At 35.1% G+C, this 95,446-nt stretch carries 77 protein-coding genes, 1 tRNA gene and 1 pseudogene; 39 read left to right on the forward strand and 40 right to left on the reverse strand.

Annotation, left to right across the window (positions count from 1 at the left end):
- The first annotated feature begins 81 nt into the window (after positions 1-81).
- The 6 genes from EKM01_RS10915 to EKM01_RS10940 all read left to right on the forward strand — a co-directional run bounded on the left by EKM01_RS10915 (position 82) and on the right by EKM01_RS10940 (position 10,277).
- Positions 82-3,672: an exodeoxyribonuclease V subunit beta gene (locus EKM01_RS10915; protein WP_126768317.1), complete on the forward strand. Its 3,591-nt coding sequence runs from the start codon at positions 82-84 to the stop codon at positions 3,670-3,672.
- A gap of 47 nt (positions 3,673-3,719) precedes the next feature.
- Complete coding sequence (gene kbl / locus EKM01_RS10920; RefSeq protein ID WP_126554690.1) at positions 3,720-4,913, forward strand: glycine C-acetyltransferase; 1,194 nt, start codon at positions 3,720-3,722, stop codon at positions 4,911-4,913.
- Positions 4,914-5,025: 112 nt separating this feature from the next.
- A complete protein-coding gene (locus tag EKM01_RS10925; RefSeq protein ID WP_126768319.1) occupies positions 5,026-6,459 on the forward strand; it encodes an OmpA family protein in 1,434 nt (477 codons plus the stop codon).
- A gap of 63 nt (positions 6,460-6,522) precedes the next feature.
- A complete protein-coding gene (locus tag EKM01_RS10930; RefSeq protein ID WP_126768321.1) occupies positions 6,523-9,303 on the forward strand; it encodes a PD-(D/E)XK nuclease family protein in 2,781 nt (926 codons plus the stop codon).
- A 66-nt stretch (positions 9,304-9,369) separates the two neighbouring features.
- Complete coding sequence (locus EKM01_RS10935) at positions 9,370-9,609, forward strand: hypothetical protein (RefSeq protein ID WP_126461807.1); 240 nt, start codon at positions 9,370-9,372, stop codon at positions 9,607-9,609.
- Complete coding sequence (locus EKM01_RS10940; RefSeq protein WP_126562659.1) at positions 9,606-10,277, forward strand: ATP-binding cassette domain-containing protein; 672 nt, start codon at positions 9,606-9,608, stop codon at positions 10,275-10,277. Before EKM01_RS10935 ends, EKM01_RS10940 begins: the two co-directional genes overlap by 4 nt.
- Here EKM01_RS10940 and EKM01_RS10945 read toward each other — a convergent pair.
- From EKM01_RS10945 to EKM01_RS10970, 6 genes are all read right to left on the reverse strand, one after another.
- The gene (locus tag EKM01_RS10945; protein WP_126452739.1) at positions 10,274-11,056 is read right to left on the reverse strand and encodes an alpha/beta fold hydrolase; all 783 of its coding nucleotides are present in this window, start codon (positions 11,054-11,056) and stop codon (positions 10,274-10,276) included. The genes EKM01_RS10940 and EKM01_RS10945 overlap by 4 nt on opposite strands.
- A 348-nt stretch (positions 11,057-11,404) precedes the next feature.
- A complete protein-coding gene (gene pyk / locus EKM01_RS10950) occupies positions 11,405-12,835 on the reverse strand; it encodes a pyruvate kinase (protein ID WP_126562657.1) in 1,431 nt (476 codons plus the stop codon).
- A gap of 5 nt (positions 12,836-12,840) precedes the next feature.
- Complete coding sequence (locus EKM01_RS10955) at positions 12,841-13,329, reverse strand: IPExxxVDY family protein (protein WP_126461799.1); 489 nt, start codon at positions 13,327-13,329, stop codon at positions 12,841-12,843.
- A gap of 113 nt (positions 13,330-13,442) precedes the next feature.
- Positions 13,443-14,183 (reverse strand): ribonuclease III family protein, encoded by a 741-nt coding sequence (locus tag EKM01_RS10960; protein WP_126461796.1) that lies wholly within the window; start codon positions 14,181-14,183, stop codon positions 13,443-13,445.
- Between the two features lie 6 nt (positions 14,184-14,189).
- A complete protein-coding gene (gene fabF, locus EKM01_RS10965; protein ID WP_126461793.1) occupies positions 14,190-15,443 on the reverse strand; it encodes a beta-ketoacyl-ACP synthase II in 1,254 nt (417 codons plus the stop codon).
- A 178-nt stretch (positions 15,444-15,621) separates the two neighbouring features.
- Complete coding sequence (locus EKM01_RS10970) at positions 15,622-15,858, reverse strand: acyl carrier protein (protein ID WP_007137004.1); 237 nt, start codon at positions 15,856-15,858, stop codon at positions 15,622-15,624.
- 176 nt (positions 15,859-16,034) lie between these two features.
- Between EKM01_RS10970 and EKM01_RS10975 the strand changes: the two genes are divergently transcribed.
- Both EKM01_RS10975 and rnhA read left to right on the forward strand, forming a co-directional pair.
- Positions 16,035-16,604, forward strand: a complete 570-nt coding sequence (locus tag EKM01_RS10975) for a phosphoribosylglycinamide formyltransferase (protein ID WP_126568997.1) — start codon at positions 16,035-16,037, stop codon at positions 16,602-16,604.
- Positions 16,605-16,606: 2 nt separating this feature from the next.
- Positions 16,607-17,080 carry a ribonuclease HI gene (gene rnhA / locus EKM01_RS10980; RefSeq protein WP_126461787.1) on the forward strand — a complete coding sequence of 158 codons (474 nt, stop codon included), beginning with the start codon at positions 16,607-16,609 and terminating at the stop codon, positions 17,078-17,080.
- 3 nt (positions 17,081-17,083) lie between these two features.
- On the opposite strand, the gene EKM01_RS10985 is transcribed toward rnhA, so the two are convergent.
- On the reverse strand, positions 17,084-18,022 hold the full coding sequence (locus EKM01_RS10985; protein ID WP_126768323.1) for a hydrogen peroxide-inducible genes activator: 939 nt from the start codon (positions 18,020-18,022) through the stop codon (positions 17,084-17,086).
- A 96-nt stretch (positions 18,023-18,118) separates the two neighbouring features.
- Between EKM01_RS10985 and EKM01_RS10990 the strand changes: the two genes are divergently transcribed.
- The 4 genes from EKM01_RS10990 to EKM01_RS11005 all read left to right on the forward strand — a co-directional run bounded on the left by EKM01_RS10990 (position 18,119) and on the right by EKM01_RS11005 (position 23,340).
- Positions 18,119-19,642, forward strand: a complete 1,524-nt coding sequence (locus EKM01_RS10990; RefSeq protein ID WP_126563799.1) for a catalase — start codon at positions 18,119-18,121, stop codon at positions 19,640-19,642.
- Positions 19,643-19,704: 62 nt separating this feature from the next.
- Complete coding sequence (locus tag EKM01_RS10995; protein ID WP_126768325.1) at positions 19,705-20,241, forward strand: ankyrin repeat domain-containing protein; 537 nt, start codon at positions 19,705-19,707, stop codon at positions 20,239-20,241.
- Between the two features lie 144 nt (positions 20,242-20,385).
- Positions 20,386-21,309 carry a PfkB family carbohydrate kinase gene (locus EKM01_RS11000; protein ID WP_126461778.1) on the forward strand — a complete coding sequence of 308 codons (924 nt, stop codon included), beginning with the start codon at positions 20,386-20,388 and terminating at the stop codon, positions 21,307-21,309.
- A 132-nt stretch (positions 21,310-21,441) separates the two neighbouring features.
- Positions 21,442-23,340: an amidophosphoribosyltransferase gene (locus tag EKM01_RS11005; RefSeq protein WP_126452719.1), complete on the forward strand. Its 1,899-nt coding sequence runs from the start codon at positions 21,442-21,444 to the stop codon at positions 23,338-23,340.
- A 351-nt stretch (positions 23,341-23,691) separates the two neighbouring features.
- Here the strand turns inward: EKM01_RS11005 and EKM01_RS11010 are convergent, their stop codons facing one another.
- The 4 genes from EKM01_RS11010 to EKM01_RS11025 form a co-directional block, all read right to left on the reverse strand.
- Positions 23,692-24,315: a hypothetical protein gene (locus EKM01_RS11010; RefSeq protein WP_126461775.1), complete on the reverse strand. Its 624-nt coding sequence runs from the start codon at positions 24,313-24,315 to the stop codon at positions 23,692-23,694.
- A gap of 21 nt (positions 24,316-24,336) precedes the next feature.
- Entirely contained in the window at positions 24,337-25,266 is a 930-nt protein-coding gene (locus EKM01_RS11015) for a hypothetical protein (protein ID WP_126461772.1), read from the reverse strand.
- Between the two features lie 659 nt (positions 25,267-25,925).
- Positions 25,926-26,534, reverse strand: a complete 609-nt coding sequence (locus EKM01_RS11020) for a superoxide dismutase (protein ID WP_126461769.1) — start codon at positions 26,532-26,534, stop codon at positions 25,926-25,928.
- A 330-nt stretch (positions 26,535-26,864) separates the two neighbouring features.
- Positions 26,865-27,548, reverse strand: coding sequence for a ComF family protein (locus EKM01_RS11025; RefSeq protein WP_126461765.1), 684 nt, complete (start codon positions 27,546-27,548; stop codon positions 26,865-26,867).
- A 97-nt stretch (positions 27,549-27,645) separates the two neighbouring features.
- Between EKM01_RS11025 and EKM01_RS11030 the strand changes: the two genes are divergently transcribed.
- Complete coding sequence (locus EKM01_RS11030; RefSeq protein ID WP_126461762.1) at positions 27,646-29,187, forward strand: glycine--tRNA ligase; 1,542 nt, start codon at positions 27,646-27,648, stop codon at positions 29,185-29,187.
- A 52-nt stretch (positions 29,188-29,239) separates the two neighbouring features.
- Here EKM01_RS11030 and EKM01_RS11035 read toward each other — a convergent pair whose 3' ends face one another.
- Positions 29,240-29,776 (reverse strand): DUF3575 domain-containing protein, encoded by a 537-nt coding sequence (locus tag EKM01_RS11035; protein ID WP_126569000.1) that lies wholly within the window; start codon positions 29,774-29,776, stop codon positions 29,240-29,242.
- A 472-nt stretch (positions 29,777-30,248) separates the two neighbouring features.
- On the opposite strand from EKM01_RS11035, the gene EKM01_RS11040 reads away from it, so the two are divergent.
- The 4 genes from EKM01_RS11040 to EKM01_RS11055 all read left to right on the forward strand — a co-directional run bounded on the left by EKM01_RS11040 (position 30,249) and on the right by EKM01_RS11055 (position 34,276).
- Positions 30,249-31,061: a LytTR family DNA-binding domain-containing protein gene (locus EKM01_RS11040; RefSeq protein WP_126461756.1), complete on the forward strand. Its 813-nt coding sequence runs from the start codon at positions 30,249-30,251 to the stop codon at positions 31,059-31,061.
- Between the two features lie 174 nt (positions 31,062-31,235).
- Entirely contained in the window at positions 31,236-31,424 is a 189-nt protein-coding gene (locus tag EKM01_RS11045; protein ID WP_126461753.1) for a hypothetical protein, read from the forward strand.
- 227 nt (positions 31,425-31,651) lie between these two features.
- Positions 31,652-33,556 (forward strand): tetratricopeptide repeat protein, encoded by a 1,905-nt coding sequence (locus EKM01_RS11050; protein WP_233589322.1) that lies wholly within the window; start codon positions 31,652-31,654, stop codon positions 33,554-33,556.
- A gap of 24 nt (positions 33,557-33,580) precedes the next feature.
- Positions 33,581-34,276 carry a response regulator gene (locus EKM01_RS11055; RefSeq protein WP_126563795.1) on the forward strand — a complete coding sequence of 232 codons (696 nt, stop codon included), beginning with the start codon at positions 33,581-33,583 and terminating at the stop codon, positions 34,274-34,276.
- A 61-nt stretch (positions 34,277-34,337) separates the two neighbouring features.
- Here the strand turns inward: EKM01_RS11055 and thiL are convergent, their stop codons facing one another.
- From thiL to mraZ, 16 genes are all read right to left on the reverse strand, one after another.
- The gene (thiL, locus tag EKM01_RS11060) at positions 34,338-35,384 is read right to left on the reverse strand and encodes a thiamine-phosphate kinase (protein ID WP_126461746.1); all 1,047 of its coding nucleotides are present in this window, start codon (positions 35,382-35,384) and stop codon (positions 34,338-34,340) included.
- Between the two features lie 510 nt (positions 35,385-35,894).
- A tRNA-Arg gene (locus EKM01_RS11065) sits at positions 35,895-35,968 on the reverse strand.
- Between the two features lie 71 nt (positions 35,969-36,039).
- Positions 36,040-36,489 (reverse strand): GatB/YqeY domain-containing protein, encoded by a 450-nt coding sequence (locus EKM01_RS11070; protein WP_126768329.1) that lies wholly within the window; start codon positions 36,487-36,489, stop codon positions 36,040-36,042.
- Positions 36,490-36,756: 267 nt separating this feature from the next.
- A complete protein-coding gene (ftsZ, locus tag EKM01_RS11075; RefSeq protein WP_126768332.1) occupies positions 36,757-38,700 on the reverse strand; it encodes a cell division protein FtsZ in 1,944 nt (647 codons plus the stop codon).
- Between the two features lie 51 nt (positions 38,701-38,751).
- Positions 38,752-40,128, reverse strand: coding sequence for a cell division protein FtsA (ftsA, locus tag EKM01_RS11080; RefSeq protein WP_126768335.1), 1,377 nt, complete (start codon positions 40,126-40,128; stop codon positions 38,752-38,754).
- A 6-nt stretch (positions 40,129-40,134) separates the two neighbouring features.
- Positions 40,135-40,857, reverse strand: coding sequence for a cell division protein FtsQ/DivIB (locus EKM01_RS11085; RefSeq protein WP_126768338.1), 723 nt, complete (start codon positions 40,855-40,857; stop codon positions 40,135-40,137).
- Positions 40,844-42,193 (reverse strand): UDP-N-acetylmuramate--L-alanine ligase, encoded by a 1,350-nt coding sequence (murC, locus tag EKM01_RS11090; protein WP_126768341.1) that lies wholly within the window; start codon positions 42,191-42,193, stop codon positions 40,844-40,846. Before murC ends, EKM01_RS11085 begins: the two co-directional genes overlap by 14 nt.
- A gap of 51 nt (positions 42,194-42,244) precedes the next feature.
- On the reverse strand, positions 42,245-43,348 hold the full coding sequence (murG, locus tag EKM01_RS11095; protein ID WP_126461729.1) for an undecaprenyldiphospho-muramoylpentapeptide beta-N-acetylglucosaminyltransferase: 1,104 nt from the start codon (positions 43,346-43,348) through the stop codon (positions 42,245-42,247).
- A 41-nt stretch (positions 43,349-43,389) separates the two neighbouring features.
- Positions 43,390-44,679, reverse strand: coding sequence for an FtsW/RodA/SpoVE family cell cycle protein (locus EKM01_RS11100; protein WP_126461726.1), 1,290 nt, complete (start codon positions 44,677-44,679; stop codon positions 43,390-43,392).
- A gap of 72 nt (positions 44,680-44,751) precedes the next feature.
- Positions 44,752-46,083: a UDP-N-acetylmuramoyl-L-alanine--D-glutamate ligase gene (gene murD, locus EKM01_RS11105; RefSeq protein WP_126461723.1), complete on the reverse strand. Its 1,332-nt coding sequence runs from the start codon at positions 46,081-46,083 to the stop codon at positions 44,752-44,754.
- Position 46,084: 1 nt separating this feature from the next.
- Positions 46,085-47,314, reverse strand: a complete 1,230-nt coding sequence (mraY, locus tag EKM01_RS11110) for a phospho-N-acetylmuramoyl-pentapeptide-transferase (protein WP_126461720.1) — start codon at positions 47,312-47,314, stop codon at positions 46,085-46,087.
- 98 nt (positions 47,315-47,412) lie between these two features.
- The gene (locus EKM01_RS11115; protein ID WP_126768344.1) at positions 47,413-48,876 is read right to left on the reverse strand and encodes a UDP-N-acetylmuramoyl-L-alanyl-D-glutamate--2,6-diaminopimelate ligase; all 1,464 of its coding nucleotides are present in this window, start codon (positions 48,874-48,876) and stop codon (positions 47,413-47,415) included.
- On the reverse strand, positions 48,873-50,876 hold the full coding sequence (locus EKM01_RS11120) for a penicillin-binding protein 2 (RefSeq protein ID WP_126461714.1): 2,004 nt from the start codon (positions 50,874-50,876) through the stop codon (positions 48,873-48,875). Before EKM01_RS11120 ends, EKM01_RS11115 begins: the two co-directional genes overlap by 4 nt.
- On the reverse strand, positions 50,867-51,214 hold the full coding sequence (locus EKM01_RS11125) for an FtsL-like putative cell division protein (RefSeq protein ID WP_126452681.1): 348 nt from the start codon (positions 51,212-51,214) through the stop codon (positions 50,867-50,869). The genes EKM01_RS11120 and EKM01_RS11125 overlap by 10 nt, the downstream gene beginning before the upstream one ends.
- Before the next feature lie 105 nt (positions 51,215-51,319).
- Positions 51,320-52,228 (reverse strand): 16S rRNA (cytosine(1402)-N(4))-methyltransferase RsmH, encoded by a 909-nt coding sequence (gene rsmH / locus EKM01_RS11130; RefSeq protein ID WP_197037212.1) that lies wholly within the window; start codon positions 52,226-52,228, stop codon positions 51,320-51,322.
- The gene (gene mraZ, locus EKM01_RS11135; RefSeq protein ID WP_126562845.1) at positions 52,203-52,676 is read right to left on the reverse strand and encodes a division/cell wall cluster transcriptional repressor MraZ; all 474 of its coding nucleotides are present in this window, start codon (positions 52,674-52,676) and stop codon (positions 52,203-52,205) included. Before mraZ ends, rsmH begins: the two co-directional genes overlap by 26 nt.
- 378 nt (positions 52,677-53,054) lie before the next feature.
- Here mraZ and EKM01_RS11140 point away from each other — a divergent pair, with 378 nt between their 5' ends.
- Both EKM01_RS11140 and yihA read left to right on the forward strand, forming a co-directional pair.
- A complete protein-coding gene (locus EKM01_RS11140; RefSeq protein WP_126461705.1) occupies positions 53,055-53,834 on the forward strand; it encodes an alpha/beta fold hydrolase in 780 nt (259 codons plus the stop codon).
- Positions 53,835-53,859: 25 nt separating this feature from the next.
- Positions 53,860-54,480 (forward strand): ribosome biogenesis GTP-binding protein YihA/YsxC, encoded by a 621-nt coding sequence (gene yihA / locus EKM01_RS11145; RefSeq protein WP_126554653.1) that lies wholly within the window; start codon positions 53,860-53,862, stop codon positions 54,478-54,480.
- An 81-nt stretch (positions 54,481-54,561) separates the two neighbouring features.
- Here the strand turns inward: yihA and gldC are convergent, their stop codons facing one another.
- Positions 54,562-54,897 (reverse strand): gliding motility protein GldC, encoded by a 336-nt coding sequence (gldC, locus tag EKM01_RS11150; RefSeq protein ID WP_126452671.1) that lies wholly within the window; start codon positions 54,895-54,897, stop codon positions 54,562-54,564.
- Positions 54,897-55,853 (reverse strand): gliding motility lipoprotein GldB, encoded by a 957-nt coding sequence (gldB, locus tag EKM01_RS11155; protein WP_126768347.1) that lies wholly within the window; start codon positions 55,851-55,853, stop codon positions 54,897-54,899. Before gldB ends, gldC begins: the two co-directional genes overlap by 1 nt.
- A 100-nt stretch (positions 55,854-55,953) precedes the next feature.
- Here gldB and nadE point away from each other — a divergent pair, with 100 nt between their 5' ends.
- Complete coding sequence (nadE, locus tag EKM01_RS11160) at positions 55,954-56,757, forward strand: NAD(+) synthase (RefSeq protein WP_126461696.1); 804 nt, start codon at positions 55,954-55,956, stop codon at positions 56,755-56,757.
- A gap of 94 nt (positions 56,758-56,851) precedes the next feature.
- The gene (locus EKM01_RS11165; RefSeq protein WP_126461693.1) at positions 56,852-57,481 is read left to right on the forward strand and encodes a response regulator transcription factor; all 630 of its coding nucleotides are present in this window, start codon (positions 56,852-56,854) and stop codon (positions 57,479-57,481) included.
- A gap of 142 nt (positions 57,482-57,623) precedes the next feature.
- Here EKM01_RS11165 and dnaG read toward each other — a convergent pair whose 3' ends face one another.
- Positions 57,624-59,606 carry a DNA primase gene (gene dnaG / locus EKM01_RS11170; RefSeq protein WP_126554647.1) on the reverse strand — a complete coding sequence of 661 codons (1,983 nt, stop codon included), beginning with the start codon at positions 59,604-59,606 and terminating at the stop codon, positions 57,624-57,626.
- A gap of 343 nt (positions 59,607-59,949) precedes the next feature.
- Here dnaG and EKM01_RS11175 point away from each other — a divergent pair, with 343 nt between their 5' ends.
- The gene (locus EKM01_RS11175; RefSeq protein ID WP_126768350.1) at positions 59,950-63,501 is read left to right on the forward strand and encodes a PAS domain S-box protein; all 3,552 of its coding nucleotides are present in this window, start codon (positions 59,950-59,952) and stop codon (positions 63,499-63,501) included.
- A 71-nt stretch (positions 63,502-63,572) separates the two neighbouring features.
- Here the strand turns inward: EKM01_RS11175 and rsmG are convergent, their stop codons facing one another.
- Positions 63,573-64,202, reverse strand: a complete 630-nt coding sequence (rsmG, locus tag EKM01_RS11180; protein WP_126768352.1) for a 16S rRNA (guanine(527)-N(7))-methyltransferase RsmG — start codon at positions 64,200-64,202, stop codon at positions 63,573-63,575.
- 106 nt (positions 64,203-64,308) lie between these two features.
- On the opposite strand from rsmG, the gene EKM01_RS11185 reads away from it, so the two are divergent.
- From EKM01_RS11185 to EKM01_RS11205, 5 genes are all read left to right on the forward strand, one after another.
- Positions 64,309-65,403: an acyl-CoA desaturase gene (locus tag EKM01_RS11185; RefSeq protein ID WP_126461676.1), complete on the forward strand. Its 1,095-nt coding sequence runs from the start codon at positions 64,309-64,311 to the stop codon at positions 65,401-65,403.
- Positions 65,404-65,502: 99 nt separating this feature from the next.
- The gene (locus EKM01_RS11190) at positions 65,503-66,705 is read left to right on the forward strand and encodes a pyridoxal phosphate-dependent aminotransferase (RefSeq protein WP_126562842.1); all 1,203 of its coding nucleotides are present in this window, start codon (positions 65,503-65,505) and stop codon (positions 66,703-66,705) included.
- Between the two features lie 235 nt (positions 66,706-66,940).
- Entirely contained in the window at positions 66,941-68,101 is a 1,161-nt protein-coding gene (gene purT, locus EKM01_RS11195; protein ID WP_126554641.1) for a formate-dependent phosphoribosylglycinamide formyltransferase, read from the forward strand.
- A gap of 266 nt (positions 68,102-68,367) precedes the next feature.
- A complete protein-coding gene (locus EKM01_RS14845) occupies positions 68,368-68,520 on the forward strand; it encodes a hypothetical protein (RefSeq protein WP_231507376.1) in 153 nt (50 codons plus the stop codon).
- A 143-nt stretch (positions 68,521-68,663) separates the two neighbouring features.
- Positions 68,664-68,987, forward strand: a complete 324-nt coding sequence (locus EKM01_RS11205) for a DUF6370 family protein (protein ID WP_126461666.1) — start codon at positions 68,664-68,666, stop codon at positions 68,985-68,987.
- 38 nt (positions 68,988-69,025) lie between these two features.
- On the opposite strand, the gene EKM01_RS11210 is transcribed toward EKM01_RS11205, so the two are convergent.
- Positions 69,026-70,669, reverse strand: coding sequence for a hypothetical protein (locus tag EKM01_RS11210; protein ID WP_126768354.1), 1,644 nt, complete (start codon positions 70,667-70,669; stop codon positions 69,026-69,028).
- Between the two features lie 173 nt (positions 70,670-70,842).
- Between EKM01_RS11210 and fabD the strand changes: the two genes are divergently transcribed.
- The 3 genes from fabD (at position 70,843) to EKM01_RS11225 (ending at position 72,773) form a co-directional block, all read left to right on the forward strand.
- Positions 70,843-71,718 carry an ACP S-malonyltransferase gene (gene fabD, locus EKM01_RS11215; RefSeq protein ID WP_126768356.1) on the forward strand — a complete coding sequence of 292 codons (876 nt, stop codon included), beginning with the start codon at positions 70,843-70,845 and terminating at the stop codon, positions 71,716-71,718.
- A gap of 117 nt (positions 71,719-71,835) precedes the next feature.
- A complete protein-coding gene (locus EKM01_RS11220; RefSeq protein ID WP_197037213.1) occupies positions 71,836-72,087 on the forward strand; it encodes a hypothetical protein in 252 nt (83 codons plus the stop codon).
- A gap of 509 nt (positions 72,088-72,596) precedes the next feature.
- The gene (locus EKM01_RS11225) at positions 72,597-72,773 is read left to right on the forward strand and encodes a chromate resistance protein ChrB domain-containing protein (protein WP_126461656.1); all 177 of its coding nucleotides are present in this window, start codon (positions 72,597-72,599) and stop codon (positions 72,771-72,773) included.
- A 28-nt stretch (positions 72,774-72,801) separates the two neighbouring features.
- Here the strand turns inward: EKM01_RS11225 and EKM01_RS11230 are convergent, their stop codons facing one another.
- Positions 72,802-73,557 (reverse strand): NUDIX domain-containing protein, encoded by a 756-nt coding sequence (locus tag EKM01_RS11230; protein ID WP_126554637.1) that lies wholly within the window; start codon positions 73,555-73,557, stop codon positions 72,802-72,804.
- Positions 73,558-73,860: 303 nt separating this feature from the next.
- Here EKM01_RS11230 and EKM01_RS11235 point away from each other — a divergent pair, with 303 nt between their 5' ends.
- Positions 73,861-74,070: a hypothetical protein gene (locus tag EKM01_RS11235; protein WP_126768357.1), complete on the forward strand. Its 210-nt coding sequence runs from the start codon at positions 73,861-73,863 to the stop codon at positions 74,068-74,070.
- 51 nt (positions 74,071-74,121) lie between these two features.
- Positions 74,122-74,385 (forward strand): annotated as a pseudogene (locus EKM01_RS11240) (glycoside hydrolase family 3 N-terminal domain-containing protein); the annotation flags it as partial.
- Between the two features lie 32 nt (positions 74,386-74,417).
- On the opposite strand, the gene murF reads toward EKM01_RS11240, so the two are convergent.
- On the reverse strand, positions 74,418-75,701 hold the full coding sequence (murF, locus tag EKM01_RS11245) for a UDP-N-acetylmuramoyl-tripeptide--D-alanyl-D-alanine ligase (protein ID WP_126554633.1): 1,284 nt from the start codon (positions 75,699-75,701) through the stop codon (positions 74,418-74,420).
- Positions 75,702-75,764: 63 nt separating this feature from the next.
- Positions 75,765-77,453 carry a gliding motility lipoprotein GldJ gene (gene gldJ / locus EKM01_RS11250; RefSeq protein WP_126461647.1) on the reverse strand — a complete coding sequence of 563 codons (1,689 nt, stop codon included), beginning with the start codon at positions 77,451-77,453 and terminating at the stop codon, positions 75,765-75,767.
- 208 nt (positions 77,454-77,661) lie between these two features.
- Between gldJ and porU the strand changes: the two genes are divergently transcribed.
- The 5 genes from porU (at position 77,662) to EKM01_RS11275 (ending at position 86,091) form a co-directional block, all read left to right on the forward strand.
- Positions 77,662-81,489: a type IX secretion system sortase PorU gene (porU, locus tag EKM01_RS11255; protein WP_126768359.1), complete on the forward strand. Its 3,828-nt coding sequence runs from the start codon at positions 77,662-77,664 to the stop codon at positions 81,487-81,489.
- 37 nt (positions 81,490-81,526) lie between these two features.
- The gene (porV, locus tag EKM01_RS11260) at positions 81,527-82,699 is read left to right on the forward strand and encodes a type IX secretion system outer membrane channel protein PorV (protein WP_126562836.1); all 1,173 of its coding nucleotides are present in this window, start codon (positions 81,527-81,529) and stop codon (positions 82,697-82,699) included.
- An 85-nt stretch (positions 82,700-82,784) separates the two neighbouring features.
- A complete protein-coding gene (gene cdd, locus EKM01_RS11265; protein ID WP_126768362.1) occupies positions 82,785-83,267 on the forward strand; it encodes a cytidine deaminase in 483 nt (160 codons plus the stop codon).
- 156 nt (positions 83,268-83,423) lie between these two features.
- Positions 83,424-84,422 carry a pyruvate dehydrogenase (acetyl-transferring) E1 component subunit alpha gene (pdhA, locus tag EKM01_RS11270; protein WP_126554627.1) on the forward strand — a complete coding sequence of 333 codons (999 nt, stop codon included), beginning with the start codon at positions 83,424-83,426 and terminating at the stop codon, positions 84,420-84,422.
- Positions 84,423-84,429: 7 nt separating this feature from the next.
- On the forward strand, positions 84,430-86,091 hold the full coding sequence (locus EKM01_RS11275) for a pyruvate dehydrogenase complex dihydrolipoamide acetyltransferase (protein ID WP_126768364.1): 1,662 nt from the start codon (positions 84,430-84,432) through the stop codon (positions 86,089-86,091).
- A gap of 56 nt (positions 86,092-86,147) precedes the next feature.
- On the opposite strand, the gene EKM01_RS11280 is transcribed toward EKM01_RS11275, so the two are convergent.
- On the reverse strand, positions 86,148-87,389 hold the full coding sequence (locus tag EKM01_RS11280) for a glycosyltransferase (protein WP_126768367.1): 1,242 nt from the start codon (positions 87,387-87,389) through the stop codon (positions 86,148-86,150).
- A gap of 110 nt (positions 87,390-87,499) precedes the next feature.
- Here EKM01_RS11280 and EKM01_RS11285 point away from each other — a divergent pair, with 110 nt between their 5' ends.
- Positions 87,500-88,081, forward strand: coding sequence for a tRNA-(ms[2]io[6]A)-hydroxylase (locus tag EKM01_RS11285; protein ID WP_126461626.1), 582 nt, complete (start codon positions 87,500-87,502; stop codon positions 88,079-88,081).
- A 79-nt stretch (positions 88,082-88,160) separates the two neighbouring features.
- Here EKM01_RS11285 and EKM01_RS11290 read toward each other — a convergent pair whose 3' ends face one another.
- The 3 genes from EKM01_RS11290 to EKM01_RS11300 all read right to left on the reverse strand — a co-directional run bounded on the left by EKM01_RS11290 (position 88,161) and on the right by EKM01_RS11300 (position 94,689).
- A complete protein-coding gene (locus EKM01_RS11290; RefSeq protein WP_126768370.1) occupies positions 88,161-90,026 on the reverse strand; it encodes an OmpA family protein in 1,866 nt (621 codons plus the stop codon).
- Positions 90,027-90,045: 19 nt separating this feature from the next.
- Entirely contained in the window at positions 90,046-90,963 is a 918-nt protein-coding gene (locus tag EKM01_RS11295) for a type IX secretion system membrane protein PorP/SprF (RefSeq protein WP_126564525.1), read from the reverse strand.
- A 66-nt stretch (positions 90,964-91,029) separates the two neighbouring features.
- On the reverse strand, positions 91,030-94,689 hold the full coding sequence (locus EKM01_RS11300; RefSeq protein ID WP_126768373.1) for a gliding motility-associated C-terminal domain-containing protein: 3,660 nt from the start codon (positions 94,687-94,689) through the stop codon (positions 91,030-91,032).
- A gap of 365 nt (positions 94,690-95,054) precedes the next feature.
- Here EKM01_RS11300 and EKM01_RS14855 point away from each other — a divergent pair, with 365 nt between their 5' ends.
- Positions 95,055-95,333, forward strand: a complete 279-nt coding sequence (locus EKM01_RS14855) for a hypothetical protein (RefSeq protein ID WP_233589323.1) — start codon at positions 95,055-95,057, stop codon at positions 95,331-95,333.
- The last annotated feature ends 113 nt before the right edge of the window (positions 95,334-95,446 follow it).

Consider the following 95,446-nt stretch of genomic DNA (forward strand, 5'->3'; position numbering starts at 1 on the left):
TGTACTTGAATACCAAAAAAGGATTCTTTTTTATAAAAAAAGTAGTAATTTGTATAACTCACAGCGTATAATAATAGCAACATGCAAAGACCTTCATTTTCCATATACGATGCATCAGCTGGATCCGGAAAAACCTATGCGCTTGTCAAAGAGTACCTCAAGATTATTCTTGTTGCAAAAAAAAATGATGCCTATCGCACTATACTGGCCATTACGTTTACCAACAAAGCGGTGCACGAAATGAAAAGCCGAATTGTGGGTAGTCTTTCTGAATTTGCAAAAGACGAGCCCAGCCACAAAGCCCAGGACTTGATGCAGGATTTAGCAATAGATACAGAACTTTCGATCCTCGAAATCAAAACTAAATCACAGCAAATTATCAAGCATATTATTCATAACTACGCTGCATTTGATATTTCTACGATTGATAAATTCACCCACAAGGTAATTCGGGCCTTTGCGCATGATTTGAATTTGCCCATGACTTTTGAAGTCACCCTGGACACTGAAAATTTATTAATTGAGGCTGTAGATGCTATAATTGCTCAGGCCGGTGAAGATGAAACGTTGACAAAACTGCTCATCGATTTCACGATGGAAAAAACTGACGATGATAAATCTTGGGATATTTCCCGTGAAATTCTAGAGACAGGCCGTTTGATCCTCAATGAAAATAACAGAAACGAAATCACGCAGTTTCAGGATAAATCCATCGCTGAGTTCGTTGCAATAAAAAAGAAATTAGTAGAAGCCAGTAAAGATTTAGAAAAACAGACTGTTGTTTTTGCAACAGCGGCCTTGTTATTAATTGACACCAATGGAATTGATGTAAAATCGTTCTCGGCAGGACATTTTCCCAAACATATCAATAGTATTCAACAGGGAAAATTCAATCCGAAGAATAAAATTTTTCGTAAGTTGGATGATATAACCATAAATAAAACGGCAAAAGATCGTGCGATTATTGAAAACATAATTCCAGATTTATTGCAATTTTTAGACAAAGTTTACAAAGCTTTCGAAAAGATCCATTTTTATAAAGCCTTCCTGAAAAACATTACACCACTTTCCTTATTAAATACGGTAAGTAATGAATTAGCCAAAATACAAAGTGAACAAAATGTACTTTCCATTTCAGAATTTAATGCCATAATCCATAGGGAAATTCAAAACCAGCCGGCGCCTTTTATATACGAACGATTGGGGGAACGCTACCGCCATTTTTTTATCGATGAATTTCAGGATACTTCGGAGATGCAATGGCAAAACCTGATTCCGCTTATTGATAATGCCCTTTCCGGACAGGATGATTATGGAGAAAAAGGAACCTTGATGATTGTGGGCGATCCCAAACAGTCTATTTACAGGTGGCGCGGCGGAAAAGCCGAACAGTTTATTGAATTGAGTAAAGATCAAAACCCGTTCAATAATCCTGATAAAAAACTTGAACATCTTGATAAAAATTACCGAAGTTATTCGCAGGTAATCGAATTTAATAATGAATTTTTTAAATTGTTGTCCGGTGAATTTGCTCATTTAGATTACAAAGAGTTGTATGAAAATCACAGCCACCAAAAAACCAATGACAAAACAGGAGGTTATGTGAATATTTCTTTTATCCCAAAAGTAGAGAAAACAAATGATAATCCGGAAGCTTCTGGAGACGAAGAAGCTTTAGATAAAACTGATTTATATGTTTTGGCCACGCTGAATACGATTCAAAAAGTAATTCAAAAAGGATTTGAATACAAAGATATTGTCATTCTTACCCGGAAACGAAGTCAGGGAATTGCGATTGCGAACTATTTGACAGAGCAAAGAATACCGCTTTTATCCTCGGAAACGTTAATGATTCAAAATGCTACTGAAGTACGATTGATTATTCATTTATTAAAATACCTGAAAAACAACGCTGATTTAGAAGCTAAGGCGAATTTCCTTTACTATATAGGAACGCATATTCAGGACAGATTACCTGTTGCTGATTTCATTGCCAAAGGAATGGCATTGTTTCAGGAAACGGATTTCGAAAATTGGCTGGTGAGTTTTAATATTTCATTGTCGTTTCAAGACATTAGAAAAAAATCATTGTATGAAGCGGTGGAGGTTATTATTGCAAAGTTCCTCTCCCCGGCCCTCTCCAAAGAAAAGGATGACGAAGTGGTTAATCGTAAGGATAAATTCCATCTTATTGAATCAATACATGCTGAGAAAATTCTTTGGATGGAGTTTAAATCTAGATCATTTGAAGATTATAAATTCAGGCAACACCATTTGATAGCTGATTTTATTGTTCATTTTGTTTGTTTATCGAAAAAACTGGTTGTTGAAGTGGATGAGGATTATCATTTTACCGAAGAGCAGGTTCAGTTAGATAATAATAGAACAATTACCCTGAATAAATTAGGGTATAAAGTCATTCGATTTACCAATGAACAGGTTATAAAGAATATTTCGGAAGTTTTAAAACGAATAAAAGAAGAATTAATTCAACGAGAAGAAATTCAAGACTCCAACTTATCGGTGTCGGCTCCTGCCGCTTCGGGGAAGGTTAGGGAGGGGAATGCCTACGTCCAATATTTTTTAGACATAGTTCTGGAACGTGACATTCGCAACCAAGCAGGAATTTCTGACTTTTTAAATTTCTGGGATAAAAATGCACAAAAATTTAGTATTCCTTCACCAGAAGGAAATAATGCCGTTCGGATTATGACAATTCATAAATCAAAAGGATTGGAGTTTCCGGTAGTCATTATGCCATTTGCAGAGGAAGATTACAACAGGAAACCAAAAGATAAATTGTGGCTCAATGCTGAAGGAGGAATTTTTGGCCTGTCAAAAGTATTAATTGATAACAATAGCGCCGTAGAAGGATTTGGAGAGGAAGCGGCTGAGATTTACAATCAAAAGAAACAGGAAGAATTATTAGACAATATCAATGTGCTTTATGTGGCTTTGACCAGAGCGGAGGAACAGTTGTATGTGATTTCAAATATGAATTTATCCAGTAAAGGGGAAGTTCCAAAAAATAATATGTGTGCTTTTTTTATTAATTATTTAGAGAGCAAAGGGGAATTCGATACCGATAAATTGGAATATGATTTTGGGGATATCGCTAAATTATCAAAAGAAAAAAAACACATTGATACCTCCAAAACAATTCCGTTAGTTTTGGAAATTTTGAATCCAAAAAACATCAAAATTGCACAAAGAGAAGCATTGATGTGGGGAACACAACAACAGGAAGCCATTGCCTATGGAAACGTCATTCATGAGATTTTATCTTTTGTGAAAACGAAAAACGATATAGATTTAGCTATAACAAAAGCGATTGAAAACGGACTCATCGTTTTTAAACAAAAGGAAGCCGTTTACAGTACCATACAGGAAATTGTCACTCATACAGAACTAACCGATTATTTTTCGGAAGGGAATGAGGTACTGAATGAACAAACAATTATTCAAAAGGAAGGAAAGACTATAAAACCGGACCGAATGGTTTTGACAAAAAATAAAGAAGTGTTGCTGTTGGATTATAAAACAGGAACACATAATCCTAAATACCACTTACAATTAGAAAAATATCAAAATGCAATTGAATTAATGGGGTATAAAGTGGTAAAAAAAGCACTAATTTATATAGGAAAAGAAATCGATGTAGTAAATTTGTAGCCTAAAAAATGAATTATTCGCAAAATTGAATTTTAAAAACATAAAAAATGTACGGAAAAATTAAAGACTATTTACAGTCAGAATTACAAACAATAGAAGACAATGGAATCTTCAAATCAGAGCGCATTATCACCTCACCACAAGATGCAGAAATAACCATTTCGACAGGAGAAACGGTTTTAAATTTTTGTGCCAATAATTATCTTGGCTTGTCATCCCATCCAGAAGTTGTTCAGGCTGCAAAAGACGCTCTTGATACGCATGGTTTTGGAATGTCATCGGTGCGTTTTATTTGTGGGACACAAGACATTCATAAAACTTTGGAAAAAAAGATTTCTGAGTTTTATGGCACAGAAGATACCATTCTTTATGCGGCCGCTTTTGATGCAAACGGAGGTGTTTTTGAACCCTTATTAGGAGATCAGGATTGTATTATTTCGGATAGTTTAAATCATGCCTCTATTATAGATGGTGTTCGTTTGTGTAAAGCGACGCGATATCGCTATGAAAATAGCAATATGGGAGACCTGGAAAAGCAGCTGATTAAGGCTACAGAAGCCGGTACCCGTTTCAAATTAATTGTTACGGATGGTGTTTTCTCCATGGATGGCGTTGTAGCTCCGTTGGATAAAATTTGTGATTTGGCCGATAAATATGACGCAATGGTTATGGTTGATGAATGCCATGCTGCTGGATTTATTGGTGCTACCGGAAAAGGGACACTTGAGTTAAAAGGAGTCATGGGAAGAGTAGATATTATTACAGGAACCTTAGGAAAAGCACTTGGTGGCGCCATGGGCGGGTATACGACCGCTAAAAAAGAAATTATCGAAATATTACGTCAACGTTCCAGACCGTATTTATTTTCAAATTCCTTAGCACCAGCAATCGTTGGAGCTTCCATCAAGGTTTTTGAACTCTTAGAAAAAGATACAACACTTAGAGACAAACTAGAATGGAATACTAATTATTTTAGAGATGGGATTAAAAAAGCAGGTTTTGATATCATTGATGGGGATTCTGCAATAGTACCGGTGATGTTATATGATGCAAAATTGTCTCAAACTATGGCAAATGAATTATTAAAAAGAGGAATTTATGTAATAGGCTTCTTTTTTCCAGTAGTTCCTAAAGATAAAGCAAGAATTAGAGTACAACTTTCTGCGGCACATACAAAAGCGCATTTAGATCAGGCAATAAATGCCTTTGTAGCGGTAGGAAAAGAGTTAAATGTTATATAATTCGCACTTTTAGCCTTGTTTGTAGGTTTTTTTTAACATAATATTTTGTAGTTTAAAAATTACGTCCTATTTTTGCTTGTAATTAACTAAATTGTAATTAAAAAAATTAAGTATGAAACATCTTAACAAAATTTTAGTTGCTGCGATGATGGTGATGGGTTTAAGTTCTCACGCACAAGACAGTAACAACCCATGGGCAATCTCTTTTGGAGCAAATGCCGTAGACACTAGAACTAGTGCTGGTGGAGGAAATAATTGGCTAGACCGTCATTTTTCGCAACCTTTTGACGCGAAAACAAACTGGAACGTCCTACCTTCTGTATCGTATTTAAGTGTCTCAAAATACGTAGGAGATAATTTCTCTTTTGGTCTTACTGGATCTGTAAACAAAATAGATAAGTTTGTAACTTTTGCTCCAGGTGCTGTAGGTCATGACTCCAGAGGATATCTTGTCACTAATCCTGGTGATTTAATGTATTATGGTGTTGATGCTACGATAAGATACAGCTTCATGAATTTAATTAAATCTAAAGTTATAGACCCATCTCTTTCTATTGGTGGTGGATATACATTCTTTGGAGACAGTAGTTTTGGAACTTTAAACCCAGGTGCTGGTTTAACTTTATGGTTTTCCGAAAATGTTGGTTTCGAACTTGCAACTAGATACAAAAAATCTTTTGGTGATAGAGTAGATGCTTCTAGAACTCCTGATGCTCCATCTCATTTTCAACACTCTGCTGGTATTATCTTCAAATTTGGTGGAAAAGATACAGATGGTGATGGAATATATGACAAAGATGATGCTTGTCCAGAAGTTGCTGGTTTAAAAGAATTCAACGGATGTCCTGATACAGATGGAGACGGAATTCAAGACAGTGAAGATGAGTGTCCAAATGAAGCTGGTCCTAAAGAATTAAAAGGATGTCCTGATACAGATGGAGACGGTGTTGCTGATAAAGATGATGCTTGTCCAAATGAAGCTGGTCCTAAAGAATTAAAAGGATGTCCTGATACAGATGGAGACGGTGTTGCTGATAAAGATGACAAATGTCCTACAGTTGCAGGTCCTAAAGAAAACGGTGGATGCCCATGGCCAGATACTGATGGAGATGGTGTTCTAGACAAAGATGATGAGTGCCCTACTATTGCTGGCCCAGCTAGCAACAAAGGATGTCCTGAAGTAACTACTGAAGCTTTAGACAATCTTAAAATTCAAGCTAGAGCAGTTTACTTTAATTCTGGTAAAGCAACTTTCAAAACTGGAGATGTTCCAGCTAGATTAGATGCAATGGCAGAAATCCTAAAAAATTATCCAAATGCTAAATTTAGCATTGAAGGACATACAGATAGCGATGGTTCAGATGAATACAACCAAAAACTTTCTGAAGATAGAGCTAGTATCGTTAAAGAAGCTATGATCGAAAGAGGAATAAAAGCTGAAAACTTAAATACTGTTGGTTTTGGCGAAAGCACTCCAGTTGAAACAAATAAAACTGCTGCAGGTAAAGCTAAAAACAGAAGAACTGAATTGTTATTGCAAAAATAATATTGTTCAAAAATTTTTAGAAAACGCCTCGATTTATCGAGGCGTTTTTTTTATTTTTATAAAATGACAAATACTTCTTTTCTAGATAAAATAGCTTCGGTTTTAATCGCAAAATACGCTGACACTCTTTCCAATACGATTGTTGTTTTACCAAACAAACGAGCTAAAATATTCCTGATTGAAGCCTTAAAGAAACAAGTCGCAACCAACATAATTTCACCCGAAATTATAAGCGTTGAGGATTTTGTTCAAAACATAGCTGGTATCCGCACTATAGATCCTATCGAATTATTATTCGAATTCTATGAAGTGTATTTATCTATTACCGCGACAGCAAATCAACAATCCTTTGAATTATTTGCCAATTGGGCCAAAACACTCCTGCAGGACTTCAATGAAATTGACCGCTATTTACTAGATCCATCCCATGTTCTTTCCTATCTGAAAGACATTGAAGACATCAAAAAATGGGGAATTGAAGTAGAAAACAAAACGGCATTATTAGAAAAATATATTGATTTTTGGAAACTACTGCCCAACTATTATCAATCATTGTACGCTCATTTACTGAACAAGGGAATCGGCTATCAAGGATTAATCTATCGTGAAGCAGTGCATAACATAAATCATTTTTCGAATTCCCTACATGACAAAAAATTCGTCTTTGCGGGTTTTAATGCATTGAATGCAGCCGAAGAAAAAATAATCCAACACCTCATCGCTTCTGATCAAGCCAAAATATATTGGGACGCAGACCAAACCTTTCTCAATGATCCCTATCATGATGCTGGTTTATTTGTAAGACGTTTTAAAGAAAATTGGAAACATTATAAATTACATCCGTTTGAATGGATTGTAAATGATTTTTCTCAAACTAAAAACATTCAGGTCATTGGCACACCCAAAACAATTGGTCAAGCCAAAATAGCCGGGAGTATTATCGAGAATATCATCAATGAATCACAAAGCCTAGGAACTGATGGAACGCTAGATAAAGTTGCTGTGGTTCTGGGCGAAGAAAATCTTTTGGTACCGCTTTTATATTCATTACCCTCAAGTGTTGGCGCTTTGAATATTACGATGGGATATTCTAGCAAGAACAATCCAGCGCAGATTTTGACTGCTAAATTATTCAAAATGCACACAAATGCATTGTCCAGAAATGCTAAAAGCTATGTCTTATACTACAAAGATATCTTAGATATTTTAACCCACCCTTTGGTGGAACCATACGCAAAAACCAGCGCGCTAGTCCAAACCATTAACCAAAATAATTATACTTTTATTACGCATCATAAATTGATGGAATTGAATGGAATTCCAAGTGAAATATTTCTTTTATTATTCCAAAAATGGGAAAAGGGTTCGATTCCAGTTTTAGAGACCATTTCAAAATTATTGCAAACCATCAAAGGAAATTTAAGTAACGACAACGAAGAAGAAAAAATCACCAAAGCTTTTGTTTTTGCTATTTTTAAAGTCATTAACAAACTAATTAATTATTATTCAAAGCACGAACATATCGATAAAATCGAAACTCTTTATGCCATTTACAAACAAGTTATTGATTTGGCCGAGGTTTCATTTGAAGGAGAACCGCTCAATGGTTTGCAAATTATGGGCGTTTTAGAAAGCCGTGTATTAGATTTTGACACCGTTATTGTCACTTCGATGAATGAAGGGAAATTCCCGGCCGGAAAATCGCAAAATTCGTTTATCCCCTATGATGTAAAACGCGAATTAGGCTTGCCCACATTCAAAGAAAAAGATGCAATTTACACCTATCATTTCTATCATATATTACAAAGAGCAAAGAACATTTATTTAATTTATAATACCGAGAGTGAAGGATTGGATGCCGGAGAAAAAAGCAGATTCATCACGCAACTGGAAGTCGAAAAACAAAAAAATCATACGCTGACTCACGAAATTTATAATGCCGTGCTACCCGAAACAGCGTATCAGCCTATGGTGATTCCAAAATCGGAACGTGTTATGCTGCGATTGAAAGAAATAGCCGAAAAAGGGTTTTCTCCATCGGCGATGACGAGTTATATCCGGAATCCAATTCAGTTTTATTTCCAGAAGATTTTACGCATCAGCGAAGTAGAAGAAGTAGAGGAAAATATTGCCTTGAATACCTTGGGAACTATTATCCACGAAACTTTGAAAGTTTTATACGAGCCTTTCATTGATAAATTTATATCAGAAAGTGATATTCTAAATTGTTTCAAACAAATAGATACAGAGGTTTTGAAACAATTCAAATTGGTGTACAAAGAAGGTGAAATCAAAAAGGGTAGAAATTTGCTGGCATTTGAAGTCGCCAAGCGCAATGTTTCGAATTTCCTGAAAGTGGAACTGGAAAGTATCAAGAATGGTGATGCAATAAAAATTATAGCTTTGGAACAAACATTCGAGCGAATTATAAATCATCCTAATTTGCCTTTTCCGGTATTGATAAAAGGAAATGTAGACCGGATTGAAGAGCGCAACGGAATCATTCGAATTATCGATTATAAAACCGGAAAAGTAGAAAAAGCAAGCGTTACACTGAAATCATGGAAAGGACTTACTGAAGATATTAAAAGCGACAAAATCATTCAGGTGCTGGCGTATGCTTATATGTATGAGCATGACGCTAAAGGAAAACCAATTGAAGCAGGAATAATTTCTTTTAAGAATTTAAAAGCAGGTTTTCTTGCGTTTAAATTCTTAAAAGAAATCAACGAAATAAATGCAATTATAAATGAAGAAATATTAGGTAATTATTTAGAGCAAATGGTTCTTTTATTAAGCGAAATTTTAGATGAAAACATTCCTTTTGAAGAAAAACTAATTTAAACAAAATTCCCAATCAGAAAACTAGCCAATATCTTCGAATTTTACAAAAGCACCTTAACAATTAACATGTCAATAAGCACTTTAGCATGGGTTTTTGGCGGATTTGAAACCTTCAAATACGCCCTTATTATTTTTGGTTTCTTCATTAGCCTTTTGATAAAAGAAGTGAATGCTAAAAACGAATATCTGTTTTATTACAACAACGGAATCTCTAAATTGCATCTATTCATTTATGGTTTTCTGATGAATTTTGTTTTTTCGCTAATGCTGATTTTAGTCATTAATGTAGTATTGAAATTCGTATGACTAAAAATATTTTAGAAATAGATAGTATCCAAAAACAATATGAGGGGAAAAGTATAGTTTCTGATGTGTATTTGAGATGTGAAACTGCTGATATTATTGGGGTTTTAGGAAGAAATGGTTCCGGGAAATCGACCTTGTTAAAAATCATTTTCGGAATTGTAACTGCTGATTTTAAATTTGTTCGGGTAGATGGCGTCGTGAAATCAAAAACTAGTGATTTGCTAAACGAAATCAGTTATTTGTCTCAAGATAATTTTATTCCAAATTCATTTTCGATAAAAAAGACTATTCAATTGGCTATTGCCAAAGATAAATTACAGGATTTTTATGCTGACGATATGATTCAATCGATGATAGAGAAAAAAATAAAACATTTATCTGGCGGAGAATTACGGTATTTAGAAATTAAATTAATCCTGAATAATGCATCGAAATTTGCTTTACTAGACGAACCACACAATGGCTTATCACCCATAATGATTGAAAAAATTAATGAATTAATCACTGCAATGTCCAGCACAAAAGGCATTATTATCACGGATCATAATTATGAAAATGTGATAAAAGTCTCCACAAAACTGGCGTTGATGAAAGAAGGAAAAATGTACCATTTAAAAGACAAAAGCGAATTGGTGGAAAAAGGGTATTTGAAACCTGGAATGAATTAGATGCTTTTGAAAAAAGCTAATAATACGTTCAACAATTCGTCTTGGTTTTCAATGTGACTCATGTGTCCGTCCGGAAAAGTCACCAGTTTCATGGCTGTGCCTTCTATCTGTTCTTTGGTTTCTTCGTAATTTAGAACCGGGTCTTTTTCGCCCAGAATCAAAAGTTTAGGAAAAGGTGCCAAATGCAACAACACTTCTCTGTCTTGTCGTATTTTCATTCCTTCCAGTGAGGCAACGATTCCCTGAAGGGGTGTTTTTAAAGCTTCCTTCTTTACGCTTTCAATTACTGATAAAAGGCGCTCTCTGTTGTTTTCACTGAATAAATTTGCAATAGAAAGTGAGATGAAATTGACAAAAGATTGTTTTACTGCTTTTATAGCCCGATCTCTATTTGTTTTTCGTTCCTCGCTGTCGGCTCTTGCGGTCGAGTTTAATAAAACCAATCCTTTTATCGTGTCCGGATACAATTCGGCGAAAGCCAAAGCTACATAACCGCCCATAGAATGCCCTACAAAAATGGCTTTACGGATGCGTAGTTCCGATAAAACAGCGTGCACAGCATCAGCATTATCCTCCATCGTTTGCACGTAACTCAAACATTCCGTTTCGCCATGTCCCAATAAATCAATGGTGATGATGCGGTTTTTTTTAGCAAACTCCGGAATATAAAAATCCCACATGCCTTTATTTTCCAAGAAACCGTGAAGTAAGACAATAGCGGTTCCCTTCCCGGTATCGGAATAGGAGATGTTGGTATTTTTAAAGAGAATTTGTTTCAAGGTTTTTTGTTTAAAGTACTAGATTCAGCTAATTAATGTAACTTTATAAAAAAGACATTTCCGCCCTTTCGTTCAAATGCAACAAATGTTATTTATTTGCGCCTGACAAAACTTAAAAATAAGGAGCCCCGTAATCCGCGAACAAAGATACATAATCAGTGTACTATTTAGAACTAACTATAAAAAGCAAAATAGCAATTTTAGATTGAGACAAATCTGTCATAACCCAATAAGTAAAGTGCAATTGTAATTTATGTATTGAAAATCAATTCTTTACCGTGTTTTTAACAAAAAATCCGTCTGTTGATTGAACCAGACGGATTTTTAATACGTAATGAGAACGTTTTATTATTCTATTTCAGAAACTCTCAGGGTGTTTACCATCCCCTTTTCCTTAATAGGCATTGCTGCTAAATTGATAAGGAAATCTCCTTTTTGTACAAAGCCTTTTTGTTTTACAATTTCATTTATGTCCGTTACGGTATCATCTGTGCTTACATCTTTAGTGTACATGAAAGATTTTACACCCCATAATAAATTAAGCTGAGTAAGGATTCTCTTATTTGAGGTAAACACTAAAATGTGTGCATTTGGTCTCCATGCAGAAATTTGAAATGCGGTATACCCACTATTTGTCAAAGTACAAATTGCTTTTGCTTTGATTATATTAGCCATGGAGGCAGCGTGGTGACAAATTGTTTTAGTGATAAATCGTTTTGTTTTTATCTGTGGCGTATTTTGTGGCACTTGGATTAGCGGTGAATCTTCTACAGCTTCAATGATTTGAGTCATTTTTTGAATTACCTGAACCGGATAATTTCCAGTTGCTGTTTCTCCCGAAAGCATTACGGCATCAGCACCATCCATAACGGAGTTAGCAACATCATTAACTTCGGCACGAGTTGGTGTAAGAGACGTAATCATTGTTTCCATCATTTGCGTGGCAACAATAACTGGAATTCTAGCCGTTTTGGCTCTGCGAATAAGTTCTTTTTGAACTAACGGTACTTCATGAGCAGGAAGTTCTACTCCTAAATCTCCGCGGGCAACCATCAGACCATCACAATAAGCAACAATTTTGTCAATGTTTTCTAGTGCTTCCGGCATTTCGATTTTGGCAATAATTGGAATTTTATGTTCTGAATGTTTGGCGATTAATTCTTGTAATTCTTGTAAATCTTGTGGTGTTTTCACGAAAGATAAGGCAATCCAATCTACATTTTGGCCAATGGCAAAAATGGCATCTGCAATATCTTTTTCGGTCATTGCCGGTAGGGATATTTTTGTATTAGGTAAATTTACCCCTTTTTTTGATTTCAATTCGCCACCTTGAATTACTCTTGCTATAACTTCTGATTTTTTATCCGTCTCCACGATTTCGAAAATGAGTTTACCATCATCAAGCAAAATTCTTTCTCCAGGATTTACATCATTTGGAAAGTTTTGATATTTCATGAATACTTTCTTAGCAGTTCCAAGAATATCTTCGGCAGTTGTAAATGTAATTAGATCCCCATCGTGTACGACGACACCTTCCTCCATAACTCCTACTCGAAGTTTTGGCCCTTGTAAATCGCCAAGAATAGCAGTTGTATAACCAAACTCTTCATTTAAACCTCGTATAAGGCTTATTTTTTCTTTTACATCATTGTAGTCCGCATGCGAGAAGTTTACTCGGAACACATTTACGCCAGCTTCGATCATGTCTTTTATGATCTCTCTTGTACTGCATGCAGGCCCAAGTGTGGCTACAATTTTAGTTTTTTTGTTTGTAAGCATTTGTATTAAAAAATTAAATTGTTTTTAGATTTTATTTTATTTGTATCTACTATATAAACAGTAGATATGCTGTTTATGGTATTTAATAGGAGCTGCGTTTGGGACACGTTTATGGCATCTTCGTGATGTTCTATTTTTAAAAAATAATCTACTTTTTTGAATTCAGGAAGTAAAAAGACTTTTGTTGAAACTTCCATGGACACGTTAGAAAATAGATTTTGGTTATTTCCTTTATTATACTGGATGACCTCATTTTTATTTTGAATCAAATTCCAAGAAATACCGCTTTCGATGTCTTCATAATAAAATCTGGAAAAACCTGTTTCTCCTTCTTTAATATTAATTTGAATTTCACTTTTACTTTTACTAAGATTCACAGGCAGCATTTGATTAATAAAAAATGCCAAACGATAGTCCTCTAATGAAGTATGAATCGCAATAAGATAGTAATCTATTTCGTCAAATTCGCCCAGATCAAGTTTAAGAATAGCCATTTCATGAAAAAATAAGATGTAAATATAGTATTTCTATCGAAGTATTGACCGTTCAAAAGGTGATGTTTTTGTTAATTTATAAACGAAAACGATATAGTTTTATGTATATTAAATTATTTTCTGTCCATTTTTTCTTGAAATGCAAAATAAGCGCGTTGGGATGCTTTTTCTTCTGCTTTCTTTTTTGATGTGGCTCTTGCTTTAGCAATCACTTTATTGTCAATGCTAAGTTTTACACCAAACAGACGTTGCCCGTCAATGGCATTGTCCTCAAAAATATCATAATGAAATATTTTTTTTTCTTTTTGACACCATTCAATCACCAGACTTTTGTAGCTGATTACTTTTCCTTCGAGTCTTGCAATATCTACATAAGGCACTACTACTCTTTTTTGAATGAATTTTTCGCAATATACATAACCTCGGTCTAAGTAAATCGCTCCCACCAATGACTCAAAAATATTACCATGGATGTTCTCGCCAAAATGCTGAAGTGGCACTTTGCTTTCTATGTATTGCACTAAATTTAAGTCTTTCCCTAATTCGTTCAAATGCTCCCTACTCACAATTTTAGAACGCATTTTAGTCAAATATCCTTCGTCCCCAGCGGGTGCTTTATTGAATAGATGAGCCGCAATAACGGAGCTTAACATTGCGTCTCCCAAGAATTCTAACCGTTCGTAATTGATTGGATTTCCTAAAATATCAAGGCGATTAGAGGAACGATGGGTGAATGCTTTTTTATAAAAATCAAGATTTAAAGGGGCAAATCCTAAAATTTTCTGAATAGAATCAAAAAAAATCCCGTCTTCTGGAGAACGGGATTTTGAAAATATTTTTCTAATTATACGCATTTATAATTAGATTTCTAATTTTTTTACTAGTACACAAGCATTGTGACCTCCAAAACCGAAAGTATTACTCATCACTACATTCATTTCTCTTTTCTGAGCTTTGTTGAACGTAAAATTTAGTTTAGCGTCGATATTTTCATCATCTGTGAAATGATTTATTGTTGGTGGCACTAGTCCATGTTTTAAGGAAAGTATCGAAGAAATTGTTTCTACTGCTCCGGCTGCGCCAAGTAAATGGCCCGTCATAGATTTAGTCGAATTTAAATTCATCGTGTAAGCATGTTCCCCAAAAACATGAAGTATTGCTTTAGATTCTGCCATGTCACCAAGTGGCGTAGAGGTTCCGTGCATATTCACACCATCTACATCAGTTGCTTGTAAACCGGCATCTCTCAAACAGTTTAACATTACATTTTTAGCGCCTAATCCTTCAGGATGCGGTGCCGTAATATGGTAGGCATCAGCTGACATTCCGCCACCGCCAATTTCGCAGTAAATATTTGCTCCACGAGCAATAGCGTGTTCGTATTCTTCTAGGACTAATGCGCCAGCTCCTTCGCCTAAGATAAAACCATCTCGATCTTTATCCATTGGTCTTGAAGCGGTTTTAGGATCGTCATTTCTGGTAGATAAAGCATGCATGGCATTAAAGCCTCCCATTCCTGCTATTGTCACCGCAGCTTCAGAGCCTCCGGTTATCATAGCATCAGCATGACCTAATCTTATATAGTTGAAAGCATCAATAATAGCATTTGTAGAAGAAGCACAAGCAGAAACAGTGGTAAAATTTGGACCTCTGAATCCGTATTTTATAGAGATATGTCCTCCTGCGATATCCGAAATCATTTTTGGAATAAAGAAAGGATTAAATTTAGGAGTACCATCACCTGCAGCAAAGTTCAACATTTCAATTTGAAAAGTTTCTAATCCTCCAATTCCAGAGCCCCAGATAACACCTACTCTGTCTTTGTCTAATTTTTCAAAATTGAAACCGGCATCTACAACCGCTTCATCAGAGGCAACCATAGCATACTGCGCATAGCGATCCATTTTTCTGGCTTCTTTTCTGTCTAAGAAATCTTCAGCATTAAAATTTTTCAATTCGCACGCAAATTGAGTTTTAAATTTTGAAGCATCAAAATAAGTTATTGGTGCTGCTCCACTAACGCCATTAATAAGTCCATTCCAATATTCTTGAATGTTATTTCCAATAGGAGTAAGAGCACCTAAACCTGTTACAACAACTCGTCTTAATACCATAAATTCTTTATTTTTTGTTATCTTTAAACAAATAAAACCCATGCTTTCTTTACTGTATTTTTACAAAAAGAGCCATGGGTATTACAATAAATATCTTTTTGATTGAAATCCAATCTCGAATTTAATTTCAAAATAATAATAACACCCGCTTACAAGATTGTAAACGGGTGCGTATTTATTATTTTTTTGCTTCCTCGATGTAAGAGATTGCTTGACCTACAGTAGCGATGTTTTCTGCTTGATCATCTGGAATTTGAATGTCAAATTCTTTTTCGAATTCCATAATAAGCTCAACAGTGTCTAATGAGTCAGCTCCTAAATCATTAGTGAAGCTTGCTTCTGTTACAACTTCGTTTTCGTCAACACCTAATTTGTCTACGATAATCGCTTTTACTCTTGATGCAATGTCTGACATAATCTTTAATTTTAGAATTTAATTTGTTGGCAAAAATAAAAAACTTTATTTGAAAACAACTATTTAGTTAATAAATGTGACAACTAAATTATGAAATTTATTTTAACAAAGCTGCCACAATGTTATTTATTTTCATTTTTTATCCCTTTTTTTGCATCATTAAAACAAGCTAGGTTATGAAAAAAATTGTCGTTTTTGCTTCTGGATCGGGTACTAATGCTGAAAACATCATAAAGTATTTTGCAAAATCTAAACTTGCAACGGTTCAAGCAGTCTTTGCAAACAGCTCCATCGCCAAGGTGCTTGACAAAGCAAAAAACCATGGTGTTGCAACGAATATTTTTACTAAAGAACAATTTATTGAAGGGGAAGTATTACATAAAATAAATACAATTCAGCCTGATCTGATTGTTTTGGCTGGTTTTTTATTGAAATTCCCTGAAAATATCATCACATCCTATCCGGATAAGATCATAAACATACATCCTGCCTTGTTGCCAAAATATGGTGGTAAAGGAATGTACGGGATGAATATTCACCGAGCCATTGTAGAAAATAATGAAAAAGAAACCGGAATTACCATTCATTATGTTAATGAAAATTATGACGAAGGAAATATTCTTTTTCAAAAAAAAATAATTTTATCAGGGCACGAAACTCCAGAAGAAGTTGCCCAGAAAATTCATGAATTGGAACAAAAGTATTTTCCGGAAGTGATTGAAAGATTATTAACTCATAATTTATAATTTTGAATTCTCACGACGTACACATATACACAGACGGTGCTGCTAAAGGCAATCCAGGTAACGGTGGCTATGGCGTTGTTATGGAATGGGTAGGAAAACCTTATAAAAAGGAATTCTATGAAGGTTTTCGTCGAACCACTAATAACAGAATGGAGTTGTTGGCAGTAATTGTAGGTCTCGAAAAGCTAAAAAATCCTAATACTACCGTTTTGGTGATTTCGGATTCTAAATATGTGGTGGATTCAGTAGTAAAAAAATGGGTTTTGGGTTGGGAAAAAAAAGGTTTTGCAGACCGGAAAAATGCTGATTTGTGGAAACGATTTTTAATTGTATATAGAAAACACAAAGTAGATTTTAAGTGGATCAAAGGCCACAACAATCATGTCCAAAACGAAAGATGTGATGCCTTAGCTGTTATGGCTTCAATGCAAAAACAACTTTCTATAGATGCTTTTTACGAAAGTACTTGTGAGTGATTATTATATTTGAGTAATTGCTAATTCGCTTTTTTTATATTTATTTGAAATCAAATCTTTGTTTATTGTGCTGTGAATGATTTTGGCTAGCGCTTCAATGGTTCTGATTTTTGCATAAGGACGGTGGTAAATAATACTCATTTCACGAACCGGAATAGGAGCGTTAAAAAAACTGACTTGTTTTTTTCTTTCGGTAGAAAGGGTGTTGTAATATAATTCGGGAATCAAAGTTAATCCGCCAAATTCGTCAATCATATTCAATAAAGTATCAAAAGAACTTGCTTCAAGTTTTAAATTTTCAACCATTTTTTCTTTTTTCTTTAAAGAACATAATTTAATAAATTGTTCTCTAAGGCAATGACCTTCTTCCAAAAGCCAGATTTTATGATTTCTAATTTCATCGGGTAAAATATAGTTCTGTACCGGGTCAATGTCGCCATACACCATTAAAGTTTCATAAAATAACACGATATCTTCAATTTCAGTGTCATGTAAAGGTGTCGCAACAATTCCCATGTCAAGTTGCCCTTCTTTCAGCTGTTTTGTAATGGAGTTGGTTGTTTGTTCTGAAATTTCTAGTTTTAAGTCAGGAAAGTTTTCTAAAATAGGTTTTAAAATTTTTGGAAGTAAAGAGTTTGCTATTGTCGGGATGATTCCAATTCTAATTTTTCCTTCAATTTTTCCAATACTCTTTTTGGCGTCGTCTTTTAAAAGCTGGCTATGAAGAACTACTTTTTTTGCATTTTCAATAGTTTCTATTCCAATTTCGGTTGTTTCAGTTGGATTTTTCTTTCGGTCAAAAATCACTATTCCAAGCTCTTGCTCTAATTTCTTGACCATTGCGCTCAATGTTGCTTGAGTTACATTGCAATACTCTGCGGCCTTAGTGAAATTTTTTAAGCGATCTACTGCAATTATATATTCTAATTGTTGGATATTCATATATAGATATTGTCTATAACAAAGATATAAAATTTCAGTTATGTCAATATGATTTTTGTCGATATTTTTGCATGAATTAAATAAAAAAATAATCTTATGAAACAAAAAGCATTAGTCTTATCAATAGCGATATTGATAACTCAGCTAACATTAGGTCAAACGTTGACAACAAATTCCGGAGCTCCAGTAGGAGACAATCAAAATTCAAAAACAATTGGACAAGATGGACAAGTCCTGCTTGAAGACATTCATTTGATTGAAAAACTAGCTACATTTGACCGCGAACGTATCCCGGAAAGAGTGGTTCATGCTCGAGGAACTGGTGCATTTGGAGAATTTGTTGCTGCCTCTGATTTTTCGGATGTTACGATGGCAGATTTCTTAAATAAAGCGGGTAAAAAAACACCATTGTTGGTTCGGTTCTCAATGGTAATACATCAGGCAGGTTCTCCGGAAACGTACCGTGATCCTCGAGGTTTTGCAGTTAAATTTTATACTGAACAAGGAAATTATGATTTAGTAGGAAACAATTTGCCCGTTTTCTTTATCCGTGACGCAATGAAGTTTCCAGACATGGTTCATGCCTTTAAACCGTCCCCAATAACAAATGGCGCATCAGATCCGAACAGAGCATTCGATTTCTTTTCCAATGTACCAGAATCAACGCACATGTTTACTTGGGTATTTTCTGATTATGGAATCCCTGCTAATTTTCGCCAAATGGAAGGAAATGGAGTACATGCTTACAAATGGGTAAATGCGAAAGGCGAAGTAACCTACGTAAAATACAAATGGGTTCCGCAACAAGAAGTACGTAATTTATCGCAAGCCGAAGCTAATGCAATTCAATCCACACAAATTGAGCATGCTACTTTGGATTTGCGCAATGAAATTGAAAAAGGAAATTTTCCAAAATGGGATTTGTATGTTCAAATGTTGAAGAAAGAAGATTTTTTGGCTTTGGATTTTAATGCTGTTGATCCTACTAAAATTTGGCCTGAAAAAATTGCTAAACTGATAAAAGTAGGAACGATGACTTTGAATCAAAATCCATCAAATTATTTTCAACAAATAGAGCAAGCCGCTTTTTCGCCAGCAATTTTAGTTCCAGGTATTGAGCCTTCAGAAGATAAATTATTACAAGGGAGATTGTTCTCATATACTGATACACAACGCCATCGTTTAGGAGGGAATTTTCAACAAATTCCAGTAAACATGCCTAAAAACGGAGTGAACACCTACAATGAAAATGGGTATATGTCGTTGCGCCCTCAAACTGGTGATGTAAATTATCAGCCTTCAACAAATAAACCGGAGGTAAAGGATGATGCAAAATTCAAGTATTCAAAATCAGAATTTGCAAACGTAACTACTGCACAGTCAAAAATTTCGAAACCAAATGATTTTACACAAGCGGGAGATTTGTACCGTTCTTTTTCTAAGAAAGATCAAGATGCATTAATTTTTAATTTATCAGGTGCTTTAAAACAAGTAAAAAACAAAGTAATTGTTGCTAAGATGATTGCTCATTTTTATCAAGCGGATAGAGAATACGGAATGCGTTTAGCAAAAGAGCTTAAAATGGATCGTAAAGAATTAGAATCTTTAATGATGCAATAATTGTAAGGAAACTTAATAAAGGAGCGTTTTTAGCGCTCCTTTACTATTTAAATTTTAAAAAAATGAAAAAAATAATTTTCACCTTATTGATTTTAATTTCTGGTTTTTTGAATGCGCAAAACAGAGATGTTTTTGAGGCGGCAAGGACCAATGATCTAAAAACGATTGAAAAATTTGTACAGGAAGGGAATGATATAAATTTATTAAATTCCTCTGGTTATAGTTTGCTTATTCTGTCGGTTTACAACAATAATTATGAGGTTGCAACGTATTTGATTTCGCAAAAAGCAAATTTAGATATTCAGGATTCCTCCGGCAATTCCGCTTTGATGGGTGCGTGCTTTAAAGGGTATTCTTCCTTAGCAGAATTGTTATTGGCACACAAAGCAAGTCCAGACATAATAAATTACAATAAGGCAAATGCGTTATTTTTTGCTGCCACTTTTGGTCAGGAAAAATGTGTAGAAATTTTGTTGAACTATAAAATTAATACGCATCAAACAGACATTTTTGGAAAAACAGCTTTGGATTATGCGGTAAACCAAGAAAATCAGGCTATTATTGACTTATTAAATAAAAATATTTTGGTTAAATCATAAATTCAAATAAGGATAACAACTCTAATAATTATGGCGTAAATTAGTCTAGGACTACCTCTTAATTTGGCAAAATTTTACACCTCAGACTCTTTGCAACTTCACAAGTTATACCCTATCTTTGCGCCTTAATTTGAATCTACATAAATGAATAAATTATTGATTGTTGGAAGCGTTGCTTTTGATGCTATAGAAACGCCTTTTGGCAAAACGGATAAAATTTTAGGTGGAGCTGCACCTTATATAGGACTTTCGGCTTCTTTTTTTAATTTACAATCTGCCATAGTTTCTGTCGTTGGCGATGATTTTCCACAAGAATATTTAGATTTATTGACAGCAAGAAACATTGATATTTCTGGACTTGAAGTAGTAAAAGGTGGAAAAACGTTTTTTTGGAGCGGTCTTTACCATAACGATTTGAATTCAAGAGATACATTAGCAACGGAACTTAATGTTTTGGGTGATTTTCAACCGAAAGTCCCTCAGAATTTTAAAAATGCAGATATAGTAATGTTAGGAAATTTACATCCATTAGTACAAAGTAGCGTAATTGACCAAATGGAAACTAAACCAAAATTAGTGGTGCTCGACACTATGAATTTTTGGATGGATTGTGCTTTGCCTGAATTATTGGATGTGATGAAACGTGTTGATGTGATTACAATCAATGACGAAGAAGCAAGACAACTTTCGGGAGAATATTCTTTAGTGAAAGCGGCCGCTAAGATCCATAATATGGGGCCTAAATATGTAGTAATTAAAAAAGGTGAACACGGAGCACTTTTGTTTCACAATAAAGAAGTTTTCTTTGCGCCAGCACTGCCATTAGAAGAAGTTTTTGATCCAACAGGAGCAGGAGATACTTTTGCGGGAGGTTTTGCAGGATATTTAACACAGAGTGAAAACATCTCTTTTGAGAATATGAAAAATGCGGTTATATACGGTTCTAATTTAGCCTCATTTAGTGTGGAGAAATTTGGAACGGAACGGATGGTTAATTTAGATAAAGAGGAAGTTGTGTCCAGATTAAAACAATTTAAATCATTGACACAGTTTGACATAGAATTATAATACATGGAAACCTCGGAAACGGGGTTTTTTTGTTAAAAAAATATAAGAGATACCAAACTGGTTTGATTATTGCCCACATATAAATCAGTCCAATTCATTTTTTAGAATAACACAACAACAAACAACAACACAATGAGCGACGCTTTACAACACGAATGTGGAATAGCACTAGTTAGACTACTCAAACCGCTTGAATTTTACAAAGAGAAATACGGAACGGCTTTTTACGGAATACAAAAAATGTATCTCCTTATGGAAAAGCAGCACAATCGCGGGCAAGACGGAGCAGGTTTTGCAAGTATTAAAATGGATGTTGAACCTGGTGAGCGATACATAAGTCGCGTGCGATCAAACCATTCGCAGCCTATTCAAGATGTATTTAAACAAATAAATGAAAGAATAAATGAAGAGATGGCAGCTCATCCTGAATATGCGGATGATGTAGCGCTTCAAAAAGAGAATATTCCTTACCTAGGCGAATTGTTTTTGGGTCATGTGCGTTATGGAACTTTTGGAAAAAATAGTATCGAAAGCGTTCATCCATTTCTGCGTCAAAGCAATTGGATGCATCGAAATCTGATATTGGCCGGGAATTTCAATATGACCAATGTGAAAGAACTTTTTCAAAATTTGGTAGAATTGGGTCAGCATCCAAAAGAAATGGCAGATACGGTTACGGTTATGGAAAAAATCGGACATTTTCTGGACAAAGAAGTGATGCAGTTGTATCAGGATTGTAAAGAAGAAGGTTTGTCTAAAAGAGAAGCTTCTCCTGTAATTGCCGAACGCTTGGATATTGCTAAAATTTTGAGACGTTCTTCTAAAAATTTAGATGGAGGATATGCTATGGCTGGACTTTTAGGTCACGGTGATTCATTTGTCTTTAGAGATCCTGCCGGGATACGTCCAGCTTATTTTTATCAAGATGACGAAGTAGTTGTTGTTGCTTCTGAAAGACCGGTTATACAAACCGTTTTCAATGTGCCTTTCGAAAAAGTTCAAGAAATAGAACCTGGAACTGCATTAATAATTAAGAAAAACGGTACGGTTTCCATGGAAGAGATTCTTCCTCCAACAGTAAAAAAAGCCTGTTCTTTTGAACGAATTTATTTCTCAAGAGGAAGTGATGCTGAAATATATCAGGAAAGAAAAACATTAGGAAGACTGATACTTCCGGCGGTGTTAAAATCAATTGATCAAGACACAGACAATACGGTTTTCTCTTATATTCCAAATACTGCCGAGACGTCTTTCTACGGATTGGTGGAAGCAGCTCAAGATTTTCTGAATCAAAGAAAGAACAATTATATTCTTCAAAATAGAAATACCTTAACTAAGGAATCATTACAAGAACTCCTTTCTGTCAAAATTCGTACGGAGAAAGTAGCGATTAAAGACGCAAAACTTAGAACGTTTATTACAGAGGACAGCAGCCGTGATGATTTGGTTGCCCATGTGTATGATGTTACGTACGGCGTCATAAAGCCAACGGATAATTTAGTAATTATCGATGATAGTATTGTTCGAGGTACAACCCTGAAAATGAGTATCATCAAAATGATGGATCGTTTGAATCCAAAAAGAATTGTAATCGTATCCTCTGCACCGCAAATACGGTATCCGGATTGTTACGGTATTGATATGGCAAAACTAGAAGGATTAGTAGCTTTTAAAGCCGCTTTAGAATTGCTAAAAGAAAGAAACATGTATCATATTGTTGATGAGGTATATGTGAAATGTAAAGCACAGGAAAACTTCAATGACACCGAAGTTATCAATTATGTAACAGCAATATATGCGCCTTTTCAACCGCAAGAGGTTTCGGATAAAATTGCACAAATGTTAAGCTCACCGGAGATAAAGGCCGAGGTAAAAATCATTTTCCAAACGGTAGAAGATTTGCATATTGCCTGTCCTAAAAATTTAGGGGATTGGTATTTTACGGGTGATTATCCAACGCCAGGAGGAAATAGAGTCGTTAATAGGGCTTTTATGAATTTTTATGAGGGGAAAGATGCTAGAGCATACTAATAATTGGTGCTGATAAGGTTTTAATCGGTTTTCCATGTTATTCATCTAATTTATTTGTAAGGGTAGTAACAACTAGTATAAATTTGAATCACCATAACATTAGTAGGTTAAGGTTATGGTAAATTTGGGGCAAAAAAGGTGGAAGAGATTCCACCTTTTTTATTGGAATGAAGTCTGAAAAAAGAGCATAGAAGAAAGAGAACAGAATAAAGAAAATAGAAAAAGACAAATAAGCCAAGAGTTTATTCGTCTTTTTTGTAGTAAAATGTGGGCGAACTATAAGGCATAAAAAAAACTATTTCTCTAAAGTAAATCTTCTTGATACTTGAGTGTTTTTGCTGTGCCTTTTAACTAAAATTTTATGCCGCAAGCCAAAGAAATATTTGTGATGGTATCTCCATTTGAATCAATTTGAAAACCCGCGCTGGGGCCGGTGTATATTTTATTAGAAATAGAATAGTTATAAAATAGTTGAAAAGTACCTCCAAGAGCTACGGTGTTCTGAGGGTTTTCATTACCAATAATAGTAATTGGCACATTAAATCCGGTTCCGGCGGCAGGAAATATAGTATTTATATCGTCAGGGGTAGAAGATGATTGGTAGCGTACTAATGGTCCTAGTCGTAGGCCTAGGTCATTTTTTTTATTTCTAAAAACACTCAATCCAATTTTACCAGCTAATTGAATTCCTGCTGTAGTAAATCTATACGATCCATCAATGTTTTTTCCAAAATTGTCAGTGTAGTATAAAGCGCTAGAGCCATAGTGAATGCTTGTTCCAATTTCTATAGTGTAGGAGACTTTTTTTCTGAAATAGTGCGTATAACTCGTATTTAATGTTAAACCAGCAAGATCGCCACTACCATGCAACCCAGTACCCATATCTACTTGTAAGGATTTGTTTAATAGTGCTGTAGTGTCTTGAGCACAAAGTAATGCTGGAAGAAAGAATAATAATAGGGCTATTGATTTCATGTGTTGAACTGTTGTGTTTTATTATTTTCTTCGTTTTATATTAGCATAACTAATATTGTAAACTTGATCAATATTATCAGAAAATTGGATGGTTGCTAATCCAAGGTCATTATCTCTGTCTTCTGAAGGGATATTTATTGTAGTTGTTGGGCCATTGCTACCTGCTGGTGGTGGAATTGAAACAGTTATAGATGCAGATTTCCCTCCATCTCTTTCTATCCATTTTTCATACATCCAGTTTCCAAACGTACTAGTGTTCCAATTGCCTACAAAATGGTTGTAGTCATACCATTTATTATCTTTAAAATTAGATCTTTTTCTTTTGGGAAATTTTCTATTACTAATGATTACACCATTAGCACTCATTACAACAATTGTAAATTCTAGTTTGCCACTAGTCCAAGGTTCAACTTCATTTAAATCAGTTACTTGTATGATGCCAGCATACTCAGCTTGTCCTTGGGTTCTTAATGATGTGTTAACTGCTACTGGAATAAATGAAGGTAAATCTGTGTAAGATAAAGAATAATCGTTAGTGTCTTCTTCTAATCCTATTACCCAAACATCATTTTCCCACGCAAAATCCTCAGTAATTTCACCATGGTATTGCAATGTTCCATCATTTTGAATAATGTAGCCTGATGCGGTAAATGAGGGGGTTAAATCGGAGTCGTATATGCCTATTACTAATGGCTCTCCATTACTAGTCCTAAATCTTTTTTTATAAGCTATATTCTCGATAGTTTCGGCTTGTGGATAAAAAAGCAATGGCTCTATACCTCCATTTATCTTCATCATATTTGATCTTAATACTGATAATGAGTTAGCAAATTCACTTTTTTTTGATTTATATTTCTCAATAATTGTTGAAAAATAGACATTGTAATCTCCATGACTTTGTTTTAAGCATTCCGTTAAAATGAATGATTTAAATTCAGAATCATTACTCATACTTAAAATTGTAGTAATAGCCTTTTTTTTTAACTGAGTTAAATTTTTAGTTAATTGTTGTTCCGGTATGATATCGTTAGTAGGCTCTGAGCAACTATTTAAGAACGGAACAGAACAAAACAGAACAAAACAGAACAGAACAGAACAGAATTTTTTTGATTTTTTTCATGACTAATATTTTATGGTTAATATTTGTAAGTGAAATTACACTAAATTTATTCTAAAAATATTTTTTTTAACATAAAAATAACACTATTTATATTATTTTTAAAAACCATGTGCTTATTTGTTAGTGTTTTAAGATTATAAGTCACTACAAACTGTCATTGTTGTTTAAAAGAATTGAGCTGTATTTATAAAGTATAAAACTGTGGAATAGGAAAGTACTGCGAAGACAATATTTGTAGAAAAACTCTAAATAAACTGAGTAAAAACTAGAGTGATAAAGTTTATAACTTTTATTTTTAGAGTTACTTTTTTATTGGAATAAAGTGAGGTAAAAAGAAAGTAGAAGGAAGAGAATAGGAAAAAGACGAATAGCCAAGAGTTTATTCGTCTTTTTTGATAGAAAGTGTGGACAATCTATGAGGCATAAAAAAATAGACAAATTAACTTTTAAGTTATTTTGTCTATTCTCTATATTCTATTCTCTTAAAAGACTATTTCTCTAAAGCAAATCTTCTCGCCACTTCCGTCCAGTTAATTACATTGAAAAAGGCTTCGATATAATCTGGTCTTCTGTTTTGATAATGCAAATAATAAGCATGTTCCCAAACATCCATTCCTAAAATTGGAGTTCCGCCACAACCTATGCCTGGCATTAATGGATTGTCTTGGTTAGGAGTTCCGCAAACCTCAACTTTACCTCCTTTATGAACACAAAGCCACGCCCATCCAGAACCAAATTGAGTTGCTCCAGCTTTGCTGAACGATGCTTTAAATTCTTCAAAAGTTCCAAAAGCAGCTTCAATTGCAGCCAATAAATCTCCAGTTGGAAGTCCGCCACCATTTGGCGTCATTACCGTCCAAAACAAATTATGATTGTAAAAACCACCACCGTTATTACGAGCAGGCATGTTTTTCATGTCAAGATTAATCAAAATATTTTCGATCGTCTTTCCTTCCATATCCGTTCCTGCGATAGCAGCATTAAGATTGGTAGTATACGCATTGTGATGTTTCGAGTGATGAATTTCCATCGTGCGGGCATCAATATAAGGTTCTAATGCGTCATACGCATAAGGTAATTGTGGTAATTCAAAAGCCATAATATGATTGTTTAATGATTTATAAATATTTTATCCAAATTTAATCATTTAACTTTGGAAATGGAAATTCTATTTCGTTATAATTTCATTAAATTAATTAATAGTGCGCTCTTTGGAGTTGTAACATACTTGTTTTCAGGAGCTCTTTACTTCGTCTGTTCCAATCTTTTATCCACCGAAAAGGCGCATAAAAAGGATTTTTACTTCAAACAAAGTTCACCGAACTCCTATAAGAGTAAAAGTTAGGTGAAGTAATCAGCGCTAAAAAACGACTGTGCTTTAAGGTATCATTCTGTTTTAAATACATGTTTTGGAACCGAAATATCCAAATTACGACTGCGCCATCGCCATACAAACAATACTGATTTTTGCACCCGGTATTTTAAGTATAGCCCGGGAACAAGCTTCTAAGGTGGCTCCGGTTGTAATAACATCATCAATTAAAAGGAAATGTTTGTTGTGATTTTTTTCAGTAAAGGAAACATCAAAAATAGATTCGATTCCTTCCGTTCTGCCTAGTAAATTTTTCTTGGATTGCGTTTTTGAATACACATTCCGAATCAAAAGTGAGTCATTGTAAGCTACATTTAAACGAGTGGAAAGTGCTTTTCCAAAAGCAGTAACTTGGTTGTATCCCCTTTCTTTTAGTTTCCTTCGATGCAATGGAACTGGAATAATTTCATTTACAGTTGTTAATAATTCAATGTTTTTCAAATCCTCAGCGTACCATTCCCCAAGAATTGTTCCTATTTCTTCGTGTCCTTTGTATTTCAAATTATGAATAAGCACTTGGACAATTCCCTTTTTATGAAAATAAAACAAAGCAGAAGTATGCACGACAGGAATTCGTCCGTAAAATTTTTTGAAAGCATCATTCTCTGGATTCAAATGATGATTGGTCAACGGAATATCGTGTCTGCAAACCGTACAAATCACATTTTCGTTCGCAATTAAAAAGGCGTTGCAACCGGAACAGACCTTTGGAAAAAAAAGATTAATAATGCTTTCAAACATGTAATCAGGGATTTGTTTATAAAAATAGACAAAACAATGCTTCAATCTTTAACAATTTCCTTTTTTTTAAGTTCACTTTTTATATTTTTGCAGTATTATGGCAAAACAAGAAGATTTATTTAAGAATGTAATTTCGCATGCAAAAGAATACGGATTTATTTTTCCGTCAAGCGAAATTTACGATGGTTTAAGTGCAGTCTATGATTATGCACAAAACGGAGTAGAATTAAAAAAGAACATACGCGAATATTGGTGGCGCGCCATGGTTCAAATGAACGATAACATTGTAGGTCTTGATGCCTCTATATTGATGCACCCAACTACCTGGAAAGCATCGGGTCACGTAGACGCGTTCAATGATCCATTGATAGACAACAAAGATTCAAAAAAAAGATATAGAGCCGATGTTTTGATTGAAGATTATGCTGAAAAACTCAACATAAAAGCAATCAAGGAAATCGAAAAGGCAAGAGTGCGTTTTGGTGACACCTTCAATGAACAGGAATTTGTGACTACAAATCCTCGCGTTATAGAGTATAAATCCAAAGAGAGAGAAATTCTGGAACGATTGGGACGTTCTTTAGGAAATGAAGATTTGGAAGATGTAAAAGCATTAATCGAAGAACTGGAGATTGCTTGTCCGGAAACGGGTTCCAGAAACTGGACCGAAGTGCGTCAGTTTAACTTAATGTTTGGCACCAAATTAGGCGCATCCGCAGATACAGCAATGGATTTATATTTGCGTCCGGAAACGGCACAAGGTATTTTTGTCAATTTCCTAAATGTTCAAAAATCAGGACGAATGAAAATTCCTTTTGGAATTGCACAAACTGGAAAAGCGTTTAGAAATGAAATCGTAGCCCGACAGTTTATTTTTCGTATGCGGGAGTTTGAACAAATGGAAATGCAATTTTTTGTGCGTCCAGGCGATGAAATGAAGCATTATGAATTCTGGAAAGAAGCCCGCTTGAAATGGCATTTATCACTTGGTTTAGGAAGAGAAAATTATCGTTTTCACGATCATGAAAAATTAGCCCATTATGCCAATGCAGCGGCTGATATTGAATTTAATTTCCCGTTTGGATTCAAAGAGTTAGAAGGAATTCACTCCAGAACTGATTTTGATTTGAAAGCACACGAGCAGTTTTCCGGCAGAAAATTACAATATTTTGATGCTGAATTAAATCAGAATTACGTTCCTTATGTAGTGGAAACTTCAGTTGGATTAGACAGAATGTTTTTGGCTGTTTTTGCCACTTCATTAAAAGAAGAAACATTAGAAGATGGCTCCACAAGAACTGTTTTGAAATTACCTTCGGTTCTGGCTCCAACTAAAGCAGCAATTTTGCCATTGGTAAAAAAAGACGGATTGCCAGAAATCGCACATAAAATCATTGACGATTTGCGTTGGGATTTTAATGTGACGTATGATGAAAAAGATGCCGTAGGAAGACGCTACAGAAGACAAGATGCGCTTGGAACGCCGTTTTGTATCACAGTAGATCATCAAACTATCGAAGATCAAACGGTTACTATTCGTCACAGAGACACGATGAAACAAGACCGTGTGGCTATTGCAGATTTGAAATCAATTATTGAAAATGAAGTTTCAATGAAAAACTGGCTGATGAAAATATAATTATTTGTAGTCTATATTCAAAAAAAGCTTCTCGATTGAGAAGCTTTTTTGTTTAAAATCGGTATCCTAACGTTATTCCGCCACGTCCTACTATCTCTGGACTATTATCACTAAATAAATTGCGTCCTATTCCAGCATTAAATTCAAAGACGAATCCTTTTCTATGAATCCATTTGGATCCTAGACCAAAACCAAGTGCGAAATCAGCTCCTACTTCATCTGCTACAAAATTAGTTATTGTCGTTCCATTATCGTAATAGTATGTTGTGTAGCCGTGATCTATATATGAATTTAACATTGCAAAACCTTCTACAAAAAATCCAGCAGCTGGTTTTTTTCCAAAATAAGCGCGGTAGTATGGAGTAAGACTAAAGTTAGTGTCAAATTCATCTTCAGCCACAAAAAAGAGTGAAATTCCTAATCCAGTATCCTCATTAATTAGTCGTTCATAAGTTAATTCTACCGCTCCTAGAACTAAAAATAGCGCATTCCCTTTTAATTCATTTCTTCGAAAATCAATTGTTTCTTTTTCTTGGCTAAAACCAAATAAAGAAGAAGTTAAGCAAATTAAGACAAATAATTTTTTCATAGTTTTTGTTTTTTGGAATAAAAGTAAGATAAATTTTTAAAAAAAATATTTTTAACAGTTACTTTTTGGTGGTTAATTCGGACAAAGTTATTATCAATCGACATTCATGCTCTTTGAATCATCAGCACAACAAGTAACAGCTTCACTTTAGGAAAGTTTTTATGCTGACAACTAGAGGTGTTTACGAAATGAATTTAAATTCAAACGTCTATTAAAACAGTAATCATGTTCTTAATCGGATAAATCTGCATTTCATCTTAATGTATCAACATTTGTTAAAAACATATTAACAAGACCTATAAAAAAATAGTTAAATGCTTATTTTTAGAATGTTAAACACAAGTATTTTAGTCATTTTTTGATATTATTGTTTCATTAAATTGCTAAAACACCCCACCTAATTTAATAAACCAAAGTATATTTTGCTTTGGAAATCGGATGTAATGCTTAACAATCCCAGGAAAAGCAATTGATGAATTATTCGTACATTATTATTGACGACAATCAAGAAAGTGTTTTGAAAACAAAAGGCATTGCTGATGGTTTTTCAGAACTAACTTTTGTGGCCTCCGCAAATAATTATACTGATGGACTACATCTAATTTTAGAACATACGCCACAATTAGTTTTTCTTGAAATCGATCCTGTTGATACAACTAGCAATTTGTCTTTGGCATTGATCAATGAATTGCACCGTTACCTAAAAATAATCCCTAAAATTATTATTACCACCCGTAAAAAAGAGTTGGCTTTTGAAGCAATACAATATGAAGTGATGGATTATTTATTAAAGCCACTGGTACCAATCGATGTAATAAAATTGATTTTAAAATTAAATAAATCGGAAGTAGAAAGCGAGGTTGCTTTAAATGAATCGATCATCCTTGAAGAAAAGCCAACGTTCCTGCCACAACCTGAAACAGTACATCAGGGCCAGTCACTCACTTTGTGCATTAAATCATATGGGGATTATCGCTATATTGATGCAAAAGACATCTGTTACCTTAGAGCCGATAATAATTCAACGGACATTCATTTAAATAACGGGGAAATGATTACGGCTTTTAAAACATTGAAACATTTTGAAGGGGTATTGTCATATCCCTTTATTAGGATTCACAACAGTTATATTGTAAATAGGAACTATATTTCCAGAATTCACAGCGGAAATTCTGTGTGTTACATAAAAAACAGTACCGTAAAACTTCCTTTTTCTAAGTCTTACAAGACAAACATCGACCTTATTATCTCTGAATTTGCTAACGGAAATTATTTAGAAATCTAAAATTGTCCGTTCACCCGGATTTAATACCCATTCACTATCATTCGGGCAGGTTCTACCATATACCCCTTTTTTTGTAGGAAAAAATTAAGTTGTCTGTGTAGATTTACAAAAGAATTCCACGCTAATGTGGTTCTAGAAAAGTAAAATCAAACAACAATATAAAATTCCCAAATTATGAAAAAAGCAATTTTAACAATCGGATTATTTTCTTTAGTAATGGTATTAACTTCATTTACTTCAAATGAAGAAATTACTTCAACAACAAAAAATGATAACAAAGCAGAAGTTTTCAAAATTGAAAACGTACAACTAAATCTTGCTGGAAATGGATCAACAAGTCAGGGGAATAAGAAAATGGACTAACAAAATATTAGTAAATATATTGATTTAAGAAAGCTGTCAAATTTTTGGCAGCTTTTTTTATGCTAATACGTTTATTTTCTTATTTTTGATGGTAAAACTTTTTGCTATTGAAACATCCTATATATACAACACTTTTTTTTATTTTTTTATTTTGTGGATGTACTCAAAAAAATACTCCAAATAAAATTACTTTAGATTCTAAAGACAGCCTTTCTACATATTTTTTATTGTCCAACGATTTTGATTTGCCGTCTGAGCAACGAGAAAAATACGTAAAAAAAGCACTTCAAGTCATAACTCCCCAAGAAAATGATTCTTTATATCGTGTAAACCTGTTCAAAATTGCTAATCGCTATTATAACTTAGAAAATTGGAAGGAGTATAAAAGAACGGTACGATTGGTACTTGAAAAATCTGCAATGCAGCAGGATGCTTTTAGTATGGCAAAAGGGAATAATTATTTAGGAGATTATTATGACTCTCAAGGTATTCCGGATAGTTCTTTTTTGTACTATGACAAGGCAGAAAAAATATATATTGAGCTAAATGACAACTATAATCTGGCAAAAACGATTATAAGAAAGGCAAACATACAATTTAATCAAAGTGATTTTTTAGGGGCTGAAAAAGCGGCTTCTAAAGCTTTAAAAATCATAAAGAACACAAACCAAAGCGACATCTTGTATGATGCTTACAATTTATTAGGATTAATTTATAATGAACTAGAGGATTATAAAAATGCAATGCGGTATCACAATAGAGCTTTAGCCAGTATTGATGACGAGTTAATGGCCTCTTTTTATCAGCCAAAAGCGACTTCCTACAATAACATTGGTTACCTCCACCTTAAGACGCAAGACTACAAGCAGGCGAAAAGATATTTTCAAAAAGGACTAGATCAAAAAAATGTATTTAAAGATAAACCCTCATTGCACGCCATGTTATTGAATAATTTAGCGTATTCTAAATTCAAGCTTAATGAAAAGGAAGGGTTGCCAGATTTATTCTTTCGGTCATTAAAAACCAGAGATAGTTTACAACTTAGTGCGGGTGTCATAGCCAGTAAAATAAATTTATCCGAATATTTCATTTCAAAGAATGAAACTTTACGAGCAAGTCAGTTTGCCAAACAAGCCCTTGAATTATCCAAAAAAACAAACAATTATCGTAATGTTTTAAATTCGCTGAAGCAATTATCAATTATAGAGCCACAAAACGCTGCAGTTTATGGAAACGAATACATTAAAGTCAGCGAGAAATTACAAAAATCAGAACGTAAAATGGGTAATAAATTTACCCGTATCGAATACGAAACAGAGGAAATAAAAAACGAGAATAAGGACTTAGTACAACAAAACAGGAATTTAGTTTATATTTTTAGTGGTTTAGCAATGCTTGGTTTATTTTCCTTTGTCATAAGAACCCAAAAAGCAAAAAACAGAGAATTGTTATTCAAGCAACAACAGCAAATGGCCAATGAAGAGATCTATAATTTAATGATCACACAACAAAACACGATTGAAATAAATAGAATTAAGGAAAAGAAAAGAGTAGCACGCGAATTACACGACGGCGTTTTAGGCAGACTATTTGGAGTGCGAATTAACTTGGACAGCTTGAATAAGATTGTTGACGGGACTGCTGTGGAGAAGAGAAATAATTATTTAATAGAATTAAAAAATATTGAGCAGGATATTCGAGAAATTTCACATGACTTGAATAGAGAAAAATCAGAATTAATTAATAACTTCGTCGCCATAGTTGATAATTTATTTGAAGACCAAAAAAAGACTCATAAATCAAAATTAATTTCAAGTATTGATCCAGCTATAAAATGGGAACTAGTAAGTAACTCACTAAAAATCAATTTATACCGTATTCTGCAGGAAGCACTCCAAAACAGTAATAAATATGCTAATGCTAATACCATTAAAATAGAACTAAGAAAAGAAGAAGATCATTTGATTTTAAAAATTAGTGACAATGGTGTTGGTTTTAATATAAAAACAGCTAAAAAAGGCATTGGTCTGCAAAACATACTTTTTCGGACCAAAGAATGCGATGGTATCTTTGACATACAATCCTCAAAAAAAGGAGGAACAATTATAACGGTTACCACCCCAATAGAATAAAAACAATCTTACAACTTATACAAAATGGCTAATGATTCCGTTGATACAGTAAAAACAAAGAATGAAATATTAATAGTTGACGACCATCCTTTTATAATAGAAGGATATAAAAATGCAATTACGAGGTATAATCCGGAGGAATTCGAGTTTTTTATAACTAAAGCAAAAGATTGCGAATCAGCCTACCATATTATTACCAATCCAGCTGTTGTGCCATTTGACATTGCTTTTTTAGATATTAGTATGCCGCCTTATGAAGAAAAAAATATTTATTCCGGCGAGGATTTGGCAAAATTAATATTAGAATACATGCCAAACTGCAAAATTATATTACTAACCATGTATACCGAATTGTTGAAGATAAAAACCATTATCAAAACAATAAATCCAAGTGGACTGGTTATAAAAAACGATTTAACTTTTGATGAATTAATTTTTGCTTTCGATAAGGTTATAAAAAACGAAAAATATTACAGCCAGTCCGTTTTAAAAATGTTGAATCAGGCAGAGGAAAACACAATAGAAATTGATCAATTTGATAAAGATATTTTGTTTCATATATCAAAAGGAACCAAGCTGAATGACATTCCACAATATATTCCAATTTCACTTGGAGCAATTGAGCAACGCAAACTGAATTTAAAAGAATTATTAAAAATAGAACATGGAAGCGATATTGATTTAGTCCAGGAAGCTAAAAACAAAGGATTGCTATTTTAATTTTATCAAATAAAAAACGACACTTAATAGGTGTCGTTTTTTATTTGTTTTAAAGAGATTTCTATTCACTCAAAGCATCCCAACCACGAGCTTTCAATGCTATTTTCGTGTTGGCACGAGTCACTAAATGAATGCCTTCGCTTTCTTGTGTCATGTGCCCAATGATTGTAAAGTTTGGATTCCCTTTGATTTTTTCAAAATCGTCCATAGCAATAGTGAAAAGCAATTCATAATCTTCGCCTCCGTTTATGGCAACAGTGGTACTGTCGATATCGAATTCTTCACAAACATTAATAAATGTTGGATCAATTGGTAGTTTGTCTTCGTATAAATTACACCCTACCTTAGATTGTTTGCACAAATGCATAATCTCAGACGATAATCCATCTGAAATATCAATCATTGAAGTTGGTCTTATTTCTAAAGCGTGCAATAGAGTACGAACATCTTTGCGTGCTTCCGGTTTCAATTGTCGTTCAATTAAATATGTGTACGCATCTAAATCTGGTTGTGAATTTGGATTCACCTGAAACACTTGCTTTTCGCGTTCCAAAACTTGCAACCCCATATAAGCAGCCCCAATATCGCCAGTTACGACTAATAAATCCGTTTGTTTGGCACCATTTCTATACACGATTTCATTTTCATCTGCTTCGCCAATGGCAGTTATACTGATGATTAACCCTTTCTGGGAGGAAGTCGTATCTCCACCGATAACATCTACATTGTATTCATTTGCAGCATGCGTAATTCCTGCAAACAATTCATCCAAAGCTTCTAAAGGAAAACGATTAGAGACTGCTACTGAAACCGTGATTTGCGTGGGTTTAGCATTCATAGCGCAAATATCAGAAACATTGACCACTACCGCTTTGTAGCCCAAATGTTTTAAGGGCATGTATGCCAAATCAAAATGCACACCTTCTATCAATAAATCCGTCGAAACTACTACTCTTTTATCTTTGAAATCCAAAACAGCGGCGTCATCGCCAATTCCTTTTAAAGTTGAAGGCTGATTGATTTTGAAGTTTTTTGTCAAATGGGCAATCAATCCAAATTCGCCTAACTGAGCAATACTTGTGCGTTGTGGGTTTTTATCTTCGATCATTATTTAAATTATTTTTGAGGTTGCAAATATACAAAGAAATATTCGCCTTGATTTGTTCCAATTTTCATTAATTTCATTCGAACTTTCAAATACTTAAATCGGACAAAATGAAATTATTTGATATCGTTACCCGTTGGGCATAATTGAAAATTCACTTATGATGTAAAAACAACCGTTCAGAGATGAGCGATTTTTTTGCATTACCTAATTAAATTCAAATTAAACAAGCGTAAAAATAAAGGTTTGCACCTATCTGTTACGCGTGTATAAAATCAATCAATTGAATTATATTGAATATTGCATTATCTGTTACGTGCGTGTAAACATTATTTAATTAAATTCTATTAATAGTTGATTAATCAGATTTTTTTTAAATATTAGAGGGGAATTTTAATTTATTTCAGTTACTTATATGAACTAAAAAAACACCCAGAAAATGAGTGTTTTTTAAAATGGATAACTAAATGTTAACTAAAATGTTTGTTAAGTACTGTAAACAGGGTATTAAAGTGACCACGGCAGGGTTCGAACCTGCAACCCTCAGAGTCGAAATCTGATATTCTATCCAGTTGAACTACGCAGTCAATATTATTTCAGATTATTCAGCAACAGTTTTATATCCTATATATAAAACTGTTACTCTTAAATCATAAATCTATGTCAATAATTTTTTAACTATAGTAGAGATCGTTTTCCCCTCAGCAGTTCCACCTAATTGTGCTGCGGCCAATCCCATTACTTTTCCCATTGCTGCAATGCCTGCGGCACCAGTTTCGGCAATGATTTTTGCTACTACAGCTTCTACTTCTGCTTCGCTTAATTGTGCTGGCAAGAATTTTTCTATTACTGCTATTTGTGCTAATTCTGGTTCAGCCAAATCCAAACGATTTTGTTCTGTAAAAATTTTAGCGCTATCCTTACGGGTTTTTACTAATTTTTGAAGCAATTTTATTTCATCATCCGCTGAGATTTCTTCTTTTGATCCTGTAGCGGTTTGCGCTAGTAAAATTTCAGATTTAATAGCTCTTAAGGCTTCTAGAGCAACTGTGTCTTTGGCTCTCATGGCGGTTTTAATTTCGTCCATGATGTGTATTGATAAACTCATAATATTTAGTGTTTATTTATTAATCGATTATTTATCAAATCGATTATTGAAATGCTCATTATAAAACCACTACTTTTCTGAATGTTCAAAAGGGTAGTAAAGGCTCCTGCTTTTTTTGCGGGACTTGAAACAACCGCTTTTTTAATGCCCGACAAATTTAAAAAAATTTACTGGAATTAACAACAAATTGCCTTGTTCAGATTACACAAAAAAAGTAACCCGAAAATCAAATTAAATTTTCGGGTTACTTAGTTTATTTTGAGTTCATTAATCCACGTTATCGTGTAAGTATGAATTATTTGAACGCAGCTGCAAATCATTATTACTATCCGTTCCTACAGAAATTCTAGAATTCGTATTATTAGCTTGATGGTTTGAAATGTCTATTCCTAATCTTTTGTAAGCCGGTTCTTTTTCATATTCTTCAATTTTAGAGACATTGTTATGAAACTTATAATTGAATTCTTTTAATTTTTTCCTTCTTTCATCCGCTCTCATTCGCAATGATTCTTCGATAGTCATTTCAGTAGGCGAAATTGCCTGAAAGTCAACTGGAACCAGCGCTGCGCTGTCAACTTGTTTCATGGTAATATTTAATTCCTCCGGAATTACAACCTCTGGAGTTTTCGCTACTGGTTTTGCCATGAAATCATTTTCTGGCTCCATATATTCTTCAAGAGAATATTTAATGATTCCGTTATCTGTCAATTCCGTTACCGGAACAAATTGAACGGCTTCATTTACTCTTATATCACTCGTTTCTGGAGTCAATTCAAATAAAATTTTACTGGCCTCTACCGGAACTACAGGCGCTGTTTTAAAAAGTGGCAGATCAAAGGAGAATGTAGTTTGTTCCTGTCTTTCTACTGCTTTTGGCTGAATAGTCTTTAGCTCTTTAACCTCGGCGACAGGTGATGTGATTGTAAAATCAATATCTGTTATTGGAGAAACAATTTCAAAAGTCACATCTAAGTTTTTGATAAATTCAGACATAACGATTAGTTCTTCGTTATTAATGACTGGCACCGTTACCACTGGCTCAGGAGCAGCTACTGTATCTTCTAATAAATCAAAAATAACTCTCTCATTTGAATTTGTCGATGGTGATTCCATATTCAAATCAAATGCAGCAACTGTCTTGTTGGTCAGATTATGAACACTTCGCTGTTCGTCCTCAAGTGTATGTATTATTTTTTTGGGTTCTGTATTTACAATTTCGTTTTGTTGCTCGATATCAAATCCTGTGGCAATAATGGTCACAGCAATAGCGTCTCCCAGAGATTCATCTTCACCAACTCCCATGATAATGTTAGCGTTATGGCCTGCTTCCACTTGTATGTGATCATTAATCTCTCCTATTTCGTCAATGGTAATTTCATTAGTTCCAGAAACGATAAGCAACAATACGTTTTTGGCACCTGTAATTTTATTGTCATTCAACAAAGGAGAATCTAAAGCGGCGATAATCGCTTCCTTAGCTCTGTTTTCACCTGAAGAAACAGAAGATCCCATAATAGCCGTTCCGCTATTAAACAATACTGTTTTCGCATCTCTTAAATCGATATTCTGGGTGTAGTGATGCGTAATTACTTCGGCAATACCTCTTGAGGCTGTCGCCAAAACTTCATCTGCTTTTGAAAACCCTGCTTTGAAACCAAGATTTCCATATACTTCTCTTAATTTATTATTATTGATAACAATTAAAGAATCGACTTGTTTGCGTAATTTTTCGATACCAATTAAGGCTTGTTCCTGACGCACTTTCCCTTCAAACAAGAAAGGCAAAGTCACAATACCCACAGTAAGAATGTCTCTTTCTTTAGCCAATTGTGCAATTACTGGTGCAGCACCCGTACCAGTACCACCACCCATTCCGGCTGTAATAAATACCATTTTAGTATTGCGATCCAACATTTTTTCAATCTCGGAAATGCTTTCAATAGCTGATTGCTGTCCAACATCCGGGTTTGCTCCTGCACCAAGTCCTTCGGTTAAGTGTACTCCTAGCTGAATTTTATTAGGCACAGAACTACTCTGTAAAGCTTGAGAATCCGTATTACACACGATAAAATCTACGCCTTTGATCCCTTGTTTAAACATGTGATTGATGGCGTTACTTCCGCCTCCACCTACACCAATAACTTTGATTACATTTGATTGGTTTTTTGGTAAATCAAATGAAATACTTCCAAATTCTGAGTTGCTCATCATTTTATTTGGTTTTTGATATTTATTATTAATTCTTGTGAATGTTTTTACTATCTATTCTGCATTATCCAGAAAATCTTTAATCTTATCAACATAACGATCAAAGAAATTTTTCTGTATTCTGTTTACGGTAGAATTATGTTTTTCTTTTAAATTCTCAACTTCTTCCTCTTTTTCAGGCATTTCATAAACTAGATTTTCAGCCGCGGCTGCCCTGTAAGCCAATGTTCTTGGCTGTTCTACAGCATCTTTTCTAACTGCACTCTGTGATTTATTCTCAATACTTTTCATTACTAACCCAACAGCTGTTGCGTACAAAGGACTTGAAATCTCCTCGTCAGAATTCCCTGCCAGATGTTCGTTTGGATATCCAATTCTGGTATCCATCCCAGTAATGTATTCTACTAACTGCTTGATATGTTTCAATTGGGCACCACCGCCAGTCAGCACTATCCCTGCAATTAACTTTTTGCGAGGATCTTCATGACCGTATGCTTTTACCTCCGTAAATACTTGATCTACAATCTCAACAACACGCGCATGAATTATTTTGGAAAGATTCTTTAATGAAATTTCTTTTGGTTCTCTACCTCTTAATCCCGCAATGGAAACAATTTCGTTGTCTCTGTTTTCTCCTGGCCAAGCAGAACCAAATTTAACTTTCAACAATTCAGCTTGTTTTTCAATAATCGAGCATCCTTCTTTGATATCTTCCGTAATGACATTACCACCAAAAGGAATTACCGCTGTGTGACGAATAATACCATCTTTAAAAATAGCCAAATCTGTTGTTCCTCCACCAATATCGATCAATGCAACTCCAGCTTCTTTTTCTTCCTGACTCAAAACGGCATCTGCTGAAGCCAATGGTTCTAATGTTAAACCTGATAATTCGATTCCGGAACTTTGAATGCATCTGCCTACATTACGTATCGATGAAGCTTGCCCCACTACAACATGAAAACTAGACTCTAATCGTCCGCCATACATTCCTATAGGCTCTTTGATTTCGGATTGTCCGTCAATTTTAAATTCTTGCGGCAAAACATGTATGATTTCTTCCCCTGGCAACATGGCCAATTTATTTACTTGATCAATCAAAAGCTGAATGTCATTCCCTCCAATTACTTCTTCGGGATTGCTTCTACTGATATAATCAGTATGCTGAATACTGCGGATGTGTTGTCCCGCGATTCCTACCACTACATCTTTTATTTTATAACCTGAATTATTTTCGGCTTCTTGAATCGCTTGCTGTATTGACTGTATGGTTTGAGTAATATTATTTACCACGCCTCTTGCTACACCTAAACTTTTAGATTTTCCTACACCTAAAATTTCTAGTTTGCCATATTCATTCTTCTTGCCTATCATGGCAACTATTTTAGTTGTCCCAATATCTAGACCTACTGCAATATTCTCTTTTTCCATTATCTATTATTTAGTGCAAACTACTTGTTCCGTAAATCGGAGGTCAATTTTCTTATATTTATACAACGAACTGTCTAAAACCGCTTTTTGAAAAAAAGCTTTATAATTTTTAAATTTATGCGCTACATGTATCAATTTACCAAAATCTATTTGATAGTCAAAATTTCTGTTTAACATTTTTAAGCTTCCATTTGGCATAATTTGAACTCCAATGATGTTTTTTTTCAAAAAATCATCTTCATAAATCATGCGAAGTAAACTAGTTAAATCTTCGTTGTTGTTTTTATTTATTCTCCCTGAAACAAGCGGAACTCTTGCTGTAAAATTAGTTGATAACGGCATTCTATTCCCTTCGTAATCAATGTAAAAAGAACCTTTCTCACCAAAAACCCTGGCAATAGGATTTTTTTGTTTGACTACTGCTTTTAACACCCCGTCAATGGTTACAAATACGTGTGATTTTTCAATCATCGCATGTGCATCGAGAGTGGATTCCAACTTATTCAAATCTAAATTAACTTTTTGAATGCTTGATGCCTCTTTTTTATTTTCTATTAACAATTTATCAACCGTTTCTTGCCGCACAAAAGGAGCGTTATCCCCTACAAAAACAACGACAGATTTAGTCAGTTTTCTATTTTTATTTCGATCTGATGTAAACGAAAAAAGAAAAATCACTACCACAACCATGAGCAATAATCTAATATTGGTCCAATTAAATACTTTCATGTATCGCTTTTTTTATGATTGGTACTAATTCTCCAATATCTCCTGCTCCAATTGTTACTATTACAGTAGCATTGCTTGCTAAAATTGTTGGAATTAAATCCTCTTTAGAAACTATTTTTTTATGGTTATTAGTCATTTTACTCATCAACCATTGTGCGTTAACACCCTCCATTGGTAATTCACGAGCCGGATAAATATCTAATAAAACAACCTCATCAAAGGCGGATAAACTTTTAGCAAAATCATCCACAAAATCTCTGGTTCTACTAAACAAATGAGGTTGAAAAACAGCCAATACTTTTTGATTTGGATACAATTCGCTGACTGCCTGATGCACGGCATTTATCTCTGTAGGATGATGCGCATAATCATCTATATATACTTTTCTATCTGTTTTTATTTGGTACGAAAATCTTCTTTTTATTCCTTTGAATGATGCAATGCCTTTTGCAATGGCATCGGTTGGGGTGCCGAATAAGTTAGCCATTGCAATAGCCATTAATGCATTCATTAAATTATGTCTTCCCGGTAAACCAAAATGTAAATCTCTAATTATTTCGGTAGGCGTTTGCACATCAAAAACGTAACTGCCGTTTCCTACTCTAACATTAAATGCCTTGTAAACAGCCGCTTCGTTTACTGCACAAGTGATGCCTTCTAATGGCAATTCTTTTGTTATGAAAAGATTGTTTTTATCTTCTATTTTAGAAGCAAATTCAATGAAAGAAGCTTCTATTGCTTCACTGGTTCCATAAATATCTAAATGATCCGCATCCATTGAGGTAATACATGCAATATTAGGATGCAAATGCAAAAAGGAACGGTCAAATTCATCCGCTTCAACTACAGTCACGGTTGAACCGCTTCCTATTAAATTTGAATTATAATTTTCGACTATTCCACCAATAAACGCGGTAACATCAGCACCACTTTCGTACAAAAGATGGCCTAAAATCCCTGATGTAGTTGTTTTACCATGTGTTCCGGCAACCGCAAAACAAAAGGTGTCTTTTGTAATTAACCCTAAAACTTCGGCTCTTTTTTTGATTTGGTAATTTCTTTCTACAAAAAAATTCCACTCAGAATGCGTCTTAGGAACAGCCGGAGTAATAATTACCAGTGTATTGTCTAGATAAAAATCTTTTGGAATCAAATCAATACTGTCTTCGAAATGAATTGAAATTCCACTTTCAATTAACTCCGTAGTAAGAATAGAAGGCGTTTTATCATAACCCGAAACTTGCTTTCCCAAATTGCGAAAATAACGAGCCAGATTACTCATCCCGATTCCTCCAATCCCTATAAAATAGACGTTATGTATTTGATTTAAGTTCATTTTTTTATGTCTTAAAGTCTTAAAGCCTTAAAGTTTTAAAGTCATTTGACTTTATGCCTTTCGGATTTGGACTAATTTAATTATTTCATCTACAATTTGTTTTGTTGCTTCTGGCAGAGCCAACTGTTTTATGTTTTCACTAAGTTCTTTCTGTTTTTCCGGATCATTGACCAAGGACTCAAAAACAACACTAAATTGTGTGTCCAGTTGATTTTCTTTAAGCAGAATTGCTCCATTTTTATCTACTACAGCTTGCGCATTTTTAGTTTGATGGTCCTCTGCAACATTAGGCGAAGGGATAAAAATCACCGGTTTACCAACAATGCATAATTCCGAAACAGAAGATGCTCCTGCCCGGGAAATCACAAAATCTGCTGCTGCATATACTAAATCCATCCGGTCAATAAAAGAATGAATTTGTATGTTTTCATTTTCTTGACAATATTTATACTCCTCAAAATACAATTTCCCACATTGCCAGATCACTTGTACATTATGGGCTGAAAAAGTTAGAATTTCTTTAGCAATCAACTGATTTACTCTTCTTGCACCTAGACTTCCTCCTAATACCAAAAGCGTTTTTTTATTGGGATCTAAATCAAAATAGCGAATTGCCTCCGCTCTTTTACTGTCAATATCAATTAAATCCTGACGCACAGGATTTCCAGTCAAAATCATTTTTTCTTTCGGAAAAAATCGCTGTAAATTCTCGTAAGCCACACAAATCTTGTTGGCTCTTTTGCTTAACAATTTATTGGTAATTCCTGGAAAGGAATTTTGTTCCTGAATCAGTGTTGGAATTCCGCAAAGCGCTGCTATCTGTAACAACGGTCCACTGGCAAAACCACCTGTTCCTATTACTACATCTGGTTTAAATTGTTTGATTATAGTACGTGATTTCAATAAACTACTAATCAGTTTTATTGGAAAAAGAGTGTTATCAAAGGTGAATCGTCTTTGTAATCCTGCAATCCATAACCCTATTATTTTGTAGCCTGCCTGAGGTACTTTTTGCATTTCCATTTTATCTTTGGCCCCTACAAAAAGGAAATCAGCGTCCGGAAAACGAGTTTTCAATTCATTAGCAATAGCAATTGCCGGATAGATATGCCCACCCGTTCCACCTCCACTTAATATGAATTTATACTGTTTCATTTTCAATCAATTACTGCGTTATTGTGTTTTTATAAAACAACTTATTTATTTAAAACTGCCTGCAATGGATTTTTCGCTTTATCTTCAATAGAATAGGATTCCTCAACCACTGTTTCTTCTTCTAGTTCCCTATCGATTAATTTCTGAAGTGCTTCTTCCCTTTTGGCTGCTTCTTTCAATTCTTGTACGATCTCTTCTTCTTTTTTGGTCACACTAATAATGATTCCAAGGGCAAAACACGTCATCCAGATAGAACTTCCTCCGCTGCTAATCAAGGGTAATGTTTGTCCAGTGACCGGCAATAATTCTACAGCAACAGCCATGTTGACCATGGCCTGGAATATCATTGGAAAACCCAAACCTATGACTACTAATTTCCCAAAGAGCGTGGTGGCTTTGTGTGAGGCAATAACAAATCGGAACAACAACAATAAGTATAGTGTAAGCACGCCTAAACCTCCAATGAGCCCATATTCTTCTACAATAATTGCAAAAATAAAATCAGAAGAAGATTGTGGCAAAAAGTTCTTTTGAATGCTTTTCCCCGGACCTAATCCGTATATTTTTCCGGATGCAATTGCAATTTTCGCTTTTTCAATTTGGTAATCGTCTTCCTCTGGTTTATCTGTGGTAAAACTTTCAATTCTGTTTCCCCAAGTTCCTACCCTACTAAAAAATTTCGAATCAGGGAACGCTTTTGAAAGCAGAATAAAAAAGGCCAGAAATACAATTCCTGAACCCAGAATGACTGCAATGTATTTGATAGGATATTTTCCAATAAAAACCAACATCAATACCATCGAAAAAATCAATGCCGTTGTTGAGAAATTAGCTGGCAAAATAAACATTAAGGTAATGAATACCGGCGTCCAAAGCTCCCAAATAGAAGACTTAAAAGTAATAGGGACTTCTCTGGTTTTAGACAAGTACCGCGCTACAAAAATAAACAACACTATTGAGGCCAATGTTGACGTTTGGAACGTGACCCCAATAAACGGAACCTGAATCCATCGACTGGCATTAGCGCCGGCAATAACTGTTCCTTTGATTAATGTGTAGGCCAATAAAACCCAAACAACGGGCAATCCTACTTTAGAAATAGCCCGAAAATAATGATACGGTACTTTATGAACCCAGTAAATAATTAAAAAACCAATACAAATATGAGCCAAATGTTTGACTAAATAGCCCAATGTATTTCCGGTTCCCCGACCAAGATAGGCCAAGTTACTACTCGCACTAAAAACAGGCATAAAGGAAAACAAAGCCAATAAAGCCACGAATGACCAAATTACTCTATCTCCTTTCAAATTGTTTATTAGTTGCTTCATTTTTGGTTTTGGCTTTTTTTGGTTTTGGATTTTGGCGCTAAAACCTAGCACCTAGAACCTAAAACCTTTTTTCTATAAATTTCTAACGGCTAGTTTAAACTGATTTCCTCTGTCCTCATAATTTTCAAATAAATCAAAACTGGCACATGCCGGGGACAATAACACTACGTCTCCTTTTTCTGATACTCGTTGTGCCATTCTCACCGCATCATCCATACTGGACACTTCAATCATCATGTCAACCACATTCCCAAAAACATCAATTATCTTTTTATTATCCACACCAAGGCAGATAATCGCTTTAACTTTTTCACGCACTAAGGACATCAATTCATTGTAATCATTTCCTTTATCAACCCCGCCCACAATCCATACCGTAGGAGCATTCATACTGTCTAATGCAAAAAAAGTAGCGTTCACATTCGTTGCTTTAGAATCATTAATATACTGCACGTTTTGGATTTTAAAAACTTTTTCTAAACGGTGTTCTACTCCTTGAAAATTAGAAAGACTCTCCCGAATTGTAGCTTTTCTTATTTGCATTAATTTTGCCACAGAAGTTGCTGCCATTGCGTTTTTCATGTTATGTTTCCCTTCTAAAGCAATGTGTTCGGTGTCCATTGTAAACTCTTCCTGATTAATCTTTATTTCCATTTTGTTGTTTTGTATATAAGCTCCTTCGTTGAATGTTTTAGTCAATGAAAAAGGAATTAATTTCGCCTTTGTTGTGTGTGTTTTGAACCATTCATTGATGGCTTCGTCATCTGCATCATAAATGAGGTAATCCTCCTGAGTCTGATTCATCGTAATCCTGAATTTTGCGTCAATATAATTTTCATATTTATAATTATATCGATCCAGATGATCCGGGCTTATATTGGTAATTATGGCAATATGCGGTTTGAAATTTTCAATCCCGTCCAGCTGAAAACTACTCAATTCAAGCACATACAAATCATATTTATTATCAGCAACTTGCCAGGCAAAACTCTTTCCTATATTGCCCCCCAATCCTACATTTAGCCCCGCTGCTTTTAGCAAATGATGTGTCAGCATTGTAGTGGTGGTCTTTCCGTTACTCCCAGTTATCCCTATAATGGTAGCCTCAGTGTAAGGAGCAGCAAACTCAATTTCAGAAATTACCGAGATTCCTTTCTCCTTTAATTTTTTTACAATTGGAGAATTATCCGAAATTCCGGGACTTTTCATCACCACATCAGCATTCAAAATCAATTCTTCCGTATGCAGCTGCTCTTCCCATGTTATTTCATTAATAAGAAGAACCTCTTTGTAATTCTCTTTTATCTTTCCAAAATCAGACACAAAAACATCATATCCTTTTTTCTTACCCAGAATAGCAGTGCCAACACCGCTTTCGCCTCCACCTAAAATTACTAGCCTCATGTTATCTTAATTTTAAAGTAACGATTGACAAAATGGCCAGCATGATGGCAACAATCCAAAACCGGGTCACAATTTTACTTTCGTGATAGCCCTTTTTCTGATAATGGTGATGCAAAGGCGACATTAAAAATATTCTTCGGCCTTCGCCAAAGCGTTTCTTGGTATACTTGAAATAACTGACCTGAAGAATCACAGATAAATTTTCGACAAGAAAAATTCCGCACAATAAAGGAATCAGCATTTCTTTACGGACTGCAATTGCCAGAACTGCAATAATTCCGCCTATTGTTAAACTTCCTGTATCACCCATAAAAACAGATGCCGGATACGAATTGTACCAAAGAAACCCGATTAACGATCCAACAAAAGCCGCAATAAAGACTGTCATTTCCCCTGAATTAGGGATATACATGATGTTCAGATAATTAGAGAAAATAATGTTTCCCGAAACAAACGTAAATATTCCCAGTGCCAATACTGAAATCGCGGATGTTCCTGCTGCCAAACCATCTATTCCATCAGTCAAATTAGCTCCATTAGAAACAGCGGTGATAATAAAAATAACAACCGGAATAAAAATCAACCAAGCCCATTTTTCATATCCTTCACCAGTCCATGCTAATAGTTCCGCATAATCGAATTCATTATTTTTAAAAAAAGGAATCGTTGTTGCAGTTGATTTTTCTTCGAGCGGCGCTTGAAAAACTACATTTTCAGTAGAAGCCTTGAAAACATTGGCTTTACCAATATCCGTTCTCACTGTAACCCCGGCATGAAAATACAAGACGGTTCCCACAATGAGACCTAAACCCACTTGACCAACAACCTTAAATATTCCTTTTAATCCTTGTTTGTCTCTTTTGAAAATTTTAATATAATCATCTATAAAACCAATAGTCCCCATCCAAAGCGTGGTAACAATCAATAACACAATGTAGATATTATGCAATTTTGCAAATAATAATACCGGTACCAGCGTAGCAAAAATAATGATTAATCCACCCATGGTCGGCGTCCCCGCTTTTTCGTTCTGACCAGCTAAACCAAGCTCTCGCACGGTTTCACCCACTTGCTGTCTTTGCAAAAAGCGAATTATAATTTTTCCGTAAATTGTTGATAACAACAACGAAAGCATCAATGCTAATGCAGATCTAAAAGTGATGTACTGAAAAACACCGGTTCCCGGAACGTCAAGTGTTTTGTCTAAATATTCAAATAAATAGTATAGCATATCTCTTTGTTTATTTGGTTTATCTTTTTTTGGTTATTTGGTTAATCGGTTATTTGGATATTCCCATAAACAAATAAACAGTTACTCCGGTTAAACTTTTATTTTCCCAGTTGGCCTAGTGTTTTTTTAACTATTTCCACGTCATCAAAATCAAGGCGAATTCCATTTATTTCCTGATACGTCTCATGCCCTTTTCCAGCAATTAAAATAATATCGTTGGGCTGTGCCAATTGACATGCGGTTTTTATGGCTTGCTTTCTATCGGTTATTGACAGCACTTTTTTATAGTTTTGAGCGGCTACACCGTGTTCCATTTCGGTGATAATCACTTCCGGATTTTCATTTCTTGGATTATCCGAAGTGAAAATTGCTGTATCACTCCATTCAGCGGCAATTCCGGCCATAATAGGGCGCTTGCTTTTGTCTCTATTACCACCGCACCCCACAACGGTGATCAACTGTTCATTTTTGGTGCGAATGTCATTGATGGTTTTTAGTACATTTTCTAAAGCATCCGGCGTATGGGCATAATCTACAATAGCGGTAATATTTGAAGCAGAAACAATAAATTGGAAACGTCCCGAAACACTTTCTAAATCCGACAATAAACGAAGTACTTCCAGACTTTCCATTCCTAATTCGACTGCCGCTCCATAAATAGCTACTAAATTATACGCATTAAATGTTCCTATCAGCTTAACCCAAACTTCATTTCCGTTTATTTTCAACAACAAACCGGACAATTGATTTTCCAGGATTTGCGCTTTATAATCCGCATACGATTTTAAGGCATACGTACATTTTTTGGCTGTTGTATTTTGTAACATTACTTGCCCATTTTTATCATCAATATTCGATAATGCGAAGGCAGTTTTAGGCAAATTATCAAAGAAGGCCTTTTTTACATCTCTATATTCTGCAAACGTTGGATGATAATCCAAATGATCATGAGACAAATTAGTAAAAATACCCCCTACAAAATGCAAGGCTTCGGTTCTTTTTTGGTGAATACCATGAGAACTGACTTCCATAAAACAATAGTCGACTCCATTTTTGACCATTTCATTCAAATAGTAATTTATAGTAATCGAATCCGGAGTCGTGTGTGTGGCTTTATATTCAATATCATCAACTAAAATTTTAACTGTTGAGAGCAATCCCACTTTAAACCCTGCCTTTTTAAACAATTGATACAACAAAGAAGCAATTGTGGTTTTCCCGTTTGTTCCTGTAATTCCAACCAATTTCAGGTTCTTAGAAGGATCCCCAAAATAATTAGAGGTCATAAATGCCAAGGCTGAATTCGTGTCTTTTACCTGAACGTACGTAATTCCTTTTTCAATAATTTCCGGAAATGTGTCACAAATCACCGCAACTGCGCCTAATGCGATTGCTTTTCCTATAAAATCATGACCGTCTGATATTGACCCACGAATTGCTACAAAAACATCGTTAGACTCAATTTTTCTAGAATCGAAATCTATTTTGCTTACAGCAATATCCGTCGAACCCATTACGGCTTCAATGGCTACTTTGTATAATATGTCTTTTAGTATACTCATGATAATTCCAATAGTATCGTTGTGTTTTTTAGAATATTTTGACCTGCTTCAAGCGACTGTTTTTTCACTTTTCCAACTCCTACGACCTTTACTTTGACTCCCAAATTTCCTAATAAAGCAACAGCATCCATTCCTGGCATTCCTTTTACATTGGGTATAAACTGTTGTTTGTTCTGAGATTTCACAAAATAAGAATCATAATTATTTTCTTGTTTTGGTATCTTTCTATCTAAATTTTTAATTTCATTTGTCGAAGGGGCATCGGTAAATATTTTTTGTGCGATTCTCTTAAAAACGGGCCCAGCCACATCCGCACCGTAATAATTATTTAGCGCTGTACTTGGTTTATGCACCACAACTATACAAGAATACATTGGTTTGTCTGCCGGGAAGTAGCCCACAAAAGACGACGCATAATATTTTCCAGTTCCTCCAGCCTTTCCGTAATTCACCGCCGCTGTTCCTGTTTTTCCTGCCATCGAAAAATCTTTTGAATATAATTTAGAAGCCGTTCCTTTTTTGACAACATTTGCCAGAACTGCCCTTAATTTGGAAATAGTTTGTGGGGAACAAATTCTTGGATTCAAAACTTCTTTCTCATATTTTTTGATGGTTCTGTTCCATTCTTTTATTTCAGAAACAAATTGAGGCTTTACCATTTCCCCATCATTGGCAACCGCATTATAAAATGCCAGTGTCTGCATGGGAGTTATGTGGACTCCATATCCAAAAGCCATCCAAGGAAGCGAAATGTTTGACCAGTTTTTATCGCCTGGCTGAGGGATATAAGGCACGCCCTCCCCTTTGATGGAGAGCCCTAAAGTTTTGTTTAATCCAAAATCATTAAGATGATTGACAAATTGCGACGGGTTATTTTTGTACGCTTCATACACCGCCTGAACCATGATGGTATTAGACGAAAGTTCAAAACCTCTTGCTAAAGAAATTTTTCCATAACCGCCTTTGTGGGAATCACGCACTTTTTTACCTGAATATACAACGACTCCTCCTTTGCTGTCATAAACAGAACTGGTATCCGCTTTTTTATCTTCCAGAAGTGCCATCAAATCCGCTAATTTATAGGTAGAACCCGGTTCATGAGACTCCGCTACTGCGTAATTAGTGGTTTCGTAGTACGTTCCGTCTTTTGCTCTTCCTAAATTAGAAATTGCTTTCACATGACCCGTTTTAGTTTCCATAACCACTACAGAACCATGATCTGCCTGATACAATTCCAACTGTTTAAGCAAAGCATGATGTGCGATATCCTGAATATAAACATCAATTGTTGATATAACATCATAGCCGTCCTGAGGGTCTACTTCATTAACATCACGTATGGGTTTCCACTGTCCCTTGGCTATTTTCTGTTTTAATATTTTACCGTCTTTACCATTTAGATAGTTCCTAAAAGCCCATTCGATTCCTTTTCCATCCAGCGATTGCCCGTTTGATGTTCGCTCATACCCTACAGTACGTTCTGCAATTTTCCCAATAGGATGCTCTCTTATGGTTTCCTGTTCTACAATAATTCCTCCTTTATAAGCACCAAGATTAAATAAAGGAAACCCTTTGATTCTAACATATTCTGTATAACTTAAATCTCGGGCCACTAAATAATATCTGTTTTTATTGCCCCGGGCTTTTCTTAATTCATTTTCAAAATAATTTGCTGATTTCCCTAACAATAGAGCCAAAGAGTCTGATAATGGTTTCACATTCTTCTCAAATAATTCTGTTTTTGAAGCAAGTGCATCAAAGCGTATTTCATAATTTGGAATTGATGTAGCCAAAAGACTTCCATCGGCAGAATAAATATTCCCCTTATTGGCCGGAATAATAAAATTTTTAACGGTTCTTTGTTTGGCTAATTTTCTATAATAATCACCCTCTACCCATTGAATATTTGTTAATTTTACGGCTATCGCGATCGCCATCAGGAAAATTCCAAATGCGACCAGATAAATTCTGTAGGATATGTATTTATCTTCTACTGCCATAATTTTTTAAAGAAGCTTTTATCTTCCTCTTTTTTAACTTTTATTTTAATTGGCGGAACTGTTGAAGGAAAGATTTCTTTTTCTATCATTTTTTCAGAAACCGTTGATTCCATTTTTAATTTCATTAACTCAGACCGCCGATCTACAAATTCGGAACGCAACTCTTTAACCCGTCCGGTGAGCTCCGTAATTTTAAATACTTTTTGCTCAAATCGCTGAGTATTTGCAATCATAACAATAGCTAACAAAAGGATAAAAACAATGAACCGCCAGTTTTTGACAGCATCATCATCAATAAGAAACTTCGCTTTCAATATGCTATACACTCCGTTTTTCATTTGTCCTCTCCCCGACCCCCTCCAAAGGAGAGGGAGCCGAGATATTAAAAGTTACTATTTATTTTTCCTGTTTGGCTCCTCCCTTTTGGGGAGGCCGGGTGGGGATTATATTTTTTCAGCAATTCTTAATTTTGCACTTCGCGCTCTGTTATTTGCTTTTATTTCTTCGGCATTCGGAACTGTTAGTTTACCAATGGTTTTAAAAGGAACAGAAAAGTTACCAAAAAAATCTCTTTCCGGCTCTCCTTCGAACATTCCGTTTTTGATAAATCTTTTTACCAATCTATCTTCTAAGGAATGATAGGATATTACACTTAATCTCCCTGCTGGATTTAATATTTCCAGAGATTGCTCTAAAAACTCTTTTAAAACATCCATTTCCTGATTTACCTCAATTCGAATGGCCTGATATATTTGGGCTAATATTTTATTTCGAACTCTTTCCGGTAAATATCGCGCCAAAACGGCTTTCAACTCATCTGTTGTTTTGATTGGTTGCAGCTCTCTTGCCTCTACAATTGTTCTTGCCAAAACAGGAGCATTTTTCAATTCGCCATAATCCAAAAACACTCTTTTTAGATTTGCTTCATCATATTCATTGACCACTTTATAGGCATTCAAATCATTTTTTTGACTCATTCGCATATCCAGATCGGCATCAAAACGAGTCGAAAACCCTCTTTCCGGAACATCAAACTGATGCGATGAAACACCTAAATCTGCTAAGATACCATCCACACTTTTCACACCGTAAAAACGCAAGAACCGCTTTACAAAACGAAAATTCTCGTTAATCAGCGTAAATCTTTCGTCCGGCAAAGCATTTGCTAATGCATCTTCGTCCTGATCAAAAGCAAACAACTTTCCATCCGGCCCTAGCCTTTTCAAAATTTCTTTTGAATGACCGCCACCCCCAAAAGTGACATCAACATAAATGCCATCTGGCTTAATATTTAAACCATCTACTGATGCCTGAAGCAAAACCGGATTATGATATTCCATCGTCGTTGTCATTTATATTTCCCATTACTTCCTCTGCTAAATCTGCAAAATCAACATCTTCCCCATTTATTGATTTTTCATACCATTCTTTATCCCAAATTTCCACAATGTTTACGGCTGACGAAAACACCACCTCTTTTGTAATACTGGCAAAAACTACTAAATCTTTAGGCACCAATAATCGTCCTAATGCATCGATCTCAACCACTTTTACGCCTGCAGTAAACCTGCGGATGAAGTCATTGTTTTTCTTTACAAATCGATTGAGTTTATTGATTTTTTGCATCATTACATTCCACTCCTCCATGGGATATAACTCCAGACAGGGCTGAAAAACGGAACGCTTCAAAACAAATCCGTTTTGAAGTGAAGGTGCCAATTGCTTTTTCAAAGGCGCCGGCAACAGCACCCTTCCTTTAGCATCAACTTTACATTCATATGTTCCAATAATTGTATCCAAGAAAAAATATTAAATGATGTTGAGCAAAAATATAAAAAATATTACCACTATCTACCACTATACCCCACTTTGTTAATAAGTTTAACCACTTTCAAACAAAAACCCTTACTTTTTGGACAATCAGGCCATTAACCCATTCTGCTTAATTTGTAAGAAAGAGATCGTTATAGAAAAAAGACTGCCAAAACCAATGAAATTTGATTTTTTTAATGTAAAAATAAAAGGCATTTACATAGAAGTTTGTTGCTAAATCCTAAAAAAAAACAACTAAATTTTATCTAAAGTGGGATAATTTTACAATTAAAAATTGTTCTAAAAATCCATTTTTATTTATTAAATCCTATATTTGTCAAAATTGAAAATCCGCATTTACAAAAAATGGAAAAACACTACAAAAAAGAAGGCAGATACAGCTATTATGAAGCTGGTGAAGGAACTCCAATCGTAATCTTACACGGACTTATGGGGGGACTTAGCAACTTTGATACCGTTGCCAGCTACTTTTCTACAAGAGGATATAAAATAATTATTCCAGATTTACCGATATATACTCAAAATATTTTAAAAACTAACGTGAAAAGTTTTGCAAAATATGTCAAGGATTTCATCACTTTTAAAGGATTAGATCGTGTTATCCTTTTAGGAAATTCACTTGGTGGCCATATTGCATTGTACCACACTAAAATGTATCCTGAAAAAGTAGCCGGTCTTGTAATAACCGGAAGTTCAGGTCTTTATGAAAGTGCCATGGGCGATAGCTACCCAAAAAGGGGGGACTATGAATACATTAAGAAAAAAGCAGAAGATGTATTTTATGATCCAAAAGTTGCGACTAAAGAACTTATAGACGAAGTGTACGAGTCTGTTAACGACCGCATGAAATTGATCAAAACACTGACTATTGCAAAAAGTGCCATTCGCCATAATATGGCAAAAGATTTACCTAAAATGCATGTTCAAACCTGTCTTATTTGGGGAAAAAATGACAAAGTCACCCCTCCAGATGTAGCAGAAGAGTTCAATAAATTATTACCTAATTCTACTTTATATTGGATCGATAACTGTGGTCATGCGGCCATGATGGAACATCCAGAGGAATTCAATCGCTTACTTGAGGAGTGGCTTACAAACACTCATTTATCCGTACACAAATCGTAAAAGGAGAATTTTATACCTAGCAAAAATGAAAATTAATACCGCCGAATTTGTTATTAGCAACTCTGATGTGGCAAAATGTCCAAAAGACTTTTTACCGGAATATGCTTTTATAGGTCGATCAAATGTAGGAAAATCCTCTTTGATAAATATGCTGACCAACCAAAAAAAATTAGCTAAAACATCCGGCAGACCAGGAAAAACCCAATTGATTAATCATTTTTTAATTAACAACAATTGGTTTCTTGTCGATCTACCCGGTTATGGATATGCTAAAGTTTCTAAAAAAACAAAATCTATTTTTCAAGAATTCATCACTGATTATTTTGAGACCAGAGAGCAACTTGTTTGTGCTTTTGTTTTGATTGATATTCGTCACGAAGCACAAACTATCGACATTGAATTCATGTCGTATATGGGTGAAAGCGAAATTCCTTTTTGTATAGTTTTCACGAAAGCGGACAAAATCAGCAAGGTAAAAATAGACTCTCACGTAGCCGCTTATAAAAAGAAAATGTTTGCGAATAACTGGGCCGAAATGCCGCATTACTTTGTCACATCAGCGACTGAATCTACCGGAAAAGAGGACGTATTAAATTACATTGAAGAAGTAAATCAGGAAGTTTTTAAAAACAACAGCCAGTTTTAGAAAACAATCTAAGAGCATTGCAATAAAATCCCAAAACTACACTTTAGTTTTGGGATTTTTTTTGCAAAACAACACAAAAATTTACTTTGTGAGTTCCAATTTTTCAGCAAAATAATCGCAAAAATCTTTCATCGTATCCGCCATTTTTTCATCATCAGTAGCACGCTTGAAAGTTTCAGACATTGCCACTAAAGTCTGGTGAAAGAAAATTTTCATTTCATCTACCGGCATTTCCTTCGTCCACAAATCAATGCGCATACTTTCTTTTGCTTTGCTATCCCAAATAGACAACATTATTGCTTTGGCTTCCTCCAGCTCTACTCCGCCATCTTTAGCGGTCCACATTAATTTTTCCGGAACCTTATTTTCATCTAATTCGATTAGAAACTTAATTTCTGAGGTGTGTGTATTTGACATTACTTTTTAGGTTTGTATTTTGATTGTTTAAATATTTCTTTCGCATCTTTTTTTAACAGATCTGCAATACCTGCATCCTTATTATTCATATAGGATCGCACTATTTGCCAACCGATCCAGGCACCAACCCGACCTGGAGATTCATTGTCTATTTCCAGATAAAACTTAGAAAATGGTGCTGGATTTATAAATCGTGGAATTAACTTTTGATCGTTACTGTAAAGTAATTCTTTCTCAATAAAATAACGCCACATGTAACTTTCATTTTCTTGACACCATAATAATTGCTCTGGCGTATACCCTATTTTTTCGGCTTCTGTATACTTTGGCAAAAGCAAGTCTTTTAAATACAATTGTTTTCCACAATAAATCATCTGACTCAGCAAATCCTTATCTAAAACAGGAGGAATTTTACGTGTTGAAAAACTCGAAACTACATCTGGTGCAATCTGTCTTTGTTCAAAATTTTGTTTTAAATAATTGGGAAACTGATAAAATTTATGGTCTTTCCCTAAATACAATTCAAGTGAGATAATAACCAGACTGTCTGCATAAATGGCTTTATTATTATAGTCCATCTCAGCAATTACGGTAATCACTTTTGGTATTTTTGTTTCAGGAAAATAGTATTTAATATGCTTAAGCACACCTTCTAATTCTTCTTTTACCGGTTCAATATCAGCATATTTTTTTTGTACTTCCGTATATAATTCTCTCCAGATTGGATCCTGCATTTTATTCAGCCAAACGCTGTTGTCATTTCCTGGAGGAAAAAAGAAAGGAAACTCTTTTTTTATTTTCTCTAAGTCTTTTGGTGGCGTTTCAAAAAATATTTTATCAAATCGTTCTAATTTTACTTGTACAGGAATTGCAGCAATAGTATTCTCTACTTTACTTTTCTTATCACATGACAAAAAAAAGAGGCAAAAGACGAGGGACAACAGATCTATTTTCATAATTATTAATTAAATTTGTTACCACAGAATTTAAGGAAACCCATGTGCAACTAATTTAGTGTGCAAATATACATTCCTACTTTTTAAAACGTAAACTATTATGACTAAAAAAAGGGCACTACCCGTCGAAAAAATAAATACTCTTATTGTAAATTGGTTAAAAACATATGCTGAAAATGCTAAAGTGAACGGATTTGTTATTGGGATTTCAGGGGGAGTTGATTCAGCGGTAACCTCTACACTATGCGCCCAGACCGGACTGCAAGTTTTATGTATTGAAATGCCCATCCATCAAGCGCAAAGCCATGTAACAAGAGGCCGGGAACATATCGAACAATTAAAAAAAAGATTCCCTAACGTAACTAGCGTGGAAGCTGATTTGACATCTGTTTTTGAGAGTTTCAAAAAAATAGTGCCCGGTAATCATTCAGATATTTCTAAAGTAAACCTATCCCTGGCTAACACCCGAGCTCGCTTAAGAATGACCACATTGTATTATTTTGCAGGCATTCATTGTTTATTAGTTGCCGGAACGGGAAATAAAGTAGAGGATTTTGGCGTTGGTTTTTATACTAAATATGGCGATGGAGGTGTTGATTTAAGCCCTATTGCCGACTTAATGAAGTCAGAAGTCTATCTTTTAGGCAACTATTTAAAAATTCCAGATTCTATTTTGAAAGCACCACCCACCGACGGATTATTTGGAGATGAAAGAACCGATGAAGATCAATTAGGCGCCAGCTATAATGAGCTAGAGTGGGCAATGGCAGAAGATCACGCTGGAAAATCAATCGAAAATTTTACCGGAAGAGACAAAATTGTTTTTGAAATCTACAAACGATTAAACACTAATAATCAACATAAAATGACCGCAATACCAGTTTGTTTTATCCCAAAAGATTAAAGAAATGATATTTTATATTGATTTACAATTAATTACAGAATTTATTTATTAATTTTACATTTCCAATAATAAATAATTCTAAAAAACTAAAATCATGATTAAAGTATGTATAGCCGATAATTACCCCGTTGTGCATTTTGGAGTAAAATCTTACTTTAAAGACAATGCCGAGATATCAATAGTAGCCAATGTTGGTAACTTTTTGATGGTACGGGATATACTTTTAACAAAAGACATTGATGTATTGATATTAGACTTGGAACTGGAAGGTCTTTCCAGTATTTTTGAAGTGAAAGCACTTTTGAAAAATTTTCCAAAAACTAAAATCATTATCTTCAGTGGTCTTTCAGAACAGATTTATGCGCCAAATGCCATTAAAGCCGGAGTATCTGGCTTTGTGCACAAATCTGAAAAACTAGAAACCTTAGGTCAGTCGATTGTTAAAGTCCACCAAGGAAAAATAATCATGAATGAGACTGTAAAGAAAAATTTAGCCTTAATTGCAAAACAAAGCAAGAGTGAAAGATTGTATCGTAAGCTTTCCAACCGGGAAGTGGAGGTTTTGCGTTATCTAAGTGATGGAAAGAAAAACCACGAGATCGCGACTATTCTTAAACTAAATGAAAAAACGATTAGTACGTACAAATTGCGATTGTTAACAAAACTAAATGTTACTAATCTAGTAGATTTAGTAAACAAAGCAAAAACGTTAGAAATCGTTTAATACCATTGAGGCCTAACCACGTCTAGGCAATTTAAAAAAAAGAATGGATTACATGTTGATTCATTACAATTAATAAAAGCGCTGTATCTCTGTATCAAATTTCAGAGATACAGCGCTTTTTGATTTATAGATTGTGTAGCCTTTAATGGTATCGTACCACAACTCGCCCTAATTTTTTTGAAAACTTACCTCGCAACTCGATATAACTCATTGCTAAAGACAATGACTCCATATTATCTGATTCCGGATCGTTAGAAACGGAGTTTTTCAACTCTTCAATAATCTCACTAAGCAGAAACCATCTTAAAGTAAGCAATGTGTCCGAAACATCCTGATTTAACATTTCTTCTTTACTTTTAGGGAAAATATTTTGACCAGTCCAATTGTGCAAAACATTTTTTTCCTCTTCCATTATAATATTAGTTACTTCATCAGGAACACCTGACTGGTAGTGATTTATATATTTATCAAGCCCGGAGTTCTCATTTTGCAAATAATAATCGATTAAATTTTTGTATATATCTCTAAATATAGGACTTGCAAATTCTACTTCATCATCTTGCAAACTCAAATATATTTTCTGAAAAACTTTTAATTCTTTTATTTCGGTAACGTCCACAATTTCTCCGTCGCTATTTGACTTTAATAAAACTTCTTCAAATTTTTCCGTCTTGTTACCATAAAGCAATAGGATTTCAATTATTTTACGTTCAAATCGATACAGTGAATCTACTTTATCAGTCTGGACAGTATCGTCATTTTTAACATAGTCAAAGGCATTCTGCAATTGCTTTTGTTTGTGTTTTTTTTCAATTTCGATACCGTCTTTTTGGACTAATTGCGCCAAAGTGCTTAGTAAAACCTGCTCTGAAATATCCATTATTCTGGAACATTCCTGGATATAAATTTCTCGTTGAATCCTGTCCGGAATTTTCGAAATGCTGACGACCATGTCCCGTATAAGATCTGCTTTTTTGACGGGATCATTTTTCGCTTCATTCATCAAAAGAGAGGCTTTGAACTGAATAAAATCTTTTGCGTTATTCTCTAAGTATAAAACTAACGCTTCATAAGATGTTTTTTTTGCAAAACTGTCCGGATCTTCCCCATCAGGAAACGTACACACTTTTACATTCATTCCTTCCTCTAAAATTAGATCAATTCCACGCACAGAAGCCCGTAAACCTGCGGCATCACCATCAAAAAGCACTGTGATATTTTTTGTCAATCTGTTTATTAAACGGATTTGATCCGGTGTAAGCGCCGTGCCTGAGGAAGCAACCACATTTTCAATTCCGGATTGGTTGAACTGAATTACATCAGTATATCCTTCGACTAAATAACAATTATTTAATTTGGCTATTGATTGTTTGGCCTGAAAAATACCATACAGCACTTTACTTTTATGGTAAATTTCACTTTCCGGTGAATTCAAGTATTTTGCCGCTTTTTTATCGTTGGTAAGAATTCTGCCTCCAAAACCAAGTACTCGACCTGACATACTTTCTATAGGAAACATAACGCGACCTTTGAACCTGTCAAAAGGCCTGTCATCTCTGGGAATTGTGAGTCCGGTATTTTCTAGAAACTCTAATTTATAACCTTTCCCTAAGGCTTCTTTGGTAAAGGCATCCCAACTTTCAGGGGAATATCCCAAACTAAATTTCTTAATTGTATCCGCAGTAAATCCTCTTTCTTTAAAATAAGAATACCCTATTGCTTTGCCTTCTTCAGAATTGAACAGGGTGTTATGAAAATAACTTTTTGCAAACTCCGATACCAAATACATACTTTCCCGTACATCCGTAATGGCTTTTTCTTGATCCGTTTGCTCGGTTTCCTCAATTTCTATATTGTATTTTTTGGCTAAATACCGTATGGCTTCCGGGTAAGTGAAATGGGAGTGTTCCATTAAGAAAGCAACTGAATTCCCTCCTTTTCCAGAACTAAAATCTTTCCAGATTCCCTTTGCTGGGGAAACCATAAACGATGGAGAACGCTCTTCCGAAAAAGGACTAAGCCCTTTGAAGTTACTCCCTGCGCGTTTTAATTGCACAAAATCACCGATAACCTCCTCTACCCGAGCAGTTTCGAAAACAGTATCTATAGTAGCTTTTGTGATCAAATCTATTATTTTTTGAAATCCAAAGTTACAAAGTTTAACCTGAAAAATTATTGTTAGTACAAATAAAATCAACTCCTAGTTAAACTCATAAATCATTCCATTTGATAATTTAAGAAGTTATTAATGTTTTACAAATCAAAGAAACGCGCTAAATCATCATTTTAAATCAGTTAAAAAAGTTATTAGTTTTTAACATTCTTTTATATTTAATAAATTAGACGTTATTTTGTAATTGATTCCCCCCAATCTACATTACAACTTATTGATAAAGAAACAGTTACTTTAAAAAACCTATATCTATGATGCGAAATAATTGTTAATTAATCAATTACACCAAGAACCTATGCCTGTATTTGACAAGAAAAAAATAAGCGAATTATTTGAAAACAGAACTATTCAAGAGGAATTCAATACGGTTTTATTATTTGCATCCGAGGTATGCGAGATGCCTCTTGCATTTATTTCATTAACAGACTCTATTAGTCCCATAATAGTTACAAAAATAGGTTTTGATTATATTCCCATCTCTCCTACTATTATTGCACTTAATGAGAATACCATCCAGCAAAATAAAATTAAAATTATCTCAGACATTAATAAAGACATTGATGCTCCTCCCGAAAATTTAAATTTAATAGCTTTTTTTGCGGGTTTCCCTATATGTTTTAATGAAAATCTAGTCATTGGAACTCTTTGTATTATGGATACTAGCCCTAGAGAGCTTTCTGTAATGCAGTTAAAACATCTAAAATATACTGTGCTACAAATCCAATCTTTATTAAAATTACATATTGAAAACCAGAGCTTACAAAAAACAATCAAAGAACAGGACACTCAATTTCAATTATTTATTGACAATTCAAAAGAAATTACTTACGAGCTTAACCTAGAAGGAATAATCACCTATGCTTCAGACAACTGGACTAAATACCTAGGCTATGAGAATAAAGATATTTTAGACAAAAGCAATACTTCTTTTTTACATCCTGACGATTTAGAAAATTGTAAAACTTATTTAAGTGAAGCAATTGAAACCGGAAAAAACGAAAGTGAATTTACCTATAGAATTCTTCATCAGGAAGGTTATTATGTTTGGCATTCCACACGTTTAAAATTATCTCAAAAAAATGGTCTGCCAATTTTTATAGGAAACTGTAGAGACATTACGGAGTATATTGAAATTCAACAAAAGCTAGTATTACAAAAAGAATTTTATGAAAAAATATTGGACAGGCTCCCAACGGATGTCGCCGTTTTTGACAGCAGTCATACCTACACGTATTTAAATCCAGCCGCTATAAAAAAAGAGGAGCTACGAAAATTCATTATAGGAAAAAACGATTTTGAATATGCAAAACATACTGGCAGAGATGATGCCTTTGCAAAAACAAGACGCATCCATTTTCTAGAAGCCATAGAATCCAGGAATACAATTGAGTGGGAGGATACTATAGAACATCTTGATGGCACAAAAACCTATCATACCCGAAAACTAACTCCTGTTTTTCATCAAGATGAAACCCTAGAAATGATGGTAGGATTTGGTGTAGATATCACTGAAAGTAAAAAAACCCAGCAAGAAATTATTAAAAGCAGACAGCTTACTAAAAGTATAATCTACAATATAGCTGTGGGAATTATAGTCCAAGGCCCTGACTCAGAAATATTAGAAAACAACAAAGCAGCCTGCGAAATGCTAGGACTCACAGAAGACCAATTACTTGGAAAAACATCCTACGACGAGCACTGGAAGACAATTCATCTTGACGGTACTTTATTTAAAGTGGAGGATCATGCAGTCCCTCAAGCAATCCAGACACTAAAGCCAATAAACAATGTCATTATGGGAGTCTATAATCCCACACTTAAAAATTTAGTATGGTTGTTGGTTGATGCCGTACCCGTACTTGGAAAACACAATGAATTACTTTTCGTAATATGTTCCTTTATTGACATATCGGCACAGAAAAAAGCAGAAGATGCTTTAAAAGAAAGTAACGAGCGCTTTTCTTATTTTAGCAAGGCTACTTTTGATGCCATTTGGGATTGGGATTTGACCACTGACAAAATTTATGTCGGAGATGGGTTTAAAACGCTTTTTGGTTATACATTTAAGAAAAATGTACTAGCAGCTAGTTTGCTTAATAATTTTTTACATCCGGATGAGAAAAAAGCTGTTTTTGAAAGTCTAGATGTGGCTGTTAAAAGTCAAAATAATGTGTGGTCCCATGAGTATCGTTATAAAAAAACAGATACTTCCTATGGATTCGTAAATGACAAGGCCATAATCATTCGAAACAATGAAGGTAAAGCCATACGGATGATTGGTGCAATGCAAGAGATCACTAAGGAGAAGATACTCAAAGATGAATTACAACAAAGCCAAGAACAGTTTAAAGATGCTTTTGAATATTCGGCAGCAGGAATGGCGTTAATAGACATTGATGATAATTTTGTAGAAGTCAATGAAAAACTTTGTGAAATATTAGGCTATTCTAAAAAGGAATTTGCGTCCTTAACCTCTCAAGAAATAACTTATCCAAAAGATTTAAAAAATGATTTTATTTTGAAAGAGCAATTAAATTCCGGAAAAATCTCTAATTTCAATTTAGAAAAAAGATTTATTCATAAAAATAAATCTGTCATTTGGATGTATATATCTGCTTCAATAATTAAAAGCAGTCGAAACAAAACGAAACGTCATATTTTCCAGATGATCAATATAACAGATCGGAAAAGGATTGAAAAACAAAACAAAATATTATCCGAAGAAAATAACAGGATCAAAACCATTCAGCTCAACAAAGCTAAAAATTTATACCGTCTTTTAGCTGATAACACCGTTGATTTAGTTTGCTTGCATAATACAGACACCTCTTTCAAATACGTTTCTCCTTCTATTGAAAAACTATTAGGATACACCCCACAATCTTTAATAGGGAAATTTCCTGTAGATTATGCCCATCCTGACGATATTGAGGAACTTCAAAGTCACATCATAGGCTTTCTAACAGAAATGGAAGACATAGCAATTCAGATCCGGTTTAGAAACATAAGCGGCGATTATATTTGGTTTGAAATTAAGGCCAATTTAGTTAAAGAAAATGGTGTTACAATTAGCTTTCATTCCTCAAACAGAGAAATTACCACCCAAAAAGAAGCCGAAGAAAAAATTGAAAAAGCATTACTGAAAGAACGCGATTTAAATGATCTTCGCACGAATTTAGTATCCACAATTTCACATGAGTTCAGAACGCCTATGACAACCATCAGAACTAGTGCTGAACTAATAAGTCTTTACTTAGAACATGAAAAAATAGAAAATGCTCCCCGTTTGCAAAAAAGAATTGATTGTATTATTGAAGAAATTGATCGCATTGTTCAATTGATGAATGCCGTGCTAACGATCTCAAAAGAGGACTCCGGAAAAACGAATTTCGATCCTACCGAATTTGATTTAAAACAAATTTGCCTGGATGTGATCGAAATAAGTTATCCCGATCAATTAATTGGAAGAAAAGTTCAAACCTCCATCAAAGGCGATAATTTTCGAGTTATGGCAGATCAAAAACTGATGGAATATACTATTTTCAACTTATTAAACAATGCCTTTAAATATTCAGAAGGCTTTGGTGATATTGAGCTAAATTTATGTGTCATCGAAAAAACTATTTGTTTAGAGATTATTGATTTAGGTATTGGAATTCCAGCCGAAGATCAACCAAAATTATTCAATACTTTTTTTAGGGCCAGTAATACCGATGGAATCCAAGGAACTGGATTAGGCCTCTATATCGTAAAAACATTTACAGAAAAAAACTCAGGAACAATTCAACTTGAAAGCAAATTAGGAAAAGGAACTAAGGTAACCCTTGAATTTCCAGTACACAATTAGAAGGAATCTCAACCAGCAGAGATTCCTATTTCCTGAAAAAAAGCCGTTTGAGACAAAATTATTCTATGTTTCTAAACCACAAACTTCAACGGCACGTGGATTACTTTCTTTGTTTCAAAGAATTCATCTTCAAAAAAATCAGCTAAATTATATTCCGTCGCTTTAGGGAAACCCTTTAATTCTTCAGTTAAATCGCCTCCTTTTAAGTACAAAATTCCGTTTTTCAATTCGTGTTTGTTGTTCTTTTTGATTTTGGTTTTCACCCAAGAAACAAAATCCGGCATATTGGTCACGGCACGACTCACAATAAAATCAAAATCTCCTTTTACATTCTCTGCTCGCATTTGCTCAGCTTTAACATTTTTTAATTCCAATCCCTCGGCAACAGCCTGAACCACTTTTATTTTTTTTGCAATAATATCTATCAAATAAAAACGCGTTTCCGGAAAAAGAATCGCCAATGGAATTCCAGGGAATCCACCTCCTGTTCCCACATCAAGGACATACGTTCCCGGTTCAAATTGTATGATTTTGGCAATCCCCAACGAATGCAAGATATGTTTGGTGTATAAGGCATCAATATCTTTTCTGGAAATAACATTTATTTTTTCGTTCCAATCATGGTATAAAAAATCCAATTTTTCAAACTGTTCTTTTTGAATATCCGTTAAATTAGGAAAATGCTTCAGAATCTCATTCATCTTTTAATTTTTTAACAAAAGTAATACTTTAGAGTTAAAATATTTATCTCAATTTTGTATATCCAAAAATTTATAATAATTACCTTTGACCTTTATTGATTTTTTTATGACAGATACGCTACCAACATTTGCAAAACAAGATAGCCTGAAATTTTTCAGAACACTTAACTCACGGGTAAATACTTACTTTAAAGAAAACAACATCCAAAAGACTGGAAACTGGAAACTTTATTTAAAAACTATCATTTTGATTACGGTTTTCCTGGCGCCTTATTTTTTAATTCTGACATTAGGTATGCCTTTTTGGGCACATCTTCTATTAACAATTGTTATGGGAATTGGAATGGCTGGAGTGGGAATGAATGTCATGCATGATGGAAATCATGGCTCCTATTCCAATAAACACTGGGTCAATAAATTTATGGGAGGAACTATTTATGTTCTGGCAGGAAATGTCTACAACTGGCAAGTTCAACATAATGTTTTGCACCATACGTACACAAACATTCCAGGTCACGATGAGGATTTAGATGCCGGACGTGTGATTCGTTTTACAAAAGAAGCAACATGGTATAATTTTCACCGTTTTCAGCAATATTATTCGGTATTTTTATATGGATTATTAACGTTCAACTGGGCTATTACAACTGATTTCAAGCAGATGAAAAGCTATTTAAAGCGAAAATTATCTTACGGAGAAGCAAAAAGCCCAAAAATACTTTGGACCACTTTAATTATCACTAAAATAATTTACGTTTCTATTTGGATCGTGTTACCAATCGTTATTGGAATCACATGGTGGAAAGTTCTTATAGGATTCTTCCTCATGCATTATACCGCAGGACTCATATTAAGTGTTGTATTCCAATTAGCACACGTTGTCGAAGAAACGACCAATCCTTCTCCTAATGAATTAGGAGAAATGGATAACACTTGGGCGATTCACCAATTGTTTACCACCACCAATTTTGCACCAAAAAATGCCATTGTCAACTGGTACACCGGTGGATTAAACCACCAAATAGAGCACCATATTTTCCCAAATATCAGTCACGTGCATTATGGGAAAATTGCGAGTATCGTAAAGCAAACCGCCCAAGAATGCAACTTGCCGTATTACGAATACAAAACGATGCGAAGTGCTGTTATTGCTCATTTTAAGCATTTGAAAGAATTGGGAATGAAACCAGAACTTACATAATCATTCAAAATCACAACATCTAGAGATGCTCTGCAGTGCATCTCTACATTGCATCTTTACAGTGTATATATACTAATAAACTAACTACAACCTATTACAATGAATCCATTATCCGATAGAATAAACAATTTATCTACATCTCAAACATTAGCAATGGCAGCTTTGGCCAGAGAATTAAAAGCACAAGGAAGAGACATTATCAGTTTAAGCTTAGGCGAACCAGATTTCAATACGCCAGACTTCATCAAAGAAGCGGCAAAAAAAGCGATTGACGAAAATTATAGCACCTACTCTCCAGTAGAAGGATATGCTGAATTAAAAGAAGCCATTTGCAGAAAATTCAAAAGAGACAATAATTTAGAGTACAAACCCTCTCAAATTGTAGTGTCAACCGGAGCAAAACAATCGTTATACAACATTGCTCAAGTAATGCTAAACGACGGTGACGAAGTAATTTTACCGGCTCCTTACTGGGTTTCGTATTTCGAAATCGTAAAATTATCAGGCGGAGTTCCTGTAGAAGTACCCACTTCTGTAGATACGGATTTCAAAATCACACCAGAACAATTAGAAGCAGCAATTACACCAAAAACAAAAATGATGTGGTTTAGTTCCCCTTGTAACCCAAGCGGATCGGTGTACAACAGAGACGAATTAACGGCTCTTGCCAAAGTGTTGGAAAAACACCCACATGTATATGTTGTTGCTGACGAAATCTACGAGCACATTAATTTCTCCGGAACTTTTTGCAGCATCGCATCCATCCCGGGAATGTTAGAACGAACAATTACCGTGAATGGAGTAGCCAAAGCTTTCGCTATGACAGGTTGGAGAATTGGATATATTGGCGCACCAGAATTCATTGCAAAAGCGTGTACAAAAATTCAAGGTCAAGTAACAAGCGGTGCCAATAGTATTGCACAACGTGCTACCATTACTGCTGTTGATGCTGATCCAAGTGTTCTAAAACACATGGTGGACGCTTTCCATAGCCGTAGAGATTTAGTCGTTGGATTATTAAAAGACATTCCAGGAGTAAAAATCAACGTTCCCGAAGGTGCTTTTTATGTATTCCCAGACGTTTCTTCTTTTTTCGGAAAAACATTAAAAGGAACGTTTATCAAAGACGCCAATGATTTCTCTATGTATCTTTTGGGCGAAGCCAATGTAGCAACCGTAACCGGTGACGCTTTTGGAAACCCAAACTGTATCCGTTTTTCTTACGCAACAAGCGAAGAATTGCTAATTGAAGCCTTACGCCGAATCAAAGAAGCTGTAGCTCTTACTGAGGTTCCTGCATAATATAAAATTTGTTTCAAGTTTAAAATAGTTTAAGGTTTAAAGTTTTAACGCTTTAAATTTTAAACTATTTTTTTTTGGGGCATGCCCCGCAGAAAAGGCGGGTCGGGCTATCCGTTGCAATCTTTTTTATTACCTTCGCTATCGCTGCGGGAATACAAAGGATTTCCACTACTATCCCTCATGCAGTAAGAACAGCTCGCGAGATGTCCCTAGCTATACCTAACACAATAAAAACATGAAAATACTACTTCTCGGCTCAGGCGAATTAGGAAAAGAATTTACAATCGCTGCACAACGCATAGGGCAAATCGTAATTGCGGTGGACAGTTACGAAAATGCACCCGCCATGCAAGTTGCCCATGATTTTGAAGTCATCAATATGCTCGACGGAGAAGCCCTAGACCGCGTCGTCGCCAAACATAAACCTGATTTTATTGTTCCCGAAATAGAAGCCATCAGAACCGAGCGTTTTTATGACTATGAAAACCAAGGAATTACCGTAGTTCCTTCTGCGAAAGCGGCAAACTTCACGATGAACCGTAAAGCGATTCGAGATTTAGCATGTAAAGAATTAGGATTAAAAACCGCAAATTACCGCTACGCCACTACTGCCGCGGAATTACAAAAAGGCGTTGAAGCCGTTGGAATGCCGTGTGTCGTCAAACCATTAATGTCTTCGTCCGGAAAAGGACAATCCACCATAAAAACCGAAGCCGATATCGAAAAAGCATGGAAGTATGCCGTGGAGGGTTCCCGTGGCGATGTCGTAGAAGTGATTGTAGAAGCATTTGTCAAATTCAATTCGGAGATTACTTTATTAACGGTGGTACAAAACAATAATCCAACACTTTTTTGTGCGCCAATTGGCCATAGACAAGAACGTGGCGATTATCAGGAAAGCTGGCAACCCGCCAGAATTTCCGACAAGGATTTGTACGAAGCGCAAGACATGGCCGAAAAAGTAACCGAAGCTTTAGGTGGTGCAGGACTTTTTGGAGTCGAATTTTTCTTGACTGATGACGGCGTTTATTTCTCGGAATTATCGCCTCGTCCGCATGATACCGGAATGGTAACATTAGCCGGAACACAAAACTTCAACGAATTCGAATTGCATTTACGCGCTATTTTAAGTTTGCCTATTTTTGAAATCACATTAGAAAAAGCGGGAGCCAGTGCAGTCATTTTAGCTTCGGAAAACTCCACAAATCCAACGTACTCTGGCACCGAAAAAATTGCGGCTTTACCTAAAACTGATTTCAGAATCTTTGGCAAACCAACTTCAAGACCGTACCGCAGAATGGCAGTGGCTTTAGTAAGTGATACCGTAGAAACTCCAATTGAAGAAGTGGTAGAAAAAGCAAAAAATGCAGCAAGGTTGATTACCGTGCATTCGTAATTACATTTAATAAACTTCCAATATTATACCGAAAACAAGATGAAAAAAAAATTCGCTAAATCAGTGTTATCAGCGTTCCTTTTTATCATCTTGTGAATTATCACCTAACCATTCGAAAGTTCTTCTGGAACCTTTAAATACCTTTGATAAAAAAATACCGATGTCTAATTCTATCGTAGACATCCTGAATAATGATTACCCACACTGCCTTCAAGGGAAAGTTTTCAAAGAAAAAAAATATTTGCTTACACATAGGATTTCCAAAAATGAATGAATATTGCCTCCATGGTCACAATAAATTCGAGAAAGAACCGGGTTATTTTCATGGTGCAATGTATGTTAATTATGGTCTGACGGTAGCACAAGGTATTGCCACATTTGGCCTTGCTCAATTCTTTTTTGCCGAAAGTTTTGATTGACGAATCATTCCAATTATTGCAGTTGTCATTATTGAAATGGCTTCTATTAACATTCCTCTTTCCAGATTAATATGAATTTACATGTTTAAAAATTATTCGATGTAAAAAACGAGTATCTTAGCTAAAGCAAAAAACAATCAATTATGAAAAAGTTATTATACTTAACCCTTTTGTTCGTTGTAACATTAGCAAGTGCTCAGGATAAAGATAAAAAAGAAGAACCAAAACCACAAATTGTTGAGGCTGCTTGTGGTCAATGCCAGTTTGGAATGGAAGGACACGGTTGTGAATTAGCCGTTCGTGTGGATGGAAAATCTTATTTTGTTGACGGTAGTTCAATCGATTCGCACGGAGATGCACACGCCAATGACGGTTTTTGTACAACAATACGAAAAGCCGAAATTGTTGGTAAAATTGTAGACAATCGATTCAAAGTAACTTCTTTTAAATTACTGCCAAAAAAATAAAAAAAGGGCTAAAAGAAAATTCTTTAGCCCTTTTTTTATTACTTCGATTTCATACTCGCTTCCAAATTGATATTCTCAAAACTTGAAACATCAATAACTTCTTCCATGTCTACATCAAAAGAAATTTTCACACTGTCACCCACAATTGTTACTGGCAATTGATTGGATATTTGTGACGAACCCACAAAAATATTAGGGTAATCTTTCACCTTAAAATAATAAAAGCTATTCCCGTTTTTCACATCATTCTGAATTCTCGTTACTACTGATTTTACTGATTTTTTATTAGAAACACTATTTGGGTTTATTTTATTATCCGACATATTGTAGACATTTTTAAACGAAGTCAAGGTTTCTCGCATTGTATTGCCGACGCCCACAATCGTATAATCTGAAATGGCCACCATCGCAAACATTTTAACTAATCCGCCGTTATCTTTGAGCGTCATCGCATACGTGGGAATGTTATTGATATTATACGGAATAGGCAACGACGCTTTATATCCTTTCTCCTGAACTTTCCCTTGTGCCGAACTTTGAGCCGCAAATTCCGTCGCGCCACTTTGTTTGTAAAAAGTGGTTTCCTTCGTTCTGGTGTCCACCAAAACAAAACCTACTGCAGATTCTTCTTTGCCCACCGAAGTCAATCCTGTGTACCAATAAGATTTATTGTCTTTTCCGTACACCAATGTCATTCCTTCTGTAATTTGCAGTTTATCCTGATTAGAAAAATTCCAATAGCCGTGAACATATTCACCCCAATCATTCAACTGATTTTCTATAAAATCCAAAGGCTGAATTCGATCCACCCATTTTGGCGTTTTAGCAATTGAATATTCATTTATAACTCCAGATTGTGCATCAACCACAATAACTCCCGTAGCTTCTTTTCCTGAAAAACCAATTTTTTTCACATATTTAGTGACAATCCAAAACGGATTTCCAGCATCATCAATTTCAAAACTAAAATCAGCCAGACCAACAGTAGCATTTCCATTAAAATAAACGTGTCTGTGAATGTCACTTTGGAAGTAAGCGCCTTGCTGGTATTTAATCTTAATGTTCTTCCCTCCTACACTCTGAACTAATTTCACATCACGTTCATTGGTTGCAGAAACCATAACATATCCCGCAGTTCCTCCTTGGTTGTTAAACCATTTTAAAAAACCTGAATGCAATAAAGGCGCAACCCAGTACAAGTTATTATTTACTTTCTGTATACAAAAATCACCTAATTCTACTTGGCTCCCCAAAGCGGGTTGAGAACCTAAAATTTTCTCTCCCAAAAGATGGGCTAGTTCCTCATCGACCACACGGATTTTATCAATTGAAATTGGAGCAATATGATTCGTAATTTTTTGTCCGTTTTTAACCTCGCCTATTAATTTTTGATACGAATCGCTTCGGAACATTTTTAGGCTGGTTATAAAAGGAAGCGCAACACAATACGCTAAAAGCAATCCTACCAAAACAAACAAAATCTTGTTAGGCTTGGAAACAATCTTGACTTGCTTTGTTTGCTGAGAAATAGTCAAACCAACCGAAAATAAGATCCCTATTACTAACAACAGTAATAAAATAAAAGCAAAACCAGTAAATCCATAATTGATTACCGGAAGGTTGCCATAAAACAATAAAAAACTAAAAAGGAGTAAGAAAGCTATTGATAAAATCTTTTTCATAAAACTAAGTTTTAAATATTAGTCTTTAATACTCCTAAATGTTACACTAATAAAAGTGTCAATTTTAAAGAAAACAATAACCCTATTTACAATACCGCAAAAAACAGTATTTTTGCATTCTGATTGGAATTCATTTTTCAGTCTTTAATTTTTTCAATCTTTAAAATAAAAACATGAAATCATACGTATTTCCAGGTCAAGGCGCGCAATTCACAGGAATGGGTAAAGACTTGTATGAAAATTCTGCTCTCGCAAAAGAATTATTCGAAAAAGCCAATGCAATTTTAGGTTTCCGCATCACAGACATCATGTTTGAAGGAACAGCCGAAGAATTGAAAGAAACCAAAGTGACACAACCGGCCGTTTTCCTGCATTCGGTAATTTTAGCAAAAACATTAGGGGAGGATTTCAAACCAGAAATGGTAGCGGGACATTCATTGGGTGAGTTTTCAGCTTTAGTAGCTAATGGTACTTTATCTTTTGAAGACGGCTTGAAACTGGTTTCTCAAAGAGCTTTAGCTATGCAAAAAGCCTGCGAAATAAAACCATCTACAATGGCAGCAGTTTTAGGATTGGCTGACAACATTGTAGAAGAAGTTTGTGCTTCGATTGACGGAATTGTAGTCCCTGCAAATTACAACTGCCCGGGACAATTAGTGATTTCAGGAGAAACATCAGCAGTGGAAAAAGCGTGTGAAGCGATGAAAGGCGCTGGTGCAAAACGTGCATTATTGTTGCCTGTTGGCGGTGCTTTTCACTCTCCAATGATGGAACCGGCTCGTGAAGAACTGGCCGCAGCTATTGAAGCAACAACGTTCTCAACTCCTATTTGTCCGGTATATCAAAATACAACAGCCAGTGCAGTATCAGACCCCGCAGAAATTAAGAAAAACCTAATCATTCAATTGACAGCTCCGGTAAAGTGGACACAATCAGTACAGCAAATGATCCAAGACGGAGCAACCTCATTTACTGAGGTAGGCCCTGGAAAAGTATTAGCAGGATTGATCGGGAAAATTGACAGAGACGCTGTTACCGCTAATGTATAAAATAGTGGTAATTGGTGTCCAATAAACGAAATTTCCCCAAACTTATGTTTGTAGCGATTTTGTTTATCTTTATACGATGAATGTACTCAATTATCAATTTTTTAAAATGAAAATATAATGAAAAAAGCACTTTTAGGATTAGTATTTGTTGCCACTTTAATGACTTCTTGTAAAGAAGAAACAAAAGAGGAAGTGAAAGAAGCTAGAGAGGCCATTAGTAATGAAATGGAAGGAGCTATCGATACTGCGGCGGTAAAAGTTGATGCTGCCGCTGATTCTACCAGAATAAAAGCAGGAGAAATTCTTAAAAAAGGAGCTGACAAAATAAATCAGGCTGCTGAAAAACTGAAGGAATCCGGAAAAGAATAATTCAAAAACAAGGCTGCCCGGAAAGTAATTCCCAGACAGCCTTGTTTCTAAATTGAGTATACAACCCGTCATCGAGTGGCATACTGTAAATTAATAAAGAGGTACAACGTTAAATCTTGGAAAACCGGGTTAAAATTCAAGAATTAATTTCAAATAAAAATAAGCTCAAATGGTTCATAACATTACGATTCTACCCGAAGTTATCGGGAGTTCAAATCTTCTATCGCGCACAAAATTCAAATAGCCAAAGTCATTTAATTTTAGAGGTTAGTTTGGTTCTACAATTGACAACCCTCAATTTATTGATTCGAATATCCTAAAGTCATATTAAAGAGACTGATATTTATTTGTTTTATCTTTTTTTGTATCTAAAGATATATTGTCGAAATAATCAATCTCTAATCTTAGCTCTTGAACTGTTGATTTGTAAATATTTTTTTGAAACCTAGATAAATAAATGTAGATTCCCTTACTATTTAAGGAGCAAAATTTCCTTTATATTATTTCAAATGAAATGGATCACTAGAGAACGCCCTAAAATTGATAGAATAGCCAGTCCTTGGTTGATCAAAACTTTTATAGACAAAAACGCTGAAATAATTTATAAATTGTTATTTCTTCAAATCCTGCATAAAATGGTTAGAAAACAGTTCCTAATCGCCCACAAAAAACTTCATTATTTCTAATGAAGTTTTTTTATGCCTTTTCTTTAATTTACCACCCCTGCGTCAACCCGTTTTTAACAACCTCTTCGTATTTTTCTTTATCAAAACGGTATAAATTAGGGGCTTTGTGGGCTACATTACTTTTCTTCTCGTCCAGCTTATTTAATATCCCAATTGCCATTATCTTACGTAAAAAATTTCTACGGTCGAGTTTTCTGCCTAAGATGGTTTCATATAATTTCTGCAACTCAGGAATCGTGAATTTTTCGGGTAATAAATTATAGCCTACCGGCATTAAATTCAATTCCATGCGGAGTGTTTCTAATGCTTTATCTAAAATTTCCTTGTGATCTAAAACTAATTCCGGCACCGCATTATGGTCAATCCATTCCACCGTTTCATTGTTACCCTCGGGTTGCGGAATCGTTTTTAAAAAATCAACCAAGGCATAATACCCAACGGTTACAAAACGACTGGCAAACCATTTGCCTTCCGCTAAAGGTATTCCGTAAAAATCTAAAACAGTATTACTGACATCAACATTGCACCTTCTGGCTGCTCCAAAAGTTGAAAATTGTCTTAGAAAAATCCCCCTTAGTCCCGTTCTACCATTCAAAACAGTGACAGCAGCCTGATCAATATCCTCATTTATAGGCACAAAACCACCGGGCAAAGCCCATTTATCACTGTACTTTGTTTTTATCAATAACACTTTTAGCTGATTGTCATGAAATCCAAAAATCACACAATCTATTGATAAACCGGGCTGATAGTTTTCCTTATTGTCTAAAATATTTTTTAACATGTACTTATTTTCTGATAATTAAAGTATAATTTATTAGTGTTGCAATTTAGCTCATTTTTATAAGAAAATTAAAGAACATCACTTTTTCAAAACTCTCAATGCAGTGTTTTTCTATTGAAAAGAAAAAACACTGCAATAATAGTACAAATCGATTGTGTAAAAACACATCTGTACTAAAAATAGTCTAAAAAAATTATGCAAAATGCATTACGAATCAAATAAACATGCACAATGCTTCAAAATAACACATTTAATTAACGAACCCAATAATTCAAAAACAACCCAGTAAAAGACGAAAAAAAAATGTTTTTATTACTTTTTGGACTGATATCAATCTCCCAATCGCATGCTCAAGATGTAGATTATCGCACTAAGGCAAAAAAACTAGTAGCTAAAATGAGTTTAGAAGAAAAGCTTTTTTATGTTCCGGCGAAACCGATTAGTCCACAAAAGCTGTTCAATACTGGATATTCCTACTATTTTTATGACGGATGGACCGTTTGGTTTGCGTAAAGCAGAAGGTTTCGACTTTACTAATAGTGTCCCTTCCATTGTTTTCCGACTGCATCGGCACTTGCTTCGTCCTGGAATCCAGCATTGGTACAAAAAATGGGTGAAACCCTAGAAATCGAATCTCAGACTAACGATCTTCAAATAGTATTAGACCCCGGAGTAAATATGAAGCGATCGCCTCTTCTCGGAAGAAACTTCGAATATTTTTCTGAATATCCAGTTTTAGCCGGAGAAGTTGCTGTTAGTTTTATCAATGGTCTTCAAAGTCAAGGCGTGGGAACTTCCATGAAAAATGCCATCATAACTTTAATATGATGGCATTTTTATTAAAAAAAAATATTTTTTAATTACAAAAAATCTAACGTTCGTTCCAATGCCATTCCTCTCGATCCTTTTATCAAAATAGTACTATTGTTGAATGTTATCATTGGTAAATCATTAGAAAATTCCTCAAATGTACTATAGAACCAAAAGTTGCTTTTTCCCATTTTATTGGTATAAAATGCTGCACCTATAAAATAACATTTCACTTTATCTTCGTTCAAAAGAAGGTCAACTATTGCTTTATGTTCTTGCTGACTTTCCTGTCCCAACTCAAACATATCGCCCAAAATCATAACCTTATTTAAATCCTCTAACTGTAGAAAATTCTCAATAGCTACAGCCATACTGCTCGGATTTGCATTATAGGCATCTAGAATTACTTGATTAGTTCCTTTTGTCAACAACTGTGATCTGTTGTTTTCAGGTACATAGCTTTCTAAAGCTTCTTTTATTGCGATATCATCGATACTAAAATACTTACCAATAGTGAGCGCTGCATTGATGTTATTGGCATTATACAACCCAATTAGGTGGGATTTTATTTCCAATCCGAAATAACATATTTCTACAAAAGGATTTGCCTTAATCGAAGTAATATTAACATCCGCATTTGTTTTATTTATACCAAAAGTAAATGAGTGTAACCTTTTTGATTTTTCAACTTGAATTGTATCTTCCAAATTAACAAAAGCAAGCTTGTCTTTTTTTGAAAGGTATTGATACATTTCGCTTTTGCCTTCAATAACGCCCTCTACACCACCAAAACCTTCTAAATGGGCTTTGCCAAAATTAGTGATATACCCATAATCCGGTGTTGCTAATTCACATAGAAATTCAATTTCTTTTTTGTGATTTGCTCCCATTTCAACTATTCCTATTTCAGTTTCTGAAGTAAAAGAAAGCAATGTCAATGGAACCCCAATATGGTTGTTTAAATTGCCAAGGGTTGCTTTGGTTTTAAATTTTTTCGAAAGTACAACCTGAATAAGTTCCTTAGTGGTTGTTTTTCCATTACTTCCCGTAAGCGCAATTATAGGTAATTTTAAATATTCACGATGGTATTTTGCTAATTCCTGCAGCGCGACCAGACTATCTTCAACTAAGATAGTCCTTTGATCAATAAAATAAGATTCATCATCAATTATAACATACGCAGCTGCTTTTTCTAATGCTTCTTTTGCAAAAGTGTTAGCATCAAAACGCTCTCCTTTTATGGCAACAAATAAGGAGTTTGGCTCAATCTTGCGGGTGTCAATTGAAACTGAGTTGCATTGCAAAAACAAACTATGAATGTAATTAATATCCATTTGAAACGATTTAAAAAAACAAAAGCCCTAATCAAAGGGCTTTTGTTTGTATTTATATAAAAATTAATTTCTGGCTGATCTTTTTTTATCTGCTTTTGCTCCTACTCTAGACATCGCACATCTAAAGCCAATGTAATCTGTGGCCATGTCCTGAGGAAAATACCTTCTTTGAGCCGGATCTAACCAATAGGCTCTATCCCTCCAGGATCCTCCTTTGTAAACTCTGACATTGTCATTTATCAAAGTTGTTCTTTTGCTTGATTTATCATATTTCCTAACCATGTTCCCTAAACTGTCCGTAGTCACATTGTGTATTGGGGAGTTATACATGTTTTTTTCTTCTTTCGTTTTCTCGTCATCTGATTCTGAATCTCCAAAATTATAATATCTAGTAGATTGTTTATCTCCATCTCTGTAGTTAATATTATCACTTTTATTAAAATTTTGTCTCAGATAAGTCTCTTGTTCGTCAACGGGTACCTGAGCGATTTGACCTGGAAAGTTTCTGGCAATGATTCTTCCGTTGCTTAAAGTGTCAAATTTCATATTGTCTTTAGTGACAATTTCTACTTTGCCATCTTCACCAATTTTATTTTTAGTGTATTGATTCCCTCTGAAATAATTAAAGTCATTTGCTTCATTATCGATAATAGGTCGGTAAACATCTTGAACCCATTCAGCTACGTTTCCGGCCATATCGTACAATCCAAAATCATTTGCAGGGTATTTTTTTACTTCATTTGTAATATCAGCCCCATCATCAGACCAACCTGCGATTCCACCGTAATCACCATTTCCTTGCTTAAAATTAGCCAATTGATCCCCTTTACTTTGTCTTTTGCCGGAACGCGTGTACCCGCCTGACCAAGGATATTTTTTTTGCCCTTTGTATATGTTATATTCTCTTTGTCCCACATCGGCTGCAGCTGCATATTCCCATTCCGCCTCTGTAGGAAGCCTGTATTCCGGAAGAAGAATTCCGGAAGAACGCTGCGCATAAACATTCTTTGGTTCTACAACCGTCCCGTTTTTTCCAGCTTTAGGAGTTTTTCTGGCTCCTTTTCTTCCTTTTAACACAATATCTTCATTTCCTCCATAAGCCAAGGTCGGTGAATTTAAATAGGTTTCAGTATCAAAATTGCTGTCTGCAGTCACATCTAGTGTTTTTGCATTCTTTTTAAGGTATCCGTTTTTTTCCAGAAGCGCTTCATTTACACGTTGGGTTCTCCAATTGCTAAATTCGACTGCTTGAATCCAATTTACACCTACTACAGGATATTCTGCATAAGAAGGGTGTCTTAAGTAATTATTGGTCATTGTTTCATTATAGCCCAATCGATTTCTCCAAACTAAAGTGTCTGGCGAGGCACCTTCATATATATTTTTATAATTTTCTTCCGTTGGTGGATACACATTTTTCAACCAGTCTAAATAATCCAAATACATTGAATTCGTTACCTCCGTTTCATCCATATAAAAAGATTGAACATGTTGTTGTGTTGGGGTGTTATTCCAGTCATGCATAACATCATCCTGCACTTTACCCATGGTAAATGTACCTCCTTCCACAAAAACCAATCCCGGACCTGCTACTTGTTTCTTATTATTTGAACCTGCCTTTTTACTGTCCATATTCCAACCAGTCGCTCTTGAAGTATTCTTTGAGCTAGATTTTTTACTGCAACTGGAAAAACCAATAATAAACAGGATTGATATTAACAATCGTAAGCTCATAATTCTGTTTGCTTTCATACTCTTTAGTGGGTAATAATTTTAGTGGCGCAATATAATAATTATCAATTAATCAACATCGATCTTTCTTACTATTTTCAAAAAACCAATTTTAACAACAAATTATATATACGAACGCAAATTTATAATATTTATTATTTACTATAACATGAAATGATTTATTTTTACTGATTAATAATAACTGTCTATTAATCCCGTTAAAAAAATAATGAGAAAAATTATTTTGGCTTATTTAGTCCTATTTCCGTTCATTTCTTTTGCCCAAATCAAAGGCGATGCAACCATCGATTGGTTAGAAAAAAAAGAAATGTCCTATGGTGATTTCAAAGTTACGATCCCTTTTTTTTTAGGAAATAGTTTCCATTATAATGCTACTGCCAAAACGCTCCTTTTTACTTTAAAAATAAATGAACCAGTCTCTTTTGACGAAGGGAAAATTCAAGTTACAAATATAATTTACGAATCGATTACTGCTGCTGAACTCGGAGATTTAGATATTGCAAACCTTCCTAAAACAGTAAGTTCGTCTTTGCAAATACGTAATTCTAGAGAGCTAAAGAATGCCTTTATTGAGCTTACACCAATAATTAAAGATAATTTCGGATTCAAACGAATCAAATCCTTTTCGTATGAAATAGAGCGTAATACTTCTAGAATTTCACCCTCCGAAAAAACGTTTAATGGCATTTCTAATTCGGTTTTATCGAGCGGTACTTGGTTTCGATTTTATATTGAAAAATCGGGCGTGTATAAAATCTCTAAAAGCTTTCTGCAACAACTCGGACTTGATGTTACCGCTGACCCCCGAAAAATAAAAATATACGGCAATGGTGGACGAATGGCACCACTGTCCAACAACATTTACTATCCAAATGACTTGATCGAAAATGCAATTCAAATAAATGGCGAGGGGGACGGCATTTTCAACAATGAAGATTACATTCTTTTTTATGGTGAAGGCGTTGATACTTGGAATGAGGAAAGCAAAACACACCTTAACTTATATGACACAAAATCGTATTACTACATTACAACGCAAGGTGCTGACGGGAAAAGAATGGCTCCTTTAAGTCAACCTGCCGGAAACAGCACGTTGACTTTAACCTCCTTTGATGATCACCAACACCATGAAGTAGATCTGGCAAACATTGCCCGATTGGGCCGTCAATGGCTTGGCGAATCATTTGAGGTTAAAAACGAACAGGAGTTTGACTTTACCTTTCCTAATTTTGACGCCACATCACCCGTTAAAATCATGCTGACAGCAGCCTCAGCCGCCTTTACACCTACTTCATTTACTGTGACTGCAAACGGAATTTCAGTTGGAAACATCTCGTTTCCTGCGCTGAATAAAAATTCAGAAACTGAATTTGTTTTGGGGTATTTACCCATTAACGCCTCATTCAATGGGGCCGAAACGGTCAAAATAAAGCTCAAATACAACAACAATGGCGTTCCGGGCTCTAAAGGCTTTCTGGATAATATTAGGCTAATTGCCAAGAGAAAACTTCAAGGATACGGAAAACAGTTTCATTTTCAATACGATCAATCCGGCGCAAAGACAGGAATTGTCAATTATCTTATTTCAAGTGCAGCGGGAATCTCTCAAATATGGGATGTTACGGATAGCTACAACACAACTAAAATCGAAAATGTAGATCAAAATACAGTCAATTTCAAAGCAGGTTTGGGAGAACTCAGAAAGTACATTGCAGTAGAGGCCTTGGATTATTATACTCCTTTAAAAGAAAGCAGATCAACGGTCCAGAATCAAAACCTAAAAGGAACCTTATTCAAAAATAGTCTGGGTCAATTTCAAGATATCGATTATGTAATTATTTCGCCTTCATTTTTAGTTTCTCAAGCTGAAAAACTAGCCGGTTTTCACCGCAATTATTCTAATTTGAATGTAAAAGTAATCCCTTTAGAATCGATATATCAAGAATTTTCTTCGGGCAAACAGGATGTCGCTGCTATAAGAAACTGCATTAAATACATCTATAAAAATGCTTCAACACCACAAAAAAGAATACAATTCATTAACCTTTTTGGCGATGCTTCCTACGATTTCAAAAACAGAATCATCAACAATACCAATGTTGTCCCTATTTATCACTCTTTAAATAGCAATACATCGGGAGAATCCTCTTTTGCCTCTGATGATTTTTTTGGACTAATGGATCCTTCAGAAGGAAATGTTATTTCCTATTTTGGGGGAATCGATATTGCAGTAGGCCGAATGCTGGTGAACGACTCCAAACAGGCGGATGAAATGGTGAATAAAGTAATTGAATATCACGACATAAAATCTTACGGAAGCTGGAGAAATAATTTTGTTTTAATTTCTGATGATTCAGATATTGCCTCCGATGCCACTTTGCAAAAAAAACAAAATACGCTTGCAAATACCATTGCTGCCGAAAAACCTTTTTTGAATGTCAATAAAATCCTCTTGGATTCCTACATTCAGGAAGCCGCTGCAGGAGGATCCAGATACCCTAAAGCACGAGCCGATTTCTTTAATGCTTTCGAAAAAGGCGCTTTAGTATTTAATTATTTAGGTCATGGTGGCGAAGACGGTTTATCAAGCGAGCGGATTTGGGAAAAATCAGACGGACAAAATTTAAGCAATCAATTCAAATATCCATTATTCATTACTATTACCTGTGAATTTTCCCGCTTTGACAATCCCTTTAGACCTACAGCTGGGGAATATACGTACTGGAACCCAAAAGGCGGGGCAATAGCCATGATTACAACGATTCGTTCCATTGGTCAGTTTAGTGCCGAAAACTTTAATGATGTTTTTACTAAAAATTTATTATCATACGGCTCAAACCAATATTTATCTATTGCAGAAGCACTGAGAATTTCGAAAAACAGCAATCCCAATTCAGCGACCAATGTCGTCTTTTACATTGGCGACCCTGCATTAATGCTCGCTGTCCCCAGACCAAAAATTAGATTAACAAAAGTGAATGACATAGCCGTTACCCAAAGTATTGAGGACTTCAAATCACTCTCTAAAATCAAGTTGACCGGCGAAGTTACGGATGAGAACAACAATCCTTTGACCAACTATAATGGTGAAGTTTCCACTACTATTTTTGACAAAACCATTTCAAGAGCAACCTATAATAATGACGGAAATAGTCCAGTCATGAATTTTAATGTTTTAGGAGAAACCATATTCCGGGGAAATGCATCGGTTACAAACGGTGAATTTGAATTTAGCTTTGTTGTACCCCGAGACATCAGAATCCCTTTGGCAAACGGAAGAATTAGCTTTTATGCCAAAAAAAATCAAGTATTACAAAACGAAACCGGATATGATGCTACCATAAAAATAGGCGGAATAAACGAAAATGCCGCAACAGACAATATTAGCCCAACAGTGAAGTTATACATGAATGACGAGACTTTTGTTTCTGGCGGAATAACAAATGAATCCCCGTTTCTTGTTGCGTTACTTGAAGATGAAAACGGCATAAATACAGCCAGCGGAATAGGCCATGATATTGTTGCCATTTTAGATGGCGATGTAAGCAATCCCTTTGTATTAAATGACTATTATCAAACAAAACTGGATGATTTCACCAGTGGAACGCTTCGGTTTCCGTTGCGCAATTTAGCTCCCGGGTTGCATACAATCGCATTCAAAGCTTGGGATGTGTACAACAATCCCGTAACCACAGAAATTCAGTTTATTGTAGTGGGTGATGATGCCATAACATTGACACATGTGCTAAATTACCCCAATCCATTTGTCAGCTATACGGAGTTTTGGTTTACGCACAACAGACCATTTGAACCATTAGACGTTCAGGTTCAAGTAATGACAATAACAGGGAAAATAGTTTGGACAAGGAATCAAATCGTCACGACAGACGGTTTTTTATCCAAAGAAATCACTTGGGACGGCAAAGATGATTTTGGAGACCGAATAGGAAAGGGAGTCTATATCTATAAACTCACTGTAAAATCAAGCCTAACCAACAAGAAATCCGAAAAATATGAGAAACTTGTAATCCTTTAATTAAATACTATATTTGTTTAACAAACCTTCTGAAATAATGAAAAAAACAATACTGATTTTTACCCTTTTATTTATGGTTTCCTTTGCAAAAGCTCAGGATAATAGGGTCATAAACCCTGGAGTTCCATTTTTATTAGTCGCTGCCGATGCAAGAGCTGCAGGTATGGGAGATATAGGGGTTGCCACATCAGCCGATGCTTTTTCTCAGCAATGGAATCCGGCAAAATATGCATTTGCCACAGATGCGCAAGGGTTTTCAATAAGTTACACGCCATACCTTACTGATCTGGTAAATGATATCGCATTAGCACAACTGACCTATTATCAAAAACTGAATGACCGAAGTGCTTTTGCAGGAAGCATTCGTTATTTTGGATGGGGCGATATTGAATTACGCAGAACTGGCGAACCTACAGAAACCTTTCCAACCGTATCGCCTAATGAATTTGCTATTGACGGCTCCTACTCCTTAAAACTAAGCGAGAAATTCTCGATGGCGATTGCAGGACGATTTATAAATTCTAATTTAAAAATTGCTTCCGAAAATAACGACGCCACATCTGCCAGTTCATTTGCTGTTGATGTAGCCGGTTTTTACCAATCCGAAGAACTGGCGTACAATGAATTCAACGGGAGATGGAGAGCGGGATTTAATATTCAGAATTTAGGACCAAAAATTAGTTACGACAACGATGATTTCAATAATAATTTCATTCCTGCAAATCTAAAAATAGGAACTGGTTTTGATTTTATATTAGACGATTATAATAAGGTTGCTTTAAATGTTGAATTTAATAAATTATTAGTTCCAACTCCTCAAAATCCAGATTTGAATGGAGATGGCACAGTGGCTCCCGAAGAACGCAATCAAAACAATGACAATTACCGTTCAATAGGCTGGGCATCTGGTGTTTTTAAATCATTTGGTGATGCGCCTGATGGATTTGGAGAAGAGGTAAAAGAAGTAACTTATGCGGTAGGTGCTGAATATTTGTACCAAGATTCCTTTGCCATGCGCTTGGGATATTTTCATGAAAGTCCGTTGAAAGGGGCTAGACAATTTTTATCCCTTGGAGCAGGTTTTAAATACAATGTTGTCAAAGTAGATGTTTCGTATTTATTCTCGGCATCAAAAGTAAAAAACCCTTTAGAAAACACCCTTCGTTTTTCACTTACCTTCAATTTTGGAGATAAATACGAAGAATATTAAACATAAATAAAATTCACCAATAATAATCCAAATTTCAGCCCGAACGCTTCGGAATGAAGTTTGGATTTTTTTTCCTCAAATTAGTATGAAAGAAATAATAATTACTACACAATTCAAAGCATTTGATGCCATTGAAGATTTGCCAAATGACATTCAGAATTTAATGGGACAAGCTGTTAAAATTAGAAAAAAAGCGTATGCCCCTTATTCAAAATTCAGAGTTGGCGCAGCCCTTCTTTTAGATAACGGCAAGATCGTTTTAGGTTCAAACCAAGAAAATGCGGCTTATCCATCCGGGCTTTGTGCGGAGCGGGTGGCTATTTTTCATGCAGGCGCAGTCTATCCAGAGGCTAAAATTTTGAAAATGGCTATCACAGCTGCTTCAGATACTAATACGACTTCGACCCCAATACCGCCTTGTGGTTCTTGCAGACAATCCATAGCCGAATATGAAATTCGGCAAGAGACCCCTATTGAAATCTATTTCATGGGAGAGATTGGTACAATTTACAAATCCGAATCCCTAAAAAACCTGCTCCCTTTTATGTTTGACAAAAAATACTTGTAAAAAATCCAAAAACTACCTATTAAATTTTAGTTCTAAGTTGGAATGTCTTATTTTTGCATCCCGACCCTTCGGGGCGCAAATTTGTGGGAGGAAACTATTTTGCGTTATAGGTACACATTGATAATACAATAACACTTTAGCAAAAGAAAAATTCAGATGAAAGAAGTTACAAAAGAAGTATATTTAAAGTGGTATGAAGACATGCTGCTTTGGCGAAAGTTTGAGGACAAACTTGCCGCATTATACATCCAACAAAAAGTTAGAGGTTTTCTACATTTATACAACGGTCAAGAAGCAGTACTAGCCGGTGCATTGCACGCCATGGACTTGACAAAAGACAAAATGATTACCGCGTACAGAAATCACGTTCAGCCAATAGGAATGGGAGTTGATCCCAGACGTGTGATGGCGGAACTTTTAGGAAAAGTTACCGGAACTTCAAAAGGAATGGGTGGTTCTATGCACATTTTTTCAAAAGAACACCGTTTTTATGGTGGACACGGAATTGTGGGCGGACAAATACCTGTAGGTGCAGGATTGGCTTTTGCAGACAAGTATTTTGAAACTGGGGGTGTTACTATGACCTATTTTGGTGATGGCGCCGCACGTCAAGGATCCTTACACGAAGCCTTCAACATGGCAATGTTATGGAAACTTCCTGTCGTATTTATTGTTGAAAACAATGGATATGCCATGGGAACATCTGTAGAAAGAACAGCGAATCATACTGATATCTGGAAACTAGGTCTAGGATATGAAATGCCTTGCGGACCAGTAGATGGAATGAATCCTGTAAAAGTTGCTGAAGCAATGACAGAGGCAATTGACAGAGCACGTCGTGGTGACGGACCTACTTTTCTTGAAATGAAAACGTACCGTTACAGAGGACACTCAATGTCAGACGCGCAATTGTATCGTTCGAAAGAAGAAGTTGAAGAGTACAAAAAAATCGATCCAATTACACAGGTTTTAGATATAATTAAAGAAAAAGAATATGCTACCGATGAAGAAATTGGAGCAATCGATAAGAGAGTGAAAAGTTTAGTTGAAGAATGTGTGAAATTTGCTGAAGAATCTGAATACCCACCTATTCAACAACTTTACGATGTAGTATACGAACAAGAGAACTATCCATTTTTACCTCATAAACTATAAATCAATTATGGCAACAATAATTACAATGCCTCGTTTGAGCGATACGATGACGGAAGGAACGGTAGCGACTTGGCTAAAAAAAGTAGGGGACAAAATCAGCGAAGGCGATATCCTTGCCGAAATTGAAACAGACAAAGCAACAATGGAATTCGAATCCTTCAATGAAGGAACTCTTTTATATATAGGTATTCCGGAAGGAGAAACCGCAGCTGTAGATTCTTTGTTAGCAATTATTGGAGATGAAGGCGAAGATGTTTCTGACTTAATCGCTGGAAAAACAGCTGATGTGGCTCCAGTTAAAGAAGAAGCAAAAGCAACTCCCGATGCTATAAAAGAAGAAACAAAACCTACTACCACTGCTTTACCAGAGGGAGTTATAGTTATTACTATGCCTCGTTTAAGTGACACCATGACCGAAGGAACTGTTGCGACTTGGTTAAAAAAAGTAGGCGATACAGTTGCCGAAGGAGACATTCTTGCTGAAATCGAGACAGACAAAGCAACAATGGAATTCGAATCCTTCAACGAAGGATCTTTATTGTATATTGGAATTGAAGAAGGAAATTCAGCGCCAGTAGACAGCCTTTTAGCAATCATTGGACCAGCAGGAACGGATATTTCCGGAATTGCAGAAAATCATAAAACTGGCGGAGCACCACAAGCAGCGCCCGTAGCTGAAAAAGAGATAGAAAAAGAAGTTGCTTCGACAGAAAAAACTTCAGAGCCAGTGACTCAAGAACCACTTGCTCAAGAAGCATCAACTGACGGGCAACGAATTTTAGCATCCCCATTAGCAAAGAAAATTGCAAGTGATAAAGGAATTCAATTGACACAAGTAAAAGGTTCTGGTGAAAACGGACGTATTGTAAAAAGCGATATTGAAAACTTCACGCCACAAACTGCCGCTCCAGCGCAGACAAATGTAGCGGCTGCACCAGCCAAAACAGAAACTGCAGCTGCGCCTAAAGTATTTGTTCCGGCAGGAGAAATTTTTACAGAAGAAATCAAAAATTCGCAAATGCGAAAAATCATTGCGAAACGTTTAGCAGAATCTTTATTCACCGCGCCACATTACAACTTAGTGATAGAGGTAGCAATGGATGAAGCAATGCAATCAAGAGTAATCATTAACAGTGTTCCGGACACAAAAGTATCGTTTAACGATATGGTGATAAAAGCGTGTGCAATGGCTTTAAAAAAACACCCAAAAGTGAATTCACAATGGAGAGAAGATTCAATTCTTATAAACCATCACGTGAATATAGGAGTTGCTGTAGCGGTTGAAGACGGATTAGTAGTTCCTGTATTGCGTTTTACAGATGCTATGAGTTTATCTCAAATTGGCGGAAGCGTAAGAGATCTTGCAGGAAGAGCTAAAAACAAAAAATTATTACCTACAGAAATGGAAGGAAGTACTTTTACCGTTTCTAATCTTGGAATGTTTGGTATTACTGAGTTCAACTCAATCATTAACCAACCCAATTCTGCTATTCTATCTGTAGGAGCTATAGTAGAAAAACCAGTAGTGAAAAATGGTCAGATTGTGGTAGGAAACACAATGATGTTATCTTTAGCTTGCGACCACAGAACAATTGATGGCGCAACTGGAGCTCAATTTTTACAAACATTGAAACAATTTATAGAAAACCCAGTAACGATGCTTGCGTAATAACTCCGTTTTTAAAATACAAATCCCGTCTTGTTTCAAAAACTTGACGGGATTTTTTATTTATTCTTCTCTTCAATCCAGCGAGACATATATTTTGTGCTTTTTAAAGTATGGTGTTGCAACATGGCTCCCATAAAATTACGCAGACGATGTTCCTTCAAATTAGCACATAAAAATTCTATTTTAGTTCTAAAGTTATTTTCGAACAAATATTTTACATAGCGCTGATTAATAATTTTCAGTCCATTTTGTTGGGCTTGAAGCCAAATTGTTTTGTCTTGATATAATTGTACTGCCACATCCGCAAAATCAACAACATCATCCGTGATGTTACCGTTCCAAGACAAATCACCATGCATGGATTCTGAACCAATAGTAGTTGTTACGCTTGGCGTTCCGCATTGCATGGCTTCTAATAATTTCCCTTTAATACCCGCCCCAAAACGCAAAGGAGCCAAAACCACTCGTGCTTCCTTCACAACTTCTTTCGCATCAATGGTACGTCCCATGATTAAGAAGCCTTCTTTCTTATTATGCAATTGCAATACTTTTTGAGAAGGATAAGCACCATAAATATTCAAAACTGTTTCTGGCAAACGCATCTTAATTAAGGGCCAAATCGTTTCTTTTAAATACTGAACCGCATTCCAATTGGGCTCATGAAGAAAATTCCCGATAAAAACAAAGTCTTTTCGTTTTTCAAAGAAAGGTAGCTTGTCTATTTCGGCAACAACAATTGGTTCCAATAAAAAAGGCAAATAATACAATAAGGCTTTCTCAATTTTAAATGTAGATTCCAAAAGTTCCACTTCAAATTCAGAAATCATCAAAGACAAATCACAACGTAAAATACTGGCTATTTCGCGTTTGGCTACCTCTTCAACAAATAAATCAGTAGTCTTAAAGGAACGATTTTCTTTGAATGCTTTCTGACGAGCCAATCTTAGGCAATGTAAATCTTCGGTATCTAGCAACCGTAACGCATCCGGACAATTTTCGGCAACACGCCAACCAAATTGCTCTTCCATCATAAAACGGTCAAACAAAACCACACCAGGATTCAGTTCTTTTATAAAAACATCAAAACTGGAATTATTAAGTTCTATTGCTATTTTCTCCACTTCGTACTCTTGTAAATCAACCATGTAATCACTGTTTTGTGCAGGACTGGCAAACGTAATGCTAAAACCTTGCGCTTTAAAGAGTGAAATCAATTCCATCATCCTTCCTCCCGCTGCAGACGAATTGGGTTCCGGCCAAACAAAACCAATAATTAAAAGCTTTTGAACTTGATTCATAGTATTATAAAATTTCAATTGCAAAATAATGCTATTTTGAGTTCAATCCAGTCATTTGAATCAAAAATAGATTATAAAACACTAATTTTGCACAAATAAATTTCATCAGTATGTTAGGATTAAAATTAGCCACAGACCCGCGTTGGGTAAATATAGTTGAATCAAATATAGAAGAAATTCTAACGGATCATGCGTGGTGCGAGCAAAAGGCTGCTTCAAATGCCATCAGTATTGTTACCTACAACTCGGAAATAGAAGAACTAGTAACCGAAATGTTAATAATTGCAAGAGAAGAGTTAGAACATCTGCAAATGGTACATGACTTAATAAAAAGCAAAGGATTGACTTTAGGCAGAGAAAGAAAAGACCATTATGTAAATGAACTTTTCAAATTCATGAAAAAAGATGGCAGCCGAAAAGATGCATTGTGTGACCGATTATTATTTTCAGCAATGATTGAAGCAAGAAGCTGTGAACGATTTAAAGTTTTATCAGAAAACATAAAAGATGTTGAACTGGCTACTTTTTACAGAGATTTAATGATTAGTGAAGCGGGACATTACACCACATTTTTGAGATTTGCACGGAAATATGCTGATAATGTAGATGTTGACAAAAGATGGGCAGCATGGATAGAATTTGAAGGATCAATTATCACTAATTACGGAAAACAGGAAACGATTCATGGATAATTAAACAGACAATCTAATAGTAAATAAAAACAGGATGCTTTACGGTATCCTGTTTTTGTTTACTTAAAATTCTAGTCTATTATTTAACGATCATAAACTCCGAACGTCTGTTTAAGGCATGCTCCGCTTCGGTACAATTCTCTTGACAATCCACTTTAAATTCTGATTCACCAAACCCTTCTCCTGTTATTTTATCAACACTAATTCCTTTTGAAACAATGTAAGCTACCGCAGCATTTGCTCTTCTCTCAGAAAGATCCAAGTTAAATTCCTCTGTTCCTCTGGAATCCGTATGTGCCTTTACATTAATTTTTAATTGATCATTTTGAGCCATCACATAAACCAATTTATCAAGTTCTGTCGCGCCTTTTTTTGTTATATTACTTTTGTTGTAATCGAAATAAATAGGATTCAAAATAATTTCGGTTTCCGTAACAATTAGTTCAATTTGATCAATCAAAGCATCAACGATACCTTTTCCTTCACTAATTTCAGTTACAGGAAATGATTTAGTAACATAACCGTCCTTAAAAACTTCAATCGTGTATGGTTTTTGACACTCAACGTTAAAAACAACCTCCCCATTTACATTAGAAATCTGTGTCTCTAAAATAATATTCGTCGAATCTGAAATTACTACTTTAGAATTCGCTAAAAACGTTGCAGTTTTAGCATTTTTGACTACAACTAAAATTTCAGCATTACAGATCGGACTTGCGCTATAAATGTGATCTTTCCCGGAACGGTTACTGGAAACATATCCTATATTTTTATCTGTATTGAAAGTAAAAGCAAAGTCATCTTTTTCTGTATTTATAGGTTTTCCAAGATTATTGGGTTCCAAATTTTTATTTAAATCTACAGAAAAAACGTCTAAGCCTCCAAAACCCGTCAGCCCATTTGATGAAAAATACAACCTATAATCATCCGTTATAAAAGGAAAATTCTCATCACCGACGGTGTTAATTTTATTTCCTAAATTTTCAGGTGCTCCAAAAGTTTCATCACTGTTCACCGCTACTTTCCATATATCTGTTCCTCCTATTGAACCTGGCATATTAGATACGAAATATAGCATTTTTCCTTCTTTGTCTATCGATGGATTGCCCGTAGAATAACTTTTACTATTAAACGGCAACGGCGTTATGTTGCTCCATTTTCCGTTTTCTTTAGTTGCTTTATACAAATTGACTTGACCAAACTTCAACTTGTGCGTTTTATCATTTTCGAATAATTTATCATTGAAACTTTCACTCGAAAAATAAACAACATTACCGTTTTTGGTTAATGTAACCGGACCTTCATGAAACCTGCTATTTAATTCATCCACAGGAATTGGTTCTGAATACGTTCCGTTAGCACTATAAGACGACTGATAAATATCTAAAAAAGGTTCGTTATTCCATCCATAAATTTTGTTACTTTCATTTCTGGCACTGGCAAAATAAAGCACATCGCCATAAAGAACTGCCCCAAAATCAGACCGTTCTGAATTCACTGAAATTTCATTTACCTCAAATTGTTTTTTTATAGCGTTTAAATCTGAAAGGTAATTTAGATTTTTATTAAATTGTTTGGCTTTCAGATCGTCCTGTACTAAAGCGGAAAATATTTTCATTTGCGTATTGGATTCCACATATTTACCATTCGATTTAAGCATTTGAGCATACCTGTAATAGGTTTCTGCATCTTGTTGTGATTGTATTGCTTTAGCGTACCACATTTCAGATTCTAGTGTATTACGCATAGTGTAATAACAATCTCCCAATTGTTTATTAACGTACGGATCGGTATTTCCATTTTCAACTAAATTCAGATATTCTTGAACGGCTTCAATATATTGATAGCTTTTCACTAATTTATCTGCATTTTTAGTCTCTTTATTTTGTGCAAAAGGCGAAAAACTTGCTAACACAAAAAACAGTAGTATTGTATTTTTTTTCATTACGTTGAGTAATTAAATTTTAGAAAAATCTAGGGGAACGGGATACTTTTTTCGACTCAAATAAATCATATAATAATATGAATTCATGTGACGAAGGAGCCGTTACTTTTAAATCTGAAACAATATGATCATAAGCATATCCGATTCTTAATTCTGAAGTCACGGCAAAATTGATCATTCCGCCAAAACTGTCTTGCAATCTGTAAGTTGCTCCAATCTCGAACTTTTCCTGAAATAAAAAATTAGCTGACAGATCTAAAGAAGGAGTTACATTAAAGGCTGACTTCAGCATTAAAGAAGGCTTGAATTTGAGTTCATAATTAACATCGAAAACATAACCTGCAGTAAGGAAATAATGTGACACATCTGAGCCATATTCTCGTCCATTATAATCTAAATGATTTGCTTTTAAAATATTAGGAAGAGAAAAAGCTACATAATATTTATCCGTATAATAGAACAAGCCTGTTCCTAAATTCAGTGAACTATCACTTATATCTTCTCCAAAAACACCTTCCGATGGGTCTGGCAAACTCGATTGAATTTCCCTAAGCCCAACTCTGTGAAAAGAAACACCCGCTTTTAATCCAAATGCCAATCGCCGGGTATCGCCAAATTTCAGTGTATATGAGAAATCTCCAAAAACATTTTGCTCAGTTACTGGCCCAATTTTATCCGATATAAAAGAGATTCCTACTCCTACATTTTTTCCTGCAGGTGCATGACCAGAAAAAGTAAAAGAAGCAGGAGCATCTTCTATATTAACCCATTGTTTTCTGTATAGAACCCCCAAAGAAAGACTCTCTTTAGAACCTGCATAGGCCGGATTAATGACATTCATATTATACATATACTGTGTGTAATGCGGGTCTTGTTGCGCTTTAGCATCCATATAGGGAATAAGAATTAAAAGAAACATCAATAGTATTTTGTTCATATCAATTTATTTTTCAGTTTATGAGTCGATTTGAGATGATGGTGGACTAATAAATATAATTAATTACTATTTTTCTCTGATTAGATAAACCCAACCTGTTTTTGGCGCGCCACTTTTGAATTCGATTACATAATAATAAGTAGTATCCGGAAGATTTTCTCCTTTGCTTGACTGGCCTTTCCATTGGTTTGTATAATTCTCTTGACTATAAACCTTAATACCGTATCTGTTAAATATTTCCAGTTTTTTGACACCCATCAATCTTAAATCGAAATACTCATTTGAACCATTTCCGTCCGGAGAAATTCCTTTTTGGATGTTACAATGAATAAATTCTGCTGTAATATTGGCTGATGTTTCACAATCTGAATTAGGGGAAGTCACCGTAAGTGAATACAACACAGGAAAAACAACTTGTCCTCCCGAAGCTGAAGCGATCACATCAGTAACATTTAAAACATTTGAATTTGTTCCAACCGGATTGCCATCTTTATCCTTCCATTGATAGGAAACCTCATTTGGATCATAAGAACCCGCTACTGGATTTACAGTTAAAGTGTACTCTTTATTTTCACAATCACCTATAGTTTCAAACTGAATTTGTGCAGGAGTAGCATTTATCGTTACCTCAGAACCTAAAGTGATACACGCAATACTATTTGAAAATCGCACACTAATAGTGTATTTCCCAGGAGCCAAATTATTAAAAATAGGACTGTTTTGATACCCACTACCTATACTGTATTCAACATCTGCTTGAGTATTAATTGTAATACTTCCTGAAAGTGCTAAGCAAGTTGGTTGTATAACTTGTCCCAAAGTTGGAGTTGACGGTACTAACGGAAGTGGATTAACGGTTACACGCACCAGACTTATAACGGAACATGTATTGTCAGTACTATTTCGTACATACAACGTATAATTATTTGGTGCTAATCCAGAAAATGTATTCGAGGATTGATAAGTTGAACCATTCAAACTATACTCAACTCCAGATTGAACTGCTATTATGATAGTTCCTGAAGGAATCGCACACGTTGGCTGAATCACAGTTGTCGATGTTGGAACTACAGGGAAAAGTGGAATAGAATTAATAGTAATTGCTGATAATGATTGAATTACACATGTATTATCCATTGTATTTCTTACATACAAAGTATAATTATTGGGAGCCAAGCCTGAAAAAGTATTCGAAGATTGGTACGTCACCCCGTTCAAACTGTATGCTATTCCAAGTTGAGTTGTTATTACAATACTTCCTGAGGGAACTGCGCATGTGGGCTGCACTACACTTGACGCAGTGGGAACAATTGGAGGAAGTGGAATTGCATTAATCGTGATTGCAACCAAAGACGGTGTCAAACACGTAGCATCTGCTGTATTTCGTACATACAACGTATACGTATTTGGTGTCAAACCGGAAAAAACATTCGAAGATTGATAACTGGTTCCATCCAAACTATATTCTACTCCCGATTGCGTAGTGATTGAAATCCTTCCAGATGGAATTGCACATGTGGGTTGTCCTACACTTGACGTTGTTGGAACAACCGGAGGAAGTGGAATTGCATTAATCGTGATTGTAACCGATGACGGTGTCAAGCACGTGGTATCTGCTGTATTTCGTACATACAACGTATACGTATTTGGTGTTAAACCGGAAAAAACATTCGAAGATTGATAGGTGGTTCCATCTAAACTATATTCTACTCCCAATTGCGTAGTGATTGAAATCCTTCCAGATGGAATTGCACAAGTTGGTTGCTCCACGCTTGAAGTTGTTGGAACAATTGGAGGAAGTGGAATCGCACTAATTGTCACCGGTGCTGATGGAACTGAAGGACAATTATTCGAACCCGTAACAGTAAACGTATAAACTGTAGCCGCCATTAAGTTACTAAATTCATAACTACTTCCAGACCCAGAAACAGGATTACCTATAGACGGCGTTATCGTCCAAGTCCCAGCTAAAGGCAATCCATTTAATAAAACACTTCCTGAATTATAAGTACAAGTTGGTTGCATGATAGCAACTATTTTAGGAGGAGACGTTATCTTATACTCTACAATAATATCAGCTGTTGAGGGACTACATTGACCATTAGAAATTGTCCATGTAAATACATACACGCCCTCGGAACCCACCATGGCCGTAGAAAATCCATTAGTAGCATCACTAAAAGTAACGTTTCCAGGGCCAGATTTTTTTGACCAAGAACCAGTACCTACTGAAGGAACACTACCACCCAAAGGATCACTTGTCAAAACACACTTATACTGATTTCCAGCAACTGTAGCAATAGTTGGATTTTCAATAAAACTCATTGTAATATTTGCCTCTGCATAACAAGCTGTCAATGCAGATGAAGCAACTACCACAGGATTTGAATCTTTAAGATTATAATCTACAGCTCCATTTCCATAATCCAAATTACTGGTTCTTTCTGGACTTAACAAAGAATTCATAACTGAATAATTCGTTTCATTCTTATCAGCCACAGTTAAGGCAAAAAATTTAATATCCCCGGTTGTATACCCAATAAGCGACTTTAAAATTTCAACTTCAAAGCCCAAACTATAATCATTAATTCCAGAGTTATTTTTATTCACACCCAAGACCGAAGAAGGGTGTCCTGAGGTAACAATTCCTATATTAGATTTAATTGACGTTCCTGTTCTTAACTCGATAATATCCGCCCTATAATTACTTCCGTCTAAATCTGTTCCAATAGCAAGGCAATAATCTGCTTGAAAATAGGAGTCAAAAGTACTTGGATTATTATTGAAGTAATTAAATGCATTGACTAAAGGTGTCGCTCCATTTTCATCTCCATAATTAGAGGTATTAAATCCTCCAGCTTTTGTATCTAGAAACAATAAAACTCTTCTGTTACTTAGTACTTTCCCAAGTATACCAAACGTTAATTTATCTTCAGTTGGGCTAATTTTTATTGCATTAATATAACCAGTAGAAGCATTAGCTGACAATGGAGCAGAAAGAAAATTATCTTCTAATGATCCGGTACCCCAAGCTTTTTCAGTAATATTTCCATCAAAATTGACAGCATATCGTGTTCGCACCCTTACCACCTGTCCGTCTGTTAAGGCATTTGTAGCAAATGTTTTAGTAGTTGACATCCCTTGCTTAACAACCCCATCTACTGAAAATTCAAAGAAATCAGCACCACCTGTGGCCGTAAAAACTACAGGTGTACTTAAACATAAAGGGGAAGATGAATCAGCAGCAGGGGAAACGGATAAGGTAACAGCGGGAGGAACTACGTAAACAGAAGCCACCACTGGCACACGAATACTCACATCTCCGCCAGATCTACTTTGTACATAATAAGTCCTAGTTCCACTGATATTTGGACTATAAACATTCCCAATATAAATGGGGATAACTGAAATTTGCGAAGTAAACCACTCAATAATTTCAGTACCATTAGTTCCAAATGCAGAAATATTAACTTGTACTGGATTGATACCGTCACCACATAAACTCCCTGCTGTAGTAGCAGGGGCTGGTAAAACAGTCGAAGTTTTTGAACTTCGTAGAAAATTTATTTTCTTATTCTGTTTTTTAATGGTATCCAAAGAAATTGATTCGTAAAACAACTTAAAATTTAAATCATAAAATATTATACTATTATTTAAATTTTCAGCACTTAAAGTAGAACCAAATAACAAATGAAACAGTAAAAATGAAAGTAGTTTTTTATTCATAAACTGAAAGTTGTAATTAAAAAAATATGGTTATATTTAAAAAAAAAGAGTATTAATTTAAAGTTTTAAAAATAAATATTTAAATTGATTTACCAAATAAAAAACATTATTGTCCGATAAAAAAGAAGCCAAATTAATGGCTTCTTAAAAAACATCATAATTTTGAGTTGCAAAAATCAAATAACGATGGGTAAAAATAAGTATTTTTCGACTAAATCTGTTTTCGGACAGTTGATTTCTTTAATAGATGATTCAATGATTCAGAAAGTTGTTAAAAGCATGATTCTGATAGGTATGTCAAGCATTTCAAATGCAAGGATCATTTATTTAGTATGGTTTTTTGCTGTTTAGAAAAGTGTAATTCTTTGCGTGAAGATGCTGGAGGAATGCTCGGTTTATCAGGTAAAGAGGAAGCTGTCAGAATCAGCCATCTTCCAAAAAAGAGCACTTTGTCGGACGCAAACAAGGGAAGAAAAGTGGATTTTTTTGAAGAAATTTACAACAACTTGCTCAAGAAATATAGCTTTGTTTTGTCGGACAGCCGAATTCAGATAGCATTAGGAAAGAATGTTAAAATTGTTGACAGCACAACGATAAGCCTGTTTAAAGATAAAACAAAAAAAAACCTATTCCGATCGGAATAGGGGTTTTCAAAGAAAGGCGACGAACCGAGCCCGCATGGCGAACACGTGGTATCTATAAACAAAAGAACCCCAGTCTTTTCAGACTGGGGTTCAAATAAAGAAAGGCGACGACA

Origin of the sequence: Flavobacterium sp. RSP46, assembly GCF_003984825.1 — a bacterium.
In the GTDB taxonomy this organism is placed as follows: domain Bacteria; phylum Bacteroidota; class Bacteroidia; order Flavobacteriales; family Flavobacteriaceae; genus Flavobacterium.

Bases quoted from the DNA above. Each gene is read 5' to 3' on its own strand.
- EKM01_RS10915 (WP_126768317.1), top strand. From the start codon at position 82: ATGCAAAGACCTTCATTTTCCATATACGATGCATCAGCTGGATCCGGA.
- kbl (WP_126554690.1), top strand. From the start codon at position 3,720: ATGTACGGAAAAATTAAAGACTATTTACAGTCAGAATTACAAACAATA.
- EKM01_RS10925 (WP_126768319.1), top strand. From the start codon at position 5,026: ATGAAACATCTTAACAAAATTTTAGTTGCTGCGATGATGGTGATGGGT.
- EKM01_RS10930 (WP_126768321.1), top strand. From the start codon at position 6,523: ATGACAAATACTTCTTTTCTAGATAAAATAGCTTCGGTTTTAATCGCA.
- EKM01_RS10935 (WP_126461807.1), top strand. From the start codon at position 9,370: ATGTCAATAAGCACTTTAGCATGGGTTTTTGGCGGATTTGAAACCTTC.
- EKM01_RS10940 (WP_126562659.1), top strand. From the start codon at position 9,606: ATGACTAAAAATATTTTAGAAATAGATAGTATCCAAAAACAATATGAG.
- pyk (WP_126562657.1), bottom strand. From the start codon at position 12,835: ATGCTTACAAACAAAAAAACTAAAATTGTAGCCACACTTGGGCCTGCA.
- EKM01_RS10955 (WP_126461799.1), bottom strand. From the start codon at position 13,329: ATGGCTATTCTTAAACTTGATCTGGGCGAATTTGACGAAATAGATTAC.
- EKM01_RS10960 (WP_126461796.1), bottom strand. From the start codon at position 14,183: ATGCGTATAATTAGAAAAATATTTTCAAAATCCCGTTCTCCAGAAGAC.
- fabF (WP_126461793.1), bottom strand. From the start codon at position 15,443: ATGGTATTAAGACGAGTTGTTGTAACAGGTTTAGGTGCTCTTACTCCT.
- EKM01_RS10970 (WP_007137004.1), bottom strand. From the start codon at position 15,858: ATGTCAGACATTGCATCAAGAGTAAAAGCGATTATCGTAGACAAATTA.
- EKM01_RS10975 (WP_126568997.1), top strand. From the start codon at position 16,035: ATGAAAAAAATTGTCGTTTTTGCTTCTGGATCGGGTACTAATGCTGAA.
- EKM01_RS10985 (WP_126768323.1), bottom strand. From the start codon at position 18,022: ATGAATATCCAACAATTAGAATATATAATTGCAGTAGATCGCTTAAAA.
- EKM01_RS10990 (WP_126563799.1), top strand. From the start codon at position 18,119: ATGAAACAAAAAGCATTAGTCTTATCAATAGCGATATTGATAACTCAG.
- EKM01_RS10995 (WP_126768325.1), top strand. From the start codon at position 19,705: ATGAAAAAAATAATTTTCACCTTATTGATTTTAATTTCTGGTTTTTTG.
- EKM01_RS11000 (WP_126461778.1), top strand. From the start codon at position 20,386: ATGAATAAATTATTGATTGTTGGAAGCGTTGCTTTTGATGCTATAGAA.
- EKM01_RS11005 (WP_126452719.1), top strand. From the start codon at position 21,442: ATGAGCGACGCTTTACAACACGAATGTGGAATAGCACTAGTTAGACTA.
- EKM01_RS11010 (WP_126461775.1), bottom strand. From the start codon at position 24,315: ATGAAATCAATAGCCCTATTATTATTCTTTCTTCCAGCATTACTTTGT.
- EKM01_RS11015 (WP_126461772.1), bottom strand. From the start codon at position 25,266: ATGAGTAATGATTCTGAATTTAAATCATTCATTTTAACGGAATGCTTA.
- EKM01_RS11020 (WP_126461769.1), bottom strand. From the start codon at position 26,534: ATGGCTTTTGAATTACCACAATTACCTTATGCGTATGACGCATTAGAA.
- EKM01_RS11025 (WP_126461765.1), bottom strand. From the start codon at position 27,548: ATGTTTGAAAGCATTATTAATCTTTTTTTTCCAAAGGTCTGTTCCGGT.
- EKM01_RS11030 (WP_126461762.1), top strand. From the start codon at position 27,646: ATGGCAAAACAAGAAGATTTATTTAAGAATGTAATTTCGCATGCAAAA.
- EKM01_RS11035 (WP_126569000.1), bottom strand. From the start codon at position 29,776: ATGAAAAAATTATTTGTCTTAATTTGCTTAACTTCTTCTTTATTTGGT.
- EKM01_RS11040 (WP_126461756.1), top strand. From the start codon at position 30,249: ATGAATTATTCGTACATTATTATTGACGACAATCAAGAAAGTGTTTTG.
- EKM01_RS11045 (WP_126461753.1), top strand. From the start codon at position 31,236: ATGAAAAAAGCAATTTTAACAATCGGATTATTTTCTTTAGTAATGGTA.
- EKM01_RS11055 (WP_126563795.1), top strand. From the start codon at position 33,581: ATGGCTAATGATTCCGTTGATACAGTAAAAACAAAGAATGAAATATTA.
- thiL (WP_126461746.1), bottom strand. From the start codon at position 35,384: ATGATCGAAGATAAAAACCCACAACGCACAAGTATTGCTCAGTTAGGC.
- EKM01_RS11070 (WP_126768329.1), bottom strand. From the start codon at position 36,489: ATGAGTTTATCAATACACATCATGGACGAAATTAAAACCGCCATGAGA.
- ftsZ (WP_126768332.1), bottom strand. From the start codon at position 38,700: ATGATGAGCAACTCAGAATTTGGAAGTATTTCATTTGATTTACCAAAA.
- ftsA (WP_126768335.1), bottom strand. From the start codon at position 40,128: ATGGAAAAAGAGAATATTGCAGTAGGTCTAGATATTGGGACAACTAAA.
- EKM01_RS11085 (WP_126768338.1), bottom strand. From the start codon at position 40,857: ATGAAAGTATTTAATTGGACCAATATTAGATTATTGCTCATGGTTGTG.
- murC (WP_126768341.1), bottom strand. From the start codon at position 42,193: ATGAACTTAAATCAAATACATAACGTCTATTTTATAGGGATTGGAGGA.
- murG (WP_126461729.1), bottom strand. From the start codon at position 43,348: ATGAAACAGTATAAATTCATATTAAGTGGAGGTGGAACGGGTGGGCAT.
- EKM01_RS11100 (WP_126461726.1), bottom strand. From the start codon at position 44,679: ATGAAGCAACTAATAAACAATTTGAAAGGAGATAGAGTAATTTGGTCA.
- murD (WP_126461723.1), bottom strand. From the start codon at position 46,083: ATGAGGCTAGTAATTTTAGGTGGAGGCGAAAGCGGTGTTGGCACTGCT.
- mraY (WP_126461720.1), bottom strand. From the start codon at position 47,314: ATGCTATACTATTTATTTGAATATTTAGACAAAACACTTGACGTTCCG.
- EKM01_RS11115 (WP_126768344.1), bottom strand. From the start codon at position 48,876: ATGAGTATACTAAAAGACATATTATACAAAGTAGCCATTGAAGCCGTA.
- EKM01_RS11120 (WP_126461714.1), bottom strand. From the start codon at position 50,876: ATGGCAGTAGAAGATAAATACATATCCTACAGAATTTATCTGGTCGCA.
- EKM01_RS11125 (WP_126452681.1), bottom strand. From the start codon at position 51,214: ATGAAAAACGGAGTGTATAGCATATTGAAAGCGAAGTTTCTTATTGAT.
- rsmH (WP_197037212.1), bottom strand. From the start codon at position 52,228: ATGACAACGACGATGGAATATCATAATCCGGTTTTGCTTCAGGCATCA.
- EKM01_RS11140 (WP_126461705.1), top strand. From the start codon at position 53,055: ATGGAAAAACACTACAAAAAAGAAGGCAGATACAGCTATTATGAAGCT.
- yihA (WP_126554653.1), top strand. From the start codon at position 53,860: ATGAAAATTAATACCGCCGAATTTGTTATTAGCAACTCTGATGTGGCA.
- gldC (WP_126452671.1), bottom strand. From the start codon at position 54,897: ATGTCAAATACACACACCTCAGAAATTAAGTTTCTAATCGAATTAGAT.
- gldB (WP_126768347.1), bottom strand. From the start codon at position 55,853: ATGAAAATAGATCTGTTGTCCCTCGTCTTTTGCCTCTTTTTTTTGTCA.
- nadE (WP_126461696.1), top strand. From the start codon at position 55,954: ATGACTAAAAAAAGGGCACTACCCGTCGAAAAAATAAATACTCTTATT.
- EKM01_RS11165 (WP_126461693.1), top strand. From the start codon at position 56,852: ATGATTAAAGTATGTATAGCCGATAATTACCCCGTTGTGCATTTTGGA.
- EKM01_RS11175 (WP_126768350.1), top strand. From the start codon at position 59,950: ATGCCTGTATTTGACAAGAAAAAAATAAGCGAATTATTTGAAAACAGA.
- rsmG (WP_126768352.1), bottom strand. From the start codon at position 64,202: ATGAATGAGATTCTGAAGCATTTTCCTAATTTAACGGATATTCAAAAA.
- EKM01_RS11185 (WP_126461676.1), top strand. From the start codon at position 64,309: ATGACAGATACGCTACCAACATTTGCAAAACAAGATAGCCTGAAATTT.
- EKM01_RS11190 (WP_126562842.1), top strand. From the start codon at position 65,503: ATGAATCCATTATCCGATAGAATAAACAATTTATCTACATCTCAAACA.
- purT (WP_126554641.1), top strand. From the start codon at position 66,941: ATGAAAATACTACTTCTCGGCTCAGGCGAATTAGGAAAAGAATTTACA.
- EKM01_RS14845 (WP_231507376.1), top strand. From the start codon at position 68,368: ATGAATGAATATTGCCTCCATGGTCACAATAAATTCGAGAAAGAACCG.
- EKM01_RS11205 (WP_126461666.1), top strand. From the start codon at position 68,664: ATGAAAAAGTTATTATACTTAACCCTTTTGTTCGTTGTAACATTAGCA.
- EKM01_RS11210 (WP_126768354.1), bottom strand. From the start codon at position 70,669: ATGAAAAAGATTTTATCAATAGCTTTCTTACTCCTTTTTAGTTTTTTA.
- fabD (WP_126768356.1), top strand. From the start codon at position 70,843: ATGAAATCATACGTATTTCCAGGTCAAGGCGCGCAATTCACAGGAATG.
- EKM01_RS11220 (WP_197037213.1), top strand. From the start codon at position 71,836: ATGAAAAAAGCACTTTTAGGATTAGTATTTGTTGCCACTTTAATGACT.
- EKM01_RS11225 (WP_126461656.1), top strand. From the start codon at position 72,597: ATGAAATGGATCACTAGAGAACGCCCTAAAATTGATAGAATAGCCAGT.
- EKM01_RS11230 (WP_126554637.1), bottom strand. From the start codon at position 73,557: ATGTTAAAAAATATTTTAGACAATAAGGAAAACTATCAGCCCGGTTTA.
- EKM01_RS11235 (WP_126768357.1), top strand. From the start codon at position 73,861: ATGTTTTTATTACTTTTTGGACTGATATCAATCTCCCAATCGCATGCT.
- murF (WP_126554633.1), bottom strand. From the start codon at position 75,701: ATGGATATTAATTACATTCATAGTTTGTTTTTGCAATGCAACTCAGTT.
- gldJ (WP_126461647.1), bottom strand. From the start codon at position 77,453: ATGAAAGCAAACAGAATTATGAGCTTACGATTGTTAATATCAATCCTG.
- porU (WP_126768359.1), top strand. From the start codon at position 77,662: ATGAGAAAAATTATTTTGGCTTATTTAGTCCTATTTCCGTTCATTTCT.
- porV (WP_126562836.1), top strand. From the start codon at position 81,527: ATGAAAAAAACAATACTGATTTTTACCCTTTTATTTATGGTTTCCTTT.
- cdd (WP_126768362.1), top strand. From the start codon at position 82,785: ATGAAAGAAATAATAATTACTACACAATTCAAAGCATTTGATGCCATT.
- pdhA (WP_126554627.1), top strand. From the start codon at position 83,424: ATGAAAGAAGTTACAAAAGAAGTATATTTAAAGTGGTATGAAGACATG.
- EKM01_RS11275 (WP_126768364.1), top strand. From the start codon at position 84,430: ATGGCAACAATAATTACAATGCCTCGTTTGAGCGATACGATGACGGAA.
- EKM01_RS11280 (WP_126768367.1), bottom strand. From the start codon at position 87,389: ATGAATCAAGTTCAAAAGCTTTTAATTATTGGTTTTGTTTGGCCGGAA.
- EKM01_RS11285 (WP_126461626.1), top strand. From the start codon at position 87,500: ATGTTAGGATTAAAATTAGCCACAGACCCGCGTTGGGTAAATATAGTT.
- EKM01_RS11290 (WP_126768370.1), bottom strand. From the start codon at position 90,026: ATGAAAAAAAATACAATACTACTGTTTTTTGTGTTAGCAAGTTTTTCG.
- EKM01_RS11295 (WP_126564525.1), bottom strand. From the start codon at position 90,963: ATGAACAAAATACTATTGATGTTTCTTTTAATTCTTATTCCCTATATG.
- EKM01_RS11300 (WP_126768373.1), bottom strand. From the start codon at position 94,689: ATGAATAAAAAACTACTTTCATTTTTACTGTTTCATTTGTTATTTGGT.